Annotated in this window: 86 protein-coding genes and 7 pseudogenes (1 of these 93 running past the window's edge); 26 read left to right on the top strand and 67 right to left on the bottom strand. The window is 69.7% G+C overall.

Annotation, left to right across the window (positions count from 1 at the left end; genetic code table 11):
• Positions 1 to 345: 345 nt before the first annotated feature.
• The 6 genes and pseudogenes from ACZ303_RS29975 to ACZ303_RS29950 all read right to left on the bottom strand — a co-directional run bounded on the left by ACZ303_RS29975 (position 346) and on the right by ACZ303_RS29950 (position 6,849).
• Positions 346 to 2,847, bottom strand: a complete 2,502-nt coding sequence (locus tag ACZ303_RS29975) for a helicase associated domain-containing protein (protein ID WP_467343623.1) — start codon at positions 2,845 to 2,847, stop codon at positions 346 to 348.
• Positions 2,848 to 2,903: 56 nt separating this feature from the next.
• Positions 2,904 to 3,410: a hypothetical protein gene (locus ACZ303_RS29970; protein WP_467343617.1), complete on the bottom strand. Its 507-nt coding sequence runs from the start codon at positions 3,408 to 3,410 to the stop codon at positions 2,904 to 2,906.
• 198 nt (positions 3,411 to 3,608) lie between these two features.
• Positions 3,609 to 4,180: pseudogene (locus tag ACZ303_RS29965) on the bottom strand (transcriptional regulator).
• Positions 4,181 to 4,199: 19 nt separating this feature from the next.
• Entirely contained in the window at positions 4,200 to 5,771 is a 1,572-nt protein-coding gene (locus ACZ303_RS29960; RefSeq protein ID WP_467343616.1) for a helix-turn-helix domain-containing protein, read from the bottom strand.
• On the bottom strand, positions 5,768 to 6,058 hold the full coding sequence (locus tag ACZ303_RS29955; protein WP_467343615.1) for an XRE family transcriptional regulator: 291 nt from the start codon (positions 6,056 to 6,058) through the stop codon (positions 5,768 to 5,770). The genes ACZ303_RS29960 and ACZ303_RS29955 overlap by 4 nt, the downstream gene beginning before the upstream one ends.
• Positions 6,059 to 6,267: 209 nt before the next feature.
• Positions 6,268 to 6,849: a hypothetical protein gene (locus ACZ303_RS29950; RefSeq protein WP_467343614.1), complete on the bottom strand. Its 582-nt coding sequence runs from the start codon at positions 6,847 to 6,849 to the stop codon at positions 6,268 to 6,270.
• A gap of 40 nt (positions 6,850 to 6,889) precedes the next feature.
• On the opposite strand from ACZ303_RS29950, the gene ACZ303_RS29945 reads away from it, so the two are divergent.
• Entirely contained in the window at positions 6,890 to 8,125 is a 1,236-nt protein-coding gene (locus ACZ303_RS29945) for a hypothetical protein (protein ID WP_467343613.1), read from the top strand.
• 210 nt (positions 8,126 to 8,335) lie between these two features.
• Here the strand turns inward: ACZ303_RS29945 and ACZ303_RS29940 are convergent, their stop codons facing one another.
• From ACZ303_RS29940 to ACZ303_RS29920, 5 genes are all read right to left on the bottom strand, one after another.
• Positions 8,336 to 9,886: a UvrD-helicase domain-containing protein gene (locus ACZ303_RS29940; protein WP_467343612.1), complete on the bottom strand. Its 1,551-nt coding sequence runs from the start codon at positions 9,884 to 9,886 to the stop codon at positions 8,336 to 8,338.
• Positions 9,883 to 10,365: a hypothetical protein gene (locus ACZ303_RS29935; protein ID WP_467343611.1), complete on the bottom strand. Its 483-nt coding sequence runs from the start codon at positions 10,363 to 10,365 to the stop codon at positions 9,883 to 9,885. Before ACZ303_RS29935 ends, ACZ303_RS29940 begins: the two co-directional genes overlap by 4 nt.
• A gap of 185 nt (positions 10,366 to 10,550) precedes the next feature.
• Positions 10,551 to 10,973 carry a DUF6083 domain-containing protein gene (locus tag ACZ303_RS29930; protein ID WP_467343610.1) on the bottom strand — a complete coding sequence of 141 codons (423 nt, stop codon included), beginning with the start codon at positions 10,971 to 10,973 and terminating at the stop codon, positions 10,551 to 10,553.
• Positions 10,974 to 11,143: 170 nt separating this feature from the next.
• Positions 11,144 to 11,407, bottom strand: coding sequence for a helix-turn-helix transcriptional regulator (locus ACZ303_RS29925; protein WP_467343609.1), 264 nt, complete (start codon positions 11,405 to 11,407; stop codon positions 11,144 to 11,146).
• 365 nt (positions 11,408 to 11,772) lie between these two features.
• Positions 11,773 to 11,949, bottom strand: coding sequence for a hypothetical protein (locus ACZ303_RS29920; protein ID WP_467343608.1), 177 nt, complete (start codon positions 11,947 to 11,949; stop codon positions 11,773 to 11,775).
• Positions 11,950 to 12,040: 91 nt separating this feature from the next.
• On the opposite strand from ACZ303_RS29920, the gene ACZ303_RS29915 reads away from it, so the two are divergent.
• Together ACZ303_RS29915 and ACZ303_RS29910 are read left to right on the top strand one after the other, a co-directional pair.
• Positions 12,041 to 12,655, top strand: a complete 615-nt coding sequence (locus ACZ303_RS29915) for a hypothetical protein (RefSeq protein WP_467343607.1) — start codon at positions 12,041 to 12,043, stop codon at positions 12,653 to 12,655.
• A 348-nt stretch (positions 12,656 to 13,003) separates the two neighbouring features.
• The gene (locus ACZ303_RS29910) at positions 13,004 to 13,216 is read left to right on the top strand and encodes a hypothetical protein (protein WP_467343606.1); all 213 of its coding nucleotides are present in this window, start codon (positions 13,004 to 13,006) and stop codon (positions 13,214 to 13,216) included.
• Positions 13,217 to 13,316: 100 nt separating this feature from the next.
• Here the strand turns inward: ACZ303_RS29910 and ACZ303_RS29905 are convergent.
• Positions 13,317 to 13,499 (bottom strand): annotated as a pseudogene (locus tag ACZ303_RS29905) (transposase family protein); the annotation flags it as partial.
• Between the two features lie 297 nt (positions 13,500 to 13,796).
• Between ACZ303_RS29905 and ACZ303_RS29900 the strand changes: the two are divergent.
• Both ACZ303_RS29900 and ACZ303_RS29895 read left to right on the top strand, forming a co-directional pair.
• A complete protein-coding gene (locus ACZ303_RS29900; protein WP_467343605.1) occupies positions 13,797 to 14,228 on the top strand; it encodes a VOC family protein in 432 nt (143 codons plus the stop codon).
• A gap of 93 nt (positions 14,229 to 14,321) precedes the next feature.
• Entirely contained in the window at positions 14,322 to 15,104 is a 783-nt protein-coding gene (locus tag ACZ303_RS29895; RefSeq protein WP_467343604.1) for a PIG-L deacetylase family protein, read from the top strand.
• A 25-nt stretch (positions 15,105 to 15,129) separates the two neighbouring features.
• On the opposite strand, the gene ACZ303_RS29890 is transcribed toward ACZ303_RS29895, so the two are convergent.
• Together ACZ303_RS29890 and ACZ303_RS29885 are read right to left on the bottom strand one after the other, a co-directional pair.
• Positions 15,130 to 16,920: a non-ribosomal peptide synthetase gene (locus tag ACZ303_RS29890; protein WP_467343603.1), complete on the bottom strand. Its 1,791-nt coding sequence runs from the start codon at positions 16,918 to 16,920 to the stop codon at positions 15,130 to 15,132.
• Positions 16,921 to 17,034: 114 nt separating this feature from the next.
• A complete protein-coding gene (locus tag ACZ303_RS29885) occupies positions 17,035 to 18,249 on the bottom strand; it encodes a cytochrome P450 (protein WP_467343602.1) in 1,215 nt (404 codons plus the stop codon).
• A 146-nt stretch (positions 18,250 to 18,395) separates the two neighbouring features.
• On the opposite strand from ACZ303_RS29885, the gene ACZ303_RS29880 reads away from it, so the two are divergent.
• Positions 18,396 to 18,608 carry a tryptophan 2,3-dioxygenase family protein gene (locus tag ACZ303_RS29880; RefSeq protein WP_467343622.1) on the top strand — a complete coding sequence of 71 codons (213 nt, stop codon included), beginning with the start codon at positions 18,396 to 18,398 and terminating at the stop codon, positions 18,606 to 18,608.
• A 22-nt stretch (positions 18,609 to 18,630) separates the two neighbouring features.
• Here the strand turns inward: ACZ303_RS29880 and ACZ303_RS29875 are convergent, their stop codons facing one another.
• Positions 18,631 to 19,056 (bottom strand): helix-turn-helix domain-containing protein, encoded by a 426-nt coding sequence (locus ACZ303_RS29875; protein WP_467343601.1) that lies wholly within the window; start codon positions 19,054 to 19,056, stop codon positions 18,631 to 18,633.
• A gap of 273 nt (positions 19,057 to 19,329) precedes the next feature.
• On the opposite strand from ACZ303_RS29875, the pseudogene ACZ303_RS29870 reads away from it, so the two are divergent.
• The 5 genes and pseudogenes from ACZ303_RS29870 to ACZ303_RS29850 all read left to right on the top strand — a co-directional run.
• Positions 19,330 to 19,695 (top strand): annotated as a pseudogene (locus tag ACZ303_RS29870) (helix-turn-helix domain-containing protein); the annotation flags it as partial.
• Between the two features lie 723 nt (positions 19,696 to 20,418).
• On the top strand, positions 20,419 to 21,030 hold the full coding sequence (locus ACZ303_RS29865; protein ID WP_467343600.1) for an XRE family transcriptional regulator: 612 nt from the start codon (positions 20,419 to 20,421) through the stop codon (positions 21,028 to 21,030).
• Between the two features lie 17 nt (positions 21,031 to 21,047).
• Positions 21,048 to 21,635 carry a toxin-antitoxin system, toxin component gene (locus ACZ303_RS29860; protein WP_467343599.1) on the top strand — a complete coding sequence of 196 codons (588 nt, stop codon included), beginning with the start codon at positions 21,048 to 21,050 and terminating at the stop codon, positions 21,633 to 21,635.
• Positions 21,636 to 21,784: 149 nt separating this feature from the next.
• Positions 21,785 to 22,972: an MAB_1171c family putative transporter gene (locus ACZ303_RS29855; RefSeq protein ID WP_467343598.1), complete on the top strand. Its 1,188-nt coding sequence runs from the start codon at positions 21,785 to 21,787 to the stop codon at positions 22,970 to 22,972.
• Positions 22,965 to 24,404: an FAD-dependent oxidoreductase gene (locus ACZ303_RS29850; protein ID WP_467343597.1), complete on the top strand. Its 1,440-nt coding sequence runs from the start codon at positions 22,965 to 22,967 to the stop codon at positions 24,402 to 24,404. Before ACZ303_RS29855 ends, ACZ303_RS29850 begins: the two co-directional genes overlap by 8 nt.
• A gap of 540 nt (positions 24,405 to 24,944) precedes the next feature.
• Here ACZ303_RS29850 and ACZ303_RS29845 read toward each other — a convergent pair.
• The 4 genes from ACZ303_RS29845 to ACZ303_RS29830 all read right to left on the bottom strand — a co-directional run bounded on the left by ACZ303_RS29845 (position 24,945) and on the right by ACZ303_RS29830 (position 30,213).
• Positions 24,945 to 25,844: an NAD(P)/FAD-dependent oxidoreductase gene (locus ACZ303_RS29845; protein ID WP_467343596.1), complete on the bottom strand. Its 900-nt coding sequence runs from the start codon at positions 25,842 to 25,844 to the stop codon at positions 24,945 to 24,947.
• Positions 25,845 to 25,913: 69 nt separating this feature from the next.
• Complete coding sequence (locus ACZ303_RS29840; RefSeq protein WP_467343595.1) at positions 25,914 to 28,301, bottom strand: ATP-binding cassette domain-containing protein; 2,388 nt, start codon at positions 28,299 to 28,301, stop codon at positions 25,914 to 25,916.
• Between the two features lie 80 nt (positions 28,302 to 28,381).
• Positions 28,382 to 29,194, bottom strand: a complete 813-nt coding sequence (locus ACZ303_RS29835) for an ABC transporter permease (protein WP_467343594.1) — start codon at positions 29,192 to 29,194, stop codon at positions 28,382 to 28,384.
• Between the two features lie 5 nt (positions 29,195 to 29,199).
• A complete protein-coding gene (locus tag ACZ303_RS29830; protein ID WP_467343593.1) occupies positions 29,200 to 30,213 on the bottom strand; it encodes an ATP-binding cassette domain-containing protein in 1,014 nt (337 codons plus the stop codon).
• 142 nt (positions 30,214 to 30,355) lie between these two features.
• Here ACZ303_RS29830 and ACZ303_RS29825 point away from each other — a divergent pair, with 142 nt between their 5' ends.
• Positions 30,356 to 31,108: a TioE family transcriptional regulator gene (locus ACZ303_RS29825; protein ID WP_467343592.1), complete on the top strand. Its 753-nt coding sequence runs from the start codon at positions 30,356 to 30,358 to the stop codon at positions 31,106 to 31,108.
• Positions 31,109 to 31,141: 33 nt separating this feature from the next.
• Here ACZ303_RS29825 and ACZ303_RS29820 read toward each other — a convergent pair whose 3' ends face one another.
• Genes ACZ303_RS29820 through ACZ303_RS29805 form a run of 4 tightly spaced genes read right to left on the bottom strand, consistent with a single transcriptional unit; the run spans position 31,142 to position 50,382 of the window.
• Positions 31,142 to 31,351 carry an MbtH family protein gene (locus ACZ303_RS29820; protein WP_467343591.1) on the bottom strand — a complete coding sequence of 70 codons (210 nt, stop codon included), beginning with the start codon at positions 31,349 to 31,351 and terminating at the stop codon, positions 31,142 to 31,144.
• A complete protein-coding gene (locus ACZ303_RS29815) occupies positions 31,348 to 40,770 on the bottom strand; it encodes an amino acid adenylation domain-containing protein (protein ID WP_467343590.1) in 9,423 nt (3,140 codons plus the stop codon). Before ACZ303_RS29815 ends, ACZ303_RS29820 begins: the two co-directional genes overlap by 4 nt.
• A gap of 5 nt (positions 40,771 to 40,775) precedes the next feature.
• Positions 40,776 to 48,719, bottom strand: coding sequence for an amino acid adenylation domain-containing protein (locus ACZ303_RS29810; RefSeq protein ID WP_467343589.1), 7,944 nt, complete (start codon positions 48,717 to 48,719; stop codon positions 40,776 to 40,778).
• A complete protein-coding gene (locus ACZ303_RS29805; RefSeq protein WP_467343588.1) occupies positions 48,697 to 50,382 on the bottom strand; it encodes a flavin-containing monooxygenase in 1,686 nt (561 codons plus the stop codon). The genes ACZ303_RS29810 and ACZ303_RS29805 overlap by 23 nt, the downstream gene beginning before the upstream one ends.
• Positions 50,383 to 50,598: 216 nt before the next feature.
• Between ACZ303_RS29805 and ACZ303_RS29800 the strand changes: the two genes are divergently transcribed.
• The 4 genes from ACZ303_RS29800 (at position 50,599) to ACZ303_RS29785 (ending at position 55,666) form a co-directional block, all read left to right on the top strand.
• Entirely contained in the window at positions 50,599 to 52,581 is a 1,983-nt protein-coding gene (locus ACZ303_RS29800; RefSeq protein ID WP_467343587.1) for an AMP-binding protein, read from the top strand.
• 225 nt (positions 52,582 to 52,806) lie between these two features.
• On the top strand, positions 52,807 to 53,559 hold the full coding sequence (locus tag ACZ303_RS29795) for an SDR family NAD(P)-dependent oxidoreductase (RefSeq protein WP_467343586.1): 753 nt from the start codon (positions 52,807 to 52,809) through the stop codon (positions 53,557 to 53,559).
• A 188-nt stretch (positions 53,560 to 53,747) separates the two neighbouring features.
• Positions 53,748 to 54,971, top strand: a complete 1,224-nt coding sequence (locus ACZ303_RS29790) for a pyridoxal phosphate-dependent aminotransferase (RefSeq protein ID WP_467343585.1) — start codon at positions 53,748 to 53,750, stop codon at positions 54,969 to 54,971.
• Positions 54,971 to 55,666, top strand: coding sequence for a tryptophan 2,3-dioxygenase family protein (locus ACZ303_RS29785; RefSeq protein WP_467343584.1), 696 nt, complete (start codon positions 54,971 to 54,973; stop codon positions 55,664 to 55,666). Before ACZ303_RS29790 ends, ACZ303_RS29785 begins: the two co-directional genes overlap by 1 nt.
• A gap of 76 nt (positions 55,667 to 55,742) precedes the next feature.
• Here ACZ303_RS29785 and ACZ303_RS29780 read toward each other — a convergent pair whose 3' ends face one another.
• Positions 55,743 to 56,504: a thioesterase II family protein gene (locus ACZ303_RS29780; RefSeq protein ID WP_467343583.1), complete on the bottom strand. Its 762-nt coding sequence runs from the start codon at positions 56,502 to 56,504 to the stop codon at positions 55,743 to 55,745.
• A gap of 143 nt (positions 56,505 to 56,647) precedes the next feature.
• Between ACZ303_RS29780 and ACZ303_RS29775 the strand changes: the two genes are divergently transcribed.
• From ACZ303_RS29775 to ACZ303_RS29760, 4 genes are all read left to right on the top strand, one after another.
• Complete coding sequence (locus ACZ303_RS29775; RefSeq protein WP_467343582.1) at positions 56,648 to 56,956, top strand: acyl carrier protein; 309 nt, start codon at positions 56,648 to 56,650, stop codon at positions 56,954 to 56,956.
• The gene (locus ACZ303_RS29770; RefSeq protein WP_467343581.1) at positions 56,953 to 59,289 is read left to right on the top strand and encodes an amino acid adenylation domain-containing protein; all 2,337 of its coding nucleotides are present in this window, start codon (positions 56,953 to 56,955) and stop codon (positions 59,287 to 59,289) included. The genes ACZ303_RS29775 and ACZ303_RS29770 overlap by 4 nt, the downstream gene beginning before the upstream one ends.
• Positions 59,290 to 59,528: 239 nt before the next feature.
• Positions 59,529 to 60,668: a vanadium-dependent haloperoxidase gene (locus ACZ303_RS29765; RefSeq protein ID WP_467343580.1), complete on the top strand. Its 1,140-nt coding sequence runs from the start codon at positions 59,529 to 59,531 to the stop codon at positions 60,666 to 60,668.
• 33 nt (positions 60,669 to 60,701) lie between these two features.
• A complete protein-coding gene (locus ACZ303_RS29760) occupies positions 60,702 to 61,940 on the top strand; it encodes a hypothetical protein (RefSeq protein WP_467343579.1) in 1,239 nt (412 codons plus the stop codon).
• A 57-nt stretch (positions 61,941 to 61,997) separates the two neighbouring features.
• Here the strand turns inward: ACZ303_RS29760 and ACZ303_RS29755 are convergent, their stop codons facing one another.
• Both ACZ303_RS29755 and ACZ303_RS29750 read right to left on the bottom strand, forming a co-directional pair.
• Positions 61,998 to 63,203, bottom strand: a complete 1,206-nt coding sequence (locus tag ACZ303_RS29755; RefSeq protein ID WP_467343578.1) for an erythromycin esterase family protein — start codon at positions 63,201 to 63,203, stop codon at positions 61,998 to 62,000.
• Between the two features lie 4 nt (positions 63,204 to 63,207).
• Positions 63,208 to 63,963 (bottom strand): thioesterase II family protein, encoded by a 756-nt coding sequence (locus ACZ303_RS29750; RefSeq protein ID WP_467343621.1) that lies wholly within the window; start codon positions 63,961 to 63,963, stop codon positions 63,208 to 63,210.
• Between the two features lie 101 nt (positions 63,964 to 64,064).
• Between ACZ303_RS29750 and ACZ303_RS29745 the strand changes: the two genes are divergently transcribed.
• Complete coding sequence (locus tag ACZ303_RS29745) at positions 64,065 to 65,306, top strand: FAD-dependent monooxygenase (protein ID WP_467343577.1); 1,242 nt, start codon at positions 64,065 to 64,067, stop codon at positions 65,304 to 65,306.
• A gap of 328 nt (positions 65,307 to 65,634) precedes the next feature.
• Here ACZ303_RS29745 and ACZ303_RS29740 read toward each other — a convergent pair whose 3' ends face one another.
• The 7 genes from ACZ303_RS29740 to ACZ303_RS29710 all read right to left on the bottom strand — a co-directional run bounded on the left by ACZ303_RS29740 (position 65,635) and on the right by ACZ303_RS29710 (position 70,933).
• Entirely contained in the window at positions 65,635 to 66,204 is a 570-nt protein-coding gene (locus ACZ303_RS29740; protein WP_467343576.1) for a hypothetical protein, read from the bottom strand.
• Positions 66,205 to 66,443: 239 nt separating this feature from the next.
• Entirely contained in the window at positions 66,444 to 66,689 is a 246-nt protein-coding gene (locus ACZ303_RS29735; protein WP_467343575.1) for a hypothetical protein, read from the bottom strand.
• The gene (locus tag ACZ303_RS29730; protein ID WP_467343574.1) at positions 66,686 to 67,609 is read right to left on the bottom strand and encodes a helicase associated domain-containing protein; all 924 of its coding nucleotides are present in this window, start codon (positions 67,607 to 67,609) and stop codon (positions 66,686 to 66,688) included. The genes ACZ303_RS29735 and ACZ303_RS29730 overlap by 4 nt, the downstream gene beginning before the upstream one ends.
• A 289-nt stretch (positions 67,610 to 67,898) precedes the next feature.
• Complete coding sequence (locus ACZ303_RS29725; RefSeq protein WP_467343573.1) at positions 67,899 to 68,297, bottom strand: hypothetical protein; 399 nt, start codon at positions 68,295 to 68,297, stop codon at positions 67,899 to 67,901.
• Between the two features lie 94 nt (positions 68,298 to 68,391).
• The gene (locus ACZ303_RS29720) at positions 68,392 to 68,820 is read right to left on the bottom strand and encodes an AMP-binding protein (protein WP_467343572.1); all 429 of its coding nucleotides are present in this window, start codon (positions 68,818 to 68,820) and stop codon (positions 68,392 to 68,394) included.
• Positions 68,821 to 68,959: 139 nt separating this feature from the next.
• Positions 68,960 to 70,441 carry a UvrD-helicase domain-containing protein gene (locus ACZ303_RS29715; protein WP_467343571.1) on the bottom strand — a complete coding sequence of 494 codons (1,482 nt, stop codon included), beginning with the start codon at positions 70,439 to 70,441 and terminating at the stop codon, positions 68,960 to 68,962.
• Between the two features lie 228 nt (positions 70,442 to 70,669).
• Complete coding sequence (locus ACZ303_RS29710; protein ID WP_467343570.1) at positions 70,670 to 70,933, bottom strand: helix-turn-helix transcriptional regulator; 264 nt, start codon at positions 70,931 to 70,933, stop codon at positions 70,670 to 70,672.
• 171 nt (positions 70,934 to 71,104) lie between these two features.
• Here ACZ303_RS29710 and ACZ303_RS29705 point away from each other — a divergent pair, with 171 nt between their 5' ends.
• The gene (locus ACZ303_RS29705) at positions 71,105 to 71,536 is read left to right on the top strand and encodes a hypothetical protein (RefSeq protein WP_467343569.1); all 432 of its coding nucleotides are present in this window, start codon (positions 71,105 to 71,107) and stop codon (positions 71,534 to 71,536) included.
• Positions 71,537 to 71,854: 318 nt separating this feature from the next.
• Complete coding sequence (locus ACZ303_RS29700) at positions 71,855 to 73,681, top strand: ATP-binding protein (RefSeq protein WP_467343568.1); 1,827 nt, start codon at positions 71,855 to 71,857, stop codon at positions 73,679 to 73,681.
• 170 nt (positions 73,682 to 73,851) lie between these two features.
• Here ACZ303_RS29700 and ACZ303_RS29695 read toward each other — a convergent pair whose 3' ends face one another.
• From ACZ303_RS29695 to ACZ303_RS29545, 31 genes and pseudogenes are all read right to left on the bottom strand, one after another.
• Positions 73,852 to 74,628, bottom strand: a complete 777-nt coding sequence (locus ACZ303_RS29695; RefSeq protein ID WP_467343567.1) for a TatD family hydrolase — start codon at positions 74,626 to 74,628, stop codon at positions 73,852 to 73,854.
• The gene (locus ACZ303_RS29690; protein WP_467343566.1) at positions 74,625 to 75,917 is read right to left on the bottom strand and encodes a hypothetical protein; all 1,293 of its coding nucleotides are present in this window, start codon (positions 75,915 to 75,917) and stop codon (positions 74,625 to 74,627) included. The genes ACZ303_RS29695 and ACZ303_RS29690 overlap by 4 nt, the downstream gene beginning before the upstream one ends.
• Entirely contained in the window at positions 75,917 to 76,693 is a 777-nt protein-coding gene (locus ACZ303_RS29685) for a hypothetical protein (protein WP_467343565.1), read from the bottom strand. The genes ACZ303_RS29690 and ACZ303_RS29685 overlap by 1 nt, the downstream gene beginning before the upstream one ends.
• Entirely contained in the window at positions 76,693 to 78,597 is a 1,905-nt protein-coding gene (locus ACZ303_RS29680) for a KAP family P-loop NTPase fold protein (RefSeq protein ID WP_467343564.1), read from the bottom strand. Before ACZ303_RS29680 ends, ACZ303_RS29685 begins: the two co-directional genes overlap by 1 nt.
• Before the next feature lie 192 nt (positions 78,598 to 78,789).
• Positions 78,790 to 78,984: pseudogene (locus ACZ303_RS29675) on the bottom strand (transposase); the annotation flags it as partial.
• A gap of 136 nt (positions 78,985 to 79,120) precedes the next feature.
• Positions 79,121 to 79,345: pseudogene (locus tag ACZ303_RS29670) on the bottom strand (IMP dehydrogenase); the annotation flags it as partial.
• A 19-nt stretch (positions 79,346 to 79,364) separates the two neighbouring features.
• Positions 79,365 to 80,048 carry a hypothetical protein gene (locus ACZ303_RS29665; RefSeq protein WP_467343563.1) on the bottom strand — a complete coding sequence of 228 codons (684 nt, stop codon included), beginning with the start codon at positions 80,046 to 80,048 and terminating at the stop codon, positions 79,365 to 79,367.
• Positions 80,049 to 80,068: 20 nt separating this feature from the next.
• Positions 80,069 to 81,214, bottom strand: a complete 1,146-nt coding sequence (locus ACZ303_RS29660; RefSeq protein WP_467343562.1) for a hypothetical protein — start codon at positions 81,212 to 81,214, stop codon at positions 80,069 to 80,071.
• Positions 81,211 to 82,026: a hypothetical protein gene (locus ACZ303_RS29655; RefSeq protein ID WP_467343561.1), complete on the bottom strand. Its 816-nt coding sequence runs from the start codon at positions 82,024 to 82,026 to the stop codon at positions 81,211 to 81,213. Before ACZ303_RS29655 ends, ACZ303_RS29660 begins: the two co-directional genes overlap by 4 nt.
• A complete protein-coding gene (locus ACZ303_RS29650; RefSeq protein ID WP_467343560.1) occupies positions 82,023 to 83,420 on the bottom strand; it encodes a hypothetical protein in 1,398 nt (465 codons plus the stop codon). The genes ACZ303_RS29655 and ACZ303_RS29650 overlap by 4 nt, the downstream gene beginning before the upstream one ends.
• An 80-nt stretch (positions 83,421 to 83,500) precedes the next feature.
• Positions 83,501 to 84,334 (bottom strand): AAA family ATPase, encoded by an 834-nt coding sequence (locus ACZ303_RS29645; protein ID WP_467343559.1) that lies wholly within the window; start codon positions 84,332 to 84,334, stop codon positions 83,501 to 83,503.
• Positions 84,328 to 85,152, bottom strand: a complete 825-nt coding sequence (locus ACZ303_RS29640; protein WP_467343558.1) for an AAA family ATPase — start codon at positions 85,150 to 85,152, stop codon at positions 84,328 to 84,330. The genes ACZ303_RS29645 and ACZ303_RS29640 overlap by 7 nt, the downstream gene beginning before the upstream one ends.
• Positions 85,149 to 86,780, bottom strand: a complete 1,632-nt coding sequence (locus tag ACZ303_RS29635) for a Mu transposase C-terminal domain-containing protein (RefSeq protein WP_467343557.1) — start codon at positions 86,778 to 86,780, stop codon at positions 85,149 to 85,151. The genes ACZ303_RS29640 and ACZ303_RS29635 overlap by 4 nt, the downstream gene beginning before the upstream one ends.
• A gap of 380 nt (positions 86,781 to 87,160) precedes the next feature.
• Positions 87,161 to 87,349: pseudogene (locus tag ACZ303_RS29630) on the bottom strand (hypothetical protein); the annotation flags it as partial.
• 188 nt (positions 87,350 to 87,537) lie between these two features.
• The gene (locus ACZ303_RS29625) at positions 87,538 to 88,407 is read right to left on the bottom strand and encodes a hypothetical protein (RefSeq protein WP_467343556.1); all 870 of its coding nucleotides are present in this window, start codon (positions 88,405 to 88,407) and stop codon (positions 87,538 to 87,540) included.
• Complete coding sequence (locus ACZ303_RS29620) at positions 88,404 to 90,065, bottom strand: hypothetical protein (RefSeq protein WP_467343555.1); 1,662 nt, start codon at positions 90,063 to 90,065, stop codon at positions 88,404 to 88,406. The genes ACZ303_RS29625 and ACZ303_RS29620 overlap by 4 nt, the downstream gene beginning before the upstream one ends.
• 298 nt (positions 90,066 to 90,363) lie before the next feature.
• Complete coding sequence (locus ACZ303_RS29615) at positions 90,364 to 91,734, bottom strand: MSCRAMM family adhesin (RefSeq protein WP_467343554.1); 1,371 nt, start codon at positions 91,732 to 91,734, stop codon at positions 90,364 to 90,366.
• A complete protein-coding gene (locus tag ACZ303_RS29610) occupies positions 91,731 to 94,580 on the bottom strand; it encodes an ATP-binding protein (protein ID WP_467343553.1) in 2,850 nt (949 codons plus the stop codon). Before ACZ303_RS29610 ends, ACZ303_RS29615 begins: the two co-directional genes overlap by 4 nt.
• Before the next feature lie 5 nt (positions 94,581 to 94,585).
• Positions 94,586 to 95,569, bottom strand: a complete 984-nt coding sequence (locus tag ACZ303_RS29605; RefSeq protein WP_467343552.1) for a hypothetical protein — start codon at positions 95,567 to 95,569, stop codon at positions 94,586 to 94,588.
• Between the two features lie 149 nt (positions 95,570 to 95,718).
• Positions 95,719 to 95,991 (bottom strand): hypothetical protein, encoded by a 273-nt coding sequence (locus tag ACZ303_RS29600; RefSeq protein ID WP_467343551.1) that lies wholly within the window; start codon positions 95,989 to 95,991, stop codon positions 95,719 to 95,721.
• Positions 95,907 to 96,548 (bottom strand): DEAD/DEAH box helicase family protein, encoded by a 642-nt coding sequence (locus ACZ303_RS29595; protein WP_467343550.1) that lies wholly within the window; start codon positions 96,546 to 96,548, stop codon positions 95,907 to 95,909. The genes ACZ303_RS29600 and ACZ303_RS29595 overlap by 85 nt, the downstream gene beginning before the upstream one ends.
• Positions 96,549 to 96,644: 96 nt before the next feature.
• On the bottom strand, positions 96,645 to 97,061 hold the full coding sequence (locus ACZ303_RS29590) for a hypothetical protein (protein ID WP_467343549.1): 417 nt from the start codon (positions 97,059 to 97,061) through the stop codon (positions 96,645 to 96,647).
• A gap of 440 nt (positions 97,062 to 97,501) precedes the next feature.
• A complete protein-coding gene (locus ACZ303_RS29585) occupies positions 97,502 to 97,723 on the bottom strand; it encodes a hypothetical protein (protein WP_467343548.1) in 222 nt (73 codons plus the stop codon).
• A gap of 22 nt (positions 97,724 to 97,745) precedes the next feature.
• Positions 97,746 to 98,216 carry a hypothetical protein gene (locus ACZ303_RS29580; RefSeq protein WP_467343547.1) on the bottom strand — a complete coding sequence of 157 codons (471 nt, stop codon included), beginning with the start codon at positions 98,214 to 98,216 and terminating at the stop codon, positions 97,746 to 97,748.
• A 1,189-nt stretch (positions 98,217 to 99,405) separates the two neighbouring features.
• Positions 99,406 to 99,981 (bottom strand): transcriptional regulator, encoded by a 576-nt coding sequence (locus tag ACZ303_RS29575; protein ID WP_467343546.1) that lies wholly within the window; start codon positions 99,979 to 99,981, stop codon positions 99,406 to 99,408.
• Complete coding sequence (locus tag ACZ303_RS29570) at positions 99,981 to 101,561, bottom strand: helix-turn-helix domain-containing protein (RefSeq protein ID WP_467343545.1); 1,581 nt, start codon at positions 101,559 to 101,561, stop codon at positions 99,981 to 99,983. The genes ACZ303_RS29575 and ACZ303_RS29570 overlap by 1 nt, the downstream gene beginning before the upstream one ends.
• A 14-nt stretch (positions 101,562 to 101,575) precedes the next feature.
• Positions 101,576 to 101,824, bottom strand: coding sequence for a hypothetical protein (locus ACZ303_RS29565; protein WP_467343544.1), 249 nt, complete (start codon positions 101,822 to 101,824; stop codon positions 101,576 to 101,578).
• A 374-nt stretch (positions 101,825 to 102,198) separates the two neighbouring features.
• Positions 102,199 to 102,615: a hypothetical protein gene (locus tag ACZ303_RS29560; RefSeq protein WP_467343543.1), complete on the bottom strand. Its 417-nt coding sequence runs from the start codon at positions 102,613 to 102,615 to the stop codon at positions 102,199 to 102,201.
• Between the two features lie 215 nt (positions 102,616 to 102,830).
• Positions 102,831 to 103,652, bottom strand: coding sequence for a hypothetical protein (locus tag ACZ303_RS29555; RefSeq protein WP_467343542.1), 822 nt, complete (start codon positions 103,650 to 103,652; stop codon positions 102,831 to 102,833).
• Positions 103,649 to 104,557 (bottom strand): sigma-70 family RNA polymerase sigma factor, encoded by a 909-nt coding sequence (locus tag ACZ303_RS29550; RefSeq protein ID WP_467343541.1) that lies wholly within the window; start codon positions 104,555 to 104,557, stop codon positions 103,649 to 103,651. Before ACZ303_RS29550 ends, ACZ303_RS29555 begins: the two co-directional genes overlap by 4 nt.
• Positions 104,554 to 104,775 (bottom strand): hypothetical protein, encoded by a 222-nt coding sequence (locus ACZ303_RS29545; protein WP_467343540.1) that lies wholly within the window; start codon positions 104,773 to 104,775, stop codon positions 104,554 to 104,556. The genes ACZ303_RS29550 and ACZ303_RS29545 overlap by 4 nt, the downstream gene beginning before the upstream one ends.
• A 912-nt stretch (positions 104,776 to 105,687) precedes the next feature.
• Between ACZ303_RS29545 and ACZ303_RS29540 the strand changes: the two are divergent.
• Together ACZ303_RS29540 and ACZ303_RS29535 are read left to right on the top strand one after the other, a co-directional pair.
• Positions 105,688 to 105,845, top strand: a pseudogene (locus tag ACZ303_RS29540) (MBL fold metallo-hydrolase); the annotation flags it as partial.
• Between the two features lie 35 nt (positions 105,846 to 105,880).
• On the top strand, positions 105,881 to 106,027 hold the full coding sequence (locus tag ACZ303_RS29535) for a hypothetical protein (RefSeq protein WP_467343539.1): 147 nt from the start codon (positions 105,881 to 105,883) through the stop codon (positions 106,025 to 106,027).
• 259 nt (positions 106,028 to 106,286) lie between these two features.
• Here the strand turns inward: ACZ303_RS29535 and ACZ303_RS29530 are convergent, their stop codons facing one another.
• The 3 genes from ACZ303_RS29530 to ACZ303_RS29520 form a co-directional block, all read right to left on the bottom strand.
• A complete protein-coding gene (locus ACZ303_RS29530) occupies positions 106,287 to 107,165 on the bottom strand; it encodes a hypothetical protein (protein WP_467343538.1) in 879 nt (292 codons plus the stop codon).
• A gap of 10 nt (positions 107,166 to 107,175) precedes the next feature.
• Complete coding sequence (locus ACZ303_RS29525) at positions 107,176 to 107,625, bottom strand: papain-like cysteine protease family protein (protein WP_467343537.1); 450 nt, start codon at positions 107,623 to 107,625, stop codon at positions 107,176 to 107,178.
• A gap of 361 nt (positions 107,626 to 107,986) precedes the next feature.
• A complete protein-coding gene (locus ACZ303_RS29520) occupies positions 107,987 to 108,967 on the bottom strand; it encodes an Lrp/AsnC family transcriptional regulator (RefSeq protein ID WP_467343536.1) in 981 nt (326 codons plus the stop codon).
• A 234-nt stretch (positions 108,968 to 109,201) separates the two neighbouring features.
• Between ACZ303_RS29520 and ACZ303_RS29515 the strand changes: the two genes are divergently transcribed.
• On the top strand, positions 109,202 to 109,228 hold the beginning of the coding sequence (locus tag ACZ303_RS29515; protein WP_467343535.1) for an isopenicillin N synthase family dioxygenase. Its footprint extends 939 nt past the window's final position; only the first 27 of its 966 coding nucleotides appear in the window; the start codon lies at positions 109,202 to 109,204; the stop codon falls past the right edge of the window.

Genomic DNA, 109,228 nt, shown 5'->3' with positions numbered 1-109,228 from the left:
GCGCGCGCTTCGCTCCGCGAAGACGACGCGCCGTCGCTACGCGACGGATACATCGCGATGCTCCGCATCGCTGACACTACGTCACTCCGTGACGTAGGCCGGCCACTTCGTGGCCGGTTGAGATCCCGCTCCGCGGTCTCTCAGCGGAGTTCGCTCCGCGAACTCCCATGGCTGGCTGTACCAGTGATAATGCGTCAGGGCTGCTTGGGTTTGCGGGAATCACGCGGATACGGGTCGTGCTCTGCGTCCGAGGGACGCTCCCTCCGAACCTGAGTGTCTCCCCTGCTGGAGTCTCCACAGTAGCACTTCCTGGGTGCTTCCTTAGTGGAGTTGCGAGCAGAAAAGTTACGGGATCTCTGAGAATCCGGGGCGCTCCTCTTCCGGAGGAACGACGTCGGCTTCGCGGAGGATGCTCTGGATCAACTGGCTTCTGTTCTCGGAGAGTTGGCCGTTCCTCTGGGCGGTGCGGGTCTTGCAGAGCCAAGGGCCGATCATCACGCGCTCTCCGTCAACGTCGATCCCCTCCCGGACGCCAGGAGGACGGCCGTGTCGTTCCACGAAGGCGCGCAGCAGGGTGGCTGTCTGTTCGAAGGAGCGGCGTTTCCTGGTTCTGGGGGTGCTGGGTGTGGCGGGGGTGGTGGTCTTCGTCGTGGTCAGGGTGATGTGGTTGGGGGTGAGGCTGAGGCGGGCCAGGAGGTGGCGTTGGCCGTCGTCGAGAGTGCTCCAGGTGGCGAGTTGGCGGTGCAGCCAGGTGCCGGCTTTCACGCCGTCAATCACGGTGTCGTGGCGCAGAGTTGCGGGGTCGTGTCCGGTCTGGAGGTGGCGGGCCAGGAGGTGGTATTTGCGGTGCCAGTCGGGTCCGTGCGGGAGGAGCCAGTCGGGGTCCAGGGCGGTCAGACGCGTGTGGCGGGGCTTTGGTAGTTGGCCTTTTCGGGCGAGGCCGCGTTGGTCGACGAGGAACTGGCCGCCGGGATCCTGGGCAGGGATGGCGAGGTGGCCGTGTTCGGCGTGGAAGGCCTCGATGAGGGTCATGTTGCCCTCGAAGGCGGCTTCGTGCTCGTCCCAGATCACGCCGAGTGCGTCGAGTTCAGCAATCCAGTCGGCAGTCAGGGTGCCGCGGCGGTGGGCGGTGCGCTGGCCTGCGATGAAGGCTCCCAGGCGGTAGCCGTAGGCGTCGGTGTAGTCGACCGGAACCTTCAGGTGGCCGTGTTCGGCGTGGTAACGGGTGGCGGCAGCCAGGCCCGCGCGGCGGGGCGCGGACAGCACCGCGCCGGCCGAGGGCCAGGCGAGCAGGTCCATCGCGCGGGCGATCGCCTGGGGGTCGAGGGTGAAGTCGAAGCGGAACCGGCGGGTGATCAGGTGGTGGGTGGTGTCGTCCAGGCGGTGCGCGGTGGTCTTGCGTGGGGCGCGGGCGGCGATGGTCTGGTCGTGGTGGCGCAGTGCTGCGGTGATCAGCCAGAGGGCTTCGTAGGGGGTGTCGAGGAGGTCGGTGGGGGCGGCGTCGGGTGGGATGTAGGCGGGGATGACCAGGCTCGCGGTCTTCACATCGACGGTGGGGGTTTTACGCAGGGCGCGGCCCAGAGCCTGGACGATCCGGCGCACGCTCTCGGTGCGGGAGGCGAAGACGATCGCGTCGACGGCTGGCAGGTCGATGCCCTCGGACAGGACCTGGGCGTTGGTGATCACAGCGCGGTCGGCCTTCGCAAAGTCGTTGAGGAGTTTCGCGCGCTGGTCAGGGGTGTGGTTGCCGTTGATCGACGAGACGGACAGGGTGCCGGCCCAGGAGGGACGCTGCTCAGGCGGGAGGGTGCGCAGGGTGTGGGGGAACTGGCGGGCGAAGTCCGCGGCGTCCGCAACCTGCTGGAAGTAGACGATCACATGCTTGAGGTCGTGCTCGGTCATCGCTTTGAGGACCGCCAGGTGCAGAGCAGTCGTCCGGCGCGCGGTCGGGGCGAAACCGGTGTGCGCGCCCTCGGGGTCGGTCAGGACCGTGCGCAGGTCGGTGTCGGTGATGGTGGGGACCAGGAGCTGGTAGTCGGCCAGGACGCCGTCCTCAATCGCAGCCGCGTGAGTGTAGGTGTGCAGACGGGGGCCGAACACCTTCGGATCGTCCATCGAGGCGATCAGGGACGGGGACTCCCAGGCCGGTACGGTCGACGCGGTCCGCTTCGGGCCCGGGCGGGCATCCGGGGCCTCGGCCAGGCGCGGCGGCTCCCACTCATACGGCGTCGCGGTCAGGTACAGGCGGCGATCGGTGCGAATCCGGGAGGAGTCGTGGATCACCGTCCATTCCTTGTCCCAGGAGCCCGCGGTGCGGTGTGCCTCATCCACGATCGCGAGATCGAAGACCGGAGCGGGGAAGACGGAGTGCTGGATTTCCTCGATCCGCCGAAGCGAGTCGAGGGTCACGAACACGGTCGCTGGCTCGTTCTTCCTGGCACGCTGGGCCAGCCAGTACGCCAGGTACTCCCCCGAACCCGTGGACACCGCCCCTGCCTCGGTCAACACGGGATGCTTGTGTGCCTCGAGTGAGGACACGGCCATCAACGGCTCGCGGCGGCCATCCGCACGGGCGGCCTGGGCCCACTGGCCGATCAAATCCCGGGACGGCACCACCACCAGCAGAAACCGGGTATCGAGGGCCTCGGCCGTCCGCAGGGCGATCAGCGTCTTGCCGGTGCCGCATGCGGACACCATGTGGCCACGCGAACCCGGCTTCCTGAGACCGCGTACCCCACTGTCCACCGCCGCCTGCTGATCCGGGCGCAGCGTACGGCGGACGGGCGCGATGGCGTCGGCCAAAGGCGGGTGGCTGTCCGGAACAGCAAAACGGGGGTTGGTGGCCATCAGGTGGTTCCCTTGGAAAAACGGCTGAAGGTTCGCAGGGGTGGGGCGGGCGGGGGTCACTGATAGAGGAAGTCCGCTCCCCACACCTGGAGTCCGTCGACCAGGGCGACGGCGGTGTCCGCTGCTTCCCGGAGCTGTGCGGCTGTGCACGCGTCGTAAATGGCGTTGGTTGCCCTTGAGTTGTGGTACTCCGCGGCAAGCCGGCGGAAGGTGACCGAGGGACGGAAAACGGTATCCGCCGACGCTTGTTCGTCCACGAGCTCCGCGGGAAGCCCGCAGTACGTCTCCGACGTGATGAAGCATGCCCAGTCGACCAGTTTCCGCGTCGACCACACATCGTGTGCGACGCGGTCAAGGAGCAGCGGACGGCAGTGGGGGTCAGGACATTCATCCACCGTCGCGTAGAACAGCTGGTCCACCAGGACAGCGTCGGCCCTGGGTGCAACCGGGTACAACTCGGACGGCGGCACGAACTCCCGCTGCCGACGGCGGACCGTGGCCGCACTGTGTACATGGTCAGCGCCGATCGCCATTCTTTCCACGGTCTCCTTCAGCAGGCTCATTTCCGGGCATCACAGTTCATCGTCGCGCGCCCTGGGTGCACAGCGGCCGCAAAACGACAAACACGCGGCACAGCGGTAGATCTTCTAGTAGGGCAGGGGGATGGTCACCGGTAGAGGAAGTCCGTCCACCACACCGAGAACCCGGAGGCAGGTTCGGCTGTGTAGGTCGGTTTTCGGGTGCGGTGCAGTGCGTGGGGTTCAGGCGGCGAAGCCGATGTTGGTGACGTACTCGTACTGGCCCCACTGCGAGCCCAGGTCGACGATCTGCTCGGTCCAGGCGTCGTCCAGGGCCTGGTCATCGCCGGTGGACCAGGCCTCGATGACGGCCTCCCAGCGGCGGACGTTGAGAGTGCGGAACTCTACGACCCGCTGGTGGGAAGGCCGCACGCCGGACTGATTGAGCGGATGGATCTCGACGCGGGTACCGCAGCCCGTGCGGTTGAGGCGGGCCAGGAGGTAGCGGGCGACGTTGTGACGGCGGACCGCGCGGTAGGCAGCGTCGATCCGGGCGACGTTGTATCGGGTGGGATTGCGGGTGCCGGCCAGCCATGCCTTCAGAGTGCGGTCGGTGACGGTCAGGCCCGCGTCGTGGGCGGCGGCGCGAGCGCGGGGGGTGCGGGTGAGGTAGTGCAGGCGGGCGAGCAGGCCGCGCCGGGTGGTGATGGGAGAAGCGATGAAGTCGGCGAGGGCGTCGAGTTGGCGGGCGACGGCCTCGTGGCCTTGATGCCTTGGGCGCCGTACTGGCCGAAATCGGTGGTGCGCTCGGGCACTTGAGGTCCCCTCCCCCCGTCAGTTCTCGTCGGTGGGTGCGGCGGCGGCCGGGTCGGTGGGTGCGGTGCCGACGGAGTAGACGTCCTTGACCTTCACTTCAAAAACTCCGCGGCCTTCCGGGAAGACACGCCGCCAGTCGCCGACGACGTGGAGTTCGTCGGTGCCCATCACACGGACGACCGTCAGGCCGGCGTTGTGCGCCTTGAGGGCTTTGACCCAGAGGTTGGCGAAGGCCTGCGAGCGGATCAGGTGCATCCAGTCCGGACGGTACAGCTCCCGGTTGTAGTTCGACTCCCCCATCGTGGAGACGAACTTCGAGTACATCGCCTTCACATACTCCAGCGTCACCTCGTCCCCCTCGGCGATGGACCGGTCCCGGGCATCCTTGAGGGCGATGCGGAACTTCTCCAGCAGGTTCTCCGTCGCGCCCGAGGTGAACGACTCGTGGATCTCGGGGGGTTCGCACAGGGCGTACTTCGGGCCGGACAGGCGCAGCAGCAGGCGCAGCGTGGGTTCGGTGACCCAGAGCGGGCCGGGTTCGTCACGGTTGCCGATCGGGTTGGGCAGGTGGGCGCCGTGCTCCCATGCGGGCGGGGTGATCAGGTGGACGCCGGCGCGGCGGCGGTCGTGCACGTTGCCGACGGTGTGCTCCAGCTGCCCGAGCGGCAGGTGCGTCTTGAGCGCGCTGAGGTAGGCACCGTTGATGTCCAGGGCCGTCACCTCGTGTCGGCCTGCGGGCAGTTCGGGGCAGGTCCACCGGGGGCGGGCCTCCCAGATCTGGTCGGCACCACGGGCAGACTGCTTGCGCAGGATGTCCGGGATCCACGGGTGGGCGACGATGGCATAGCGGCCGCCCCTGCGGCAGTCGTCCAACAGGGCCATCGCATCCGGGATCGCCCGCTTGACCAGGGCCGCGGTCGCCGCCTCCACATCGCCCTCATGAGCCTCAAGCGCCTCGGCCACCGCCGCCGCAATCGGGCCAGACGGGTCGGCGTCGGACGCGGCCCGCACACGGCGGCCGGCGGGCACGGCCTTTACCGGCTTCGCCGCGCGGTCCTCTGGCCGTTTGGCCGGGGTGTCGGGTGCGGGGGCTGTGGTGGCGCACTGAGCGAGGTCAAGGTGCTGGGGAAATCCGGCGACCTGGTGGAGGGCAGGCTGCCCGCACAGGACACACGGCTCGGGTGCGGCCAGGGCTTCGCCGTCGTCGGCTTCCGGCGCCGGGTACGGCTGATCAGCCGTACCCGGCCGCTCCGCAGCCGTCGCAGCATCGCCGCCCGACGTGGCGGGCCCGAATTGAGGGAGATCGGCGTGAGCGGGGGTTTCGGCCTGCCAGGCGGCATCAAGGTCGGCGAGCTTGGCGTGAGCACCTTTGAGGAAGTAGGCGTAACGCTCACGGACGCCACCGGCCGGGTCGCGGCCCGCTTCCCAGCCGCCGACCGTGGAGGGGCTCACCCCCAGCGCCCGGGCCACCTGCGCGCGGGAGAGGTCCAGTGCTTCACGCAGGGCGCGGCGCTGCTCGGCCGGGGGCAGTTCGGCCTCTTTGCGGGCCGCGGCCAGCAGGGCGTCGATTGCCTCGAACTGCGGCTTCACCGCACCTCCCCCTTTACGGGCGGCCGCTGCCGTCCGGCACGGCGCACGTCGGGTAGCGCCTCGCACGCCCGGGTCGGACCCGTCAGGAAGTCCAGGACATCCATGCCGTAGTGCACGGCCAGCGCCTCGCAGTCGGCCAAACTCCAAGCAGCGACTCCGGACTGACGGCGGCTCACCTGCGCCTGCGTCACCCCCAGCGCCTCAGCCAGCCTCGCCTGCGACTCGCCCGAGGCATGCATCAGTGCCGCCACCGCCAGCCGCACCCGTTCCGGCAAGGACATTCCCATGACCTCACCCTACCAGTTTCATGCGATTTATGCATTATTTATGATAGATTTGCATAGCTTTCTTGTGGCGGCCCGCGGCCCCGGAGCGCGGGGAACGGCCGGACGACAGGAGGCGGGCTCATGGTCCATCGGGTCTCCGCACCGGGGCACACCGCCGCGCCCACGTGTCCGAGAGCGAAGTCCATCCCCACCGTGTCGCGGGGCGCGGGTCAGAGCACCAGCGGATTGTCCCGAGTGAGTCCGATGGTGTGCATCTGGCGGCGCAGCTGCGCGGGCAGGTCGTTGTCGACGATGATGACTTGGTGCGGGCGTGCGTGCGGCGTGTCGCTGCGGGCGCCGGCGATGTGGTCGAGGAAGTGCGCGTACAGCCGTGCGATCAGCTGCTGGTCCTCGTTGCCGTATCCGACGTTTTTGCGCGGCGGATCGATGATCAGCAGGGACAGCAGATCGGTGGCTCCGGTGACCAGCGCGTGGCTGAGGAATGTCATCCGGTAGGCCACGTTGATCGCGGTGCGGACGCCGTGGCCGACCTTGGTGAGTTTGCCTGCCCTGACCTTCGGCAGCAGCGAGTTGTGATCGATGCGCGCACCAGGCTCTCCGGGCAGCGACAAACCGCCGATGATGGCTGCGAACTGCTCCTCGATCTCGGCCAGGGTGGTCTGGCGTCCGGACAGGAGGTTCTTGCGCGTCTTGATGTCCTCGCGCACACCGCGCAGTTCTTCCTCGGCCGCGCGCAGCGCCCGCTGCAGTTCGAGCAGCCGCCGGTGCGGGTCGAGTTGCCGCTCGAGCATGCCGGATCCGGGTGCGGGCACCGGCATGGGCAGCTGAGAGTTGCTCGATCTGCCCGGCCAGAGGCCCGATCTCCAGACGGGTGCGCTCCTCCAGCTCCGCCCGCGCCTGAGCGAGAGCATCCTGGGCCTCACCTGTTGCCTTGGCCACCTCGACCGCTCGCTGGTGCGCCGTGGCCAGCGCGGCTTCGGCTGCCAGCACGACCTCGTCCCGCGCACCCGGGTCCAGTTCGCACAGGCACAGACCACAGACCCCCTCAGGCACGATCCGGCCAGTCAGCGACTGCGTGCAGGAGGGACAGCGCGGCACTGGGTCGGTGCCCGGCTGCTGCTGGGCACGCTTGACGGCCTGCTGGGCCAAGGAGACGGCGGCCTGGGCCGCTTTCTCCTCTTCCCGGGCCCTGGAGTGCGTTCCCTCCAGCGCGGCGACGCGCTGGCGCAGCGGATCGGCGAAGGTGGTCGCGGCCCGCATGCGCCCCTTGAGTTCCTCCAGGGCCGTCAGCTTCTCCCGTTCTTCGCTCCGGGAGCGGGTCAGCTCTTCGTCCAGTTCTGCGGCGCTCCCGGTCAGGAATTCGCTGATCGTCTCGGTGCGGCGTTTGAACTGGCTCACGGTCTGAATCAGGTCGTCGCGGCGGGCAGTCAGCACCCGCATCTCCGCGTCGATGAGTCCGAGCACGAGCTCGACGACCGTCTTGTAGGACTGCGCGGTGTTGGCCTGCCCACGGACGGACTCCGTGCCGTCGACCATGTCCTGGGAGAGGTAGTTCAAGGCGTAGAGCTGGGCGAAGGTGAGACGGGCACCGCTGCCGAGGAGGGCTACAGCGGTGGGCGGGGCAAACAGCTCAGACAGGCCCAGCAGGTCCAGCAGCACCTCACCCACGACACGCCGGCCACTGTCGGACTGCGGAGTGACGTCGAGATGCTCTTCGACTTTTCCGTCGTAGGGGCTGATCAGTTCGACGGTACCGGTGTCGGTGACCGTGGAGCGCCGCAAGGTGATGCGCATGCCTTCGACCCGCAGATACACCGTGCCGGAGGTCAGCCGCTCCGAGGGCACCTGCCGCCACTCCACCGGCAGGCCCAGCGGGTACTTGATGCAGTCGACCAGCGTCGTCTTGCCCGTGTCGATGGGGCCGTAGACGCACACCACCGGATAGGCGAAGTCGAGGATGCGTACCCCGCCGGTGGAGTTGATGACCACTTGCTCAACGAACAGATCCCGCGACATGGACTTCCTCCCACAGTTCACCGACACCGGGACAACGGGGAGGCCTGCTGAAGGAATCGAGCACGACGGCCAGATCGCCAGAAGGGGTGAGCCAAGCCCGGCAGGAACTGGCCGGGGTTTCGCTCAGTGTCTCCTCTGCCCTCTGATGCTCAACCTGGGGCACCGCAGGCAGAGGGCAGTCTCCGGTGCGGCGGGCGGTGCGTGGGAACAGTCCGCAGATGCGGACACGCCCGCAGGCCTGTTCCGTGCTCGTCATCCGGCTCACAGGCGGCTGTGCCCGGGGACGGCAGAAGTGGCTGGTGCTCGCTCCGCCGCCGGGGCGGGCTGGTCACGCAGCTCGATATGCACGGGCGCGCCGGGGGATCCTTCGGGATGGTCGTGGATCCAGGACAGGCCGCCGATGTCGAGCCGGTGGCGGGTCCGGGTGACGGCGACGTAGGCGAGGCGGGCCTCGCTGTCGTCGATCGGGCCGGGCACAGCGCGGCCGGTGCCGTCGTGCTGATCGCTGTCCTTGGGTGGGGTGAAGTCGTCGGCGATTCTCACGTGAGCCCATTCGCGGCCCTTGGCCTTGTGGGCGGTCGAGACGGTCACCTCGGCCTGGCGTTCGGGGGCGAGTTGGGCGACGGCGGCCAGGATGGCGTCCGTGCCGTGGGTGTCGACCAGGTCGACGAAGGGCCGCAGGTCGCGGCCGGCCGGGTCGTGAGCGGCATAGTCCTGCAGTTCGCCCCAGGAGGGGGACAGGACCAATTCGGGGTGGGTGGTGCGGCGCCCTTCCTTCAGCTCCCGGGCAGCCAGGGCCAGAGCTCGCAGGCTATCTCCTCCCCCGACCAGGCCGACGCGGTGTCCGGCGGCCATCAGGTCCATGGCCTGGGCCATGGCGCCGACGTTGGTGCGGCACACCGCATCGGGCTGGATGACGGGGCCGAGTTCGGTGGGTACCGCGGGGGTGCCGGTCAGCCGGATTGGGGCATCGGCGATGGCCAGCCAGCGGTTGGCCTCGTCGGCGAGCTGCGGGCCGAAGCGGAAGGACTGCGACAGGGCCAGCCGGGTGCCGTCGAAGCCCATCATGACGTCCCTGGCTCCGCGCCAGTGGTAGATGGCCTGGGCAGAGTCGCCCACCATCACCAACTGCGCGTGGCCGCGCTGGGCGAGGAAGACCTGTTCGACGACGGGGTTGGTGTCCTGGGCCTCGTCCAGCAGGAGGAAGTCGGTATCGATCGTCGGCCTCGTGAGGGCCCAGATCTTCAGGTAGTGGTCGTGGTCGAAACGGACCGCTCCGTCGTCCGGGTGCTGCAGGTCGGCCCAGGCCTTCTGGGCGAACGGCACGATGTGGGCGGCGAGTTGGTTGTGCAGGTCGCGGTCTTCCAGGCCGCGCAGGTGCGGCACGTGGTGGCTGGCAATCGCCTCGTCGGCGGTGTGGCAGAAGCGGGCCACGGCGCGCAGGGTCGCGTAGGAGAGGGTTTTCGGGGAGAGGTCGCGTTCGCCGATGCGGACTGTTTGGGTGATGCCGAGGGCCTGTCCGGTCTGCCAGGCCGGACGGCGTGGCGCGTTCAGGCGGCGGGTGTAGCGGTGGCCGACGGCGGCGTAGGCCAGGGCGTGGGCGGTCTTGCACCAGACGTTTTTCGGGAAGCGGGTAGCCGCATCCTGGGCGATGACCCGGTTGTAGGCGAGGTAGCGGCCCCGGCGGGTGGTGCTGTGGGCGAGCAGGGTCAGGGTGGTGGTCTTGCCGGTGCCCGCGCCGGCCTGCAGGGCCAGGTGGTTGCCGGCGTGGAAGGCGTCGGCTGCGGCTGTCTGTTCGTCGGTGGGGTTCATGGTGTGGGTTCCTTCAGGGGGCGGGTGAGAGCGTGCCCGACGGCGGACAGCAGGTGCGCGGGGGTGGTAGCGGCGAGGAGTTGGCGTACGGCGTGGTCGAGCCGGTCGCTCTCACTGTCGGCGTGCTCGGCCAGCCCTCGGTGGAGGGCCTCGCGTACGAAGCGTTCGAGGGTGAGGCCCGCCTGGCGGGCATCGCGTTCGAGGGCGGTATGGATGCCGGGCGGGAAGGCGACGTTGAGCAGGACGTGTCCGTGCACGTCGGGGTAGTGGGTGGTGATCACGTCGATGGGCAGCCGGGTGGTGAGGCGCCAGCGCAGGCGGTGGGCAGCTCGTTCGGGGGTTTCCGCGCTCACGAGGGCCATGAGGCGAGTGGCATCGTGGTTGGCTGCGAGTGGCCGGGCCTGGGCGGCGTGGCGGAGTTCGGCCGCCGTCAGGGGCCGGGTCAGCGCGATTTCCAGGGCGTGGTGCGGCATCGTCACCGGTTTCTGGACTGGCGAGCCGGAGGGTAGGGCAGGCGGGCGTGGATGTGTGCCGCGTGCAGGAGGGGATCGAAGGTCCGCCATCCCGCCAGGGCGAGATCGGCGGCACAGGCGTGTGCGGTGCAGCTGGGCGCGCCAGCGCAGTTGTTCGCTGTAAGGGAGGTGGCCCAGGTCGTAGACGGCCATCACGGTATCGGGCGGGGCCAGTTGGCCACGGCTGGGTCCGGTGGGCAGCAGTCTCCAGGTGCCAGCCGGTCCGGTGGGGTCAAGGACGGGGTGGGTGTGCGGGCCGGGCAGAGGACGGCATGCGGGATGCGGCACCAGGCGCTGCCGTCGTCGTGTGGGTGGGCGATGCCGCTGCTGAGGTGCCAGCGGCAGGATTCGGGGACGTCGGCGGCAGCCAGTTCGGCGGGGTGCAGCGCAATGGGCCGCTGGTCTGCGCGCTGGTAGAGGTCGATGCGGTTGCCGCACTGACGGCAGCGGCCGGTTTGACCGGCGCGCAGCAGGCGACTTGGGCTGGTGGCGGCCACCCGCAGCGGGCGGGGGTGGCGGATGATGCGGGCGCTGCCGTCCCAGTGTCGGCCGACGTAGGCGGGTGTGGAGCACATGGCCCTGACCGTCCCAGGCGACACACAACGACGGTCAATGCGATGGCGCGTGTGTCCCCTGAGTGGTCCAGCGGATCCGAACAGGCGATCCGGTTATCGGTTGGATGTTCGAAGCCTGCTCGTCGGTTCGGGTGATTTGCGGCCTGGCCCGAGAAGGGAGCGCCGGGAAGTCAGGCGCCCTGCGTGCCGGGCGGGGTGTGGTCGTCACAGAGGGCGCCGAGAAGGTGCTCGATGGGCACGTCGAAGGTGTGGGCGAGGGCGTGCCAGGTGGTGACGTTGCCGGTGGTGCGGCCGTGTTCGAGGTCGATGAGGGTGCGCCGGGCCAGACCGCTGCGGCCAGCGAGTTCGTCGAACGTCCAGCCGCGCTCACCCCGCAGGCGCGCGAGGATGACACGCAGCGCGGTGAGGTCGGGATCGGGCGGCAAGATCGTCACCCCACCATCCGGCGGTGCAGACCCCTGCCCTGTCAGTGCAGACTTCTGCACTATCTGCCGGGGCGGGAGCGCTGCTTACGGTGCAGGGATCTGCACTACCGTGCTTCATCCCGGCCTCCTACGGCCGGGGCACGGACCACTCCGGCGCAGACAGACGGGAGGACGACCAGCCGATGAGGCTTGCTGGCGCGCATGCCGCAGTGCGGCGCATCTGGACAGTGGAACTGCATCCGCGAGCGGGCGGTCCCACTCTCGTCTGCCCCTCCTGCACCGCCCACACCTCTGCTCTCAAGGCATCCTCCGCACGATCGGCCGCACTGGCCCACCTGGCCTGCCACGCCCGCGCCGACCCGCTGCCGGCGCATCTACGCAGTTGCCAGTGCCGGGCGCGGGGCTGCCGGTGGCATCCGCGTCACCGCGGGTGCGCCGGGCCGGTGCTGCTCGCCCTCACCCGCGACCGCGGCGGCCGCACCTGGCGGCTCGCCGACGGCATGCGCGGCCTGCGCCGCGGCGACCAGCAACACCGCTGTCGTGCCCGACACCCTGCTCGGCTCTCTTCGGTCTCGCCCCTCCCCCTGCCCGTCGGCGTCTGCGCATGGCAGGCCCCGCCCCGGGGCCGAGGAGCGCGTGCGCGTGCGCGTGCGGGAGATGCTCCCCTACCTCGGTACCACGCTGCCCCGGTTCACCTCCCCTGCCGCCCGGCAGCTGGCCCTGCAGTGCGCCCTGCGTGCCGACACCCGCGGGCACGTCCAACTGCCGGCGGGCCTGCTGCGCGGCATGCGTCTGCACGGGAGCCGCGAATTGTGGCTGGAGCTGGCCCATGCCGACTGGCTGGAGTTGCCGGACTTCCGGGCGCTGCCCGTACAGCTGCGGCTGCTCGACGCCGCGGTCCTGGACCAGGCACCCGGCCGCAGCGCCCGCTGCCGCGCCGCCCACTGGGCACTGCGCCCCACGCCGCTGATCCTGCCGGCCGCGCCGCCCGCCCTGCGGCTGACCGCCCTCGTGCTGGCCGCACACACCTCCGACCATGCCGAACACGGGACCGACATGGACGTCCTCACCTGCCTGTGCGGGCACACCCCACAGCAGACCGGAGAACTCCTCGACCGGCTGGTGACCACGCGCACGCTGAGTGCCTGGCATCACAACCGGGAAACCGACGAGGTGTTCTGGAAGCTGCCCCAGCCGCAGGCAAGAATTCGCCCCGGCGTACATCCTCACCAGCACCAGACACCGCAGCCCTGCTGAGGCCGACGCCGAGCAACGGAGGCGCCGGCCGTGCCTGCGGCCAAGCCCGAGAGCGCCGCCGCCTCGTCGGCGGCCCTCTCGGCATCACCGACGCCACTGGGGACTCGACTGGGGCCGAAGCCATCCCCGAACTCCGCGCTCTGATCGGCAAAGACAACAAAGCTCAAGAAGGCGAAGGAGTAACCGGAGGAGATCCCGCTTGCGGAGCGGGAGATGACCCAGGCTCGACCACCGCTACGCCCACCGTCTGGACAGCCCCCGCCAGCCCGCCTGGAAGCCTGGCCAGGCCCTCGGTATCACGTCCCGTCCGCATCGGCGAGCTGGAGATCAGCCCGCGCAGGCTCCACTGTGCTGCGCACCGTCACCCGCTTCTGCCACTCCGCCGACCGCACCCTCCTGCACGATCTGGAAGACAGCGTGGTCCGCTTCGACCACGCTGCAGTACGATGCCGCCCACAGCCCGGCCGCCGCGACCTGCAGCCCTTCATCGACCAGCTCACCGACGAAACCCCACGCCGACATCACCTCTCCACCGCCCACAAGGCCAAAGGCCGCGAATAACCCATCGTCAAGATCGCTGGCGGCTTCCCCCTCCCCAAGACACCGACCAGCACGACGCCCACGGCCACCCGATCCCGCAACCGGTCAACCGCACCGACGCCCGCCTAAACCTCGGCAGGCCCGGCGCCTCGTCCGCGAGGTGCTCGACGACGGTGGTGACGTAGGCGCGGGCGGTGCCGACGGACATCTGGAAACCGGCGGACAGCTGGGCGAGGGGTCGTGTCGGCGGAGATACGCCAAAGCGGTCAACGCACGCTTGGACGGGCGGAGCTGAACACCTCCGTCAACAGCACAGGCCCCTGCCGTTACTGCCCCGGTCCCGTCACCCGAAACGATGGCCACCCTGAAAAGCCTCATTGTCGGAGATGACGAGCCGGCCCCGAGGAGGCCCGTGCCGACCACAACGGCATCAGCGCCGCCATGCATTCCACATGATGGGTGAACATGCAGGTGGGCGCCGCACGCCGCGGTGTTCCACCGCCGGCTGCGGCTCTTTCGCAGATACTTCGCCAGCGTGCCTCAGTCTCGCGCGACGTGGTTAACCTCTCCCAGCAGGGACCTCGGGAGCGAAGGAGGCGTCGTGTACGACCCGGCTCGCGGCTTCCCTCATGTGGTCGTCGAACTCGCCTACGCCGACCCCGATCGCGCTGTCGACTGGCTCGTGCAGGTCTTCGGATTCCGCCTGCTCCTCAGGCAGCCGGAGTGGGGGGCCATCCGACACGCCGACCTTGACACAGGCGGTGGAATCGTCATGGTCCGGCGAACCGGCGAACGGCACACCAGCGCCTGCGTCAACGGGCACACCTGCAAGCAGATCATCGTCTGGGTTCCCGACGTGGATGAGCACTTTGCGCGCTCCGCAGCAGCAGGCGCCCGCATTGTGCAGCCCTTGATGGACAAGCCGTGGGGGTTGCGCCAATACCTGGTCCAAGACCTCGAAGGCCATCTCTGGGAATTCACCCGGCACCTACGTGACGTACCGCCGCGCGAATGGGGTGCGGTGGCCTTGTGACCTGACCGCTCCACGCTCGCCCGGCATGTCCCAGCGTCCTGCCAGACGCCGCCATGACCGTGCTGAGCCGCGACCACTTCGGGGATCCACATCATGTTTTCCTCGCACACTGTCATCGTCCTGCACGCTCATCCGGACGACGAAGCCATCTTCACCGGACTGACCATGCGCCGCCTGGCCGACATCGGCGCTCGCGTGGTCCTCGTCATGGCTACCGATGGCGCCGCCGGCATCCCTCAAGTCCCGTTGTCACGCGGAGAATCCCTGCGCAGCCGCCGCCTCGCCGAGCTCGAGCGGGCTTGCGACTTGCTCGGTGTGGCCAGACTGGAGGTCCTGGGCTACTCCGATTCCGGTGCTCACGACGGCCCGTACCAGGCAGGAACGCTCGGCGCAGCATCCGTCACGGAGATCGCAGGTCAAGTGGCACGGGTCGCCAGCCGCGAAGGTGCCTCCACGCTGGTGCACTACGACCACCGCGGCATCTACGGACATATCGACCATGTCCAAGTACACCGCGTGGGTGCCACGGTCACCCGCAACCTGCACCTGGCCGGGTATCAGGCCACGGTAGATGCCGCAGCCTTACGGGCAGGGCCGCGCCACGTGCTGCAACGCGCTACCGGCGGCCCGTTGGACGTGGGCGTTCCCGCGTCCCGGATCTCGGTCACTGTCAAGGCGGAAGGCCCCGACCTGCTCGCAAAGGTGGCCGCGATGGCCACGCACGCCAGCCAGATCGGGGCAGCAGACCTTGACCCTGCACGCTTCGCCGCAGCCTATGGCCGGGAGTGGTTCGTCCGCGAGGGCGAGCCGGGAGCACTGGATGCGCTCCTTGCCGCTTCGGCAGAACCGACCGCGGAAGCGGTGCTTGGTTCCTGACCCTCGGGGCGGGGCTCGTTCGGCGTCAGTGGCGCCGGGTGCCGGCGGACTCGTATGACGCCCGCACGACGGAGGCGAGCTCGGACAGGGTGTCTGCCTCGAACACCGCTCTCATCGGCACGGTGACCCCCAGCTCGTCGCGGAGCCGTCCGGCGAGCCGGGTCGCCAGCATCGACTGACCGCCGAGTTTGAAGAAGTTGTCGCTCGGCCGGGCGTCCGGCACCGCCAGAATCTCCCTTACCATCAGGTACAGCCTGCCCTCCACCGAGGCCGGGCCGTTGTCGGCATCGCCGTCCGTCAGTTCCCCATCGTGGTGCGCCACCGACTCGGCGAGATCCCGCAACGCCGCACGGTCGATCTTGCCGTTGGCGGTGACCGGGAGCCGCGGCAGCGCACGGACCGATGCGGGCACCATGTGCTCAGGCAGGGTCTCCGCCATATGTACGCGCAGTTCGGCAGCGGATACCTCGAAGCCGTCGACGGTGCTGACGTAGGCGGCAAGGCGAGCGCCCGCGAGGTCGCCGACCACCACGGCGGCGGCGACATCCACCGCGGGGTGGGCGGCCAGCCGAGCCTCGACCTCGCCCAGCTCGACGCGGAAACCGCGAATCTTCACTTGATCGTCGCCTCGGCCGGCGAACACCAGTTGCCCGTCCTCGCGGCGGTGACCGCGGTCGCCGGAGCGGTACATGCGGCTGCCCGGCGGGCCGAAGGGGTTGGGCATGAACCGGGTGGCCGTCAGCCCCGGCCGGTTCAGGTAGCCGCGGGCCAGGCCGTTGCCGGCCAAGTACAGCTCGCCGTCGCGGCCGTCCGGGGCCGGGCGCAGGCAGTCGTCGAGGACGTACACGCTGTTGCCCGACCACGGCGCGCCGATAGTGATCTCATCGGAGGTGGTGATGGGGCCAGCGATGGTGGACCCGACCGTGGTCTCGGTCGGCCCGTAGCCGTTGAACATGCGCCGCCCCGGCGCCCACTTGGCCACCAGTGCGTGGGAGCAGGCGTCGCCGGTGGACATCACGGTGCCGCCGACCAAGACGTCCTCGGGGTCGGTGACGCTCAGCGCGACCGGGGGCAGCACGGCATGGGTCACCGCGTGACGATGCAGCGTGTCGTGAAGCGGCTGGCCGGGCAGCAGTTCCTCGGCTGGGGCCACGACCAGCGCGGCACCGGACAGCAACGCCGCCGACCAGTCCCAGAACGCCGCATCGAAGCTGATGGACGCCCACTGGAGCACGCGGTCGCCCGGCCGGGGGGCGATGGATACGGCTTGGGCGGCCACGATGTCGGCGACGCCGGCGTGTGTCACGGCGACGCCCTTGGGTGTCCCGGTCGAACCCGACGTGTAGATGACGTACATCAGGTGCTGGGGGTGAAGGGGAGCATTTCGGCACGTGTTGGTCAGGTCGTGGCCGGGCCGCGACGCGGTCTCACGCACTGCGCCGGAGTCGTCCACCACCAGCTCGGGAACCGGCACGCCGAGGTCGAGCGCCACCCGCGCCGACCGGACCAGGAGTACCGGCCGGGCGTCTTCGACCATGTGCGCCAATCGCTTGGCGGGGTACTGCGGGTCCATCGGGAGGTATGCGCCGCCGGCTTTGAGCACCGCAAGCAGAACCACCATCAGCTCGTCGCACTTCGGCAGCGCCACCGCCACCGTGGTGTCAGGGCCGACCTCGTGCTCGACCAGCACTCGCGCCAACTGATTGGCGCGAGTATTGAGCGCGGCGTACGTTACGACGCGGTCGCCGAACACCACCGCCGGGGCCTTACCCGCACGGGCCGCAATAGATTCGAACAACTCCGGAACGGTGGGCACCTGCTCACTCCGTCCTCTTAGAACCGGGATACGAGGCGCTGCGCCCGCTCCGAACGTAACCACTCGCGGCGCGTCGGGGCGGTGCGGCGAAAGGACCGCGACAGGGCTGCCCGGTCAGCGGCCCACGAAGGTGACGGGCAGGGTGCTGTAGCCGTTGAGGAAGTTCGAGTAGACACGCTCAGGCGGCCCGGCCAGCTCGATCCGGGAAACGGCGCCGACCAGCGCCGTGAGCAGTGCCTGCAGCTCGGCTCGTCCCAGGTAGGCCCCGAGACAGAAGTGGGGCCCGTGGCCGAACGACACGTGCTTGTTCGGGTTGCGCGCTACCCGGAATTCACGCGGCCGGTCGAACTCCCGCTCGTCGAAGTTGGCGGAGATGCCCCACAGGGTCACGATGTCCCCCGCGCGCACCTGCCGACCACAAAGCTCCAGGTCCTCGGTGGCGGTACGGGCGAAGTGCATGGCAGGCGTGGCCCACCGCAGCACCTCTTCGACCGCGATGTCGACCGCTACGTCACCGTCGCGCACGGCACGCCACTGGTCGGGGAAGTCCGCGAACGCCTTGACCGCGCAGATCGCCGACACCCGCGAGGACTCGTCACCGCCGAGGATCAGGCTGTAGCAGTTGAGCGCGACGTCCTCGATGGACAGCGGCTCGCCGCCGACGATAGCGGCGGCGATCATGCTGACCACATCGTCACCGGGGCGGGCGCGGCGCTGCTCGGCCAGGTCGGTGAGGTACAGCAGGATCTCGTTACGGGCCTCCAGCGCGGCGAACGGGTCGGCGTCGGCCTCGTCGGAGGACAGGGCATTCTTGTTCCACCGCAGCAAGTCCGGTCGGTCTGCTGGCGGGATCGACAGCAGGTCGCAGATCGTGCCCATCGGAATGTGCTCGGCGACCTCGGTGGCAAAGTCGAAGGTTCCAACCTGGGTCACCTGCCGGATCAGCTCGTCCGCGCGGCGGTTGACCCGCTCCGCGACGTCGCCGAGGACGCGGGGGGAGAACGCGCACAGCATGAGGTTGCGCAGTTCACGATGGCGCGGCCGGTCGGCGACCGCGAGCATCCGGCCGCCGGCGGAGTCGTCGCCGCGAAGCAGCACGTCCAGCACGGTGCCGCGCGCCGAGCTCAGCCTCGCCGCATCGGTGTAGGCCGCGACGACGTCGGCATGCCGCGAGACCACCCAGAAGCCGGGGCGGTTCCCACTGCCTGAGTGCCAGTAGACGGGGTCGCGGTCGCGTACTTCGGCCCAGAATGCGTGCGGGTCGTTGCGTACGAACGTCGTAGGGTCGGTGAGGTCGAGCGTGGTGGTGCCGGCCGTGGGCGGGCTCATCAAAAACCTTCCGTCCGGGATCCGTAGATACGGCAGAGCGGCGATTCGTACCGGTGCTCGCACGGTCACAAACTGCAGCGGCAGCCGGGGGCGCATCTGGCGCAGTTCTGTCGGAATGAGGTGCCGATCCGTTCGGCAGACGGGAGATTGGAGCCGAGACGAGCAGGCGCATCGCTGACAGCCTGCTCGACGTGGCCAACGGCTACTGGCGGTGGAAGATGACCCACCTGGCGCTGTTCTCGAAGATGGCGGGAACTCGCAACGGCACCGGCGGCAGCACTGGCGTTGAGCACCTGGCACGCCGAGTCGCGGTGCCGTTCCCCCGGCTATGGGCGCAGGTCCACGAGAGGCTGCCGTAGGAGAGCCCAGCCGCCTCTCGCCTCAGTGGGGCGCCGCGTGATCCAGCATGTAGCCTCGCCCCCACACAGTCCGTATCGACAGGTCGATCGGCAGGAGCCGACGGCGGAGACGCATGATGTGCAGGTCGAGAGCGTTCCTGTTGAGCGCTGGCGTCCGCGTGGCGAAGCGCTGCGTGAACTCGATGCGGTATACAACCTTGCCGAAGCGGTCGATGAGCAACCGCATCAGCTCCGTCTGCGTGGTGGAGATCGTGATGGAGTGACGGCCGAAGCTCAAGGTTCCGGTGGAGTCGATCGTCGGCACCCGGCGGCTGTTGAAGCGGTTCTGTAAGGCTCTGACACGCGCCTGCAGGTCATCCCGGGACACCGGAGGGCGAACCCAGTCCTCGACCGAGTCGTTGCTGATCGGTGGCTGCGCACCTCCCTCGACGACGAGTAATCTCGGCACTCCGTCTTGCCGACATCGGGTCCTCAAGTCCGCCTGCACAGGCCATCGGACGAATATGACGTCGGAGCTCCTGATACTCACTAGCAAATCATCCCCTAATTTCTCGCGAAATCTTGTGGCGTCGCTGGCACTAGCAACGCCCCCCGGGCATCGGGTCTCTCGAGGAGTTAAGCAAGCGCTGTTCTTCGCGGGATCCACTCTGTTCTGCATCAATGGCAACGCTCAGGAAGGGTTGTCCCGTAACTGCTTGTGGTGGGACACGTTGCTTCTGGTGTGGGTGGTGTGATCACGGCATCGAAGTGGTCCTGGGCACCGTTCACTGAGCTGAGCCCGCGGCAGTTCGGCAAGCTGGTGACTGCGCTGCGGCGAGAGGGGGTGGTCCCGGTACGCAAGGGCCGGCCTTGGAGTCTGCCGCTGAGGGATCACGTGCTGCTGGTCGCCGCATACTGGCGGACCAACTTGACGCTGCGGCAGCTGGCCCCGCTGTCCGGGGTCTCAAAGCCGGCCGCCGACCGTCTCATCGATCACCTCGGACCCTCGCTCGCACTGCAGCCCCGCAAGCGGTTCCGCAAGCAGAGCGTGCGGGTCCTGGACGGCACCTTGATGTTGCCCACGCGCGACCACGCAGTCACCAAGCAGCTGACGTGGCGGCACGATCGACGGGGCTGAGCGGTGGCCCATATCGATTTATCTCAACCGCCAGGGCGAGGCATCGCCCTCACTACTCTCGAAAATTTAGACATCGATGCGCTCCGAGCCTTTCAGCAAGGCGATGCGTATTATCCACAACACGCATCGTCGGTCGGTGAAAGATGGCTGGTGGCAGGGCATCGGCTAACCCTGCTAGCGTTCGAGCGCTGCTCCGCGCTCTCCCCCCGCCCAGGGTGAATCAGGGCGGCATCGGCATCGGACGGAGACCCTCAACGGGTACCGCATCAACGGCATCTCGTCCGACCTGGGGTGTGCCGGTGAACACGTGCAGTCAGCGTCCACTGACAGTTGGCAGTGGCCTTGTGAGTACGCTCTCCTGTTGAAAGGATCGGAAGAGATGACATTTGACCAGATATCTTCCGCTGTAATGCTCGGGCGTCAGTGGTGACAGACGGTTCATGGAGGGTCTCCCGAACGCGTTGGCATACGAACAGGAGGAAGAGCCACTCCATGCAGCGCACAAGGCAGGGGGTGGCCGGATTCTCCACCAGCCTTCCTCACGCCAGGCAACGATCCTGCAACTCACGTCATCGGTATGTCAACCACTCTTGCCGTCATTCTCAACTGGGCTTGAACTGACCTGGTCACATGGTGCTTGAGCTGACTACCGTCCTGACACTGCATCCCGCGCGACATGGAGGGAGAACGTTGGTGAAGGATCCGGACGCTGCCCTGGCCGAGACCCTGCGCCGGATCGACGTCCTTCTTCGAAAGTCCGGTAAGGCACGTGATGACGTGCTCCGTGTCGACGACCTCGCCCGTGAGACGGGGATGTCGCCACCAACTGTGTTGGCTCTGTTGGAGTGCCAGCACGTGCCGGAGGAGGGGTTCGGTGAGAGGATCCGCCGCCGGATCTTGCATCTGCGGGAGACACACCGCAGACCGGACGGTTCACGGTACTCCTACAGTGAGATCGGTGAGTCGTTCGGCTCGTCTGGGGCGGCGATCTCCGCAATCGTCAACGGTAAGAGCAAGAGTGGGCCGCTTGCCGCCACTCAGGCTGGGATCGAGAAGTTCTTTTTCGGCCAGGCCAACGGTTTTTTGTCAGCGGAGGATGTGCCTGCTCTCAACGCAGCACTCCAGCCGGTGCTGCGGCAGCTGGAGCGCGAGACTGACCCACTGGCCGAGGCATTGTCAGGGTACGGCGACATCCGGGGTATCGCGCTCCGGCAGGCACGTGACCTGCCGGAGGAGCGTTGGAACGTACTCAACGCAACTCTTAAGGCGCTGTTAGAGCTTGATGAGAGCAAAGGAGAGCAGTGAGGCCGGGGCCAAGGGCCATGAGACGACTCAATGGCCGGCTGGTTGCCGCGCTGGAACCCCCTGGCTGTGATGACGGCGTCCTCCGAGCTGTCGGCAAGGCCGTCGAACAGGTGCGGGGGCGTACCGTGCGGCTGCACGCGGTGGCGTTCCCGCCCGAGGCTGCCAGCGGGTTGTGGGTCAACCGCGCTACTCACGACATCATCGCCTACGAGATGCACACGGACCTGGAGCACCAGCTGGTGATCATTGGCCACGAAGCGTGGCATATGTTCGAGGGCCACTGCGGCTCTCTCACCGCTCATGAGCCAGCCGCCTCACGAGCCCTGGACGAGAGAGCGGCAGGTGCAGTTCGAGAGCTCGTGGCGTCGATCCCCGATGCCGACTCCACTGAGATATCGCAACTGGATCAGATGGATGTAAACCTCCACGTAGCCCTGCGAGCTGATGGCGTCGCCATGCGCCAGGAAGAGGAGGCCGAATCCTTTGGGGTCCGGTTCGCCACCCATATGCAAGCTGCCCTGGCCGAGGCCCGCCTTCCTGCCGACCTTGGGGACCTCGCCGGGCGAATCCAGGCTTCCATGACTCACCGTATCCGCCGTTCCTGAACGAGCCTACGAGAGCTGCCTCGCGCCGTTGACTCGCAGAATCTCGCCGGGCATATCTAGGGCCCTATGGCACATCGCTTTCGCCAGAGCTGGCCCTGGTCGGCGAATCCCGCCCGGCGTACCCACTACTGAGGGAGCAAAGCAGCAAGGTGACATCCGGACCCAGCAATATCGGCTCCTACACCTGCGGGACCATCCTTCTGCTGGTCTGCCTCCTAAAGCTCCACGCGCTGCTCAAGAGGCGGCACGACACGCTGTTACGCACGGCCTGCTCGCTCCTCCTCATCGGAGGGTGCCAGATGATTCTCGTCGCCCCGGCTTCCATCACCGCGCTCAACCGGCTCACTGGGATAACCAACGTCGCCGCTCCTGTTGCCTACTCGGTAGTGATCGCGTTCGCCGGGAACACTTTTGTGCTGATCTTCAACTGGCGGCCGGCGCCCCCGCAGCAGACCCGTAGGATTACGCGCTTGTGCGTGTTGGCTTCCAGCCTGGCCATCATTGCCGTCATCATTTTGTTCTGGGTCGGGCATGCTCCTGTGGAGCAAGTAGCCCTATTCGACGTCTATTACGCTAACACTCCGTATATCCGTGAGTTGATCGTCACCTACCTAGCAGCGCAAGGCGCGGCCATGATGGCCGCGAGCACACTGTGCTGGCGGTGGTCCAAGGACGTCCGCGGGTCGCTCCAGGCGGGCCTGCGAATCCTCGCTTTTGCTTTCCTGGTCATCGTGTGTCATGACGTCATGAGGCTGGTGGCGGTGACTGCACGCTGGTACGGTCACAATCTCGACTTCCTTGTCGACAAGGTCACTGTCCGGTCGGGCCCTCCCGTTGCCCTTCTCGGTGCCATTGGGTTCACTCTTCCTCTCGCTGGTCCCCGCGTGGCACAGACCACTCGGGCCGTACGGCAGTTGCGGCAGCTCACGCCACTGTGGCGAGCCCTCCAGCAGGTCCCCACCCCGGGTGCGCTCCGCGCGTCGCTGCCCTGGTGGCGGACTCCTCCAGCAGTGCTTCTCACCGCACGCAAGACGGCCCTGTACGACGCCATCCTCGCGCTGACTCCGTACTACGATCCCGCCGTCCGTGAGGCCGCCTACCGAGCCGCACTTCGAACCGACGACAAGTTCTGCGCCGCGGCCACCGCTGACGCAGCTATGGTCCTCGTTGCACGCGAGCGGCAGCGAACCGAATCCGAACAACTGCAAGATGTCACGCACGCTCCAGCACGGTGCACACGAGACCTGGTCCTGCTGTCCCAGGCGCTCACCTCGCCCGTACTGCCAGGCTTGCTGAGTCAGTTGGTGCCCTTGGAGGAAGCAGCCCGTCATGAGTAAAGCCTCGCTTCGCAGCCCTGCCCGTGTAGTCGTCGTCGGGGGCAGCATCGCCGGGATGCTCGCCGCGGCCGCCGTCAAAGACCATGTCAATTCCGTCGAGATCATCGAAGCCCACGAGCTGCCCGATGGACCCTGGCCGCGCGCAGGTGTCCCCCAAGCCGCTCACATCCACTTCCTGCAAACCGGTGGAGCTAAGGCAATCGAGAGCCTCCTTCCCGGCACCATCGACCTGCTGCTGGCCGCAGGCGCCCATCGCATACCTGTCACCACGAACATGGTCATCTGCTCTCCCGAGGGCTGGTACCGCCGCTGGCAGCGCGCCACCCACTACGTGATCACCGCAAGCCGGGACCTGACCGACTTCATCGTCCGCACACAGGTCCTCAAGGATCCCCGGGTCAGTGTCCGGACACACACCAAGGCCGTCGGACTGCTGGGCGACCGCCGCACTGTCACAGGCGTGCGGGTCCGCGCCGCCGACGGCCCGGAAACCGACCTGCGCGCCGACCTGCTCATCGACGCCTCCGGCCGGGCCACACGCCTGCCTCAGTGGCTCGCCCGACTGGGCATCACCGGCCTTGCGGAGGAACGCATCGACTCCGGCCTGGTCTACGCCAGCCGGATCTACCGCGCCCCGGTCCCCACCCGCGGGTGGCCTGTAGTCGGTGTGCAGGCCGACCCACGTCTGCCGGGGCCAGGCAACGCAGGCGGCATCCTGCCGATCGAGGGCAACCATTGGCACGTCAGCCTGATGGGCGCCCCCGGCGGGCACCCCACTCGAGACCTGGACGCCTTCGAACCCTTCGCCCGCACCCTGCGCCACCCCCTCCTGGCCGACCTCCTGGCGCACGCAGAGCCGCTCAGCGACGTCAGCGTCACCCACAGCACCGCCAACCGGCGCTATCACTACGAACGGCTCGCCCACTGGCCAGCGGGCCTTGTGGCGCTCGGAGACTCGGCTGCTGCCTTCAATCCTGTTTATGGACAGGGCATATCAGTGGCAGCGCAAGGCGCTGTCGTCCTGCGTGACCGGCTCTCCAACGGACTCGCTCACCATGCCCAGCGCGCCATCGCCCGCCCCATCAACAGCGCCTGGGCCCTTGCCGCCGGGCAGGACATCCATTTCTCCACTACCAAGGGAAAGAGCCCGAACCTCGCCCACCGGCTCCTGCACCGCTACGTCAGTCGCCTGTCCCGCACCGCAACAGGTTCCTTCCACACTGCCACGGCCCTGACTGACGTGTTGGCTCTTCAGGCCCCGCCCACCACACTCGTCCACCCCAGAATGCTGCTGGCAGCCTTACTCGGCCCCCTTCGCCCGCCGCTTGGCCGACCCCAGTTCACACCAGCCGAGCGCGAGCTGCTGAACAGTCTGGACAAGCATGCAGGATCTCCCAGTCACCGAGCTGACCCGATTTCGTGGAATCTCTGAAGTAAGTCCTCCGTTCCTGGCCCGAAGGAGATCACACAAGCAGTGTCAGCAGCGCCGAGAACCCGGACAGGGTTGGTGCACCGATGTCCCCGAGGTCCGCTCCATCAGCCGTCCATGCATGTCGCAAAGTATCACCCGTAAAGGGGCTAGCGCGGCTGAGTCCGCAAAGCCGAAGCGGACTGGCGTTAACGCCTTCAGTCGGGCTCTGGATCGGCTTGTGTGGGCCGACTACGGTGATTTTTCGTTTCCTTGGTGGGCGACTGCACAACCCACCTACTGGCTTTGTCTGGGTGTTGTCGTGGGGGCTGACGTGCGGTGATCGTTACGATATGCCGCGTGTATCCGCAAGGTGGTGGGCTGACTGCCGAGCGACGGGCTTTCCGGGAACGGACCCGTATCGAGGCGGCCGAGTTATTCGCTGCGGAAGAGCCCAGCGCGATGATCGCCAAAAATTGCTTCAGGTGAGTGTGCGTTCGGCCCAGCGATGGCACAAGGCATATGAGTCGGGCGGTGAGGATGCCTGCGGTCTGGCGGGCCGGGCTACGCGGAGTCGGCCATGACGAGGTCCATGGTGATCGCCTCGCCGGCGGTCACTCCGGCCGCCGCTGAGGAGGCGATCTGCGCCCTCGCATCGCTCGCGTTGCCTGCCACCCACACGCCGGGTACGGACGTGCGTCCGGTGGGATCCTCAACGGGCAGATAAGTGCCGAGCCCCATGGGCAGGTCGACGGGCTTGAGACCGAGCGGCCCTAGGAAGTCGGCGCGTGCCTCGACCCGGGTGTGCAGGGCCAGGCAGTCACGCGGGACGACCGTGCCGTCAGCGAGCCGGACGCCTTCGTCGGTGAACGACTGGACCCGGCCAGGAACCACCCGTACGTCTCGGGTGTCGAGCTGTTGCTGCTGCCTCGGGTCCAGGTCGACTGCGTCGTTCAGGAACAGCACCACGTCTTCGGTCCACTGACGCCAGAGCAAGGTGGTCATCACCACGGCGAGCGGGTCACCGAGGATGCCAATAGCGGACCCACGCGCCTCGTACCCGTGGCAGTGGGCACAGTGGTGCACGGTCTTCCCCCAGCGCTCTGCTAGGCCGGGAATGTCGGGCAGCACGTCGGTCAGGCCGGTGGCGACCAGTACCCGACGGGCGTCGACCACGTCGCCGTCGGACAATTCCACCCGGAATCCGGGGGCGGCCCCGGTGATGCTGGAGACCGTGCCGGTGCGGAACTCGACGCCGTATCGCTCGGCATCGGCGCGCCCGGCGGCCAGGAAATCACTCGGGGTGGCCCCTTCCCGCGTCAGGAAGTTGTGAACTCCCGCTGCGCCGGCATTGCGGGGTTCGTTCCTGTCGATGACGATTACTGACCGCAGGGCACGGCCCAGCACCACAGCGCCAGCCAATCCGGCGGGCCCCCCGCCGACGATAACCACGTCATGAGTCATGCAATGACGGTTTCATTGCGGAGAACTCAGAGCGCAGGTTATTGCGGAGTTCTGTCGTGCCGTATGCCGTCAACCGCTGGCGTACGCCGCGAGGTGCTCGCCGGTGAGGGTGGAGCGGGCGGCTACGAGGTCGGCGGGGGTGCCCTCGAAGACGACGCGGCCTCCGTCGTGGCCTGCGCCGGGGCCGAGGTCGATGATCCAGTCGGCGTGGGCCATGACCGCCTGGTGGTGTTCGATGACAACCACCGACCTGCCGGAGTCGACGAGCCGGTCGAGCATGCCGAGCAGGTGCTCGACGTCGGCGAGGTGCAGGCCGGTGGTCGGCTCGTCGAGCACGTAGATGCTACCTTTCTCGGCCATGTGCGTGACCAGTTTCATGCGCTGCCGTTCCCCGCCAGAGAGCGTGGGCAGCGGCTGGCCCAGCGTGAGGTAGCCGAGCCCGACGTCGACGAGCCGCTTGAGGATGACGACGGCGGCAGGCGTGCGTGCCTCGCCGGAGGCGAAGAACTCCTGTGCCTCGGTCACGGGCATGGCCAGCACTTCGCTGATGTCGCGGCTGCCGAGGAGGTACTTGAGTACGGAGCTCTGGAACCGCTTGCCCTCGCAGTCCTCGCAGGTGGCCGCGACGCCCGCCATGATGGCCAGGTCTGTGTAGATGACGCCCGCTCCTTTGCACGTGGGGCAAGCGCCTTCGGAGTTCGGGCTGAACAGTCCTGGCCTCACTCCGTTGGCTTTGGCGAACGCCTTGCGGATCGGCTCGAGCATGCCGGTGTAGGTGGCGGGGTTGCTTCGCCGCGAGCCCTTGATCGGTCCCTGGTCGATCGAGATCACGCCGTCGCGTCCCGCCACGTCGTCGATCAGCGAGCTCTTGCCTGAGCCGGCTACGCCGGTCACGACGGTGAGAACTCCGAGCGGGATGTCGACGTCGACGTCTTTCAGGTTGTGTTTGCTCGCTCCCCGTACCTCGAGCGTGCCCGACGGTGTGCGCACCTTGTCCTTGAGCGATGCCTTGTCATCGAGGTGGCGGCCAGTCAGCGTGCCGCTGGCCCGCAGGCCCTCGACGGTGCCTTCGAAGCAGACAGTGCCGCCCGCGGTGCCGGCGCCGGGGCCGAGGTCGACGACGTGGTCGGCGATCGCGATGGCCTCGGGCTTGTGCTCAACGACAAGCACGGTGTTGCCCTTGTCGCGCAGTTGCAGCAGAAGGGTGTTCATCCGCTGGATATCGTGGGGGTGCAGGCCGATCGTCGGCTCGTCGAAGACGTAGGTGACGTCGGTGAGCGCTGACCCCAGGTGACGGACCATCTTGACGCGCTGTGCTTCGCCGCCCGAGAGCGTGCCCGAGGCCCGGTCGAGGGAGAGGTAGCCCAGCCCGATGCTCACGAACGAGTCGAGAGTGTGCCCGAGCGATGCCAGAAGCGGCGCGACGGATGGCTCGTTCAGGCCGCGGACCCATTCGGCAAGGTCGCTTATCTGCATCGCGGAGGCGTCGGCGATGTTGACGCCGTTGATCTTGGACCCCCGGGCTTTCCCGTTGAGCCGGGTGCCGCCGCATTCGGGGCACGCCATGAAGATGACTGCTCGTTCCACGAAAGCGCGCATGTGTGGCTGGAGCGCCTCGATGTCCTTGGTGAGCAGCGACTTCTTGACCCTTGCGACGAGCCCTTCGTAGTTCGTGTTGTAGCCGCCGATCTTCAGCCGGGCCGGTTCGTGGTAGAGGAAGTCGTCGAGCTCCTTCTTGGTGTACTCCTTGATCAGCTTTGTGGGGTCGAGGAGCCCGGAGGCGGCGTAGAGCCGGTAGTTGTAGCTGCCGACGTGGTAGCCGGGGACGGTGATGGCGCCGTCCTCGAGCGACTTCGCGGCGTCGTAGAGCTGGTCGAGGTCGACATCGGTGACCGACCCCATGCCTTCGCAGCGCGGGCACATGCCGCCGGAGACGTCGAAGTTGCGCTGCTCCTCGACTTTCCTGCCGCCCTGCTCTACGGTGACCGCGCTCGCGACGCTGATCGAGGGGATGTTGAACGAATACGCCCGGGGGGAGCTCAGGCGCGGCTCGCCGAGCCGGCTGAACAGGATGCGCAGCATCGCGTTGGCGTCGGTGACGGTGCCGACGGTGGAGCGCGGGTTGTTGCCGATGCGCTCCTGGCCAACGAGGAGCGCCGTGGTGAGGCCTTCCAGCACGTCGACGTCGGGGCGCGACAGAGTCGGCATGAACCCCTGCACGAACGCGCTGTACGTCTCGTTGATCAGCCGCTGCGACTCCGCGGCGATCGTGTCGAACACCAGCGAACTCTTCCCCGAGCCGGACACGCCGGTGAACACGGTCAGCCGGCGCTTCGGGATCTCCACGTGGACGTCTTCGAGGTTGTTCTCCCGTGCCCCGAACACCCGGATGAGGTCGTGGGCGTCCGCGACGCGCGGCAGGTCGTCTTGGCTCTGTTCTATGGGCGCAGCAGTCATGGCGTCTCCAGGGATGTTGCGTAAGCGCCTCGAGTAGGCGTCGGCGGTGCGGCGTTTTTGGGGTGAGGTGCCACGGGCTTTCAGCGTGACTGCGAACCGTACTTGCGGACCGCGAACGGCGCGGAGACGAGGATGATGCCAGCTGACCAGGCGAGGGTCAGGAGGATGTCACTGCTGGCCGGGGTGCCGTTGAACAGCCCACGCAGCGAGTTGACCGCAGTGGTCATCGGGGTCTTGTCGGCGTAGACCTGGAGCCATCCCGGCATCGACCCGGTAGGCACGAACGCCGAAGAGAGGAAACTGAAGGGGAACATCCAGATGAGGCCGACCTGTTGGGCGGCCGCCGGGCTGCCCGCCGACACGCCGATGAAGGCACCGAGCCAAGACAGAGCGAGGCCGAAGAACAGCAACAGTGCCACGCCTCCGAGCGCCGGCAGGAACCCGCCAAGGAACCTGAACCCAATGATCAGGCCGACGACGACCATCACGACCAGCGACACGACAGTGCGGAGGATCTCCGACACGGTCCGGCCGACGAGCACGGAGGATCGGCTGATCGGCATCGAGCGGAAGCGGTCCATGATCCCGTCTTGCATGTCCATGGCCACTCCCATGGTGGTGCTGGCGACTGAGCCGAACAGCACCATCTGCACGAAGATGCCCGGCAGTAAGAACTGTGTGTAGTCGCCGCCGGGGACGTCCACAGCGCCCCCGAAAACGACGGTGAACAGCAGGATGAACATCACGGGCTGGACGAGCCCGAACATGATCAGCTGGGGGCTGCGCAGGATCTGGCGGATGTTCCGCTGTGCCATCTCGGAGGCGCCGGTGAGCCACCACCCGAGCCCTCGCCGGGGCGCCAGGGCGGCGCCGCCCTGGAACCCAGCAGTCATGACCATTACTGCCTACCTTTCTCCGGGCCCTGCCCCCGCTGTGCCGAGCCGTTGTGATTGTTCGAGATCGGCTCGGTGGAGTGACCGGTGACCGCGAGGAAGACGTCGTCGAGGGTCGGGCGCCGCAGGGCCACGTCGCCGACCGCGATCCCGGCGTCTTTCAACGGGTACAGGAGGTCGGCGATCGTGCCGCCGTCCGAGACGGGTGCGTGGAGCCGCATCGTTTCGAGGTCGACGACGGGCTCGACGCCGAGCTTGTCGCGCAGCACCTTCTTGGCTGTGTCGAAGGCTGCGTTGTCGATGAGCGTCACGTCGACCCAGTCCGGTCCTACGTCTGCTTTCAGTTGGTCGGGCGTGCCGTTCTTGATGACCTTGCCGTGGTCGATCACTGAGAGCGAGTCGGCGAGTTGGTCGGCTTCCTCCAGGTACTGCGTTGTGAGCAGCACGCTGGTGCCTTCCTCACAGAGCTCTCGTACCAGGCTCCAGACTTGGATGCGGCTGCGTGGGTCGAGTCCGGTCGTGGGTTCGTCGAGGAAGAGCAGCCTGGGCCGTGCCATGAGGCTCACGGTGAGGTCGAGCCTGCGACGCATGCCGCCCGAGTAGGTCTTCACCTGACGGTCGGCCGCTTCGACGAGGTCGAAGCGTTCCAGCAGTTCGTCCGCCCGTGCCACGGCATCGCGTTTTGACAGCCCGAACAGCCTGCCGAACATGCGCAGGTTCTCGCGTCCGGTCATCATCTTGTCGATCGCGGCTTCCTGGCCGGTGAGGCCGATGGTCGCACGGACGCGCCAAGCGTCCTTCTCGACGTCGAGGCCGAATACTTCCGCCTTGCCTTCATCGGGTGTGAGCAGCGTGCTGAGGATGCGCACGACGGTCGTCTTGCCGGCGCCGTTCGGGCCGAGCAGGCCGTGGATGGTGCCTTCGGGCACGGTGAGCTCGAGGTTGTCGAGCGCGGTCACGGGACCGCCCTTGGACTCGAAGCGCTTGGACACGCCGGCGACTAGAACTGCTGCAGGCATGGGCGAACCCCCCTCTTGTCATGTTCCGCGGAGCCGAGCGGCTGTGATCTCCTGGTGAACATGACCTCAAATATACAGCTGAACATCGTAGTTAAACTTGGAGGCGGGATTTCCGCAGTGGATGGCGGTAAAGTTTAAAACCGTGAAGAAGCTACGCCCGGTCGACCTCGCCCGTGAGCACAACATCACGCCCCAGGCGGTTCGCAACTATGAACGTGACGGACTCATCCCGCCCGCGCAGCGCACCCCGGCCGGCTACCGCATCTACACCGAGGTGCACGCCGCGGCCCTGCGCGCCCATCTGGCACTCGTCCCCGCACACGGCTACGCGACCGCCCGAGAGATCATGCGCGCGCTCAACACGGGCCACCTCGACGCCGCGCTGACGGCGATCGACCGCAGCCATACCCAACTCCTGCGCGACCGCGAGACTTTGGACGCGGTCGGCGAAGCCGTCGCACATCTGACTCCGGCGCCGGACACCGAGTCCCCTGCTCATGGGCGCCGCCTGGCCCTCAGCATCGGGAAGCTGGCAGACCGCCTCGGCGTGACCGCCGCGACCCTGCGCAACTGGGAAGACGCCGGCATTCTGGTCCCCCAGCGCACGGCCGGTCACCGTACCTATGGCGCGGACGACGTCCGAGACGCTGAGCTCGCACACCTTCTGCGACGCGGCGGCTACCCGCTCGAGCAGATCTCGACTGTGGTCGAACAGGTCCGCACCGCCGGCGGCACGCGGGCGCTCTCGGCGGCGCTGGAGGACTGGCAGCAACGGCTGACCGCGCGCGGCGTCACGATGCTCGACGCCGCCAGCCAACTCGCCGATTACGTAGCGGTCCTCGATGTCGCCCAGCCAGCACAGATCCGGCGGCCCGCGACCACGGCAGAGGTGTGAGCCCGCGGGCTCACGCGCCTGCGGGCTCACACCTCACTGCATCGCCTCGCGCAGGCTCCTGGGCCGCATGTCGGTCCAGTTCTCGTCCACGTACGCGAGGCTCTCCGCTCGCCCTGCCGGCCCGAACACCACGCGCCAGCCATCGGGTACGTCGGCGAACGTGGGCCACAGCGAGTGCTGGTCCTCGTCGTTGACCACCACGTAGGACTCGCCGTTTTCGTCATCGAACGGGTTCACGGTCATTTCCCCTCTTTCATGATCTCGTTGAGGATGCGGCCGATTTCAGCCGCTTTTTCGGGCCACATCATCTCGTTGTGCGCACATTCGATCTCGAAGCGCTTCACAGTGCCGTCGGTGAACTCCCGCCATTGGACGTCCAGTTCCACCTCGAGCTGCCGTCGTTCGCGGGTTGCCTGGTCGATGAGGGCGCAGAAGAAGACCATGTCTCCGCGGAACGTCGGCGAAGTGAAGCGGGTCATCAGCTCCGTGTGCTCGATGAAAAGGGCAGTGGCCGTCTGAACGAGCGATTCGAACTCCGCCATTCCCGCCAGATGACCCATGTAATGCGCGAGGTACCTGCGCACCAGTGATGCGTCGGGAGTCTGGAAGTCAGCGAAGTAGCTCGAAGGGCCCGAATCGAGTACGCCCAGGAGATCCACCTCGCGTCCCCGGCGCTGCAGCTCGCCGGCCACCGCCTGGGCGATCGGCCCTCCCAGGGACCAGCCCAGGAGGTTGTAGGGACCTTCCGGCTGGACGCGCAGCATCTGGTCGGCCCAGTCGTCCACCATGCTCTCGATCGAGGTCGCCCGCGGGTCCCCGACGAACCCGCGAGCCTGCAGCCCGTAGACCGGCCGCGAGCGGTCCAGGTGCTGGGCGAAGCTGAGGTAGGCCCAGGACAGCCCGCCGCCCGGCGGCACCAGCCACACCGGCGCCTTGTCACCGTCGGTCCGGATCGGCAGCACCACCGAGAACGGGTCGTCGAACTCGACGTCCTCGCGATCGGCCGACAGCTGTTCCGCGATCTCGCCCACGGTCGGGTGCTGGAACACGGTTCTGACGGGGATCTCGAAGCCCAGCTCCGCGCGGATCCGCCAGATGAGCCGGATGACCTGCAGGGAGCTGCCACCGCAGTCGAAGAAGTCGTCGTCGATCCCAATCCGGTCCATGCCCAGTACTTCGGCGAACAGGGCGGCCAGTTCCGCCTCCAGGGGGGTGCGCGGCGCGCCGTAATCCCCGTCGGCAGGGTCCGTCTCGGGCAGTTGGGCGCGGTCGATCTTCCCGCTGGTGGTCAACGGCATTCGTTCGAGGGCCATGATGTCGTTCGGCACCATGTAGTCCGGCAGCTCGGCTGCCAGTTCCTCCCGCAGCCACGAAGGCAGCTGCGACACTCGGCGGGCTACCGCGGGCGCGTTCACCATCTGCCGTGACCCGGTTTCCGTCGGCCGGTACACACCGTCGCAGCAGTGCGCACTGCCTTCAGGAATGATCACTGCCTCGAACCAGCCGGGCGCCTCGGCGGACCAGGTGCAGTAGACCGCATAGCCCCGCTCCTTGCCCCAGGTCACCAGTTCGTGCGGGTCGAGGGGCGCCTCCTGCGTTTCAGTGGGGGCACCGCACTCGTCTGCCTCGCTCGCCAGCCTGGCGTTCGGGATCCGGACCAGCCGGAGGCGGCCGCCGTGCTCGGCCAGTGCGGTCTCCAGGTTGGACAGGTCGTGTACGTCCGAGTCCCAGGTCACCGTACGCACGTCCGCGAGGTGCAGCGGCTGGCTCGGCTGCTTGTGCAGGACGACTTCGTAGCGGTGCCGGGTGAGTTCGTTGTGGTACGGGCCCGGCTTCAGCTGAACGTCCACGGCCACGACGTCGCGGCGGGCCTGTGCCCACTGAGTAAAGAAGCCCGGATCGATGACCAGTTCTTTCTCGTTCAGCACGGCACGTTCGACGGCCGTCCGTACGACCGACGGGCCGTCGCCCGGGCGCTGCGCGCAGTGGACGGCCGTCAGGAACTCCCGCAGGGTGCCGTAGTTCCGGACGTCGCCGATGAGGATCCGGCCGCCCGGCGCAAGCCGGTCCAGGGCGACGTCCAGCACGCGGGAGAGATAGCCGGCGTCCGGGAAGTACTGCACGACGGAGTTGAGGATGACGGTGTCGAAGAACTCCGTCGGCAGTCCGTCGGCGACGTCGGCGGCCTGGCACCGCAGCGACACCTTGTCCTTCAGGTCCGGATCCGTGCCGACCTGGGTACCGAGGCGCTCGATGACCGGCTCCGAGAAGTCGGTGCCCCAGTACACCTCGGCCTCCGGTGCCAGCGGCCCGAGCAGGAGGCCCGAGCCGACCCCGATCTCCAACACCCGGCGCGCCTGCAGGCCGCGCACCCGTTCCACCGTCGATTCACGCCACTGGCGCATCTCGGACAGCGGAATGGCCTCGCGTGTGTAAGAGCTGTTCCATCCGGTGAAGTCGTTGCCGATCCCGGTGGCATCTGTCACGGTCTCGCCGTACATCGAGTCGTAGATCGCGCGCCACTTCTCGACATGCTCGGTCACGTCCGCTTCCGAGCCCTCCGGTGCCTGCGGGACAACGTAGGCCACCAGGCGCCGCTCCCCATGCCGGTCCTCCCGGGCGACCACGACCGCTTGCGCCACGCCCTCCCGCTTCTGCAGCGCCGCCTCGATCTCGCCCGGCTCGACGCGGAGACCCCGGACGGTCAACTGGTCGTCGACGCGGCCCAGGAACTCGAGTTGCCCACGGTGGTTCCAGCGAACCAGGTCACCGGTGCGGTACATCCGGTCACCCGGCCGCCCGAACGGATCGGCGACGAATCGCTCGCTCGTCAGACGCGGACGGTTCGCGTACCCGCGTGCCACCCCGTCGCCGCCTATGTAGAGCTCGCCCACCACGCCCTGCGGCACCTGCCGCAGCCGGCCGTCGAGGACGAACAGGCGGCCGCCCTCCATGGGTTCGCCGATCGGCAGCGGTCCCTTACATTCGGCCGGCGAGGACATCCGGTACCGGGCCGCGAAGACGGTGGCCTCCGTGGGACCGTACCCGTGCACGACGGTGGTCGTGCCGTCGCCGTCCAGCAGCCGCCGCACGGCGGTCGGCGACAGTACGTCGCCGCTGGCCCACACCTCGCGCACCTGGGCGAAGCACTTGAGGTGATGCTGCGTGATCACGTCGAACAGGCCGGAGCTGAGCCACAGGCCAGTCACGCCCCGCTCGGCTATGACCGTGGCCAGCCGCGCCGCGTCCAGCTTCCCGGGCGGCGCGACCACGGCCGCTCCGCCGTGCAGCAGCGGCACCCACAGCTCGTACGCCGATGGGTCGAAGGTCTGCGGGGTGTGCACTAGCACCCGTTGGTGGGCGCCGCCTGCCCAGCAGGGATCGAGCGCGACATCGAGCACATTCCGATGGCTCACCTCCACACCGTTCGGCGTCCCGGTCGAGCCGGAGGTGTACATCACGTAAGCGATGTGCTCCTCATCGAGGCCGTCGGCGTCCGGCGGCAGCGTCGGGTAGCCCTCCAGGTCTTCCTCGGCCAGCCGATCGTCGACCACGACGGCCGGATCGACGTCGGCGAGCATGAAATCGATCCGTGCTCGCGGATAGGCGGGGTCGACCGGCATGTAGCAGGCGCCCGCCTTCAGCGTTCCCAGGACCGCCGCGACCATCATCGGGGACCGCTCCATGCGCAGCGCCACCCGGCGGCCGGGGCCGGCGCCGCGCTCACGGAGGTAATGGGCGATGCGGTTGGCCCACCGGTCGAGTTCGCCGTACGTCCAACTCTCGGCGCCGTCGGCCGCCATGAGGGCGACGGCATCCGGCTGCTTCGCAGCTACGGCGGCGAAGCGCCCGGGGATCGTCCCGGTGGCGCGATCGGTGCCGCGGTTGCGGCCCGTCCATTGCTCAAGGGTTGCCAGGTCGTCCTGGGTGAGGATCTCCACCGCGCCGATCGGGGTATCCGGTGCATCGACCCACTGCCGCAGCATGTACCGCCAGCGGTCCACGAGTCCGGTGACCGTATCTTGGTCGAAGAGCTCCGTCGCGTACTCCGCGACGCCGGCGATCCGGCTCGTCCCCTCGGTGCTGGTTCGCTCGGTGAGGTTCAGGAACAGGTCGAAACGGGAGACGCCCATGTCGACCGGCTCGTGGGACACGGTCAATCCCGGCAGTTCAAAGACCGGTTGCAGGTTGTTCTGCAGGGCCAGGCACACCTGGAACAGCGGGTGGTGCGCGGTTGAGCGCACGGGGTTCAGCTTCTCGACCAGGTGCTCGAACGGGATGTCCTGGTGGTCGTACGCGGCGAGGCTGACCTCTCGCACCCGGTCCACCAGTTCGGTCAGGCTGGGGTTCCCGGTGATGTCGACGCGAGCCACCCAGGTGTTGACGAAGAAGCCCACCAGCCGGTTGAGCGCTTCGTCGGTGCGCCCGGCGATCGGCGACCCGATCGGGATGTCGTCCCCGGCGCCGAGCCTGCTGAGCAGCCCCGCGAGACCCGCTTGGAGCACCATCGAAACAGTGGTCCCGGTGCTGAGGGCCAGCTGCCGGATGTTCTCAGTCAGCGCCTCGTCGAATTCCACGGGCAACACTTCACCGGCGAACGACGCGACATCCGGCCGGGCCCGGTCCTTCGGTAACTCCAGCGACTCCGGCAGCTTGGCGAGCTGCTGCGTCCAGTAGTTCAACTGGCGCCCGTACAGGCTGTGGGGTTCGTCGCCGCCGAGCAGGTCGCGCTGCCACAGCGTGTAGTCGGCGTACTGGACCGGCAGCGGGGCCCATTGCGGGCGCTGCCCGTCGCACCTGGCGGTGTACGCCGCGGTGAGGTCCTCGGCCAGCGGGCCCAGCGACCAGCCGTCCGCCGCGATGTGGTGCAGCGGGAGGAGCAGCACCGCGTCGTGTTCGCTGACGTGGAACAGCGCGGCGCGCACCGGTATCTCATGCGCCAGGTCGAACGGCCGGCGCGCCTCCGTGCGCAGCGCGTCCTGCAGGCCCGCTTCGGCGACCTCGTGCTCCTGCCAGGGGATCTCCAGCCCGTCCGGGTCGAGGACCCGCTGGTAGGGCGTCCCGTTCACCTCGTCGAAGACGGTGCGCAGCGACTCGTGCCGAACCACGACGTCGCGCACCGCCTGGCGCAGCGCGTTCGCATCCAGCTTTCCGCGCAGCCGCATGGACAGCGGGATGATGTAGGTCGCCGACGGTCCTTCGAACCGGTGGATGAACCACAGCCGTTGCTGTGCGAAGGAGACGGGGAGCCGTTCGGGCCTCGGCTGCGGCCGCAACGGCGGCCTGACCGTCCGCTGGTCCGTCAGATGGGCCACCAGTTCGCCGACGGTCGGCGCCTCGAAGATCGTCCGGATGGGTATCTCGACACCGTGCGCGGCACGGATGCGGCTCACCACGCGGGTGGCCAGCAACGAGTGGCCGCCGATGGTGAAGAAGTTGTCGTCCACGCCGACACAGTCGAGCCCGAGGACACCGGCGAAGATCTCGCACAGCGACTCCTCCTCAGGCGTGGACGGGGCCCGGCCGCGCCTGGCGGCGGCGTACTCCGGCACCGGCAGAGCCGCCCGGTCGAGCTTGCCGTTCGCGGTCAGCGGCACGCTGCCGATCGGCATGATCACCGACGGCACCATGTACTCGGGCAGGGACTTCGTGAGGTGCTCGCGCAGGATCGCCGGGAGTGCGGTGATTCCCGCGGCGGCGGCCGGGTCGTTGATCCACGTGCCGGCGCCCGCCACTGGGACGTAGGTGCCCGACAGGGCCTGGTGCTCGGTCGTGGCGTCGGTGAACAGGACAGCCTCGAACCGGTCGACGGCGCTGCCCGACCAGGTCAGCGCGGCCTGCCAGCCCTGCCGCGCAGCCCAGGCCGTCATCTCGTGCGGGTCCAGCGGCGCCGGCATCGGAGGCTCGGACTCCTCCAGCCCCAGCTCACGCGCCGCCGCCACCTCCTGGGCGACGCGCGCGTTGGGGATGCCGGTGATCCGTATCGCCGTCGCGTCCAGGTCGCGGACGCGGCCGGCCAGACCGTCGAGGTCGCCGTCCCACTCCAGGCGCGGGACCGCGTCCACCGCGCGGGGCCGGTCTGCGGCCGTTCCGCCCGGCTTGTGGATGACGACCTCGTACCGGTGGCGGGTCAGCTCGTTCTGGAAGGCGCCGCCCTTCAGGCGTACGTCGATGCCGGCCGCGCCCGCGCGCTCGGCCCAGCGGTGGAACCACTCGGGGTCGACGACCAGCTCCTTCTCCAGCAGCAGGGCCTGTTCCACGGCACTGCGCAGCTGGGCCGGCGGGACGTTGCCGTGCTTAGCCCGCTGGACGGCCACCTGGAAGGGGCGCAGCGAGCGGGCCCGGCGGATGTCGCCCAGCACGAGCCGACCGCCTGGCTCGAGCGTCTCCCAGGCGCCGTCGAGCACCTGCTCCAGGTAGCGCTCGTTCGGGAAGTACTGCACAACGGAGTTGAGTACGACGGTGTCGAAGATCTCCGATATCCCGCTCAGGTCGTCCGCGCGTCGGCACAGCAGCCGCACCCGCTCGGTCCAGCCCGCCTCGGCCACCTGCCGGCCGAGCCGTTCAATGACCGGCTCCGAGAAGTCGGTCGCCCAGTATGCCTCCACGCTGCCCGCGATCCGCGCGAGCAGAAGGCCGGTCCCGGCACCCAGTTCCAGCACGCGCCGTGGCGTAAAACCGAGGATTCGGTCCACCGCGGCGTCCTGCCAGGCCCGCATCTGTCCGACCGGGATGGGCTCGCCGGTGTAGCTCGACACCCACAGGTTGAAGTCGTCGCCGAAGTCCCGGTCGGTGACCTCCAGGTAGCCCTGGTCGTAGATCTCCTGCCACTCCCGGACCTGTTCGTCGGCGGCGACCACGCTCTCCACCGTGTCGAGGTCGGGCAGGACGTACGAGACTAGCCGCAGGTCGCCGGAGGAGTCCCTGCGGGTGATCGCGACGGCCTGGCGCACCGCGGGGTGGCGGCTCAGGGCGTACTCGACCTCGCCGAGCTCGATGCGGAACCCGCGCACCTTCACCTGGCCGTCGGCGCGGCCGAGGAAGCAGATGTTGCCGTCCGGGAAGAAGCTCGCGCGGTCGCCCGTGCGGTAGATGCGCCGGCCAGGGGCGCCGCCGAACGGGTCGGCGATGAATCGCTCGGCCGTGAGGCCGGGGCGGTTGACGTACCCGAGTGCGGTGACCGGCCCGCCGATGTAGAGGTCGCCCTCGACGCCGACCGGGCACGGCTGAAGCCTCTCGTCGAGCACGTAGTAGCGCGCGTTGTCGATGGGCCGCCCGTAGGGGATGCTGCGCCACTGCGGGTCGATCGCGCCGACCCGGAAGAAGTTCGACCAGACCGTCGCCTCGGTCGCGCCGCCGAGGCTGACGACCTCGGCGCGCGGGAAGGCCGCGCGGACCTGGTCCGGCAGGGACAGCGGGATGTAGTCGCCGGACAGGTAGATCAGGCGCAGGTCCTTCACGCCCGGATGGCCTGCGGCCTGCGGCAGCAGCGGGACCAACTGGTTCAGCGTGCCCGGTACCGAGTCCCAGAACGTGATCGGCTCCGACAGCAGGACGTCGAGCAGCATCTCGGGGTCGCGCTGCTGCATGGCGTCGGCGATGTAGAGGCCGCCGCCTGCCCCGAGCAGGCCGAAGATGTCGAACACGGACAGGTCGAAGTCCAGCTGTGTGACGCATAGGCTCACGTCGTCGGGACCGAACTCGAACATCCGGCAGCACCAGTTCAGCAGGTTGTGCACCGGCCGGTGCGACACGGTGACGCCCTTGGGCTTTCCGGTGCTGCCCGAGGTGAAGATGATGTACGCCGTGTTGTCGGCGCTCGCCACGGGCTCGGGGTTGATCTCACCGTCCAGGGACAGGGCCATGCCGGCACTGCCGACGTCGAGGAGCTCAACGCCGGCCGGGGGCGTCCACTTGTTGGTGTCCTGGGTGGTCAGCACCAGCGTCGACGACGCGTCGGCCAGCATCCCGGCGACCCGGTCGGACGGCAGCGACGCGCCGATGGGCAGGTACGCTCCCCCGGCCTTGAGCACGCCGAGGACGGCCGCCACCATGAGCGGGCCGCGCCGGACGGCCACACCCACCACGGTCTCCGGCCCCACGCCGCGGCGCTTGAGGGTCCAGGCGATCCGGTTCGCCTGCCGGTTCAGCTCCCGGTAGGTCATCGTGCCGCCCGCCCAGCGCACGGCGATGGCGTCGGGCCGCGCGGCGGACTGCCGCTCGAACGGTAGGTGGATCGGTCCCGGGCAGGGGAACTCGCGGTCGGTGTCGTTCCATTCGTAATGGATCTTCTCGCGCTCGCCGGAGCCGACCGGCTGCTCGTCCCGCGCGGCTGGCATCAGGGGCACGTCGAGGGCGGCGACGCCGACGCCGGGGTTCTCGACCACCTGCTCCAGCACGCGCAGGTATCGTGCCGCGATCGCTTCCACGGCGGCCGGGCTGAACAGGTCGGTGGCGTATTCGAGGTCGACGGTCACCGACTTGCGCGAGGGATGCGGCATCAGGTTGAAGAACAGGTCGAACTTCGCCGTGCCGGTGAAGACCGGCTCCATCGAGGCCGCGATGCCGGGCAGGTCGAGCTCCTGGCGGACGCTGTTCTGCCAGGCGAGGGTGACCTGGAACAGGGGGTGGTGCGCGATGGACCGCTCGGGTCGCAGCAGCTCCACCAGCCGCTCGAAGGGCAGGTCCTGGTGGTCGTACGCGGCGAGAGCCTTCTTGCGAACCTCCTCCAGGACCTGCGAGAACGAGCCGCCGGCGGCCAGCCGGACCCGCAGCACCCAGGTGTTGGCGAAGAAGCCCACGAGGTCCTCAAGCGCCTCGTCGGTACGGCCCGCGATCGGCGAGCCGAGCGTGATGTCGTGGTCGCCGCCGAGCCGGTGCAGCAGGGCGGCCAGCGCGGCCTGGAACACCATCGGCACGGTCACGTTGCGCGCCTGCGCGAGCCGCTCCGCCTTCTCGAGCAGCGCTTCGGAGATCTCGAACCCGTGGTTGTCGCCGCGATAGCTCGCACGGGCGGGACGCGGCCGGTCGGCCGGCAGCGCGGTCGGCCGGGAGACCCCGTCCAGCTCTTGCTGCCAGTAGCGCAGCTGGGTCGAGAAGATGCTGTCGGGATCGGGTTCGTCGCCGAGCAGCTCACGCTGCCAGAGCGCGTAATCGGAGTACTGCACCGGCAGTTCGTCCCAGTCCGGCGCCGCCCCGGCCGCGCGGGCCCGGTAGGCGGCCGAAAGGTCCCGGGTGAACGGGCCGAGCGAGCCGCCGTCGCCCGCAATGTGGTGGATCACCACCACGAGCAGGGCCGAGTCCGGCTCGGGGCGCAGCAGGTACGCCCGGATCGGCAGGTCGGCTGACAGGTCGAAGCCCTCGCAGGCCGAGGCGGCGACGATGCTGTCGACCTGGTCCGGGGGCACCCAGCCCCAGTCGGTCCAGGGCAGGCTCAGCTCGGCCGGCTCGACGATTCGCTGCCGCGGCTGCCCGTCCAGCTCGTCGTAGACGGTGCGCAGGATCTCGTGGCGGGTCAGGACGTCCAGGAACGCGGCACGCAGCCCGTCCGGGTCGATCTGCCCACGCATCCGGATCAGAATCGGGATGTTGTAGGTCGCGGTCCGGCCCTCGAACCGGTTGATGAACCACATGCGCTGTTGCGCGTACGAGAGGGGCGCCACTCTTGCTACCTTTCGGTCATCCTGCGCAGAGGCTTCCGGACTGAGGTCGACAGGTCGCTCCAGCGCCGGGCGAGCTCGGCGACGGTCGGTGCGGCAAAGATGGTGCGGATCGGTATCTCGACGCCCATGTCGGACCGCACCCGCGCCGCCAGCCGAGTGGCCAGCAGCGAGTGCCCGCCGAGGGCGAAGAAGTCGTCGTCGACGCCGACCCGCTCCGCGCCGAGGATCTCAGCGAAGAGCCCGCACAGCGCGACCTCCCGGGGCGACTGGGGCGCGCGGTACTTCGCGCTGCTCGTCTCGGGCCGGGGCAGTCGGGAGCGGTCCAGTTTCCCGTTGGCCGTCAACGGGATGGCGGGGAGGGCGACCACCGCCGACGGGACCATGTAGTCGGGCAGCTGCTCCCGCACGAATTGCTGCAACTCCCTGGTCGGCGGTATTTCGGCTGCGTCGGCGGCGACGGCATATCCGACGAGGCGCTTGTCGCCGGGCTGGTCCTCCCGCACCGTTACGACGGCCTCGCGGACGGCCGGATGCCGGGTCAGGGCGTGCTCGACGTCGCCGGGCTCGATCCGAAAGCCCCGGAGTTTGATCTGGAAGTCCGCCCGGCCGAGGAACTCGATCTCCCCTGTTCGCGACCAGCGGGCCAGGTCTCCGGTGCGGTACATCCGCGCGCCCGGCGGGCCGAACGGGTTGGCCGCGAACCGTGTGGCGGTCGTGCCCGGTTGCCGGTGGTATCCGCGGGCCAGGCCGTCTCCTGCGATCCACAGGTCGCCGCCGACGCCCGGCGGGACGGGTCGGAGGGCCGGGTCCAGGATCAGGACCTGGGTGTTGGCGATGGGCGTCCCGATCGACGACGGCTTGCCGGCCGTCACGTCCGCGAGGGTCGACCAGATGGTCGTCTCGGTGGGCCCGTACTGGTTGATCACCTGCGCGGCGTGGGCGCAGAGCCTCTCGGCGAGCGGCGGGGGCAGCGCTTCGCCGCCGGTCAGGACGCGTATGTCGGCCAGGCGGCGCACGTCGTGCGTCGCGAGCATCTGCCACAGCGCCGGGGTCGCCTGCATGACGGTGACGCCGGCCTGAGAAATGAGGTCGAGCATGGCCTGCGGGTCGGCGACCTGGTCGCGGTCGGCGAGCACCACGCGCGCCCCGGTCGTGAGCGGCAGGAACACCTCCAGCGCCGCTATATCGAAGGCGATCGTGGTGACGGCGGCGAAGCGATCGGATGCCGAAAGGCGGAGGGTTCGCTGCATGCTCGCCAGGAAGTTGGCCAGGGCGCCGTGGCCGACGACCACGCCCTTGGGCCTGCCGGTCGAGCCCGAGGTGTAGATGGTGTAGGCGGCCTGGTCGGGGGCGGCGGCGAGCGCGGGGTCGTGCGCCGGGTGGCGCGACAGGTCTGTCCGGTCCAGCAGGGCCTCGTCCAGCACCAGAGAGGCCGCGCAGTCGTCGATCACGGACCGCACCCGCGCGGCGGGATAGTCGGGGTCCACGGGCACGTAGCAGCCGCCGGCCTTCCCCACCGCCAGCAGCGCGGCCACCAGGTCCGCCGAGCGGGGCAGCAGGACAACGACCCGGCTCTCGGCGCCGATCCCCTCCGCGATCAGCCAGTGCGCCATCCGGTTGGCACGCTCGTTCAGCTCCGCGTACGTCAGGCGCCGCTCCCCCGCCTCCACGGCCACCGCGTCCGGTGTCGCCGCCGCCTGCTGGGCGAACTGCTCGTGCACGCACCCGGGCAGCACCTCGAGCGCGGTGTCGTTCCAGTCGTGGACCACCAGCCGCCGCTCGGCCTCGGACAGGACGGCGATCGCCGCGGTACGGATGCGCGGGTCGGCCGCGAACTGCCGCAGTACCCGGGCGAAACGGTCCGCGATCTCCTCCGCCGTGCTCGGATCCAGTGCGTCGGGGTGGTATTGAAGGGTCAGGCTCAGCAGCGGATCGGCCGCGGCGAGCACGGTCAGCGGGTAGTGCGTGGGCGCGTAGGGCCGGATCCCGGTGACCGTCAGCTCCGCTGACGCGCCGGCCTTGGACAGCGCCGCCCGGTCCACGGGGAACGACTCGAAGAGCACCAACGTGTCGAAGAGCGTGCTGAGTCCGGTCGCCCGCTGGATGTCGCCGAGCCCGACGTGGTAGTGGTCCAGCGTCCTGGCCTGGGCGTCCTGGACCGCATGCAGCATGCTTTCGAGGCTGTCGGCGGGCTCGCATCGCACCCGCACCGGAACGGTGTTGGTGAACATGCCGACGACGGTGTGCACGCCGGTCAGTTCAGGCGGGCGTACGGTGACCGAGCTGCCGAAGACGACGTCGGAATTCCCGGTGAGCTGAGCGAGCACGACCGCCCACGCACCCTGCACCAGGACATTGGGCGTGATGCCGCACGCCGCGGCCTGCCGGACCACGAGGGATGCTTCCTCGCGCGTGAGCCTGACGTCGACCTGACCGACCTCGGTGGCCGTCTGCCCCCCATCGGCGCGGGTCAACCCCGCGGCCAGGAGGGTGGGCTGCGGCAGGTCGGACAGCTCTTTGGCCCAGGCCTCGATCGCCTGGCTCTCATTCTGCCGCGAGTGCCAGCGAAGGAATTCGCGATAGCCGTGCTCAACCGGTTCCAGGTCGTCGGCCCCACCGGCGTACAGGTGCATCAGCTCCTGCTCGATGAGCGGCAGCGACCAGCCGTCGAACAGCACGTGATGCGCAGTCAGCGCGAGTTCGGCCCGCGTCGGGGTGAGAGTGACGAGGGTGAACCGGAGCAGCGGCGCGGTGTCCGGGCGGAACCGGTCCTCCCGTTCCCTTGCCAGGATCCGGTCCAGTCGTTCCTCGGCCCTCGGTCGGCAGGTGAGGTCGACGTGCCGGAAGGGCACCTCGACACCCTCCACGACCACTTGTACCGGTTCGCCGGTGGACTTCGTCGCGAAGGCCACCCGCAGGTTGGGGTGCCGGTCCAGCAGAGTCTGGGCCGCGGCGCGCAGACGCTCCGCAGCCACTGGCCCGCTGATCCGGAACACGAACTGGGTCTGGTAGGACGCGGAGGCGCTGCCGCCGAGCATGCTGTGGTACAGCAGCCCGTGCTGGAGAGGTGTCAGGGGCCACACGTCGCCGACGCGGCCGAAGCGGCTCTGCCAATCGTCCAGGTCCTGCTGACGCACGTCCACCAACGGCACGTCGGAGGGAGTCAGCCCGCTCGCGCCCGTGGTCGCCTGTGCGTGGAGGCCGCGCAGTGCCGTCTGCCAGGCGTCGGCGAGCTGACGAACCTCTTCGGTTGACAGTACCCCGGTGGCGAATGTGAACAGCGCCTGCAACTGTTCGCCGTTCCCGGTGCCGGCGACGAGGGAGTTGAGTTCGAGTGCGGAGATCAGCGGCATGTCCGGGTCCGGTACCGCGACGAGTTCGGCGAATTCCGGCGCGGGTTTCCACGGCACCTCGCGGTCCGTCAAGGAACGGTCGAAGGAGAACCGGCCGAGGTAGTTGAAGCCCACCTCGTCGGCCGGGTAGTTCCGGAGGACCGCGGCGGTCTCCTCGTTGAAGTACCGCAGCAGTGTGTAGCCGATGCCCTGATCGGGCAGGACACGCCGGGATTCCTTGATCCGCTTGAGCGCGTCCGCAGCGGCCGATCCGCCGCCCAGCGCGTCGGCGACGTCGATGCCGGAAAGATCGAAGCGGACCGGGTGGAGCGTGGTGAACCAGCCGACTGTACGCGTCAGGTCGATGCCCGGAACGAGTTCCTCCTGGCGTCCGTGCCCTTCCAGCCGCACGACTGTCCCGTCGGCGTGCGTGCCGCCCCGACGGCCGGCCAGGGCGAGGACAAAGGCGGTGAGGAGCACATCGTCGACGCCGCAGCGGAAGGCGACCGGCACCGACGTGAGCAGATCCCTGCTGAGATCCACGGGAATCGCGACTCGCAGCGTCTGCGCCGTCCTGGTCAGGTCGGCCTTCGGATCGAAGGGCCGGGCTCCCAGCGGGTCCGCGGGCGGTGCGAGTATCCCGCGCCAGAGATCCAGCTCGGCCACGCGCTCGGGCCGTACCGATTCGTCGGCGAGCTGGTCCAGCCATGCCCGTAGCGGCGTTCCCACCGGCGACAGCGCCGGCGTGCGGCCGGATCGGATCTGCTCCGCGGCCTCGGCGAGGTCCGGGACGATCACTCGCCACGACATGCCGTCCACGACGAGGTGGTGGGCGGCGATGAGCAATCTGCCGGGGCCGCCGCCTGATGGTTCGAACCAGACCAGGCGGATCATCTGCCCCGCCGAGGCGCTGATCTGACCGACCGCCTTGGCGGCTTCGTCCTCCAGTAGCGCCCGCCACGAGGGCCCGCTTCGGTCCTCGGGGCACGGCACCCGTCGGATGAGGCGGTCCACCTCCACGGATCCGGGTGGCTGGATCAGCAGCTCGCCGTCGGCCAGCCGGGAGCGCAGCACGTCGTGCCGGTCCAGGACCGCCCGCACCGTCTCGGTGAGCAGGTCGAGGCTCATGTCCGCCGGCAGGGCCAGTACCAGCCACTGGGTCGGCGGGTCCAGGCCCGGTCCACGCTCAGCGAACAGCCGCGCCATGGGCGGCAGCGGAATCGGACCGGCGCCGCCGTCGGCTGGAGTGGCTGCGGTCGGGGCGTCGGTTGGCGTGGCTGCGGCCGCCAGCGCGGCGACGGTGCGGCATTCGAAGACGGTTCGCGCGGTGAGCCCAAGGCCCTCGGCACGGGCGAGCGCCACCACCCGCATCGCCGAGATGCTGTCGCCGCCCAGGGCGAAGAAGTCGTCGTCCAGACCGATACGGCCGGCGCCCAGCACCTCGGCGAAGGAGTCCGCCAGAATCCGTTCCTCAGGGGTCCGCGCCACCCGGTGGGGCCGCCGCGTGACCTGCGGCTCGGGCAGTGCGGCGCGATCCCGCTTGCCGTCCGCCGTCAGCGGCAGGCTGTCCAGCACGACGAAGGTGGCCGGCACGAGGTGTTCGGGCAGCCTTGCTGCGGCAAAGCGCCGCAGCTCGACCACGTCCAGCCCGGCGCTGAAGTCCACGTCCTCGCCGGCGGCGCCCAATCGCCCGGCACTCGCGGGTACCACGTAGGCGATCAGCTGGGCGGAGTGGTCGGGGCCGTTGAGCCGGGCGGCTACGGCGGCTTGGGCCACTCCCTCGTGGGCGGTGAGGCCGGCTTCGATCTCGAAGGGATCAGCCCAGAGGCCGCGTATCTGCACTCGCTGGTCGGCGCGGCCTGCGTACTCGAGTTCCCCGTCGCAGTTCCAGCGGGCCAGGTCACCCGTGCGGTACATGCGCGTCCCGGCGGGGCCGAACGGGCACGCAACGAAGTAGTCCGCGGTCGCGGCCGGTCGGTGCAGGTAACCGCGGGCAGCGCCCGCGCCGGCGATGTAGACCTCGCCGACCACTCCCGCCGGCGTCATGTTCAGCTGGCTGTCCAGCACGTAAACGCCGGTGTTTCGGATCGGTCGTCCGATCGGCACGGAGGACGCCCCGGGCCGGTATGCCCACGAAGTGACATCCAGCGCCGCCTCGGTCGGCCCGTACAGGTTGTGGAGCGGAACGTCGCAGATCTCGTGGAACCGTGCCGCCAGGTCGACTGGAAGCACTTCCCCGCTGCACATGACGCGGCGCAGGCCCTTGCAGGCGGTGGCGGCGGTTTCATCCCGTACGAGCTCGGCGAGCACGGAAGGAACGATGTGGAGGGTGGTGGCACCGGTCCGCCGGACCGCCGCAGCGAGCGCGGCCGCGTCTCGGTGGACGTCGTGCGTCGACATGACGATCGTGGCACCGGCGATCAGGGGCCAGAAGATCTCCCAGACGGAGGCGCCGAGGGATGCCGGGGCTTTGTGCAGCACCCGGTCGGTTTCGTCCAACCGGTATCGCTCCTGCATCGACAGCAGCCCGTTCGCGAGCGCGGCGTGGGTTACGACGATGCCGGCCGCCTCCCGGGCCGGCCCCGACCCGTAGCGCAGGTACGCGGCGTGCTCGCCGGAACAGCCGCCGGCCGGCACGGCGACCGGCGCCGCCTCGGCGTCCTTTGGCGCGGTCGTACGCTCGATGACGCTCGCTTCCCACTGCGGCTGCGCCCCATCGAGCGGCGTGATGGCCAGTCCGTCGGCCCCGGCGACCGTGAGGAGCAGCGCCGGCCGTGCCTCGGTCAGCATTGACTCCGCGCGGTCCGACGGGCAGTCCGGGGCGATGGGAAGGATGGCGGCACCAGCCTTGAGTACCGCGCACACCGCGACCACCAGTTCGATCGAACGGGGGATGGACACAGCCGCGAAACGTTCCGGCCCCGCACCGCATTCGACGAGCCTGCGGGCGAGGCGGTCGGCTCTCGCGGCCAGCTCCCCGTAGGTCAGAACAGCATCCTCGTGGACGACGGCGACCGCCCCCGGATGGGCGGCTGCCTGCTTCTCGAGCAGAACGGGCACCGTCACGCCGTCCAGTTCGACGACGGGACCGGCGCTGCGGTCGAGGAGCGTGGCACGTTCCTCCTCCCCTACGGCGCTGATGTCCCGGACCCGCGCACGGGGGTCGGCGAGGGCCGCACGGACGAAGGCCACGAACCTTTCGGCGAGCCCGGCGACATCCTCATGGGTGTACAGCCCACTGGGCGCGTCGAAACGGACGTACAGGTCGCTGTCCGCGCCGCCGTCCGTGTAGGTGGCGATCCTGACCTCGTCGGGCAGGCCGAACGTCCCGCCGGCGAACCTTCCGACGGCGCCCGCGAGGTCGAGTTCCCTGAAGAAGGGGACGACGCTGATGACGGGACCGAACGGGCTACGGGCATCACCCGCGTGACCGGCCGCGCGCTTGATCAAGGAGACATTGTATTCGGCGTGCTCCAAAACCCGCAGCCGCTCCCTGCGCACCGACCCCGCCAGCTCGACGAAGTCGGCCGACGGCGGCACCTCTACCGTCAGGGGCAAGGCGTTGGAATACAGGCCCAGCGCCTGTCTGATCTTGTCGCTGCGGTAGTTGACGGTGAAGGACAGCATCGGCTTGGGCATGTTGCACAGGCGTTGCAGGAAGGCGGTCGCGGCAGCTGTGATCAGGTCCGCGACGCTCGTGCCAGCCGCGTCGGCGGTCGCCTGCCACCTGGCGATCTCGCTCGCCGCCACGCCGGCGGTGTAACTGGCCACGCCCAACGGTGCGGTCAGGCCGTCCCAGAATCCGACGTCGTCCGCACGCTTCGCGGCCTCCGTGCCCATATCTGTCGGCAGTCGGGCAGCCGTCCCGCCGGCCGTGACGTAGCTCCGCCAGAACTGTTCCGCATCCGCGAACCATTCGGACGACCTGTATGCCGCCTCCCTCTCACCGGCGATCCCGGGTGGGGTGCCCGGCCGCTCCGGCACCGGGGAGCCGGCACGCATGGCGCGGTAGATCTCCGCGATGCGCTGGGAGAGCAGGGTGACCACGCCGAACGCGTCGGTCAGGATGTGATGGAAGATCAGGCATACGAGGTGATGTCCGTCGGCAAGCCGGACTGATCCGATCCGGAACAATGCGTCCGCACCGAGGTCGAACGGGCGGCGGACCTGCTCGGTGAGGAATTCCCGAGCCGCGTGCGCGGGGTCGGCCGCATCGCTGACGTCAACGCGGAAGGGCTCCCACGCGTCCGGCTCCCGGGTGACGAGCCGCAGTTCGTCGCCGTCCCGCCGGAAGTTCACCAGGAGCGCGCTCGCCTCCCCCATGGCCATTTTCAACGCGTCCTCGAGAACCCGCAGGTCCAGCTCGCCCCGAACAGCCCAAATGGTCGTGGTGCTGTTCGGCACCTCAGGCACAAGATTCTGTTCCAGCCACATTGCCTCCTGTGCTGAAGACACACCGCCAGAACCCATGCAGACTCCCCGAAGAAGCAACTCTCGATCGTCACTGACTCGCGGCGGAACACAGTTCGGTCGTTCCGTTCGCAACTCCCCAGTCATGGCCGGCGGAAGCCGCACGTCGTTCGTAATCCCCACTCTAGGAAGGTGTTCTGGTGTCATCGAACCGCCTGAAAGATGTCGGCAAGAACCGGCCAGGCGAGTCATCTCCGCAGCCATCGGCACCCTCGAAGGAATATCCCTCGTGGCCTGCGGCCGCTAGTTCGCGCAGCTTCTCGCGGAACGGTCCGAGGCCCTCGAAATAGAACATCGCCGTCCGCTTCCGTCCTGGGCTTTTCGCGCCGGAGACCCAGGACTTGACCTTCGGGAACAGCGTGGAATCAGCCGACTCCTGGCAGGCGAAGACCCACGCGTCCTCCGCCTCCCGAGTGGCCTCGATGGAGGTCAGACCAACCTCCTCCACCGTCCCGATCAGCTCTGTGATCCACTCCACCTGGGTCTCGATACTCGGAAGAAGGTTGCTGAAGGGGCTGTTCGGGCCGAAAACCATGAACAGGTTGGGGAACCCCGAGACGGAGACCCCCAGATAGCTGCGGGCCCCTTCCTTCCAGTACTCCCCAAGGCTCAGGCCGCCACGGCCGCGGATGTCCACCTGCTTGTAGCTGCCGACGACCGCGTCGAATCCAGTGGCGAAGACCAGGATGTCGAGCGCATGCTCCACGCCGTCTCCGGTCATCACCCCCTTGGGCGTGGCCTCCACGATCGGGGTCTCCCGCAGGCTGACCAGGCTGACATTGTCGCGGTTGAAGGACTCGTAGTAGCCCTCATTGCAGATGGGACGTTTCGCAAACAGGTCTGTCGGCGTCAGCTTCCGTGCTGTCTCCGGATCCTTGACGATCGCCCGGATCTGCGACCTGATGAAGTCGGCCGCGGCCTCGTTGGCCTCCGGGTCAGTGGCTATGTCGCCGAAGGTGCCGAACATGAAGTGGAAGCCGTTGCCGAGTTCCCATGCCTTCTGGAACACTCGTCGGCGCTCTTCGGCCGAGACGCTCATCGCCGGGATGTCGCTCTCCTCGAAGCCGCAGCCGACCCGGGAGCTGCGGATCTGCTCCCAGATCCCGTCGTAGTCGGCGCGTACCGCGGCCTTCTCCTCCTCACCGAAAGGACGGTCGCCCGACGGGACCACATACTGTGGTGTGCGCTGGAACACCGTCAGGTGCGCGGCCGTCCGTGCGGCGGCGCAGGCGAACTGGGTGCCGGTGGATCCCGTGCCGATCACAGCGACCCGCTTACCCTCGATCGACAGATCCTCGGGCCAGGAACCGGTGTGCACAAGGGTGCCCTCGAAGCGGTCAAGCCCTTTGATGTCCGGGAAGTTCCGACTCGAATGCGGACCCAGAGCGCTCACCAAATAGCGTGCGGTGAACTGCTCGCCGCGACTGGTGGTAACCATCCAGACAGCGCGGGGCTCGTCATACACCGCTCCTTCGGCAACCGTGTCGAACTGGATATCCCGGAGCAGGTCATGGCGCTCGACCACAGTCTCCATGTATGCCAGGTTCTCGGACTGCGAGGCGTAGCGTGTGCTCCAGTCCCATTCCTGGAGCAGTTCCTTGTCGAAGGAGTACTTGTATATGTGCCCGGCGACATCCGACATTGCGCCCGGATAGCGGTTCCAGTACCAGGTGCCGCCGACGCCGCTGCCCTTCTCGAAGGTGCGGACGGTCAGGCCCAGTTCGTTGCGGAGTTTGTGCAGCGCACAGATGCCGCCGAATCCGGCGCCGATGACGATGGCGTCGAAGTCGGTCTTTCCCTCGTCGGTCACGGATGAGCTCCTTGCTGGTGGGAGCCGCGAGCAGTTCCTCGGTACAGGCCTGTCCCCGATGGTCCGCGCGACGCCGACCACGCCGCCACGAATCTTTCGCGGTTGTTTCCGTCTCTGTCCCGCATACTTCGCGCCCGGTCGGCGGCCGGGCACGGCGCCCGTACCGTGCAGCCACGACGCCTGCGCAAGCACCCCTAGCGGATACGGAGGGCAGCGATGACCGAGAGTGAGGACACCCCCGAGTACCTGGTGGTGCTGAACGACGAGGAGCAGTACGCGATCTGGGTCAGCGACAAGCCCCTGCCCGGCGGCTGGCGGGCGGAGGGAGCCCGGGGCAGCAAGGACGCCTGCCTCGACCACATCGAGCGGGTCTGGACCGACGTGCGGCCGCTCAGCGTGCGCAAGCGTCTGACCATGGACGCAGAGTTCGCGCCCGTGCACCGAACGATCGCCGACCGGGCAGTCGAGACCCCGGATGCGCCGGCCGTGACCGACGAGTGGACGAGCCTCACCTACCACCAGCTGGTCGACCGCGCCGACGAGCTGGCCGGCGTCCTGGTACGGCAGGGCATGCGCAGCGGGGACACGGTGGCAGTACACATGCAGCGCAGCGCCGCGCTCGTGGTGGCGCTGCTGGCGGTTGCGCGAGCCGGCGGCGCCTCGCTGATGCTGGACGTCGGAGGCCCGAAACAGTGGCTGACGGGCTTCGTCGACAGGGCACGGCCGGTGGCCTGGATCACGCACGAGGAGGGCGCGGAGCCGCCGTTCACGGGGACCGTGTACCGCCTCGACGCTGGCGGGAGGCCGACGGCGGGCGCCGCGGCGACCGGTGCACCCGTGGCAAACCTCCCTGATGTGGGACCGGAGGACCTGGCCTGCCTGGTGCAGACGTCCGGATCGACCGGAGAGCCCAAGCTCGTGCTGGTACCGCACCGCACCTGGTCCTACGCGAGCGCCACGCAGCAGCGCCTGCACAGGATCGGCCGCGATGTGCGCGGCGCCTGGCTGTTCCGCTCACACACCAACGTCTCCGTCAGCGTGGAGATCTGGCCATGCCTCGCCGCCGGAGCCCACCTGTCGGTGCCGCCTCAGGAGGCCGTCACCGCGCCGGAGGAGCTCGCGGCTTGGATCCGCGAGCAGCGAATCACCCAGTTCTTCGCCGTCGCCCCGCTCGCCGAGTCGCTGGCGCGGCTCGACTGGCCGCCCTGCGAGCTGCGGCTGATGCTCACCGGCAGCGACCGGGTGCGCGAGTGGGGCAGGCCGGACCTGCCGTTCGAGATCGGCAACTGGTACGGAGCGAATGAGGTCAACATCGTCACCTCGCCGATGATTCCCTGGGAGGAACGCGTCACGTCGGCGACGGCCAGTGCCGCCGACCGGGCCGGACTGCCGCCCATCGGACGCGTGTGGCCAGGCGCGACCTGGCGGGTGGTCGACGCGCACGACCGACCGGTCGCCCCCGGTGAGGTGGGCGAACTGCTCGTCGGCGGGCGGCAGCTGGCCCTCGGGTACTTGTCGGCGCGGGCGACGGCGGAGAAGTTCCTGCCCGACCCGCAGGCGGCAGAGCCGGGCGCGCGTATCTACCGCACCGGCGACCTGGTGCGCGTCCGCGCGGACGGGCTCCTCGAGCACTGCGGACGCGCCGACGAGCAGGTGAAGATCAACGGCATGCGGGTCGAGATGGCAGAGGTGGAGCGGGCCATGTTGGCCTGCCCCGGCATCCGGGAGGCTGCTGCCACCGCCATCCGATCCCCCTCGGGGCGGGCCCAGTTGGTCGGCTACCTGGTGACGGATGCGCCCGTCGTCGACGCCGAGCTACGACGCACGCTGGCTGACGCCCTGCCGCCGCACATGGTGCCGGTGGCGTTCGTGCGGATGGAGCGGCTGCCCCGCAACCGCGGCGACAAGATCGACCGCCGGGCGCTGCCGCACCCCGACTCGGTGGCCGCAGGCGGCGGGGACGACCTCGACGCGCTGGTCGCCTCGGTCCTGTCCGACGTGCTGGCCCGGGACTCGTGCGCGCCGGACGACAACTTCTTCCTGCTCGGCGGCGATTCGCTACTGGCGGCCACGGCGGCACGCCGGCTGAGCCGGAAGGCAGGGCGGCCGGTGTCGGCGCAGGATGTGTTTCTGTACCCGACACCGCGGGAGCTCGGCGGCTTCCTGCGGACATCGGCGGTGGAGCCGCGCCCGAGCTGATATGGCGGATCGACACGGCGCAGATACGGTTCCGGCCGGGAGCGGCGCACGTTCCCGGCCGGAACCGTATCTGCTGTGGTACCTCTCCCAGTCCCTCCCTTCTGCTGGCCGAAGGGCACTCACGCCGACCGGAGCAGGGCGGGCGAGCGGAAGCATTCCCGACAGATCACATGCGGGGCGGCTCGCGCCAGGGGAGGGTTGGTCGCGACTGATCAGGAGGTGGAAATGGCCGACCAAGGCAGAGTGATTGCGGTCACGGGCGCGGGCTCGGGGATCGGGCGAGCCGTCGCTGGGCGACTCGCAGAAGCGGGCGAAACCGTGATCGCCATCGGCCGCCGACCGGAGCCTCTGGCGTCGCTGGTCGCCGACCAGGCGGACGGAGGAACGGTGCTGCCGGTGCCGATGGATGTCGCAGAACCCGCGGCACCAGAGCGGCTGCACGCCCTCGTCCGAGAGCGCTTCGGCCGACTCGACGGCCTCGTCAACTGTGCGGGCCTGGCCCGCTTCGCCCGCCTGGAGGCGGCCGACCTCGGCGACCTGGACCGGATGCTGGCGGTCAATCTGCGGGCGCCTGTGGCGCTGATCCAGGTGCTGCTGCCAGCTCTCACCGAGGCGCGCGGCAGCGTCGTCAACGTCACGTCCATCGGCGGCGTGCTGGCGATGCCCGGCCGTTCGCTGTACGGGGCGAGCAAGGCGGCGCTCAACAGCCTCACGCGCTCGCTGGCCCGCGAACTCGCCCCGGACGTCCGTGTGAACGCCGTCCTGCCTGGCCCCGTGGACACTCCCATGTACGACGATCTGGGCCTCGGCCCCGAGGAGACCGAAAGCCTGCGGAAGACCCTGCTCGACAGCACGCCGATGGCCCGCTTCGGACAGCCGGCCGACGTGGCTACGTGGGTCTGCGCGCTGCTGGACCCGAAGCGGTCGGGCTGGACCACGGGCGCCCTCTTCACCGTCGATGGCGGGCGGAGTGCGTGACCTGAACAGCCGGAGTCGGGTCGGTAGCAGGCGAGGTCGAAACACGAAGCCCTGCCGCAGCTCGACGGCCAGTTCTTGGCGGCGGGACCAGCCAATACATCGGTACTACGGCCACCTCTGACACCCACCCGGCTGCCGCCCACTGCACGATCAACCACCCATCCTTCTGGATACACAGGAGCAGGCCCATGACCGAGCTGGTCGAGCACGATCTCCGCTACTCGGTGGAGCGGGTACCGCAGTCCAGTCTGCACGCGGTGTTCCGCGCCTCGCGGCGCTGGACCGACACCCATGGCCGCGAGGCCAATGCCTTGCACGTCGGAGAGCCCGCGTTCGGTATGCCGCCGACCGCCATCGAAGCGATGTGCCGGGCACTGCGCGACGGCCGCTGCACATACACCAGCGCCGAGGGCATGCCCGAGCTGCGCGAGGCCCTGGTCGCCAAGCTGGCGGCGCAAGGCGTCCCCACCACCGCGGATCGCGTCTTTGTCACCCCCGGCTCGTGCCAGGGCCTCACGGCTGTGGGCGCGGCCGTCCACGCCCCCGGAGCGGCCTGGATGATCCCCCAGGTGCACTGGCCGATCTACCGCCAGCAGGGGGTACTCAACGGATACGAGGTCGTGGGCTATCCGCTCGGCCCCGGCTACGCCCTCGACGTGGCGGCCGTCGCCCGGGCCGCGACGCCGGCTACCCGGGCGATCGTGGTGAACTCGCCCGCGAACCCGACCGGCGCGGTCGCCGACCCGGCCGCTCTGCGCGAGCTCCTGGCGCTGGCCGCCGAGCGGGACTGGATCGTCGTCAGCGACGAGGCATACGAGGACTTCGTCTACGACGGCACGCACCTGCCGCTGGCGGCGCTGGAGGCAGACGTCGAGCCGCACCGGCGGCGCGCGTTCTCCGTCTTCACCTTCTCCAAGAATTACGCCATGACCGGCTGCCGGGTCGGCTATGTCGTCGCGCCTAACGACGAGTTCGCCGGTCTGCTGCGCCGGGTGCAGGAAGGCTCGATCATCGCCCCGCCGACGCCCGCGCAGATCGGCGCCCTCGCCGCGCTCGGCGATGGCGGCGCCGTCCGCGCCAACGTCGCTGCGGTGCGCGCCTCCCGGGACGCCGCCATGGGGGAGCTCATCGCAGCTGGCCTCATCGGCGCCCCTCCAGCGGGCGGCTGGTACGCCCTGCTGGACATCGCGTCCTCGGGCCACACCGCCACAGAGTTCGCCGACCGGCTGCTGGCTGAGCACGGCGTGGCCGTCGCGCCGGCGGCGGCGTTCACCGTACCCGGCGACCCGAGCACCCGCAGCGTGGTGCGCATCTCCTTCGCCGGCGACAGGGCCCGGCTGCTGGAGGGCACGGCGGCGCTGGTAGGGGCGTGCCGCGAGTGGGGTGGCGAGCGAGCGGCGGAGCGGGTGTGATGAGCGAGTTGACGTACGCGAGCTACATCCGCGTGGACGAGCTGCTCAGGCTGCAGCAACTCCGCTCGCCCCGGGAGACGCCGACGACGCGCGCCTGGGAGCACTTCTTCATCGTCACCCACCAGACCAGCGAGTTGTGGCTGGCGCAGGTGCTGCTCGACCTCGACGAAGCGGTTCCGGCGCTGAAGGCGGGACAGTACGCGGACGCTGAGGAGTGCCTGCGGCGGTCGGTGGCTGTGCTGGACGTCATGGCGGCGAGCCTGGACACCCTGGCCGTCATGCCGCCGGGACAGTTCGCCCGCTTCCGCGGCGAGCTGGGGCGGGCGAGTGGTGGCCAGTCCGCCCAGTTCGCGGCGCTCGACCAGCGCCTCGGCCTGGCTGCGGACGGCGATTGTCCACTGTATGAGGCGCTGGTGGCCGCCTGCGCGGCCGAGGACGTCTCGCTGCTGGACCTGCTGCGGCCGGGCGAGCCCGGCCATTGCGAGCTCGCCCGGGTGGTGCCGGCCATGCTCGACCTGGCCAGGAAGACCTGGAAGTGGAAGGTGATGCACCTGGAACTCGTGGCCAAGATACTCGGCCACGGCCAGCGGGGCACGGGTGGCACATCGGGTACGGCGTACCTTGCCGACCGGCTGGCGATGCCGTTCCAGGAACTGTGGGCGGCCGTGTCGGCGGTCCACAGGCAGGCCGGTTGAGCAGGCAAGTCGACGACCTGCCCGAGGGCTGACCCCCGGGCAGGTCGTTCGGCGTGCAGGGCCGGTGATCGTGGGGTCAGGCGCCGGTCGCCAGGGCCCGGCGTATGGCCGCCGCCAGCTCCGCCGGCCGACTACCCGGCAGGTCGTGGCCCCCCGCCAGCGACACGGCCCGGAACGGCCCGGTGGTCAAGGCCGACCAGGCGTCGATGTGGGCGGGGTCGATGGCGTCGTCGTCGCGACCGAACACGGCCACTGTCGGAGCCGAGATGCGCTCGGCGGGCCCGCCCTCGAACAGCTCCAGCTCGTAGGTCTCGATGAGCTCGTAATCAGCGCGCACGACGGGCTCGTAGATCTCGAGCAACTCCTCGTTGGCGAGGATCTCCGGCGGGAGGTACCCGTCGGTCTCGACCTGCTTGAGGAAGTCCTGCTGCGGAAGTGCCCACGTGGGATCGCGCCGGACGCTACCGGGCGCCGCGTGCGAGGACGCGACCAGCCCCCGCACCTGGGCGGGGTCCAGGCGCCGTGCCACCTCATAGGCGATCGCCGAGCCGGCGCAATGGCCGTACAGCACCACCGGCCGTCCCTGGGCATGGCGGACCAGTTCGCCGGCGAGCTTGTCGGCAAGCACCGGCATGACGGTCTCCGCTGGATCCCCGAGCCGGGACTCCCGTCCCGGGAGGCGCACGCCAAAGGTGTCGAACGCGTCCGCAAGCTCGACGCATAGCCGACGCACTGCGGCCGCCCCGGCGCCGGCGTGCGGAAAGGCGTACAACGCGCACTCTTTGGTCGCACCGCGAGAGACACCGACGAACCAACGACTCTTCGTGTTTGTTCCCATGTACGTGAGCATGACCAGGGCCCGCGGCCCACGGGCGGCAACCCTGACTGACCTCTGAAAGATCCTCGGACAGCGGCGAACCGCCACGGCGAGACTGACACCTCGATACGCCGGAGAACACCGTGAGAGGACGCGAGCAAGTGGTGAACGACATCGGATCGGCCGGGACAGCGAGCCCTGATCACGATGGCCACGACGGCTCGGAGCGTGGGCTGCTGCGTGCCCAGGTGCGGGCCCGGTGGGCCGACGCGCTGAGGCACGACGGCTTTGGCGACGACGACGACTTCTTCGAAGTCGGCGGGCACTCCCTGCTGATCGCCGACATCATGGCCAAGCTCGGGGCGCTGGCCGGCACGCGGCTGTCGCTCCGGCTCTTCTTCGACCACCCGACGGTGAACGAGCTGACCGACGCACTGACGGCCCACGAGACCTTCAGGTCGCTGGCCCGATGAGCGCCCCGCCGGCCTCCGCCACAGGCGCCCCCCGGGGCGAGTGGAACGAAACCGAACGGCCCTTCCGCGACGACGCCACGATCCCCGACCTTCTCGCCGAAGCCGCCCGGCGGCACCCGGACCGCCCGGCGATCGTGACGTCCGACAAGCGGGTCCTGACCCACGGCGAGCTGGACCGCCGCGCCAACCGGATGGCCCGGCTGCTGCGCGACCTCGGACTGGGCCGGGACGCCACCGTGGCCCTCTACGGCGAGCGGGACGCGTCGGCCCTCGTCGGACTGCTGGCCGTGCTCAAGTGCGGCGCCGCCTACGTACCGCTCGACGCGTCGTGGCCCGCCGACCGGGTGATCGGGCTGCTCAAGCAGCTCGACGTGGCCGCAGTGCTGACCGACCGCGCGCACCTGCGCTCTGTGCAGGAGCTCCGGTGGGAGGTGCCGTCGCTGCGCCACGTGCTGTGTCCCGACATCCCCGAGGAGTTCTCATGGTCGGCCACCCTGCAGCGTAAGCGGGTCGCGGAGTTCTTCGACTTCGTGGCCGACTCCCCCGACCAGCTCGAGGCCGCCGGCTTCAACCTGCGCCGCTCAGAGCGTCCCTTTGACGAACAGGACGTCCTGGGCTACCGCGACCACGTAGCCTCGTTCGTCCTGGCCGCGACGGCAGCGGAGCGGCCCGCCATCCTCGAGATCGGGTGCGGGTCCGGCCTGATCGTCGAGGCCCTGGCACCGCAAGCGTCCCGCTACGTCGCCCTCGATCCCTCACCGGTGTCCGTGACCCGGAGCCAGGAGGGCGGCGTCCGCGCCGGGGGCGAGGTCGACGGCGTGGTGTGCTTCGCCCACGAGGTCGCCGAGCAGGTGCAGGGCCCGTTCGACGTCATCATGCTGGCCAGCACGGTGCAGTTCCTGCCGGACCTGGACTACGTGATCAGCGTCCTCGAGTCGCTCCTCGGGCTGCTCGCCGACGACGGCGTCATCGTACTCGCCGACCTCATCGACCCCGAGTTCGGCACCAATTCCGGCGTCCAAGTGTCGCCCCACTTCATTGAGCGCCTTCCCGAGCTCCTGCCCAGGGTGGCCCAGGCCGCCGTCCACCGCCGCCAGGCCGAGGCGTTCGCCGGAGAGCTGGCCCAGCGGTACGACGCCGTGATCCGCGTGGCGCCGTCCAGCGACCGCACGGCGCCGGGGCGCGAGCCGCTGTGGACCGGACATCACGTCGCCCTCCGCTCGACCGATCCCCTCCCTGCCGGTCCGACGGCCCAGGACATCGGCTACACCATCTTCACGTCCGGCTCGACCGGTGCGCCCAAGGGAGTCGTCGTCACCCACCGCTCGGTGGTGAACCTCATCGAGTGGCTGAACCGCACCTACGAGGTCGAGCCCACCGACAAAATCCTCTTCGTCACGTCCTTCTGCTTCGATCTCTCGGTCTACGACATCTTCGGCGTGCTGGCCGCCGGCGCATGCGTGCGACTGGCGTCGGCAGCAGAACTGGCCGAGCCGGACAGCCTGGTGGACCTGCTCGAGCAGGAGGACATCACCATCTGGGACTCGGCGCCCGCCGCCCTGGCCATGGTGATGCCCTTCGTACAAGCCCGTGAGCCGACCGGACGCGACACGCTCCGCCTGGTCCTCCTGAGCGGAGACTGGATCCCGGTGCCGCTCCCCGACCAGATCCGGGCCGCTTTCCCGGCCGCCGAAGTGGTGGCGCTGGGCGGCGCCACGGAGTGCACCGTCTGGTCGAACCACTACCGCGTGGGCAACGTCGACCCAGCATGGCCGAGCATCCCCTACGGGAAGCCGATGCAGAACGCCCGCTACTACGTGCTCGACGGCGGCCTCCGGCCCTGTCCCATCGGCAAGGAGGGCGATCTGTACATCGCCGGCGAGTGCGTGGCCCTGGGCTACGCCAGGTCGCCCCGCCTCACGGCCGCCCAGTTCCTGCCCGACCCTTGGGCCCACCGACCCGGGGAGCGCATGTATCACACCGGTGACCGCGCCCGCTGGCTGTCGAACGGCGACCTGGAGTTCCGGGGCCGCCTCGACGACCAGGTCAAGGTGCGCGGCTACCGGATCGAGCTGGGCGAGGTGCAGAGCGCCCTCTTGCAGTGCTTGGGCATCCGGGCCGCATCGGTGGTGGCGCCCTCGGGCCCGGGCGGACGGACGCTGGCCGCCTTCTACGTCCCGACGGCCGAGCCGCTTCCCAAGGCCGAAGTCGTCGGCGCCCTGCGGGCGATCCTGCCGTCGTACATGGTTCCCACGCGCATCGTCGCCCTCGACGAGCTGCCCCTGACCAGCACGGGCAAGGTCGACCGGGCGGCCCTCCTGCGCCGGCTGTGAACCGCCCCGGGTGCATCCAACCCGACCCCCGAACCCGATGGAAAGGCATGGCGATGACGACAGGATCCGCTGGGTCGTCCGAATCCCCCCTCATCGCGAGGTTCTCGCGGCGCCGACTGTTGGTCGCCGCAGCTGGTGCCGCAGGCATCGCGGCCCTCCCCACAGAGGCTCAGGCCGCAGCCCGGACGTCGACCGGGGTCGGTTCCCGCCCGGATCTCGTGGGTCCGTGGTTCGACATGATGCTGGAGACGGCAAAGGCGTCGCCGTCGGCCGGGCTTCCCGAGCGGATGTGGGCGATGAGCTGGATGGCGGCGTGGGCAGCGCTGGACTCGGGGCAGGCGGCGACGGCACGGTCACCGAAGCAGCGGGCGGTGTTCGAGGACGCCGCCGTGGCGACCGCGGTGCACGATGTGCTGGCAGTGCTGGTCCCCGACCAGGCGGCCAGGCTCGACGGCGTGCTGGCCGACTCGCTGGCCGGGCTGGCCGGGGGCATGGCCAAGGCGGCGGGGATCGCCTCCGGTCAGGAGGCCGCGAAGGCGATGGTCGCGGCGCGTGCCGGTGACGGCCTCGACCTGGCGTCGGTAAACGCCCCGTTCACGCTGCCGCCCGAAACGCCCGGGGTCTATCGGCTCACGCCCGGAGCGAAGCAGCTGGTAGGGGCCGGGTATGGCCGGGCCCGCCCGTTCCTGCTCCGCCGGGCCGACCGGTTCCGGCCGCCGCGACCACCGGCTCTGGGCACAGGCGCGTACCGGCGGGACCTCGAGGAACTGCGCCGCCTCGGCGGGCAGGTCTCCGAACGGACCGAGGAACAGAGCGACCTGGCGTGGCTGGACCCCCTGTCGCAGTACGTGCCGGTGCTCAGCCTGCTGGCGAGCGACCCTTCCAGGCCCCGCAGGGACAGAGTGCAGCTGCTGGCGACGCTCGGCGTCACCGTGGTCGATTCCAGCATCGCCGTGTTCGACGCCAAGTACGCCCACCTGCACTGGCGTCCGGTCACGGCCATCCGTGAAGCAGACACCGACGGCGATCCCCGCGCCGCCCCCGACCCCACGTGGGCCTCGCACCTGCCGACGCCACCGCACCCGGAGTACCCCAGCGGCCATGCCGTCACAGCCGGCGCCGCCGAGCAGGTGCTCTCGCAGCTCGTCGGGCCTCGCTGCCCGATGGCGTTCTCGATCAGCTTTCCCCGGGGCGACGGCAGGGTCGTGACCCGCCACTACCGGCGCGGGACGCCGTGGTCGGCGCTCACACAGGAGAACGTCGACGCCCGTGTCCTGGCGGGCGCCCACTTCCGGTTCTCCGACGAGGTCGGCGCCGCGCTCGGCCGCCAGGTCGCCCACTACAACCTGCGCCAGCTGCGAACCCGGCCCCTGGGCTGATCCCGACCCCGAACCCGATGGAAAGGCATGGCGATGACGACAGGATCCGCTGGATCGTCCGGATCCCCCCTCACGGCGGGGTTCTCGCGGCGCCGGCTGCTGGCAGCCGCAGCCGGCGCCGCAGGCTTCGCGGCCCTCCCCACCAGTGCTCGGGCCGCCACCGAGACGGTCAACCGGCTCCACGACATCGGGTCGATAGCCGGGCCCGGCACTCCGAGCGAGGCCACCGACATCAACGACCGCGGCGACATCGTGGGCGCGACGTCGCTCCCGGGCACCGAGACGGCCCACGCCTTCATCATGAACCCCCGCGCCCGGGGCGGACGGCTGACCGACATCACGCCGTTGGAGGGGCGCAGCTCGCGAGCCGTGGCGGTCAACGGGTCGGGCGTCGTGGTCGGCACGCTCGGGATGGGCCTCACGCCTTCGGCCACGATGTCGGCGCAGTCGCGGGTGCAACGCGGCGCAGCTGGCGCGCCCGGGCCCTCGACGCTCAGCAGCCAGCCGCAGCAGACCTTCGTCTGGGGGCCGCGCACCGGGCTCGACATCCTGCCACTGCCGCCCGGCACCGCCAGCGCCCAGGCCTCCGACATCAACGACGAGGGCATGGTGCTCGTCGTCGGCACCAGCGACGTTCCGGACCCGAACGTGCCGGGGTCGAACATTCCCGTGGGCTCGTACCTGTGGGACCCGGCCAGCCGCACGTACACCCGGCTCCCGCCGACCGATCCGTCGATCCCCGGCGTCGTGTGCCTCGCGGCCAAGCTCGACGAGCGCGGTGGGGTCGCCGGTGGGGTGGTCGTCCCGGTCGACGAGAAGAACTGGCGCCACTCGGCTGTGGTGTGGGAGCCCGGCAGCCTCACCCCGCACCAGCTCTCCACCGGCGGCGTCTCCGATGCGTTCGCCACCGACCTCAACAAGAACGGGTTGATCGTCGGCTGGCGGATGAACGCGCCTGGCGGGTTGTCCGCCGCCGTCTACTGGCCGGCCCAGGACGCTCCGCCAGTCGAGCTTCCCGGTCGCGTGGCGTTCGAGGTCAACGACGGCGGACAGGTCGTCGGCATCCGCGACTTCCCCGACTCGTCCGTGTTCCCGTTCACGGCGGTCATGTGGGAGCTGGCTCGGGGGCGCACGACCGCTCTCGGCGACAAGAGCCTGGGTTCGTACGTCGTCGCGGTCAACGCCTCGGGCAGGTCCGCTGGCTACGCCGTCGCGGCGGGCGAGGAGAACCACTACAACACCGCCGTTTGGTGGGATCCGCCCCGGCGCTGAGATTGTCCCGGCGGCGCCTGGACCGTTGCCGGCCAGGCGGCGCGGAGCACTGCGGAACTAGCATCGTGAGGCGTCCTTGACGTACACGATCGCGTCATTGCTCGCTAGGTTGGCCGGGTCCAGCGGGGAGTAGCCGTACCAGGGGGACTCGCGGTGAACGAGTGGCACGTCGCCGACGGCAGCGGCCAGTCGGCGGGCGTCGACGATGTACCGGTCCTCCGGAACCGCATAGAGGACCCCTTCGATGGTGTCGGGGGGCGGGGCGCCGACATCGTGGTGGCGGAGCGTGCCGAGGGCCGTGGTCAGGAGGGCGTACCCCACGCCCAGCTGGTCGCTCACGGTCATCCCGGCGCTCGACCATTCCACCAACTCGGTGCCCCTCCGCATGGAGCTCTTGTCCCGCTGGAGATGGCCGTTGTGGCCGTGCGCCAGCGCCGGGCCCCGCTCGGCGATGGCGAGCAGGTTGGCGGCCATCATCGATTCCCGCAGGCCCAGCAGCCGTGCCACGCGGCTCGGTGACGTGTCGGCCATCCAGAAGTGGTACTGCAGCAGCCCGGTGGCGGTACGGCTGTACATGCGCGCCCGGTCCCACTCGTCCCGCGAGGACGCCGCGATCAGGTGCGGCGTCTGCGCGTCGAGCAGGGCCACGAGGTCGTCAGCGAGTTGCCGCAGCTGTTCGGCCTCGGGCGTCTGCCCCACGGACTGCGACGGGTTCCTCATCGCGGCGGGTTCGTTCCACCGGTCGTCGGCGCCGAGCAGGCGGTCGAGCGTCTCAACGGTGCAGGGAAGCAGGTCGGCATCAACCCAGGCGGCGAGGTAGGCGTGGAGCGCAGTGAGGGCCTGCCGGGGGCTCGCGGCGCCGGAGGTCTCCACCGGCGCGTCGAAACCGGCGAAGCGCAGCTGCTCCGACGCTGGCCGACCGTCGTTGTACTCGCGCATCCAGTGCACCAGCTCGCGGTTGCCTGCGGACGCGTTGAACCACCCGTGGCTGAAGCCACACTCCATGACCTTGTCGAGGGTGCCCGTACCCGTGGTGACGTAGTCGTCCACGACCAGGCCCCGCATGCAGTCGCTCTCAAGCACGATCGTCCGGTAGTGCTCCTGTTCGATGAGTTGCCGGAGGAGACCGTTTCGCAGCTCGAGCAGAACGTCTTCGCCGTGGGCTGGCTCGCCTAAGGCAAGCAGCCTCGGCCGGGCCGGGAGCAGCCCCATGACGCAAACAGCGTCAACGACTTGGGCGGCGTCTTTGATAGCAGCAATCATGCCCTCAACGTATCCGCGATGTGCTCACGCCGCCCCGGCCCAGGATGTCCGAGACCAGCCCAGCAACGTCGGTGGCCACGTGGAAGTGCCCGCCGGGTCGCACTCTCAGCGTGAAATCATCTGAGGTGACGCCTGCCCACTCCGTCAGCCGCGTCTCGTCCACCAGCGGGTCATCGACGCCGTGGTAGCAGCTCACCGGGCACGACAGCGGCTTGGTCCCGGTGCCGGGCTGGTAGGTTGCGTGCGCTCGAAGGTCCGAGCGCAGCGCCGGTATCAGCATCTCGCGCAGCTCCGCGTTCTCGGCGATCCCGGGGTCGGTGCCACCCAGCGCGCACAGGATCTCCCAGAACTCGTCGTCGGGTGCCAGGTGAACGTCCCGGTTCTCCATGTGGCCCGGGGGAAGGCAGGCGGAGGCGCACAGCCTCGCCGGCTCCCGGCCGATGTCCCGCAGCAGCACCGCGGTCTCGTAGGCCACCAGTGCGCCCAGGCTGTGCCCGAACAGCACGTGCTCGCTGCAGGGCAGCTGGAGCAGCTCCCCCACGGCGTGACCGACCAACTCGGCGACATCGTCCACGAGTTCCTCGCCGAATCGGTCACCGCGTCCGGGGTACTGAACGGCCACGAGTTCCACACCGGGTGGCAGCGCGGTTGCCCAGTCCCTAAAGGCATACGCCGAGCCCCCGGAGTGCGGGAAGCACACCAAGCGGACAGCGGGGGCCTCGGCCGCAGCCAGTGTCCGTATCCAGCCTTGTTCCCGCATCCGGCTCATCGATCTGCCCGTCCCGGTAGCCCGCCACTGTCAACTGCATCGTTTGTCCTTCGGGCGCACGCCGCTTGATTCGCGAAAGAGGTCGGCAAGACATGGGCGGGCGGTGCGATCAGGTCACCACAATTCATGACGGCGACGCGTTCCGCGGCGGCGAAGTTCTGGCTCTGGGAGTGCGGATGAAACGAGCGTTGATCGTCGGCTCCGGCATAGCCGGCCTTGCCACAGCGCTTCGGCTGGGAAAGGACGGGTGGCGCACGCTTGTGCTGGAGCGCGCCTCGGCCCGGCGAAGCGGTGGCTACATGCTGAATCTGCTGGGGACGGGCTACGACGCCGCCGAGCGGCTCGGGCTGATTCCCACCCTCTCCGACCGGGCGCTGGGTTTATTCACGACCGTACTGGTCCGGGCGGACGGGCAGCCGAAGCTCACGATGCCGGCAGCCTTCGCCGAGGCCGCTCTGGGCGCCCGCACCATGACGGTGTTCCGGGCAGACTTGGAAACCGCGTTGTACGAAGCCGCACGCGACTACGCCGAGTTCCGCTTCGGCACCACCGTCTCCGCCATCGACCAGGACGCCGACCGAGTGAGGGTCGGGCTCAGCGACGGCACCACCGAGGACGCCGACTTGCTCATCGGCGCCGATGGCGTTCACTCGGCGAGCCGCACGGCGGTGTTCGGGCCTGGTCACCAGGTCGATATGCCGTACGTTGTGGCGGCGTTCCCGCTCGGCCACCCGGTAGCGGACGTGCCTGAGTCGTCCGCCACAACCTTCATCGGCCCCGGCCGCACGGCGGGGGTTATCAACCTGGGCCCGCAACGGTCTTCGGCGTTCTTCACGTACCGGTGCGAGAACCCGGCTCTTGAGCTGGAACAGGGTCCGGTGGATGCGCTGCGCGCAGCCTACGGGGACCTGGCCGCGGGTGTGCCCGACGCGATCCGCTATCTCGAAAAGGATCCGGCCAGCGCCTACTTCGACCGTGTCAGCCAGGTGGTTACGCCACGGTGGAGCAACGGCCGGGTCGTGCTCGTCGGAGACGCGGCCTGGTGTGTCACGCTCTTCGCCGGGCACGGTGCGTCCCTGGCACTCGCCGGCGCCGACCAACTCGGCACCGCCCTGGAGCAGCACAGCCACGACATCCCGGCAGCTCTGGACGCGTGGGAAGCCGGCCTGCGACCTGAGGTCGCCAAGCGGCAAGCCCTCGCTCGCCGCGGCACGTACTATTACGCGCCACCGAGCCGCTTCCATGTGTGGATGAACGACCTCATGACCCGAACGATGATGCTCCCCGGCATCCGCGGTCTCGCTCAGCGCGGCATCAAACGGCAGACCGCCTGAGGAACGATACGAAACTTTTCGGATCAGGACCGCTCTCCAGGGTGACCTCAACGCTGTCACCGCCGGGCTCACGCTCTGCTGGAGCTCGGGCGGGACGGAGGGCGCCGTGAACAGAATCAAGAAGATCAACAGGCATCTGGACGACCGGGCCGAATTCGGGAAGACGATCCTGCTCGCGTGGCCCACAGTGTCGGCTCCTCGTGATCGCCACTGCCAGAGCCCAGCAGTAGTCTTCGCGGCCAGGTTTCAGGCTCGTTCACTCGGCCGGTGGCTGCCTGCTCGCGGGCGCTGGCGCGGGCATCTCTGCGGTGCGGGGGCGTGGCAGTCTTCACCGAAGGCCGCAGGAGTCGTGTGCCCATAGCGCCGCTGCGATGCGGCGCAGGACGGCGGGTGGTGCGGCGTCGTCGGGGTCAAAAGACTCAGGGACGATGATCGCTGTCTGCGCGGCACGTTCGGGGTGCTGGTCCAGCAGGGGCGAGAGGGCGTCGACCAGTTCCAGGGTGGCGTAGGCGCTGGAGGGGAGCACGAGGGCGTCGAGGTCGGGGGGCGTGGGGTCGGTCGCGCGCTGGCAGCGGATCACCGGCTGGTTGTGCGGGTAGTACACGGCCCTCTGCCGGGGGATGACGATCTCTGCGTCGAGCATGTGGACGGCGAGTTGGCAGGCGAAGGCTTCGGCCTGCTTCCGGTCTGGGAGTACGGCCACCACGCGGCGCAGGCGGTGCTGTTCGATGAGGTGGGCTGCTCCGAGGGCCTGGGCCCGCCAGATGGGGAATCTGGGCAGTTCGGGCACTTGGATTCGCATCAGCCGGTAGGGGCTGAGCAGTCCTTTGTCCACGAGTTGTGCGCGGTCCACGCTGGTGTGATGGGTGCCGAAGATCGGCTGGGCGGGCATGTCCACGGCCCAGGCGATCTCGGTTCGTTCGGCTGTCGTCGGGGCCGGGCAGTTCGCTGGGGATGCGGGGTGTGGCCGTCAGGTAGACGCGCTTGTAGGCGAGGATGCCGTCGTCGTAGTGGATCACGGCGTGCGGATGGTCCGAGCTGGTGATGCCTTTGACGGTGCGGTGGGCTTCCTCGACGATGAGGTGTTCCCAGGGCGGCAGGTGGTGGTCGCGGTGGCTTTCGGCGATGAGCCCGGCATCACTGTAGCGGGCCACGACGAGGGCTCCCGGGGGGCTGTTGTGCGATCCAGTCGGCCAGTTGGCCTGCGGTGGTCAGTCTGTCGCCCGCCTTGCCGCTGCGGGTGGGGCGGATGTTGATGCCGGCGGGCGGTCCCCGGCTGACCATGCGCCAGGTCTTGACCACGTGGTGGAGGTAGGTCCGGCCCGGCCCGAGTACCAGGCACGCGCGGCTCGCGGCTTCATGGACCGCTATCGCTACCGTCATGGTCTTGCCTCCCCGGCCGGCATGCTGAGCAGCATGCGCCGGCCGCCGTTGAAGATGACGTCGGGCAGCATGGGAGGTGACGGTTCGCGGCCCGCGACCCAGAAATCCTGACCGTGTTCCTGCGGGTCGGCGAAGCCGGGTGTCGGCTGCGGCCGCTGGGCAGGCGGGTGCTTGTCGGTGGTGTCCGTGGATGTCCCGGGGAGCGTGGCCGGGGTGGTCTCGTGCTGGGGCCTTGGGGCCCATTCCATGGCCAGGGCTTCGACGGAATCGGTCTCTTCGCGGCTGAGGAGGCCCGCGCCGACGAGGACGCGCAGGTCGGCGATCCACTTGCCCAGCGGGAAGCGCGGGTTGGTGTGGTCGTCGAGGTAGGGGGCGGGAACGCGCAGGTGTTGGTGGGTGCGGTAGAAGCGCCGGGCGGCGCGCAGACCGCGGGCATGGGTGGCCGCCTGGATGCCGAGGGGGCGGCGCAGTGCGAGGGCGAGGGGGTCGTGCTGCAGGGGCAGCACGGCCAGTTGTGCCTGCTGGCCCCTGGCGAGGGCGGGGAAAGTATCGAACTGTTCGTCCAGCCAGCGGGTGAGGGCGTCGGCGTCGGCCGGCAGCGGGCCCGCCGGGATAGCCAGGGTCGTGCCGTGGGTGCGGGCGCGGGCGCACATGCGCTGCCACTCTTCGGGCCAGGCGGGGTTCCACCAGGGGTCGATGTCCTTCAGGGCGCGCTGGTAGGGGGCGGGCAGGGTGTCGTCGGCTGCCTGGTGGCGCTGTTCGGCGAGCCACTGGCCCAGGGGGCGGCCCTGGTAGGTCTGTGTCGGTTCCGGGAGCAGGTGGCCGTGTTCGCGGGCGTAGGCCTGGGCGATGTCCAGGAAAGTTTCCGTGTTGTTCTTGAAGGTGCGCCCAGGGCATGTTGCAGGTGGCCAGCGCGGCAACGCGGGCCGCGGAGAGGTTGCCGGGCATGCGCGGCTGCCCCCGCCCTTCCCGGGTGGGGCCGAGGCTGCGGACGCTGGGTGTGCCCGCGCTCGCGCAGCAGCGAGGCGGGGGCGGTCTCCAGGGCGCGGGCCAGGGCGAACAGTGCTGCGGCCGTCAGGGTGTGGGGGCAAACGCCTGTCCCAGTCAGCGGTGGGGATGCCGGTCAGTTGGGCCAGGTCCTCGTCGGTGAGAGCGCGTGCACGAGCGCGCTCGCGGCAGAACGTCAGGTCGAAGGCGGTCATGTCCCGCTCATCGGGCGGCAGTTGACCTCTCATGGGCGCACCCGGTCCAGGCACGGCAGGACGTCTGGGGCGGGCAGGGTGGGGGTGTGCAGGTGCCAGCCGCGGGCGGCGGTGTGCCAGTCGTGTCGGTGTGCGGGTGGTCAAGGGCGGGGACGGACAGGCCCGCGTCGGCGATCAGAGCCTCGAAGCAGGGCATGGTGCCGAAGCAGTTCGCGAACAGGCCGTGAGCGGCGGCGGTGCGCGGAGTGCGGCGGCGGAATTCGAGCGCGGCAGCAAGTAGCGGGCGGGCGCGGTGCGGGACGGCGTACCGGTGCCGCGGGGGTAGGGGCGCGCCGACGTTGATCCGTGCGTCGCGGTCGATGGCCACTTGCGTGGCCTCCTCGTCGACGCCTGCAATCTGCGTCATCGCCAGCAGCGGCGCAGCGGTGCCGGTGAACAGCAGGGCTGCGATGGCAGCGGGTTGGGCAGCCGCATGGTGATTGTGTGCACGGTGCGCGGGGTCAGAGGCACGGTGGTGATCCCGGGCCCCGCAGGGGCGGAAGGAGTGGATCGAGCGGCACATATGTCCCTCCGGCCTTGAGCATGGCCAGCAGGGCCACGACCAGCGCGGCCGAGGGGGCCACCCGCACTGCCACCGGAGTTTCGACGCGGACGCCCCGGGCGCGCAGGACGCCGCTCCACCGGTCTGCCCGCGTGTCGAGTTCCCGGAAGGTCAGCCGGGTTCCAGTCACGAGGCGGGACCGCAGCTGGGCAGCGCCGGCCGCGGGAGGCAGGCTCACCTCGCGCACGGGGGTGGCGGGCGCGGCCAGCAGTTCGGCGAGCAGTATGAGGTACTGGTCGGCGAGCACCCGGACATAGGCGTCGTCGAACTGTCGGCTGTCGTAGTGCCAGGTCGTGCGGCCTTCCGTCGTGCCCAGGGCGCAGGTCAACCGTAGGGCGTGGGACTCGGTCTCGACGTCGCACGCATGCTCTTGCTCGTCCCTTTTCCCCACACCGTTCAACATCCAACTAAGTGACGGGAAGAGCGACTCTGACGAGATTCAAGGAGCCCTATCACCGCGAGGCGGATCAGCCCACTGCCGCGGGGGCATCGGGGTGCTCGTCGAGCCAGGCCAGGCCGGCGGGGTCGAGGTGGTGGCGGGCGCGGGTGACGGCGACGTAGGCCAGGCGGGCCTCATCAGGATCGATGGGGCCGGGCACGGGGCGGCCTTCGGCGTCGAGTGCGTCGGTGTCGGGGGGTGGGGTGAAGTCGGGGGCGATGCGTACCTGGGACCATTCGCGGCCCTTGGCCTTGTGGGCGGTGGAGACGGTGATCTGGCCGTGGGTTTCGGGGACGAGTCGGTCGACGGCCTGGAGGATGGCGTCGGGTCCGTGGTCGTCGACGAGGCCGACGAAGGGCTGGAGGTCGGCGCCGGCGGGGTCGAGTTCGGCGTAGTCGCGCAGTTCGTTCCAGGTGGTGAACAGCACCAGTTCGGGGTGGTGGGTGCGCCGCCCCTGGATGAGGTCGCGGGCGGCTTGGGCCAGGGCGCGCAGGGCGTCTCCCCCGCCGGCCAGTGCGGTGGGGGTGCCGGCCTGCTGGAGCGTGAGGATTTCGGTGACGGCGCCGATGTTGGTGCGGCACAGAACCGCGCCGGTCCGGTCGGTGGACGGTCCGATGGTGGTGGGGAGGTCGGTGCTTCCGGTCAGGCGGATGGGGGCGTCGGCGAGGGTGAGCCAGCGGTTGGCTTCGGCGGCGAGCTGAGGGCCGAAGCGGAAGGAGCGGGTGAGGGTGAGGTGGTGACCGGTGAAGCCGGTCATGACGTCGCGGGCGCCGCGCCAGCCGTAGATGGCCTGGGCGGAGTCGCCGACCATGACGATCTGGGTGCGCTCGCGTTGGGCAAGGACGATGTGTTCGAGGACGGGGTTGGTGTCCTGTGCTTCGTCCAGGAGTAGATAGTCGCCGTGGAGGACGGGGTCGGTCAGGGCCCACATTTTGAGGTAGTGGTCGTGTTCGAAGCGGACGGTTCCTGCTGCGGGGTCCTGCAGGTCGTCCCAGGCTTTGGCAGCGTACGGCAGGAGCAGGTCGGCGAGTTCGGCGTGGGCGGCGTCGGTCTCGATGCCGCGCAGGTGCGGAACGTGGTGGTGGGCGAGTTCGGTGTCGGCGGACTGGCAGTAGCGGGTCACGGTGCGCAGCACCGTATTGGACAAGGTGGCGGGCAGCAGGTCACGGCCGCCGATGCGCTGCGGGGTGTTCAGGCCAAGGTCCTGACCGATCTTCCAGCCGGGCCGACGGGGGCTGTTCAGGCGGTCGCGGTAGCGGTGGCCGAGGGCGGCATAGGCCAGGGAGTGGGCGGTCTTGCACTGCACGCTTGGAGGGAAGCGCCTGGCGGCGTCCTGGGCGATGGCGCGGTTGAAGGCGAGGTAGCGGCCCCGGCGCTTGGGGGTCTGTTCGGCGAGGAAGGCGAGCGTGGAGGTCTTGCCGGTGCCGGCTCCAGCCTGGATGGTGAGGTGACCTCCGCCGGTGAACGCCTCGAGGGCGGCGGCTTGTTCTGTGGTGGGAGTGAAGGTCATGGCAGAGGGTCTCCGGGAAGCCGTGGCAGACCGCGGGGCGCGGGCATGCGGAAGGAGCCTCGCACCGAGCGGTGCGGGTACCGGAGTTGAAGGTGCCAGCCGGGGCGTGAGTTGCCGGAGCGTGTCTCACCGGATCCCCTCCGAGGGGTGACGGGAGGGGAACGTGTCAGCGATGTTCGAGCAGACAGGCGATCTCGATGTCCCGTTCGAGTGACGGCGGCGGGAGGCTCAGCCCTCGGACTGCGGGGGCTCGTGGCCGGTACACAGAGGCCCCAGAAGCTCTCCCAGGGGGATACCGAAGGCATGGGCGAGGGCGTGCCAGGTGGCGAGGGTGCCGATGGTGCGGCCCTGTTCGATCTCGATAAGGGTGCGCCTCGAGAGGTCGCTGCGGGCGGCGAGTTGGTCGTAGCTCCAGCCGTGCTGCGCGCGCAGCCGGGCGAGGGACTGGCGTAGTGCCGTCGGGTCCGGCTCCGGCGGCGGAAAGATCGTCACCCGTCCATCCGACGGTGCAGACCCCTACCCTGACAGTGCAGACCTCTGCCCTATTTCTGAGCGCCCGAGCCCCCCCCCTTGCAGGGCAGGGGTCTGCACTACGGTGTCCGCTCACCGCACACACCCTCGGCGGGCCCCCGCCCCGCCCTACGACACAGCCGAAAGGACCTCATGGCCGCTCTGCCTGTACGCGCCTGGAGCGTGACGATCACTACGCACGCAGGGCGACCGACCCTCACCTGCAGCGCGTGCCGCTCCGTCGCCGCGCAGCCCGGCATCCCGGTGCTGCGCCAAGCGCGCCGTCACCTCGCCGGCCACCTCACCGACACTCCCCTGCCCGGTCACCTGCGGATCTGCCAGTGCCGTGACCACGGGTGTATCTGGCACCGGCAGCCCGTTCCCTGCTCCGGTCCGCTGCGGCTGCTGCTGATCTGCGGCGACAACGGCCGCACCTGGCACCTGGCCGACGTCTGCCGTGGCTGCACGGGCGCCACCCCGCACGCCGCCACCGTCCCTGAGCCACCTCATGCTGCCCGCCTGCCGCCCTCCCCCGTGCCTGCTGAACCGGCTGCCGAAGACGGCGAGTGGGTGGAGGCTCTGTGAGATGCCTGGCACCGCACCGGGCCAGAACCGATACGAGCGTGGCGTACGCAAGGCGGTCGCGGTCGTTCGGTGGCGAGGTGCGGGCCACCCACCGCGGGAGCAATTCCCATCCCGAGCGCGTACGGATTCCCGGTCGGGCTCCGGGAGGCCGTCATGGGCAGTTGATGCAGTGCCGCGCCCGCGCTGCGGCTGCGCCGGATCGGGTGGACAGCCCGCGCGCGTTGCCCACCCGATCCGGTGGCCGCGCGCCCAGCCCCACTTCCCGTACTGGGACAAGCGTTGAAGAACCGACAGGCAGTCGGGCAACCCGAAGGAACCATGGTGGCAAGGGACTTCTTCTGTGAGCAGCTGGTGCTCACGTCGGACGGCGGGGTACGGGAGATTGATCTGGCGCACCCGGTGGTGTGTGTCTTCGGGCCGATCGACACCGGCGAGACCACGCTGGTCGACTGCATCAAGTACGCGCTCGGCCTGCCCGCCGCGTGGCGTGAGGTGCCCGGTCAGCGCCTGCAGACGGTGACGCTGTTCGTGCGGATCGAGGGGATGCGCATCGGGCTGCGCCGCTCGGTGGTCAAGGACGTGTCCCGCGTCGAGCTCCTGGACAGCGGCGGAGGCGGCGTCGATGAGGTCCTCGACGTGACGCCGGAGCCGGACAGTGATCGGCGGGTGGTGGGCGAGGTTTTGCTGGACCTGCTCGGCCTGGGTGAGATGTTCGCGCCGCCCTCGGCCGTGGCTCTGCTGGGTGCCGGGGCACGGCTGACCTTCGAGCAGCTGTACGCGATGTGCTACCTCACCCAGGATGTGGTGGACGGCACCGAGTCGGTGCGGGGCAAAGCCAACACCGCCCGGTCCTACCGGACCGTGGTCGAGCTGCTGCTGGGCCTGACCGACGGCCCGATGCGGGTCCTGATGGCCCGCGGGGACGAGCTGTCGCGCACTCTGAACGATCTGAAGCGGCGGGCGGAGACCATCAGCGCGTTTTTGACCGGCAGCGCCGCCGACCTCGAGGCGGAACTGGCGCGCTCGCACGACGAGGAGCACGCGGCGCTGCAGCGTCTGGAGGAGTTCAAGGGCCGGATGCGGGCCGCCACCGCACACGCCGACCCGCTGCGCCGCCGCGTCCAGGAGGCGGAGCAGGTCCTCGAGCGGTGCCGGCGTGCGGCCGTCGACGGCGAGCACGCGCTGGCGCGCCTGCAGCAGAAGGTGGAGGAGCTGATCCACCAGCGCGACAACGGTCCCGAAAGGCACTCGCCCTGCCCGGTGTGCTGCGCCGATCTCACTGTGCGGCCGGTCCCCGAGGAGGACTGCCCGTTGTGCCTGAGCGAGCTCGACCCGTCCGTCCTGGCGCAGGCTCTGCATACGGCGCAGGACACGCTGGCGGCGGCGGAGCGGCAGCTGACCGAGCAGGTCAAGGCCCACGGCGAGGCGCAGACCGCGTGGGAGCAGGCCCGCATCGAGCTGGATGCCCGCACCCGGGAGGAGATCAACCCGCTGGCCGCGCAGATCGAGCTGCTGGCCGCGGCGCACGCGACGGCCCGTACCCGGACCACGATGCTGGAGCGGGAGCTGGAGCCGCATCGCCGGCTGGCCGAGTTGCACCGGTCCGTCCAGGTGGCGGAGGACGAGCTGAAAGGGGTGCGGGAGGAGATCCGCACCCGTAAGAACCTGCTGGCCGGGCGGCAGACCACGCTCGGCGAGTTCGAGGAGCACTTCACCGGCCTGGCCGGCTCCGTCGGTCTGCCCGGCGATCCGGGTGCCCGGCTCAATCACGGATCGCTGCTGCCGCAGGTGCGTGCCGGGAACCTCACCAAGGTCGGGCACGGGGTCCGCTGCGCGATCAACGTTGTGTACCGGATGGCGTTCCTCAGCTACGCCCTGGTGACCGGGGCAACGGACCTGCCGTCGTTCCTCGTCATCGACTCGCCCCGCAAGAACGTCGGGTACGGGCAGGACGACCAGGAGCTCGTCGGCCGGCTCTACACCCACTTCCTCGATCACATCGCCGGGGTGCGCAGCGGCGGTGCGCTGCGCACCCGGCCCCACCAGATCATCATCGTGGACAACGACCTGCCCCAGCTGCCCAAGCGTCTGCTCGACCAGATGCACACCATCGAGCTGACCCGGGACCACCCGCTCGTGCCCTGAAGGCCGAGCAGGCCGGCGAAGTGGGGAGCATGAGGAGCGGTTCTGATCATGGATCCCGTCTTCAGAGGTCGGCGCTTACGCCTCCCGCCGCCGGCCGGGCGGCAGGACCGGGTTTCGGTTTCAAGCGCCGAAGACCGCACCTCCAGTGAGGGTGTGCTCCTGCGGCGGTGTCACCGTGGCGGGAGTGAGGCAAGGTGGGACCGTACCCGTCGGCTGAGCAGTGGTGCGCAGCGGGTGTCGCGCACGAGTGCGGCCAGGTTGTGCCACACGGTCTGGCGGATGTCCCTGGGCGTTGTTCGGTGGTGGCGTGCGAGGGTCTGTTCCACGGCGGTGACGTTGCCGGGCAGTGGCTGCGCGGAGCTGCGGTCGCCGAAGGGGTGGTCGGTCTCGGTCAGTACACGGTCGAGAGGAATGGTCTGCAGCAGAGCGGTCTTGCGTGCGGCGGAGGCGTTGACGGAGAAGTAGCAGCCCAGGCGGACGGCGCGGGCGGTCTGCTCCGGGTCTCCGAGCCACCAGTGGAGAACCATGCCGGGGGCCGGGGACCGTTCCAGCTCGTCCAGCACCTGCTCGCAGGCGGCGTAGCTGTGGATGCTGGCGATGCGCGGGGTTCGCGCCAGGACGTCGAGGACGTTGCGGAGGGTGGTCTGTTGGTTTTCGAGCGGGACGCGGCTCTTGCCGTCGAGTCCGATCTCGCTGACCAGCGGGGTGTGGTCGATCAGTTGAGTGAAGGTGTTGGGGTCGAAGCCGGTGTGGCTGCGGGCGAGTCCGGGGTGGGCGCCGACTCCCCAGATGATCCGGTCATCGTGTCGCTGGACGGCTCGGGCGGCCTCGGTCAGGGAGCGGGTGGCGGCGAAGACGACGGCGCCCAGGTAGGCGAGGTCGTCGGCCGGGACGCTGGTGTCGATGTGTGCGTGCAGGTCCAGCGGTGGCAGTGCGCTCGTCCTCATGATGGGTACAGCAGCTCCAGTTCCGCGACGCCCCGCCAGCACAGCTCGTAGGCCTGGCGGGTGGGGTAGTCGGAGGGCAGGTTCAGGGTGGTGATGTCAGCTGGGCGCAGGCCGCGGGCGAGGAAGGTGCGCAGTGAGGGTTCGACCGACTTGTCGGCCAGGTAGGCGCTGAGGTGTGCGTCATGGCGAGTGTGGAGGTAATCGGTCGTGTCCTCGAGCTGGGCAGCGTGGAAGGAGGCGCGGCGCAGCAGGCAGCCGAAGCACACGCCGCAGTGCGTGCGCACGGGGATGCGGTGGGTGCGGTGTCCAGTGTGGGCGCAGGAATGGGTGCTGCTGAGCAGCCGGGCGGCCGGGCCGGTGCCGACGAGTCCGGCGGCCAGGGTGAACATCTCGCCCTTGGTGCGGGCGGCGAAGGGGTTGTGGATGACGGCGTGGGCTCCGGCGTCGTGGGCGATGGCGGCCAGGTTCTGCAGGAAGAGGGGGTGGGTGGTGCGCGTGGACACGGCGCCGCGCTGGTCGGGGGTGAGCGGCACGTTGAGGGAGGCGAAGCCGTTCTCCGGGATCCACAGCGGCACCTTCTCCACCGATGCGGCGGCCAGGCCCAGGGCGAGGAAGAGCAGGGAGCGGGTGCGGGTGGAGTACTCGTTGGGCGGCTTCACCCCGGTGGGCTGATGGTTTTTGCGGGAGAACCGCAGCGGCTGGTGGAACTGCGGGGGGCCGTCGATGAGGTGGGCTATGTCGTCGGCGACGGCGCGTTGGATGGGGGCGAGGGTGGTGGCGCCGATGTGGGAGAGCAGCAGGTGCTGCTCTGACCCGAGGTCGTGGCGGGAGTAGAGGGCGCCGACCGCCGAGTCGGCGCCGCCGCTGAGGAGGACGACGCGCCGTATTCCAAGGTGCGGGGTGTTGTGGATGGTTTCTTGTGGGGTGGCGGTGTGGTGGAAGCGGATCGACCAGCGGTCTCCGGAGAGGAAGCCCAGGAGGGTTTCGAGGCGTTCACGCACTGCGTCCCAGCGGGCCGGGGCGTAGACGGGTACGTCCAGTTCGAAGATGCGTTGGGTCCAGTTGGAGCGGTTAGCGCGGCGGCGGGTGGTGCGGTCGGCGGCATAGACCAGCACGGCGAGGCGGACCAGTTCAATGTTGGGTTCGGGGACAGGGCCCAGTGCTCCCAGGCATGGTCCGAGGGTGGAGACGAAGGAGCCGCCCGGGCCGGGTGGCCACCAGAAGGTGGTAGTGCCGTCGGTCTCGGGCCGGGATGTGTCGGCGTCCAGGCGCAGGGTGTAGGCAGGCATCAGGGCTCCATCCAGATGGACCGCATCGCCTCGATGCCTTCTTCGACGGCTCGGGTGATCTCGGTGGTGCTGGGGCCGGTGATCGTGAGGGGGGCTCGGTCGACCAGGGCGCGTGCGGTTTCGCGGATTTGGCGTTCACCGTCGGCGGTGGCCCAGGCGGGGCGGGAGCCGTCGTTCATCTTCGAGGCGGCTTCGCTGAGGATCGCCTCGGAGATGGTCAGGGCCAGGGTTTCCCGGACGACTTCCTCGGGGGTGGGGGGTGTGCTGTCGGTGCCGGCCTCCAGGACCCATTGGGCCACTTCGCTGGCGACGAAGCGGCGTTCCTCGTCCTCGATGGTGCCGTCGGCGAGTGGCCCGCAGGCGGCCTCCACGATGCGACGGGTCCAGTCGATCGGGTCGTCAGCTACGGCCTGCAGTTCCGCGTAGTCGAGGCCGAGTTCCTGCAGGGCCTGCTCGTTGCCTGTGCGGTAGGCGTAGGCCGCGGCTGCGGCGCGGCCGGCCGTTCGGGAGGACTGGGCGACGGTGCGCTGTGCCCCTCCCCCGGCACGGCCTCCTGCAGTGCCGGCCGCTCCGCCCGCTCCGCCGCCGGGGCCGTCGGCGTGGCCTCCGGAGCGCCGGAACAGGCCAAGGGCGGGGCCCAGTTGGTCCGCATTGAGCTGGGGCGCGGGTGCGCCGGGGCCGGAGCTGGCCAGGGCGTCGAGCCACTGGGTGATGTTGTGCTGCAGTTGTTTGCTGGCAGGTGTGCCGTTTCCGGTGTAGGAGCCCTTGGTGCCCATCAGAGGCGGCTTCCTGTGCCCAGGGCGTGCTCCAGGGTGCGCACGATCCGGGCCGGGTCGGCTGGGGCATGGGTCTTCCAGTGCTCCAGCACACTGCGGAAGGCCGGGTCGATGGCCGGGAGGGCCAGGATGGTGGCCGGCTCCAGTTCGCCGGCCGGGACGGACTGCAGGAGCCGGGTGGCCCGTCCGGTGGTGGCCGGGTAGGCGGTGACGATACGGACCAGACCGCGCACGGCCGCGCTCTGTTCAGTCGGGCGGTCCCGGCCGGCCCGGCCGAGGTACTCAATCAGGCTCAGGGCGTCGTCGTCTCCGAGCGCTCTGATGTCGGCGTCGGTCACCCGGTGTTGGTCGAAGCGTGAGGTGGACAGCAGGTTGGCCGCGATGTCCCGCAGCCGGCCCGGCAGTCCGGCGTCAAGGAGCTGCTCGCCGGAGAACGCGGCTGCCAGGTAGAGGTAGGGGGCCAGGTCTACGGGGCCGAGACTCGGGGAGAGTTTGGCCCATCGGATCAGTTCGTCCTCGAAGGTGACCGGCTCGGTCTCGTCCTCGTCCGGCGCCGGGTTCTGCTCTCCTGTCGAGGCGGCGTCGTCGTCGGGCGAGGGGCCGGTGCCCTGGGCTGGCTGGGGTTCGGGGGCGGGACGGCCAGCGGCCGCTTCCAGTTTGGCCATCCGGGAGCGCAGTTCGCCGCGGGCCAGCCATCCCAGGACGGTGGTGAAGGCGTCGGGCAGGAGCTTCTCTAGCACCATGAGCTTGGCCACGATGTCCGCCTCAAGGAGGATGCTGCGGTGGCCGGCGACGGACTGACGTACCCGCAGGTCGTTGAGGAAGCGCTTGATGCGGCGGGGGCTGCCTTGGAGCTTCTCGTAGAGGATGGGCGTCATCCGTGAGGCAAAGGCCAGTTCGGCGGAGATGTCGTTGCCGTTCACGGTCGTGGCCAGGTCGTCCAGCAGCCCCTTCTCCCGGCGCAGGCGTACGCAGGCCGCGATGTAGGGGGCGAGTTCCTCGTCGGGCAGGCGCTGGCAGAGTTGCAGCAGGACAAGGAAGGCTTCTGTGTCGAAGCGGCTCAGGGTGGGCAGCGGCACTGTAGTCTGCACGATCTTGTGCAGGTAGAGGCTGGCGGGTTCCTCGAAGTACCGCTCACCTGCTGCCTGTTGTGTGCTGGCGGGGTCGGGAAAGCGGGCACGCAGGGCGTCGGCCACCCGGTGCTCGTCGGCGGCGACGACGAACGCCATCTTCGGCACCGCCAGGAACAGCCGGATGGTCTCAAGTGTGTCCACGACCGTTTCGGGCAGGCAGCGGTCGAGGTCGTCGACGAGGACGACGACGCGCTTGAGGTGGCTGAGCTCGGCGGACTCCATCAGCGTGCAGAACTCGCTGCGGAATTCCTCCAGTCCGCGGGATGGAGGGTCTGTGGCGTCGGCGTCCTGGCTGCTGGGTTCGGTGTTGATCAAGCTGGTGAGGTCGTCGACGGAGGGCAGTTGCAGGGTCAGCGACGTCTTGGCCGCCACCTGCAGTGCCTTGGCCCAGTCGACCCGCCGGCGCAGCGTGGTCAGGACCGCCCGGGCGCGGCTGCGGACTTGTCCCGGCTGTTCATTCCGGGCGAGTTCGGCGGCGACGGCGCTGAGTACCTCGCCGATCAGGGTTTCCTTGGCGCCGACACCGGGGTCGTAGCGCCACGGATCCGTGCTGATCACGAGAACGGTGGCGTCGGTCCTGGGCTGCGGGGCGAGCTCGTCCTCGATCAGTCGGAGCACCGTGGTCTTGCCGCTCCCCCAGGCACCCGAGACCCCGACGGTCACCGGGTCGAGGGCGTCGTCGAGTACGGCCTGGACCACGGTCTTGGCCACCGCGTCGAACGACAGAAGATCCAGGTTTGTCGGCTCGTCCGACCACAGCTGTTCAGACATGTTGCTCTTGCCCATCCCCCGGGCCTGCGACCTTTTCGTCTCAGGCGGTCCCCGCACCAGCACTGCGCACCAGGGTTTTTCCGAATGTGCAGCGAACGCACACAATAACTCTCGTTTCATCCTCAACAACAGCAAGAAAAACATTCGTTGCGGACACCACTGGGCACCACGCTCTTCGGCCCGAGTGCGCGGTCATGGCCGACCGCCCTGCCGCTGCCCCGGTGCGAGCCCGGCACGGTCGGCGGAGCAGCAGGCACCCAGGCCTTCCTTGAGCAGGTGGGCGTGGTGAAGGGCAGGATAAGCCTCGGCGATGAACTCCAGCTGCCCGTATTGGCGTTCGGTGAGGTCTTCGGGGTTCTTCCACAGCACAAGCCGGGCGTTCTTCCACGCCTCGGTCCCGGCAGTGGTCCAGCCCTTGCCGCCCGGCTCGGCTTTCCATCCCGGCCGGTGCGGTGCGTTTCAAAAGGAGTCCGCCGGGGCCGGGCACCCGAGTGCCCGGCCCCGGCGTGGGGGCGGTTCGGGCTCAGGGCGTGAGCATGGTCTTGATGGTGCGCCGCTCGTCCATCACCTTGTAGCCCTCAGCGACCTGCTGCAGCGGCAGGGTGAGGTCGAAGACCTTGCCCGGGGTTGATGCGGCCGGACAGGACGCGGTCAGGCAGGGCAACGTGGGAGAGAACAGCTCCTGGCCGTCGATCGCGACCTCATGCGGGATGCCGACGAAGCCGAGCCGCCCAGGCGAGTTGGCTGCCGACGCCCCGGGAGGCGGTTCAGGTCGTCATGAGGCGGTGGTAGTCCTCGATGCGCTGGACCAGGTCGTCTTCGGGGATGCGGGTGAAGGCGCTCATCCGGGCGGGGGTGAGGCTGCTGATCAGGCCGGTCAGCGCGAGTTCGTACAGGGCCTGGTCGATGCGGGCCCGGGCAGCGCCGAGACTGACCAGGCCCAGCTCGGCGCCGTCCGCGGCCGGCATCGCCCCCTCGATGGCCAGGCCGGCCAGGTCACGCACCGCATCGGTGATCAGCCCGGTGACGAATTGCGCCTTGTCCAAGCCGGCGGCACCCGCCCAGGTGCGCTCGTAAGACACCGGTCCGGCCGGGTCGGCGCCGGCGTGCTGCGCGCGGTACGCGGTGATGTACTGCCATACCCACCGGTAGGTCACCGGGCACCGGCTGGTGCGCAAGGTCAGCTCCCGGTACAGCTCGAACACCTCACGGCGCTGCTCGGGCGCCTTGGCCCGGTCTTCTTCCAGCAGTATCTCCAAGCACTGGCGGACCTCGGCGAGCTCTTCCTCGTTGGCCGGGATGTCGAGCGTGATGGGCGGCACGGTCGTGAGCGCCTCCATGACCATCCGGCGGCCCACGCCGTGGCGCTTGGCCAGGGCCTCGGGCAGCCTCTGGCCCGCCTGGTGGTCGCGGCGGATCGCGGCGAGGAGTTCGGGATCCGGCTCGGTCATCGTCTGCTCCCTGATCTTTGTCAGCGGGTTGTCGGGGTGGAACGGCTCTTGCGTGTGCTGCCCGGCCGTGTGCGGGCTCCTCCGCGCCGCGGGCCGGGCGCCTCCATCTCGTGCAGTGCGCAGGCGCGGGCGGCTTCGCTCACGGCCTGCTGGTCCCAGCTACTCAGCCGCAGCGGCCCTTCGCCGCGGATCCGGTCCAGGTTCCCGAAGCAGCGCGCGGTCTCGAGGATGCCTGCGGCCCACACCGGTATCTGCGCCGGGCGGCCGGAGGGTGTCCGGGAGTTGGACGGTGGCGCGGTGGGGCCGGGCAGCTGGGTCTGCGGGCGGCCGGTGAGGATGCGCAGGGCCAGTGCCGCGGCGTGGACGGGATGGGCGATGCGCGCGTGCAGCCGGTGTGCGAGGAGCAGGGTGTGCTCGTCCGGCTCGGGCGTGAAGCGGCCGGGTGCGGGCAGCGGGAGCACGGTGCGGTCCAGGCGCTTCGAGGCCGCCTCGATATCGGCGCGGGACGTCTTGCGCCGCAGGGGCAGCAGGAAGCACGGCTCACCCGGGTGGGGCGGGAACTGCGCGGTGGCCTGCCACCACGCGAAGTGGCCGGCCGCCTGCGTGTCGTACGGCCCGGCCACCGCCAGGGCACGGCGGGCTGCGGCCAGGGTGTGCACCTGCTCGTGTGCCAGCGCCGGCAGGGCGGCGGCCAGGGCGGCCGGAACGGGGCCGTGGCACAGCAGGGTCAGGCGCATGCCGGTCAACTCCCGCAGTGCAAGGAGGGGCTCGAAGTGCCGGGAGCTGATGCGGTGGGCCCGGGTGACCACGACGTGGCCGATGCGCAGCGTGGATATCCAGGCGGCTACCGTGCGCCAGGCGATCTCGGCCTGTGCCGCCCAGCCGACGGCCTCTGGGCTCCCGTCCACCGGGAGGTGTTTGCCCACAGAGCACAGCAGGTCGTGGGCGAGCGAGGCGGGAGCACCGGCCACCGGGGTGGGGTGGACTGTGATCCGGCCGTGGGCGGGGGCGTGGGCGGCCAGGGCCGCGGCCATGAAGGCGTAGTCGTCGCCGCGATCGTGCACCACGGTGAGCGGGGGCAGGCCGGGGCGGGTGCGGCCCGGTGCCCATACCGGCCGCCACGGGCCGCTGTCCCGCTCCCCCACTGCCGCCTCGCGCGGCGTCATCGTGATACCCCGCCCCCGGACAGTGACGTACCGGCTGCCGGAGCGGCCGGAGCACCGGCGTCGACGTCCGGGCCGGTGGCGGACAGCGGGCGTGCAGCCAGGCCGAGGGCGAACAGCACGTCCGGGTGCGGGGCCGGCCCGCCGCCGTCGGGGACGAGCAGCCCGCGTGCGGCCATGCACGGGATATGCCCGGCAGGCACAGCGTGAGGAAGACCGTGGACGGCTGTGTGCAGCAGGCATGTCAAGGCGGCGGCCTCGCCCGGGCTGAGGCTGGCGGCGGTGTGACCGCCCTCGTGCAGGTTCTGCTCCTGTGCGGCGGTGAGTAGGCCGGGCTGCAGGGCGAGGTGGAGAGTGGTGTCGGTGTGGATGAGCCGTTGCGGGCCGGCCTGTTGCTCGAGTTGGGCGGCCAGGGTCTGTGCAGCCCGCTGCAGTTGGTACACCGACCACGTAAGGGCCGAGGCCAGATCGTCGGGGTGCACCGGGCCGGTCTGAAGCAGCGCCGCGTGCAGCACGGTCGCGTGCGGGGCCGTCCCCGCCGCCGGGCGGGAGCACGGACGAGCGGGCGGGCGCCGGGTGTGCCCCGCATCGCGCAGCAGCGACCCGGGGGACGTGTCAAGGGCGCGGGCCAGGGCGAACAGGGCCGCAGCGGACAGGGTGTGCGGACTCAGCCGCCTGCCCCATTCGGCGACGGGGATGCCGCACAGTGCGGCCAGGTCCTCGTCGGTGAGATGGCGCTCCCGGGCGCGCTCGCGGACGAGGGTCAGGTCGAAGCCGGTCATGTCCCGCTCGCCGGAGGCCAGTTGGCTGCTCATGGGCGCACCGGCCCAATGCGCGGCAGGACGTGAGGGGCGAGTGGGACGGGGGTGTGCAGGTGCCAGCCACGGGCGGCGGTGTGCCAGTCGTCGTCGGTGTGCGGGTGGTCAAGGGCGGGAACGGGCAGGCCCGCGTCGGCGATCAGGGCCTGAAGGCGGGGCGTGGTGCCGAAGCAGTTCGCGAACAGGCCGTGCGCGGGCGCGGTGCGCGGGGTGCGGCGGCGGAATTCGAGCGCGGCGGCGAGCAGCGGGCGGGCGCGGGGCGGGATCGCGTACAGGTGCCGTGGGGCGGGCGGGGCGCCGATGTTGATCCGTCCGTCACGGTCAATGGCGATGTGCGTGGCCTGATCGCCGACGCTGGTGATCTGCGTCATCGCCAGCAGCGGCGTGGCGGTGCCGGTGCACAGCAGAGCCGCGATCGCGGCGGCGCGCAGCGGGCTGGGCAGGCGCGTGGTGATCGTGTGCACGGTGCGCGGGGTCAGGGGCACGGTGGTGATCCCGGGCCCCGCGCGGCGATTGAGGTCGTCGGGCACGTTCAGCAGCACCGCGCAGGTCAGCAGGCCGGCCTGGGCACCGCGGACCCGGGCCACGGTGTGCTGCGGGCTGGGACTTAAGACCGTCAGCCGGGACAGGAACAGCCGCAGCGCCTCCGTCTCGCGCAGACCGAAGGAGGTCGGCTCGGTGAACTCGGCCGGGCGGTCAGCCGCTTCGGCGCCGCCGCTGCCGGTGGGCGGCTTCAACGGCAGGGTGCGGGCCCACCATGTGCGGGCGGCGGCGTAGCCGGCACAGTACTGGGCATCCGTGCGCGCGAAGTCGGCCTCGTTCTGACGGCGCCAGCACTGGGCTCGGAAGGCGGCAACTCCAGCGCGCGGTACGGCAGGCAGCGGCTGTGCATGATCGAGTGGAGGCGGGCCGGTACGACGGTCGGCGACGGCTGGCCCGATCGCGTCAAGGACTGCCGCCGTACCCGTCACACACGCCACGTCCGTCAGGTGGGCGGCGGCCAGTTGCTCCGTCAGGCGCCGGACGTCGGCTGGCCGAGGGGTATGGGCGAGCAGGGTGAGGAGGATGCCGGTCTCGGCGCGCCAGGCGGCCAGGCGGCGCAACCGCTCGACGCTGAGACGGTGGGCGCGCAGCACGATCACCTCCCGTACACCGGTGGCCAGGCTCCAGCAGGTCACCGCCCGCCAGGCCGGGTCGGTGGACATCCGCTCCGCTCCCTCGCGGGAGAACCCGAGGCGGCCCATCGCGCGCAGCACGTCCAGCGCGAGGTAGGCGGGGCTGGTGGTGTGCGGGGTGGGATCGGCAGTGATCCGGCCGCGGGACGCATCCGCCCACCGGCAGGTGGCCTGGTGCACCGTGCGGTCGTCGTCGGTGTCCAGGAGCAGTCGCACCGGCGCCGCCGATGATGCTGTGGCGGCGGCCGGCGCAGGAGCGGGAGCGGGAGCGGGAGCGGGCGGGGACATCGTCATGGTCACCGTCCACCGTCGATCCGGTCGGCCACCGCCTGCAGCAGCCGCCCATCGGGCACGGCGGCCCGGGCGCGTATCAGAGCCTGCCGGGTGTGATGGGTGATCACGACCCAGCGGCGCAGCGCGCCGCCGGCCAGCCGGGCGTCCAGCTCCATCAGGTCGCCGGCATCGACGCCCTGCCACACCGGGTGCAGCGCGGGCACCGCTACCGGGATCTGATCACGGGTCAGCGGCTGAAGATGCAGCCAGCTGGCGGTGCGGGTGGCGAGCATCCGCTGGGCGCGCAGGCGCCGCTCGCCGCGGCGGGCGGCGATGAGGACCACGCACAGCCCGCCCGCGACACCGTCGTGCAGGAAACGCAGGTATTCCATGCAAGACGCCGACAGCCGGTGGGCGTCCTCGACCACGACGATCCGCGGCCGGACGGCCAGCGCGTGGCGGATCAGCGCGTCCGCGGCCCCCGGATCAGCCGGCGCCCCACCGGGCAGCCGAAGTGCCCGGTGCAGAGCCGTGCGCAGGTCCGCCGGTGCCGGCTGCGCCCGCAGCTCGAGTGGAAGCAGGTCGCCAAGACGGCGGCCGGCCACATGGACGGCGAAGGTCTTACCGATGCCGACGTCGCCCAGCACGCACGCAAACCGGCGCTCGGAGGCGGCGTCGGCGAGCGCGGCGCCCACGGCGAGCATGCCGGGGGTGAGCAGCGTGCACATCTGCTCAGCGCGCAGGAAATGCAGGCCGGATGAGTCAGCGTCGTCGTCCAGGACGGCGAACGGCCCGGCCGCGGCCGCCTCGCCCCACACGGCCCGCGCAGAAGGCCCGGTGGACTCGGTGGTCAGCATCGGCCCAGCGCCCAGTCCACGACCGTCTCGTCGGCAGCCTCGGCCCCCAGGTACTCCATGCCCTTCAGAACATGCTTGGTGACCTTGACCCACTCGCGGAACGAGCCGAGTGCGTACTGGGTGTCGATCCGCTTGAGCAGCGCCTCGTCCACGCCGCGCCACACGGGATGGGAGTCGGGAACGGTCTTGAGGATCTCGTCCTCGGTCATCGCGAGGATCTCCAAGCGGATGTAGATCCGGGAAGCGAGCGCCGGGTCGCTCTGCAGCGTCTCGTAGGCCTCACGGCCACCGACGAACACGATGGCGGGCTGGGGATCGCAGTTGTCCCACAATTTGCGCAGGAACTCGAAATTCTCACGCCGGTACTGCTGCGCCTCATCGCACACGATCACATACGGGCGCCGCGGCAGGGACTCGCGCAGCAGCTTGTCGAACGCGGTCGGCGTCCCGGGCATCTTGCAGTTGAGCCGCATCTGGTGGAACAGCTCCTCGCGCAGGTCCTTCGGTCCCGGGCGGGAGCGGGCGAAGTCGAGCGGGAGGATCAGATCGGGATTCATCTCCTGGATCGTGGCCCGGGTGGAGAAGCTCTTGCCGAGCCCTGGGTCGCCGTAGATCACGGACATGGCCCTGGACTCGATGGTGTCGATGACGGTGTCCTTGATCTGCAGCAGGGTGTCCGTGGCGACCAGTGTGGAGTCCTTCAGGCCAAGGAAATGCTGCGGGCGCAGGTCGGGGCGGCGCCTGGATGCCTCGCTCGCCGGGGCGGCGGCCGGCTGGCGGCGCTGGCCAAGGTGCTTGCGTTTAGGAGCAGTTGTCACGAGACCTCGTCCTTGGAGTCCGGGGATGCAGTTTCGGTGGATGCGATGTCGGTGGAGTCCTGGCCGGGGCGTTTCCACCCGGCCGGGACGGGAGTCAGGGGCCGGTACGGCTGGGTACGGCGGCGGGGTGCGACGGGCGGAGCGGGGCCTTCGAGTTCGGCGCGGGCCTCAGCCTCGGTCATCCGCATCGCGCGGACGGGCAGTTCCGGCTCGGTGGACGGCAGGTGCCGCTCCCGCCGGCGCTCGGCGGCGCCGTTCAGGGCCCGGCGCAAGGCCCTGCTGTGCTCGTCGCGTTCGAGGAGCACCTTGGCGCGCAGTTCCTCGCTGGCCTCGCCTGCGAGGAAGGCCCGGCCGAGGTAGCGGTTGCCGCGGAAGGTGTACAGGTCGATCTCGTGGGTGTGGTGCGGCATCCACCGCACGCGGACTTCCACTCCGAGGCGGCCCACTCCGTTCTCGGGCATGTAGGCGCGGCCCGCGAACTCGACCCCGTGGCTGGTGGTCTTGTGGACCTTGTGGTCGCTCTCCAGCATGAAGGCGCGCAGCTCGGACGCGCTCGGCTCGGGCCTGATCTCGGCGGGATCCGCCTGCCATGCCTGAAGCGGCGTCATCCCCGTGCGCTTGATGACGTGCTCGGTGTTGTGCCGATGGACCCACTCGCCCAGCAGACGCACGAACGCCTCGAACGTCAGCGGCGGATCCGACTCGCCCACGCGGCGGCGGTGATCGAGCCTGGGCGCCTTCGTGTAACGGGGCAGATCAGCGAAGAACCGCGTCATGCTCGTCAGGTTCAGGCGTTCCACGCCGCCCTTGTGCCGGGCACTGCGCACCCGGTGCACGGGCACGCCGAGCAGCCCGAAGGCGCGCAGGACGGTCTTGGAGAGGAAGTCGGCGCCGCCGTCGACACGGACCAAGTGCGGCAGCCCGCCAGCCGGGCCGTAGGGGGCCTCGCGCAGCACGGAGGCACGCACGGCCGCGAGGACCGAACCGCGGTGCGCGGAGCCGGCGGTGACCGCCCAGCCCATCACATAACCGGTACCGCGATCCTCGAACCACGTCACCCACACCCGCGACGGCTTCTTGTCCGGCATCATCACCACCGTCTCGGCCTGCTTGTGATCCCCCTCCCACACCTCGTTCCGCGCCACCTGCGGCCGCTGAAAACATGGATCGAACCCGCGGGCCGCCGGAATCCCCTCGCGCAGGCCCGCCATGAAACCCGGATCGAGATCACGGGCGATCGCATTGTGCAGCGTCGTCAGACCGACCGGCTTCTGGCCCGCCTTCTTCGCGACGCGCACCAAGTGCTCGTGAGCGCGTTTCACGTTGCCCTGGTAATCGGCGAGGACCTCGATCACCTCATCGGTGATCGTGAACCGGCATCGCTCCGGCTTCTCCACACTGCCCGTCCGCTCCGCTTGCGCGAGCCAGTCCCACACCGTCCGCTTGTGCACCCCCACCGCATCAGCGACCAGCCGTACATGCGCCGTCGTCAACTTCCCCGCCCCACGCAGCCGCAGCAACTCGCGTACCGCGGCGGGACGCAGCTCGTCCCGATGCCGCCCCAGACCGTCATCCCCGGCCCTAGGAACATCGCCGTCCGCCGTCACCGCAACCGGCACCGAGGCCACGAGCGAACCGGTAGCCAAGCAGTGATCACAACGCTAGCCTCTCCGACGTCAACTACCGCCCCACACAGGGCAGTTACGCACCCGCCCGTGACAGGCGCGACGAATGAGACGCTAAAGCCGACACCCCGACACGCGCCCCTTCGATCACTTGGACGAGTGACAGCGGCCCCGTTTCACCTCCGCCCCACGCCCTCATGCGCTACAGAGCACACCCCGAAGGAGGTTCGACGAACACGACACCGACCGATCCGGACTCACACCACCACCGAATCCGGAACACCACCATCAAGATCAACCGGCTGAAACACCCACCGACCAGCACGAACACCAGCCCGCATCAATGACGCGGAAACCCGAACACCCCAGTGGCGCCTTCCCCGAACCTCACACGCGCCGTGCTCACCCTCCCGGTAGGTGAACCGGCCCCGGGTCTTCACGACGTCGCCGACCAGGTGGGTGCGGGAGGGCTGGAAGCGGCTGAAGAGGAGGAGGGGGTCGTTCTTCTCGCCCGGGGCACGGAAAGCGGTTTCCAGAAGGTCTTGGATGTCCTTCTGGTGCGGGTTGACCAGCGGCCCTGGCCCAGTGATCAGCTCTCCTCAGCGCTCTCAGCAGCCGCACAGCTGCTCCCAGCCTCCCGCCGACACCGCGTCCTTCAGCGCCGAAACCGTGCCGGCTGTCTGCGAGCACGCTGTGCGGAGGCCCTTCCCTCCCTCCCTCGCTGCGGGGTGAATCTGCGACCCACCGGCCCTCCGGGGCCCTACTGCTTGGGCAGTAGGTCGGTGCGGTGCTGTTCGAGGTCGGTGACGCCGTCGAGGTCCACCGTGACCGTGTACCGGGTGTCCCCGCCGGGAACCGTCTCGTCGGTCAGCTGCCAGCTGTCCGCGAAGCCCCAGCTGCCCCCCGTGTAGACGCCCTTGAGGCTGCCGTCCACCGTCCCGACGGCATCGAAGGGGCCGCCCTCCCAGCGGAAGGTCCAGTAGGTCCGGTACCAGGCGTCCAACTGCTCCGGGGCGGCCAGGAAGCGCTCGCCGCTCGGGTCCCGAGGATCGGCGACGAGCTCCTCAGGCCGGTCATCCCCGGCAGTCAGAGCGATGAGGCCCGACGCGTCGGCCTCGGCAGCAGCCGGATACGTCCGGCCGCGGTGGACCGCGTAGGCCTTGGGACGGAAGTGGTCAAACTCGTCCAGACGCCGCACCAGGGCGTACAGCGGCTGGAGCAGATCCTCACGATGCTGCTCCAGCTCGGTGGCCTCGTCGCGCGGGAAGACGCCGTAGTAGTCGGTGGCCAGACGCTTGAGGTACTCCTTGGCGAAGTGTTCGTCGGAGCCGAGGTAGTCGCCCTCGAGCTTGGTGGGCGTGGCGCGGGTGCACTCGAAGAGCTCGCCGCGCCAGCGGAACGTCCACGTCACGGCGTCCCAGGCTTCCAGGCGCTCCGGCGCAACCGGGTATCCCACCGACCCGTCGGCCCCCTCGCGCGGCGCGAGCCCTTCGGGTGCGGGACGGCCGGGCTCGGGCAGCAGCTCGACGCACGGCCACAGCCCCACGGCGGCACGGGCCGGGTAAAGCTCCCCGTGGAAGGCAGCGACCTCGCCCTTGACCGGGAAGGGGAAAACCTCAGCGTCAGTCATATCTTTTTCCACAGTCCTTCGTTCTTGTCGAAGAAACCGATGGCCTCTTCGGTGCCGTCGGCGTGCATACGCCAAATCTCAGCATGGTGGGGGAAGCCGGTGGGCTTGGCAATCCACTCCGGGACACCCCCGCCGGTGTAGCCGGTGCCGAGGAACGGGGCATCCCAGGCCCGTCCCGGGCTCTGGCCGGCCATGCCGGCGACGCGGTCGGCCAGCCCCTTGTCACCGACGGCGCCGAGGGACGGCTCGGCACGCATGTCGTGCGGTGCCGGGAAGCGCAGCTGGTACGTCTCGGAAGCGCCCGGAGGGACGGCAGACCATCCTGCCCCGCCATCGTCAAGAGCGAGGCCGTCGCGCAGTTGGTCCATGCTGCGCAGGTCGGCGGTGTCGCAGCCCCGCGCGATGGAGCCCTCGAACTCGCCGCGATTGAAGTTTTCATTCGTGCCGAACTTTGTGGCGTTATGCAGGTAGGCCTGCATCTTCTTGGGCGTGATCACCTTGGTCACCATTTGGCCCTCGCGGAGCTTGATCGCGTCACGGACCCCGACGACCTCGCGGGCCTGCTCCTCGATCAGCTCGTTGGTCCGGCTGAGCCGGAGCTTGTCATGCTCGGAGGGGTCCAGGCCGCGTGCCGCCAACTGGTCGTCGAGCTCCTCCTGGTAGTGGGGGCCGTCGCGCAGCGCGTCGTTGCCGTACCATTCCGCAGCCTCATCAACCGGGTCCACGGCATCCGCAGCCGAATCCTCCGAGTCATCAGCCTGGTCCCGACCGCCCACGGCCGTATCCGGAGCATCATCGGCCGTATCCGAAACATCGGTCGGCGGCTTTGGGGCCTCATCGGCCGGAGGCTGAGCTTCGGGTGCTGGTGGGGGCTCCTCGGGCGGTTGCTCGGCGGTGGCGGCAGTGTCGCTGTCGTGCGACTCGGGGGGGTCCGGGGCCTCGTCCGGATCGTTCACGCTCTCGGCGTTCGGAGATTCGTTCGCTGCTTCCTCTGCCGGTTCAGGTAGCTCGTCGGCCGGGTCGGCCGTTTCCATGGCGTCGGCAGGCTCGGACAGGCCGACCGGTTCCGGGGCATCATCGGGGGACTCGGGTGTGCCCGGAGAACTTTCCGACGGTTCGGCGGCGCCCTCTGTATCGCCCGTATCGTCTGCCTCCTCCTGCTCCTCCGGGGCCGACTCCGCCGGCTCCGGCGCAGCATCGACCACCCCGTCTCCGTCGGCTGGCTCGCCCTCCTTCGAAGCCTCGTCCCCGTCCTTGGGCTCGGTGGTGGTTTCTGCGGGTTCGGGTGCTTCCTCTGCCTTCTCCGCGTTCTCTACCTCCGCGGGTTCCGGTGCATGGCCGGAAGACTCGTCCCCCCCTTCGGTTTGAGCGGGGGCTTCCGTGGGCTCGGGTGCCTCCTCACCTCCTTCGGCGTCCTCCGCGCCCGCAGGCTCGGGGGCGTCGTCGGACGCCTCGCTTCCGTCAGAGGTGTCGCCGCCGGAGTCGGGTGCCTGCTCGGACTGTCCGGGCATGGGTGCTTCGGCCGAGGACTGCGTTTCCTGCGCGTCCGGTGTGTCTTGTCCGTCCTGTGCGGCCGTCGGCTCGGGGGCCTCGTCAGCCGACTCCGGTGCAGTCCGCTGCTCAGGCGGGCGTTCGGTTTCGGTAGAGCGATCGGTCATGACTCGGTTCTCGTTCGGCTCCGGTCGGCATGGGCATGGGCATCACAGCAGGGGTATTGCGGCGACCCACTGCCCGGTCCGAGACGACCATTCGGCTGGGCGGCCGTTGTCTTGGGGTATTCGGCGACGCGCTTCAGCTCGGTCCCATGCTCCGGCCACACCGCCGTCGCCGCCCGCGAGCGGAACGCGCAGCGGTAGCCGGCAGCCTTGGCAGTCGGCGAGGAGTGAGCGCAGCGTTCGCCGTAAGCCGAGCCGATCTCCCGGGAAGCCTTGGGTATCTCGTAAACGGTAGATGCCATTACCCATCGCCCTCGCTCTCGCCCGGGGTGACGAGACCCTGCCGGCTGATTCCGGGGCGCAGTCTGATCCATGTGTCGTCGACCTCGGGGTCGGGATTGAAGTCGCCGGGGGCGTCCGGCCCCCAGTTCATTTGCTCTTGTTCGTCCGGCAGGTCACGCGGGCCGGGGCCGCCGGAGGGGCGTTCCTCCTGCTCCGGTTCCGTGGGGGTGTCCGTATTGGGGGCGTCTGCTGCGGGACCGTCGTCCTTCGGGGCCTCTGACTCAGTGGCCGGATCGGGGGCTTCCTCCGGAGCGTCCGGGGATTCGGTCGCTGAGGGCGCCTCGGTGTCCGGCTCCTGTTGGTTTTCCGGCGCACGCCTCGCGTGGGAATCCTGAGGCTCGGCAGGTTCAGGGGCTTCGTCCGGGTCGTGCGGGGTCTCGGCGCGCGAGGCTGTTTCCGCTGCTTCCTCGGCCGGGCCGTCCTCCGTGACGTCGGCTGGTTCCGGGGCGTCTTCCGGGGACTCGGGTGTGTTCCGTGAGCCGTCCGATGAGGCAGCTGATTCGGCCGGTTGAGCCGGTTCAACTGCGTCAGCTGGTTCAGCCGGCTCGGGCGCCTCGTCCGTATCGAGCGCATCCGCAGGGTCCGGTGCGGCTTCCGTGGACTCGTCACCGTCCTCTGCGTCTCCCGTGTTCTCCGGTTCCTCCGGTCGTTCTGCTGCCTCGGGCTCCTCGGACTCTTCGGGGTCCTCCAAGTCCTCGGGGTCCTCGGGGCCCTCGGCCTCTTCCGGGTCCTCGGGCTCCTCCGGGTCATCCGAGTTCTCCGGGTCCCCGGCCTCTTCAGGGTCCTCCGAGTCCTCAGAACCCTCCGAGCCCTCCGACTCTTCCGACTCCTCGGGCCCCTCAGGCTCTTCCGAAGCCTCCGGTTCCGCTGCCTTCTCCGGCTCCTCGGCCTGCTCGGGCTCCTCGGCCTGCTCGGGCTCCTCCGGTCCCTCCGTCTCCTCCGGTTCCTCTGCCGCCGTCGGCTCCGGCGCAGAGTCGGAAGCCTCACCCCCGTCGGAACTCTCGTCCTCGCCGGACGACTCGTCCCCGTCCTCGGGTTCAGTGGATGCGTCCGAGAGGTTGGACGTACCCTCCGCTTCCGCCGACTCGGGTGCTTCCTCTCCCTCCTCTCCCTCCTCGGCGTCCTCTGCCTCCTCCGGCTCCGGTGCGTCGTCGGAAGCCTCGCTCCCGTCGGAGGCGTCGCCTGATTCGGGTGACTGTTCGGGCTGGTCAGGCGTGGACGGTTCGGGCGCGTCCTGCGCCTCCGCGGGATCCGGGGCCTCGTCCGCCCCGGATTCCGGAGACTGCGGTTGCTCGGGCGGCCGTTCCTCCTCGGCGGGGCGGTCGCTCATGACTCAGCTCTCGCGCCGGCATCGGCTGCAACGGCCTTCGCATTGCTGCGATACAGACGCACCCACGGCAGCGTCTTCCGCTTCCACGCCGACTGGGCCAGGTGGATGAAGACGCAGGCGCGGTAGTCGTCGACGGCCTCCGCGCCCGCGCCCTGCGGGGCGACGGCGTCGGCGATGTCCGCGACCCATTCCGCGGTGCGGGACCACCACTCGGCCTGGGCGACCGTGGTCTTGGGGTATTCGGCGACGCGCTTCTTCAGCTCGGTCCCGTGCTCCGGCCACACCGCCGTCGCCGCCCGCGAGCGGAACGCGCAGCGGTGCCGGCAGCCCTCGCAGTCGGCGAAGGGCGCGAGCGCCGCGTCGACGTCCGGTGTCGCCGCCGCGAAGGCGCGGAAGCGGTCGGCGAGTTCCGCGTTGCCGGCGAGCGGTGCCCGCGCGACCCCGCTCTCCGCGGCGGCCTCGGCCCGTACGTTCGGCACCCGGATCAGGGCCGGCCGGTCGATGCCGTCGTGGTGGGCGAAGGCCTGGAACGGTTCCAGGGACGAGGCGTACCGCTCCTGGTCGGCGGAGAACCGCATGGTGCCGCCGATCAGCTCCCGGTCCGTGGCCGAGGGCAGGCGGTGCATGACCTTGAGGTTGGTGTTCTTGTACGCGTCCTCGACGAGCTTCTCGGGAACCTGCTCGACGATCACCAGGCCTTCCCCGTACTTGCGGTTCTCGGCGAGCGTGTTGGCGAAGGCCTGGGCCGCGCGCGCCTGGGCGTTGCCCTCCTTGCCGTCCCCGCCGGAGGCGGCGGGCCGCCCGAGCAGCCGGTGGGCCTCCTCGATGACGGTGACGTGGGAGAGGCCGTCTCCCCGCCGGGTCGCCTTGTAGTGCTCGGTCATGGTCTGCAGGATCAGCGCGGTGACGAGGGACTGTTCCTTCTCGTTGTCGCCGACGCCGGCCAGCTCGATGACGACCGGGCGGCTGAGCAGTTCCTCGACGGGGTACGAGCGTGCGCAGTCCAGCGTGCTGCCGCAGGCGCCTTCGGCGAGGGATTCGGCCCGCAGCCGGGACGCGGCGATGATGTTGTCCTTGACCTCGCCGGAGTACCCGAGCTGGTCGCACTCCTTGCGCATCTCGGCGATGAAGTCGCGCAGGGTGGGCCACGAACCGGTGTGGGCGGGCGTGGAGACGTCGGTGGGGACGATGCCCTTCCGCGCGTACGTGTTGCGCAGGGCGCGCTGATAGATGGCCGGCAGGGGGTCCCATAGGCCGAACGCCGCGTCGAAGCACGCGAGCAGTCCGGCGGTATGGGTGCTGATCCGGACGCCGAGCGGTACCTCGAAGGGGTTCAGCCGGAACGGGGCCGTGTTCTCGTCGCCGACGGTGAGGACGAGGAGGTCCTCGAAGCCGGGGCGGGTGGCGAGCCAGCGGTAGTCGTCGAGGTCGGAGTTGACCGGCTCCAGGACGAGGAACGGCACCTTGTGGTCCCGCCAGAGCTGCTGAAGGAAGGCCAGGGTCGTGTTGGTCTTGCCCGAGCCGGTCGTCCCGACGAAGAGCGCGTGCCGGCTGAGCGACCCGAGCTCCACGCCGAGCGGCCCCGCCGGAGCACCGTGCACCAGCTGCCGGCCCAGTTCGATGGCCGGACCCTTCGGCCGGTAGTCGGTCTCCAGGGCCATGTCGGGCCTGCGCACCGGGAAGCCCGGCATGTGCCCGTGCACGGCGAGGGGGAGCCGCAGTGCGGAGCCCGCCTCCCGCGCGTCGACCAGTTCGGACAGCAGGCGCAGCGGCGGGGACAGCGGTTCGGGCAGTTGCCAGCGCTGGTCGCCGCCCCAGCGGGCGTGCTCCAGCGTCGTGATCCCGGTCCACGCCGCCGCCAGCTCCGGCGGCGCCGGCCGTACGGTGACGTGGGAGGGCCCGGTGAAGGTCTCGGTCAGCGCGCTGCCCTGGCCGGGACGTTCCTGCGGCGAGACGGTGGTGCCGACGAGCTCGGCGAGGGACTCGGGGAGCGGGCTGGGGGAGGCGAGCGCGATGCGCATGCGGAAGGCGCGGTCGGTGTAGCGGCGCGCGGCGTCCGCGTACACCTTCGCGGCATCCACGGCGAAGGCGTCCGGGGCGAGCTGGGACGCCGGACCCCACAGGCCCTCCGGCATCTGGCTCGGCGCCGCCAGCCGTCCGTAGTGGGTCGCGATCTGGTGCAGCATCGGCCCGAGGTCCCCGGGCACCTCGTACGGTTCGAGGCCCACCGTCAGCATGAGCGGGTACGGGTGCGCTGCGAATGCCTGCCACAGCGCGTCCCATGGCGGCGCCGCGGCGGTGAACGGCTGTGGGGAGAGGTAGTACTGCACGCCTGCGTCGGGCCGGTTGGGCAGCCCGGTCCGGTAGCGCTTGCGGATCTCGGCCAGGCCGGCCGGGTCGGGGGTGAACGGCGTGAGCCACCGCGCCACTTCGGCCGCGTCCTCGATCGGGGCGCTGTGCACGTGGTGCGGCAGCTGCCCCAGCCGGTCGCGGAGCGCGAGCACCGCGGCCACGGCGGAGTCCTCCGCCGAGACGCCCGGGCCGGCCGTGCCGTCGCTGCGCACCCGGGCCAGCAGGGCGCACGAGATGCGCCGCTCGGCCGGGTCCGTCAGGTACCGCAGTTCGATGCGGGCGTCGTGGCGGGTGTCCCACTGGCCGGCCAGCCAGGCCGCCTCCGCAGTGACCGCCTTGATCCGGCGCTCGTCCTCGGGCAGGTCGGCGTACTCGCGGGTCTCGGTGAGGTCGGCGGCCGCTTCGATGCGGACGGCCGCCCAGGCCCACACCGACGTTCCGTCGCCGACGGTCAGGACGCCCGGCGGGGGCGTCCTGTTGGTCTGCTGGTTCATGCCGCTCAGTGGGTCCACGGGGAGGCGGGGTTCTGGCCGCCGGGGGCCGCGGGGCCACCGGGCACGGGCGGGGCCGGCGGTGCGGGATGAGTGAGCGGTGCGGGCTGGGCCGGTGACGCGGGCTGCATCGGCGGCGCGGCGGGCATGCCGGGCGGCGCGGGCGGAGCCGGCGGGCCGGCCGGGCCCTGGCCGGGCGCGGTCATGATCGGCAGGTCCTGGCCGAAGGTCGAGGCGATGGGCACCTCGATGCCCTGGACCGCGATCTCCACGCCTTCCCGGACCGCCGAGTGCACGGCCTCCCGCATGGCGCGCGGCCGCTCGGTGCGGAGCATCTGGTTCACGTCGCCGGTGCGGCCCCGGAACCCGCCGATGAGGTCCTTGAAGTACGTCCCGACGATGTGCCAGCCGGGCCGGATGCGCCACATCGTCCAGCCCAGGTAGAGGCTGGTGCCGTACGCGAAGACGGACACGTAGGTCACGTAGCGGCCGCTGCTGACGACCAGCCGGTTGCTGACCACCTCCGGCTGGAAGACGTCGCTGCGGATCCGGGACGGCACGGCCGCCACCGGGATCCGGCGCTGGGACAGCGCGCCGTAGATCGCCGCGTAGGCGGAGGAGGACGCCTCCGCCTTGTCCTCCAGCAGCGTCCGCCACTCCGAGATGGCCTCGGTGCTGCCGGTGAAGAGGAAGATGTACCAGAAGATGATGAACGACAGGATGCCGCCCACACTGAAGGCGCCGCCGGCCTCTTCGAAGTCGAAGTCGTTCGTCAGCAGGCCGAACAGCCCGATGAGCAGCCACACGAAGATGGCGGTGAAGGCCGCGTTCGCCCAGTGGCCGAGGACCGTCCGCAGCGTGACCGACTCGTCGAAGCCCAGCTCGACGGGCTGGTACTTCAGCGTCTGGTTCCGATAGGAGCCGTTGGGGCCGGTCGCCCCCGAGGCCGCCCAGCCGGCCGGTGCGGCGTTGCCGCCCGGATAAGTGCTCATGTTGTACTCCGCATCGGGGCCCGGCACGGACGCGGAAGGTGCCCGCGCGGGCCGGTGACGTAGATCGTTTGACACGGCAACTTATCGGAATTTCACGCCGGGCAGACCAGTCGGCCGATCACAGGTGCACGAAAGCCACCAAAACCCCATCAACAGCGCACCGGGCGGCCGCTGTCGCGGATGATGGTGTCGGCGGACAGCCAGCCGGCGCTCTTGTTGCCGTCGATCCGGACGTAGAGCCACTGGTGGCCGTAGGCGTTCTCGACGGAGCAGTGGAACCAGACCTTCGTGCCAGACTTAGCCGGCGCTACGGAGCCGCAGACCTGGTACGGGCCGTTCAGGACGTGGCGGTCGCCGCAGACGTAGCCGTACGTGCCCGGCTTCGGATCCTGGTGGCTCCAGCCGCTGCAGGTCGTCGGCATGTTGGGCTTGGTCGACGGGGAGGGCGGACAGGCTCGGCGTGGCACTGAGCCGGGCCGAGGCGGAGGCCGAGGGCGAGGTCGCGTCGGACGGCTTGGCAGAGCCTGTGGGGGACGTGGGGCTCGGCGGGTGCGCTCCGGCGGTCGCTTCGCCGCCGTCCGGCTGGTCGTTGCCCGCCGGGGAGCTGACCGCGGGCTGTGCCGCCGGCGCCTCGTCGCCCTTCGTGCTGCTGCTGTGGTTGCCCGTCACTAGCTGTGCTAATCCCCTGATCAGTGACGCTCGGTGAGATGCTTGGCCGCTGCAGCGATGGCACTGTCTTCAACGGTTCTTGCCGACCGTCCGAGCGCGCGGCCCCGGCCCACTGCCTGATCAGGTCCAGAGACGGCACGGCGATGAGGAGATGCGCGGCGCCCAATGCCTCGGCGGTGCGCAGCGCGATCAGCGTCTTGCCGGTCCCGCGCGCGGAGGCCAAGTGGCCGCGTGAGCTTGGGTTTTTCAGGTGCCGGACCGCACTGTCCTTCCGCACGCTGCTGGTCCCGAAGTGGTAGACGACGGTCATCGGGGCGGACCGGGGGCGAGCCGTCGGGGCTGGGGTCGGTGGTCATCGGGTGGTTCCTCGAGGGGCACGGCGGAAGAGGTTGAGCTGGAGTAGGGGTCAGCAGTACGGCCAGTGGGTGCCCTGTCCGCGGCCTCTGATCGCCCGCCACTGGACCACGGGGACTCGACCGGCGGCAGCGTGGATCCAGCCTCCGTGGTAAGCGCTGTTGAGGATCGAGTCGAAAACGTGCCAGTTGGCGTGATGGTCGCAGGCGCCGCACCGGTTCGGGTTGAAGCTGCGGCCCCGCTGCCATGTTGGACGGTCGTGCAGTTGTGCCGCGATGTCTGCCGTGTCGCCGTCCGGCGCAGCCAGGATGTGGCGTGCCATGGCGACGGCCTCGGGGAAGTCCGTGGTGGCGAATTCCTCCCCGCGTGGCCGGTACGACGGCAGCAGCCCGAACACCCACCACAGGGAGAAGGAGCACCGCTCGCACGGTGCCTCGTACGCCAGAACGTCCACCTGCAGCGAACTCACCGGACCTCCTCGTTTGCATGGTGATCCTGACACATCGTGTCCTGGCGCCGGGCGAGGTCTGGCAGGGGCAGGTCGCTGGTAGAGGGAGTCCGTCCACCACGCCTCGAGTCCGGCGACCAGGGCGACGGCGGTGTTCGCTGCCTCCCGGCGCTGCGCAGCTTCGCACGCGTCGTACACGGCGGCGTGTGCCCCGCCGGTTCGCCCCCCTTTCACCAGAGCGCCGGCCGGTTCGAGCCGCTGCTCCATCAATACGCCGCATCCGCTGATGGGCCCGCACTTGGCTTCTTGCTCCACGCGATGGCCGTATTGATCCGCAGCGTTGTTCAGTGCGCTGTGGCGGATTCCCCGGGGGGCCATACCCGGCTCCCGGTCGTTTCCGCGCGGGGGCGGAGTGAACGGCCGGGCCGGGCCTTCATGTGGGCTTGAGACCGTGTGGGTGCTCAGATCTCGCAGTTGGATTCGGTGCCGAGGAAGGGGATGTCCTCCTGGCAGGTGTCGGTGCCGGAGCCGCCGTCGACGGTACCGGTGGCTTCGGCGCCTTCGTGGATGTTGTCATTGCCGGCGCCGCCCAGGACGTTGCAGCCGTTGGCGTCGGTGACGTCGATGGTGTCGTTGCCGCCCTCGCCCGCGATGGTGCTGAGGTTGCAGGTGGTGGCCGTCAAGGTGTCGGCGCCGTCGTTCCCTTCAAGACTGCCGCTGTTGCCGTCGCTGAGGGCGAGGATGTTGATGTTGGCGAAGTCGTTTCCGGTGCCGAGGTGCGCCGCGTCGGCGGCCACGGTGCCATGAACGATGAATCGGTCGGCGTTGGCACCGGTGTCGACGAGTCCGGAGTTTGCCGGTGATCTCGACGAGGTCGTCGCCGCCGCCGGTGAGGATGGAATTGCCGGCGTGGTTGCCGAGGATTCTGACGGTGTCGTTGCCGATCCCGGTGTCGAAGTCGGCCGCGCCGTTGAGGTTGCCGGCGGTGATGATGTCGTTGCCGGAACCGGAGTTCACATCGCCATCGGCGTTCGCCAGGATGGTGATGGTGTCGGCGCCGCCGAGGCTGTTGATGACCTGGCCGGGCAGCAGGAACGGGCAGGTGATGTTGTCGGGGCCATTGGTCTCCGCGCCTGTGCACTGCGCGGGCAGAGCGGCGGCGGTCGTGGCCGACATTCCGACCAGTCCGAAGGCTATGAGTGCCACGGAGGCCAGCCAGGCCAGACCACGGCGCAGGGGATCACATGCATCAGGGTGCTCCTCTCCGTCCGGCGCCTCGGGAGTGCGAGATCGCCGGGCGAACTAGAGGGAGGGTGCGGGGGCGCCGCACGGACACCGCAGCCCCAGGAGGGGGGGATGCCACCAGCGTGGGTCAGCCCGAGCGGGAAGGTCCCCATGAGCTGGGGGCGTGCGGGGCGCGTGGAGGTGCGTCATTGGCGCTTGTGCGCGTGCCGTCGCGTGAGCTGGGCTCCTACGGCGGTTCTCGCTCCGGCGGCGCCCCCACCGGAGCTTGAAGTGTGCGCACCAGATGGCTGAAAAGAGGAGGCGCGTGAGAGGGCGCGCGGTGGTGAGAATCCGCGCCCAGCCCCACACCGTACGCCGTCTGATGTGCCGCCGCGCGATAGCTGTCAGTCGGTTCCCCGTCCTTCAGGATGGCGACCATGCAGCGTATTGAGTTTTTGAACTACCCCATTGGCGAACGACCGTCGACCCTTCAGTGGGGCTTCCGTATCGACGGCACGGATCTGCGCGTGTACGCCGCCGACGCCACCCGCGATCTCTGGCGTCTGGAGCGCGAGGATGAAGGCTTGGCCGAAGAGGAGCGCTTCTTGCTCTCCAGCACGGCGGCCTCGCTCTCGCCGAGGTCGGCGACTCCGTACGGCATTTCCTCGGCGATCCGGCCCCGGAGTTCGTTGCCCGTTCCGCCGACACCATTCCGGTCCTGGGCTGCTCCTGCGGCCTCTGGGGCTGCTGGCCTCTACAGACGATCGTCAGCATCACGTCGGAAACCGTCACCTGGTCCTCCTTCCGCCAGCCCTTCCGCAAGGAGTGGGGGGAGCTTGCCATAGGCCCGTACACCTTCTCTCGCCCCGCCTACGAGACCGCACTCGCTCAGCCGACCCGCCTCGCTGCTGATCCGCTGCAACTCTTGGAGGGATGATGCCGTGACCTGCGGTCGCTCAAGCGTGCGGTGCGCACATCCCGGCGGCCGACTCACCCTTCCGTCAGCTGTCGTGCGGAGCGGCTCCAAGCGATCAGGTATCTCGTGCCTGCTGCCCCTTGGTGGCAACAAGCCTGCTCCAGTGACGACTACCGTGCTTCGGCTCACCTGGGCGCCGCCGTGCGGGTTCCGCCCGAGGGGCTTTTACGCGGCGAAGCCGACGTTGGTGACGTACTCGTACTGGCCCCACTGGCTGCCGAGGTCCGGGAGCACGTCGGCGGTCCACGCGGCGTCCAGGCCCTGGTGGTCACCGGCCGCCCAGGAGTCGACGATCTTGTCCCAGCGGCGCACGTTCATCGTCCGGTACTCCACCACCCGCTGGAGCGGGCGGGGCACCTGGGACTGGTTGAGGGGATGGATCTCCACCCTCGTCCCGCGGCCGTCGCGGTTGAGGCGGGCCAGGAGATGCCGGGCAACGTTGTGGCGGCGCACCGCCCGGTATGCCTGGTCGATGCGTTCCAGGTTGGCCTTCGTCGGCCGGCGTTTGCCCTCGAGCCAGGCTTTGAGCGTGCGGTCGGTGACCGTCAGCCCGGCCTGTTTGGCGGCCTGGCGGCTCTTGCCGGTCCTGGTCAGGTAGTGCAGGCGCGCTATCAGGCCGCGCTTGGCGGTCACGGGGGTGGCGATGCCGCCGGCGAGTTCGTCGAGCTTGCGGGCGACGGCGTCGCTGCCCCTGATGCCGCGGGCGCCGTACTTCCCGAAGTCGATGTTTTTCTCCGGCATTACTCCTGCTCCTCCCCCGTGGTGTCGTCGGTGTCGGTTCCTGCGGTGTACGTGTCCTTGACCTTGACTTCGGTAACGCCGCGGCCTTCGGGGAAGACACGGCGCCAGTCGCCGATGACGTGGAGTTCGTCGGTGCCCATCGCGCGGACGACGGTCAGGCCCTCGTCGTGGGCCTTGAGGGCCTTGAGCCACAGGTTGGAGAACGCCTGGGAGCGGATGATGTGCATCCAGTCCGGGCGGTACAGCTCCCGGTTGTAGTTCGACTCCCCCATCGTGGAGACGAACTTGGAGTACATCGCCTTCACGTACTCCAGCGTCACCTCGTCGCCCTGTTCGATCGCGGTGTCGCGGGCGTCCTTGAGGGCGACGCGGAACTTCTCCAGCAGGTTCTCCGTCGCCCCGGAGGTGTAGGACTGGTGGATCTCCGGCGGCGCGCACAGCCCGTACTTCGGGCCGGACAGGCGCAGCAGGAGGCGCAGGGTGGGTTCGGTGACCCAGAGGGGTCCTGGTTCGTCGCGGTTGCCGATCGGGTTGGGCAGGACCGCCTCGTGTTCCCAGGCGGGTGGAGTGATGAGGTGGACGCCGGCGCGGCGGCGGTCGTGGGCGAAGCCGGTGGAGTGCTCCAGTTGCCCGAGCGGGAGGTGGGTTTTGAGGGCGGAGAGGTAGGCGCCGTTGATGTCGAGCGCGGTCACCTCATGCCGGCCGGGCGGGAGTTCGTGGCGGGTCCATTTGGGGCGGGCCTCCCAGATCTGGTCCGGGCCGCGGGAGGTCTGCTTCTTGAGGATGTCGGGGATCCAGGGGTGGGCGACGATGTCGTAGCGGGCGCCCTTGCGGGTTTCGTCCAGCAACCGCATCGCGTCCGGGATCGCCCGCTTCAGCAGCGCCGCGGTGGCTGCGTCGACGTCGCCCTGGTGCTCGGCGAGCGCTTTCTGCACGGCCTGGCCGATCAGGTCGACCGGTCCGGACGGCTCCTGGAACGCGCGCCGGGCCGGGCCCTTGGAACGCTCGGAGGGACGCGTCGTACGCGGTGTGCGCGCCGTCGCTGTCGGCTTCCCGGTGTGAGCGGTCTCGGGCCGTACGGGCGTCGCGTCGGGCTGGGCGGGCGGCACGGCAGCGGCGGGCCGGCAGTCGGCCGGGTGAAGGTGCTGGGCGAATCCCGCCACCCGGGTTCCGGCCGGATGCCCGCACAGCACACACGGCTCCGGCGCCGTCAGGGCCTCCACCTCGTCATCATCACCGCCTTCTTCGGGCATCGGGGAAGCTGTGGAAGCGTCGGCCGTGGCAGGGGGCTGCGCCATGGCCGGCTCGGCGGCAGACGGCGTCACCGGGGTGGTGTCGGTGGTGAACTTGGCAGCCAGCCCGTCCAGCAGATACGCGTACTTGGTCCGGACCTCGCCGACCGGATCCCGGCCGCCTTCCCAAGCGGCGACCGTGCTCGGGCTCACTCCCAGGGTCCGGGCCACCTGCGCCTTGGACAACCGGGCCCGCTCCCGCAGCTCCTGGCGGGCCCGGGGGGCGGGGAGCTCGGCTTCCGGGCCGACGGCGGCCAGCAGCGAGTCGATCGCATCGAAATCACTCACCGGGCCACTCCCTTTCAGATGTAGGTGACGGGGTTGCGGGACCGGTGCGGGCTCGGGGTGGGGCGGCCCACCCGCGCATCGCCCAGCAGCAGGTCGCCCTCAAGGGCGTAGCGGTCGCCGTGCTTGGAGATCCCGGTGATCCTCGCGACCGCGAGCACCGTGCCGTCGGTGTTGATGATCTGCACCTCGTCCTGGGACAGGGCCCGGTCGGCATTGAACTTCCAGATGCCGCGCCCTGCCTGCCAGGCTTCGTCCTCCGACATCCCGGGACGCCATCCGATCGTGGCGCGTCCCAGCCCGTCATCCGCGTTGGCAGGCCGCTGGGCTCCCAGCTGGATCTGCAGCACCCTGTCCATCCTCACCACAGGAGAACCCTTTAACTTGTTACGAAGTTATCAGCGGTCGGGTAACTTCTCAACAAGTCAAAGAGTAGGAGACGCGTGGCCAATGCCTCCGGCGAAGTACTGCGCAGCGTCCGCGAGGGCACCTTCCCCTCGTGCGGCACACCCGAGCCGAGCTGATCCACGTGCGGTTCACCCCCGACGTCGGCATCCGCCGCTGCAGTGAATGCGGCAGGGAGATCCCTTCGGCCACCAGGCGCCCGGCGCCCGGGCGTTGCCGTGAAGGTCACGAAAGGTCAGCAGTGCGGCCAATGGATCCCCTGTCCGCGACCCCTGATCGCACGCCATTCAAGGACGGGGACTCGGCCCTCAGCGGCATGGATCCAGCCCCCGTGGTAGGCAGTGGTGAGAATCCCGTCGAAAACGTGCCAGTCGGCATGGTGTCCGCAGGAACCGCACCGGTTCGGGTTGAAGCTGCGCCCCCGCTGCCATGCGGGACGGTCGTGCAGCTGTGCCGCGATGTCTGCCGTGTCACCGTCCGGCGCGGCCAGGATGCGGCGCGCCATGTCGACCGCCTCGGGAAAGTCGGTAGTGGTGAACTCCTCTCCGCGCGGCCGGTACGACGGCAGCAGCCCGAACACCCACCACAGAGAAAAGGAGCACCGTTCGCACGGCGCCTCGTACGCCAGCACGTCCACCCGCAACGAGCTCACCAGGCCGCACCCCCTTACGCAGTGATCCTGGCACATTGAGTCCTGGCGCCGGGCGGGGTCTCGTCCTCCCGCTGTGTGTTGCAGTCGGTCCGCGCTTCCCACCCCACGCATCCCCGCCCGCACACCCGAGGCCGGACGCACTGCCGCCAGGCGGCCCGGGACGCACGGGCTGCGCCCCCGGTCGGGTTCGGCGGGGGCGCAGGGCAGCAGTTCCTTCAGTGGGTCGCGGCCTCGTCGACCTGGCGGTGAACTTGCGTTGCGGGGCGGGATGCGTCCCGGCGCAGGCCCAGGCGAGCGTGCCTGCGGGCCGGGAGGTCGCTGGGGCCGTCGGGCCGGGCGGCGGCCTTGTCCAGCAGGGCGCGGATCGTGCGGGCGAAGTCGGGACCGGGCAGGGGCAGCTCGCTTTCGGGTTCGCGGAGGTAGCCGACCGCGACGGCGGTGGGCATGTAGGCCATCAGCTCGCTGACCACGGCGGAGCGGGGGCGGGTGGTGTGACCGGCGAGGCGGCGCAGGATGCGCAGGATCGCGGTGGTCGGGGCCCTGTGGTCGTGGTGGAGGACGACGGGTTTGTCGTCCCGGCGGAAGGTGGCGCGCACAGGAGCGGCTAAGGCGTGTGCGTCGTCGGTCTGGTGGTGCCACCAGCGGGCGGTGTGGGTCTCGCCGAGGGAGAGGTGGTGGAGGTAGAGGCAGTAGGCGGCGGCGGGCTGGCCGGCGCCGGCGGCGTACTGCCACCAGAACCGGGCGCCGTCGTCGGTGTCGGTCAGCTGCAGGACGCAGGCCAGGACCAGCGCGCTGCGAGGCGCGGGCACCTGGTCGGTGACGAAGCTGGCGACCGCGGTGGCGGGGGTGTGGGTGACCAGGGTCTCGCACAGTGCGCGCAGGTCCTGTGCCGCGGCCGCCGACGCGTTCGGCGCGGGGCCCGGTGTGACGGCCGGCCGGGTGCCCGGGGCGGCCTCGCGGGGCGGGATGGTGTCGCGGGGCACGGTGCGGTCGCGGATGAGCAGTGCCCTGGAGAGGATGTCTTCGAGCGTGGTCATGGTGTTGGTCCTCCGGTGTGGGGCGACAGCTCGATGGTGTCGTCCAGGAAGCGTTCGGCGTGGCGTTCGTCGGACCGTACGGCGGCCAGCGGAATGCCGAGGAGGTCGGAGGCCTTCTCGGGGGTGAGTCCGCACAAGCGCCGCAGCACCATGACGTCGAGCTGGGCGTCGGGCAGCTTGCTGAGCGCGGTGAACAGCTCCAGGCTCTCCGCCAGTTGTGCCGCCTGATCCTCCTGGGAGGTCCGTGTGCGCAGGGCGACCGTGTCGAAGGCCGCGTCTCCCAGTACGGGCCGCTGGTCGCGGTAGTCGGCCTTGGCCTTGACGGTGGCGCGCAGGATGTTCCAGGCGTAGCGGCGGATGTCGGGGCTGGCGAGGGCGTCGTCGAAGGACAGCCACAGGATGGCGAAGACGTCTTCCACCGCCGTGTCGCGGGGCTCGTCCTGGAGGAACGCCCCCGCGTAGCGGCGGTAGTCGGCTTCGACCATCGAGCGCAGGGCGCCGTGTTCCAGGGGTGGTCCGGACCGGGCGGTGGCCACGGCGATGGTTCCCTCGGTGGAGCGGTCGACCCAGTCCCGGCTCTTGCCGGCGTCCAGGGCCGCCTGCCTCCACAGCCGGTACAGGGGCCAGCCGGGCATGTTCAGTTCTGTCGCCAGGCGGTGGATGACCTCCCAGCGCGGGTAATGGCCTACGCCGCGCAGCAGCTCGGAGAGCTTGGACTTGGCCAGCGGAATGCGGAGGCCGAGGTCGCTGAGGGTGCGGCCGCTGGCGAGGTAGCGCTCCCGGGTCGGATCGAGCCAGGCCCGGTGGGAGCCGCTGACCGTGACCGCGATGGGGCCGAGCTTGCGGCCGGGGCGGACCGGGGCCGGCTCGGAGGCCGGCCCCGGCACGTTGAACGACGTCGTCACGGGGTGCCGTCCTCCTTGTCGGGCACCGCCGCCCCGCGGTGCCCGGAGGCCTGCGCGGGCCGCGAGCGGAACCCGCGCAGGACCTGGGTCACGGTCAGCCCCAGGACGGGAGCCAGGGAGGCGATCAGCATTACGTGGCCCATCGCCGCCATCGCCGTACTCCAGGCGAACACCATCCCGGCCAGCGCCAACAGCGGCGCTATCTTCCTGGTGTCCATCACACTCCTTTGTGTCATGCCGCAGCCATCCGGAGACCGCGTCAACAGGAACCCCGTCCAACCGGCGGGTGCCGAACCGCGGTTGAGGGGGCCCTCAGCATGACCCTGACATCACTCGCTACGCCACGTGATCACGGAATCACGGAACATTAGGTGGCGCGGGCGGTCAGCCGTGCAGCCGGAGATGACCGTTCCGGTGCACGTAGAACACACCGAGGGCGCTTCGCGGGCGAAGTTCCCGGTTTTCCTTGCAATCCCATCGGCCAGCCCGTCATATAGGGAGACAGGACACCTTGGTGTCGCCCTTCCATCCGGAAGAGGCTCGCCCCCGTGCCGAGATCGAAGGGGCGCGTGCCGGACCGTTCCCGCCCGGCCTGAGGTAGAGGCCGGGCGGGAGCGGTGCACCCCTGACAGGGGAGACGACCGTAGCGCAGGGCACTGACAACGCCTCCCCAGCGACCCGGAGTGCGGGCCGGCGCCCGCCTCGTCGTGCGGCTCCGCGGCGACTTCAGTCACCGGCTCCGGGTACCAGGTGAAGTGGCCTCTTGCCCTTGGGCCGCCGGGCTCTTCGTCCACGAGTCTGCCCGGGTGCGGGTCATGCGGCGCCGTGCCCACAGGCCGCGCGAGCGCCTGGTGCAGCGGGGCCCGCCCGCGCATCGGCTCCCGCCGGCCGCGGCCGGGGACCCCTTGTCCGCCCGCGGTCGTGACGGAGACCGCACCAATGCCGCCGGTCTCCCGGGCGGACCAGGGCGGCGGTCCAGGGCCCTGCTTCGTCAAACGCCAGGCTGACGGCCTGACTCCGCGATTGATCGCGGGCGGGCTGGAGGGCTGCTGCCCGGGTTCCGTGCCCCCGGCCTGATCGGTGAGGCCGGCGGCCGCGCGGTCGTCCTGCGCCAGCCGCGCGGCCGAGCCGAGGTCCGGCTGCTCCACGCCGCCGCGCACGGCCGCCGCTACGCCGACCGCTTCGGCGCCCGGCTGTGGATCCACCAGGTGACCTCGATGCCGCCCTGGACTCCGGCCGTGTGCTTCGCGGCACCGACCCGGCGGAGATCGCCGAAGGGGTGACCGCCTCGCGTGTCTGCCGGATGGCGGTCCCGGGCAGCGTTTGAGGTTCCGCTACCTCGGACTGCGTCTGCTCGCTCAGTCCAGCAGCCGGATATTCCTCATTCCCGAGGGCTGGAACACCAAGGAGGGCAGTGTGGTGATCCTTCCTGTGGACGGCAGCGTCCGCGTCGCGTTCCGCCCGGGCTGAAGAACAGGTCTTCGAGCCGCTGCCCTACCCCACCACCCGCCCCCCGCAGCGCATGCCATAACGGTCCGCACGACATTGACACCGGCTTTCGTCACTCGCGTCACAAGTAATTGGCAGAGGACGTCAGCAGCTTGCCCCTGCGCCGCTGCGAGGCGGCGAGGCAGGCGAGGGGTCTGTAGCGGCGGTCCGGCCGGGCATGGCTACGCCCCGTACCCGGCCGGCTGCCGGGGACGGGGCGAGGGGGCGTACGGGGTCGGGGTCAGCCGGTGCTTGCGCGTCGGCGCCGGCGGAGCGTGACGGCTGCGCCCGCGAGGGCGAGTGCCGCGCCGGAGCCGGCGAGCAGCGGGGTGGCGGACGACGCCTCGTCCGCCTTGCGCGGGGTGCTGTAGCCGCTGGAGTAGCCCTTGGTGTCGTACTCCGTGCCGGGCAGCTTGTCGGCGTAGCGGGCCTTGACCAGTTTCTGGTAGTCGCTGAGCGACACCGACGTCTGGCCGCCCAGTCCCTGCCGGGCCTGGTCGTTGAGCGGCTCGACGGTGGTGAGCTTGAGCTGGTACCAGCCGCGGATCTGCGGTTCGGTGAAGACCAGGGTTCCCACGGTGGCCTTGCTGGCGTATGCGGCATCGCTGTCACCGTCGCGCACGGCCGCCAGGTGCCAGCCGCCGCCCTGGGTGGGGGCGAGCATGATGGTGGCGTTGCGGCCGTTGACGGTGGTGCTGAGCGAGGAGACGAGGTTCGTCAGCTTGACCGCCTCGGTGGGCAGTGGCTGGGAGGTGCCCGCGACGAACCCGGCGGTGATCTCGTTCAGTGCCAACGGGTCCTTGATCGTGAAGGCCGGGAGGCCCTGGCACGGCTCGGCCGTGTCGGGGATCGCCTGCACCGGGCCGCCGGTGCCGCCGCTGGGCACCGGAGTGCTCAGGAAGCGGCAGACGGCGTTGCGGACGGCCGTGGACTTCACCGCGTCGAGGGCGGCCTGGTAGTCCGGGATGTCGGCCGGGAGCGGGTCCTTGGCCGGGGCCGCGTGGGTTGGGCCGACGACGGACAGCAGTGCGGATGCGCTCAGTGCGAGGACGATGGACAGGCGGGAGGAGCGGGAGGCCGCCCGCTTGCTGGACGTTCTGGTGCCGCTGGTGTCGCGCATGTCGCCTGCCTTAGCGGGAGATGCCGATGCGGGAATGGGTCCACTTGGACGAGCTGTTGCTCACGTAGTCGTTGTAGTTCCACCACGTGTACGTGGCGGTGTCCGGCCACGGGTCGGCCACGGCGATGGTGTTGTTCGAGGTGTCGAAGCCGTAGATGACGTTCATGTGGCCGCCACCGGAGGTCCACCCGATGCGGGCACCGATCGGGCGGGCCGCCTTGACGTCGGTGTACACCTGGTTGAACGTGGCCGCGCTGTTCAGGCCCGAGCCGGTGTGCGCCATGCCGAGGCTGCCCCAGCCCCTGGCCATGTCGTCGAGCGTGGCGGGCTGGTTGTTGCAGCCGTAGGCGGGCTGGGCCCGGGTGCAGAAGTCCGTCTGGGTGGAGCCGTAGCCCTGGAACTTGGCGATGGTCAGCCCGGAGGCGACCCAGCACCACTGGGTCTTCTCCTGCTTGTACATGCCGATGTTGTCCTGACCCGCTTCCGCGTGAGCTGTACCTCCTGCGGCCGCAAGCAATCCCGAGGCGGCCAGCGCGATGGCCGACGCCGTGGTTCCGTACCTGAATCTGCCCATGTTCCTGCCTTCCCCTGATGGGTGCGACGAGACGAGCGGGGCGATCTGGCACGGATATGACAGCGCAGCATGACGAGGTCATACAGGGGACTTGCGTGTATTTAACCCCTATTGATTATTTGTCGGTTAATCATTCGGATGATCTGTCCTGGTGGGGAGGGTGTTCGACCAGCCTGTCGGGCCAAGGCTTTCCCACCGCACTGACGGCGCAGGTGCGCGGGCCGGGGCCGGAGCGGGTTGATGCCGGTCAGGTGCCGGTGGTGAGCCGTTTGACCTCGCGGAGGATGGGGGCGGTCTCGACGGCCTGGATGCCGGGGAGCGAGCCGATGCGGTGACCGAGGTAGTGGTGGAGGTCGTGGCCGCCGCGGAAGACCCCGGCGGCCACGAGGTTGTGCGGACCGGTGGTGGCGGCCGCGAAGGCTATTTCGGGGTGGGTGGCCAGGGCGTGGCCGGCGGCGGAGACGTCGCCGGGGGCCACCCGCAGCCAGAGGTGGGCCATCAGGTGGTAGCCCAGGTGACGGGGCGCGAAGTCCACGGAGAAGCCCAGTGCGCCCTGGGTCCTGAGGCGTTCGAGGTGGCGCTGGACGCTGGAGGGCGAGCGACCGGTGGCGGCCGCGAGCTCGGGCAGGCCGGCCCTGCCGTCCTTGGCCAGCGCGGTCAGGAGAGCGCGGTCGGTGGCATCCAGGGCCAAGGGCTCGGGGTGTCCGGGGCGCTGCGAGGCCGGCACCGGGATGCCGTTCTCCTCCCCGGGGGCCGGGCCGAACGGAAGCCCGTGGGCGTACCAGGTGCTGGTGATGCCGGTGAAGAGGTGGAGCAGGCAGTGCGCGCCGATGCCTGTCAGGCGCGGGGTGCGGGGCAGTGTCTCCAGGAGCAGGGTGTCCCGCTCGTGCGGTGTGGAGGTGGTGAGGGCGCAGTGGAGTTCGGTGCCGCCGGAGGTCAGTGAGATCCAGCTGGTGTCCGGCCGGCGGGCCAGGGCCTGGGCGACGGGGCCCGCGGAGTCGGGGGCGCAGTGGATGCGCAGCAGCCAGCGGGTCATTCCCAGGGTTGCCGGGACGGGCTGGCCGACGACGCGCAGGCCCAGGGTGCGCAGGCGGCTGTAGCGGCGGGCCACGGTGCGTTCCGAGGTGCCCAGGTGACGCGCGATGCGGCTCAGTGCCGCCCGTCCGTCGAGCTGGAGGGCTTGTAACAGCCCCAGTTCCAGAGTGTCGAAGGTGCCCGAGCCCTCCACCGTGACCTCCCGTGTGTCCGGCGCCGTCTCGCAGCTGTCCGCGCCAGGGTCCGACGATAGGCGCCCGGTACCGGCCGCGCCCGCGGCCTGCCGTGTTCTTCCGTCTCGCCGGCCGGCGCCGCCTGTTCCTCCCGTTTCCCGGTGGGCGGCTGGGTGGCGCCCGCTCCTTGCGGCGACCATGGCCGAACCGCTTCACCACCTTGGAGGCGGAAGGGCAGTAAGGAGAAGGGCAGTATGGGTGTTTCCAGCATTCCCACGGTC

It is taken from the genome of Streptomyces sp. NPDC023527 (assembly GCF_055560115.1).
This window is presented reverse-complemented; position numbering and strand designations above follow the sequence as displayed.

What these genes read in the sequence shown, in the direction of transcription:
- ACZ303_RS29705 (WP_467343569.1), top strand. Translation starts at nt 71,105, where the DNA reads ATGGCCGCTCTGCCTGTACGCGCCTGGAGCGTGACGATCACTACGCAC.
- ACZ303_RS29680 (WP_467343564.1), bottom strand. Translation starts at nt 78,597, where the DNA reads ATGTCTGAACAGCTGTGGTCGGACGAGCCGACAAACCTGGATCTTCTG.
- ACZ303_RS29580 (WP_467343547.1), bottom strand. Translation starts at nt 98,216, where the DNA reads ATGTCGGCCACGACCGCCGCCGCTCTGCCCGCGCAGTGCACAGGCGCG.
- ACZ303_RS29595 (WP_467343550.1), bottom strand. Translation starts at nt 96,548, where the DNA reads ATGACCGTCGTCTACCACTTCGGGACCAGCAGCGTGCGGAAGGACAGT.
- ACZ303_RS29665 (WP_467343563.1), bottom strand. Translation starts at nt 80,048, where the DNA reads ATGACCGAGCCGGATCCCGAACTCCTCGCCGCGATCCGCCGCGACCAC.
- ACZ303_RS29620 (WP_467343555.1), bottom strand. Translation starts at nt 90,065, where the DNA reads ATGACCGATCGCTCTACCGAAACCGAACGCCCGCCTGAGCAGCGGACT.
- ACZ303_RS29530 (WP_467343538.1), bottom strand. Translation starts at nt 107,165, where the DNA reads ATGCGCGACACCAGCGGCACCAGAACGTCCAGCAAGCGGGCGGCCTCC.
- ACZ303_RS29565 (WP_467343544.1), bottom strand. Translation starts at nt 101,824, where the DNA reads ATGTCGGAGGACGAAGCCTGGCAGGCAGGGCGCGGCATCTGGAAGTTC.
- ACZ303_RS29695 (WP_467343567.1), bottom strand. Translation starts at nt 74,628, where the DNA reads ATGAGGACGAGCGCACTGCCACCGCTGGACCTGCACGCACACATCGAC.
- ACZ303_RS29545 (WP_467343540.1), bottom strand. Translation starts at nt 104,775, where the DNA reads ATGGACACCAGGAAGATAGCGCCGCTGTTGGCGCTGGCCGGGATGGTG.
- ACZ303_RS29950 (WP_467343614.1), bottom strand. Translation starts at nt 6,849, where the DNA reads ATGCTCGAGCGGCAACTCGACCCGCACCGGCGGCTGCTCGAACTGCAG.
- ACZ303_RS29810 (WP_467343589.1), bottom strand. Translation starts at nt 48,719, where the DNA reads ATGACACCAGAACACCTTCCTAGAGTGGGGATTACGAACGACGTGCGG.
- ACZ303_RS29930 (WP_467343610.1), bottom strand. Translation starts at nt 10,973, where the DNA reads ATGTGCTCCACACCCGCCTACGTCGGCCGACACTGGGACGGCAGCGCC.
- ACZ303_RS29700 (WP_467343568.1), top strand. Translation starts at nt 71,855, where the DNA reads ATGGTGGCAAGGGACTTCTTCTGTGAGCAGCTGGTGCTCACGTCGGAC.
- ACZ303_RS29795 (WP_467343586.1), top strand. Translation starts at nt 52,807, where the DNA reads ATGGCCGACCAAGGCAGAGTGATTGCGGTCACGGGCGCGGGCTCGGGG.
- ACZ303_RS29770 (WP_467343581.1), top strand. Translation starts at nt 56,953, where the DNA reads ATGAGCGCCCCGCCGGCCTCCGCCACAGGCGCCCCCCGGGGCGAGTGG.
- ACZ303_RS29525 (WP_467343537.1), bottom strand. Translation starts at nt 107,625, where the DNA reads ATGTACAAGCAGGAGAAGACCCAGTGGTGCTGGGTCGCCTCCGGGCTG.
- ACZ303_RS29780 (WP_467343583.1), bottom strand. Translation starts at nt 56,504, where the DNA reads ATGGGAACAAACACGAAGAGTCGTTGGTTCGTCGGTGTCTCTCGCGGT.
- ACZ303_RS29745 (WP_467343577.1), top strand. Translation starts at nt 64,065, where the DNA reads ATGGGCGGGCGGTGCGATCAGGTCACCACAATTCATGACGGCGACGCG.
- ACZ303_RS29830 (WP_467343593.1), bottom strand. Translation starts at nt 30,213, where the DNA reads ATGCCTGCAGCAGTTCTAGTCGCCGGCGTGTCCAAGCGCTTCGAGTCC.
- ACZ303_RS29610 (WP_467343553.1), bottom strand. Translation starts at nt 94,580, where the DNA reads ATGAACCAGCAGACCAACAGGACGCCCCCGCCGGGCGTCCTGACCGTC.
- ACZ303_RS29555 (WP_467343542.1), bottom strand. Translation starts at nt 103,652, where the DNA reads ATGACCACGCTCGAAGACATCCTCTCCAGGGCACTGCTCATCCGCGAC.
- ACZ303_RS29600 (WP_467343551.1), bottom strand. Translation starts at nt 95,991, where the DNA reads ATGCCGACGACCTGCAGCGGCTGGAGCCACCAGGATCCGAAGCCGGGC.
- ACZ303_RS29940 (WP_467343612.1), bottom strand. Translation starts at nt 9,886, where the DNA reads ATGAACCCCACCGACGAACAGACAGCCGCAGCCGACGCCTTCCACGCC.
- ACZ303_RS29725 (WP_467343573.1), bottom strand. Translation starts at nt 68,297, where the DNA reads ATGACGCAGATTGCAGGCGTCGACGAGGAGGCCACGCAAGTGGCCATC.
- ACZ303_RS29975 (WP_467343623.1), bottom strand. Translation starts at nt 2,847, where the DNA reads ATGGCCACCAACCCCCGTTTTGCTGTTCCGGACAGCCACCCGCCTTTG.
- ACZ303_RS29790 (WP_467343585.1), top strand. Translation starts at nt 53,748, where the DNA reads ATGACCGAGCTGGTCGAGCACGATCTCCGCTACTCGGTGGAGCGGGTA.
- ACZ303_RS29785 (WP_467343584.1), top strand. Translation starts at nt 54,971, where the DNA reads ATGAGCGAGTTGACGTACGCGAGCTACATCCGCGTGGACGAGCTGCTC.
- ACZ303_RS29625 (WP_467343556.1), bottom strand. Translation starts at nt 88,407, where the DNA reads ATGACTGACGCTGAGGTTTTCCCCTTCCCGGTCAAGGGCGAGGTCGCT.
- ACZ303_RS29655 (WP_467343561.1), bottom strand. Translation starts at nt 82,026, where the DNA reads ATGAGCAGCCAACTGGCCTCCGGCGAGCGGGACATGACCGGCTTCGAC.
- ACZ303_RS29750 (WP_467343621.1), bottom strand. Translation starts at nt 63,963, where the DNA reads ATGCGGGAACAAGGCTGGATACGGACACTGGCTGCGGCCGAGGCCCCC.
- ACZ303_RS29860 (WP_467343599.1), top strand. Translation starts at nt 21,048, where the DNA reads ATGAGACGACTCAATGGCCGGCTGGTTGCCGCGCTGGAACCCCCTGGC.
- ACZ303_RS29735 (WP_467343575.1), bottom strand. Translation starts at nt 66,689, where the DNA reads ATGACGGTAGCGATAGCGGTCCATGAAGCCGCGAGCCGCGCGTGCCTG.
- ACZ303_RS29615 (WP_467343554.1), bottom strand. Translation starts at nt 91,734, where the DNA reads ATGAGCGACCGCCCCGCCGAGGAGGAACGGCCGCCCGAGCAACCGCAG.
- ACZ303_RS29885 (WP_467343602.1), bottom strand. Translation starts at nt 18,249, where the DNA reads ATGAGCCCGCCCACGGCCGGCACCACCACGCTCGACCTCACCGACCCT.
- ACZ303_RS29660 (WP_467343562.1), bottom strand. Translation starts at nt 81,214, where the DNA reads ATGACGCCGCGCGAGGCGGCAGTGGGGGAGCGGGACAGCGGCCCGTGG.
- ACZ303_RS29755 (WP_467343578.1), bottom strand. Translation starts at nt 63,203, where the DNA reads ATGATTGCTGCTATCAAAGACGCCGCCCAAGTCGTTGACGCTGTTTGC.
- ACZ303_RS29970 (WP_467343617.1), bottom strand. Translation starts at nt 3,410, where the DNA reads ATGAGCCTGCTGAAGGAGACCGTGGAAAGAATGGCGATCGGCGCTGAC.
- ACZ303_RS29685 (WP_467343565.1), bottom strand. Translation starts at nt 76,693, where the DNA reads ATGGGCACCAAGGGCTCCTACACCGGAAACGGCACACCTGCCAGCAAA.
- ACZ303_RS29840 (WP_467343595.1), bottom strand. Translation starts at nt 28,301, where the DNA reads ATGACTGCTGCGCCCATAGAACAGAGCCAAGACGACCTGCCGCGCGTC.
- ACZ303_RS29800 (WP_467343587.1), top strand. Translation starts at nt 50,599, where the DNA reads ATGACCGAGAGTGAGGACACCCCCGAGTACCTGGTGGTGCTGAACGAC.
- ACZ303_RS29605 (WP_467343552.1), bottom strand. Translation starts at nt 95,569, where the DNA reads ATGAGCACTTATCCGGGCGGCAACGCCGCACCGGCCGGCTGGGCGGCC.
- ACZ303_RS29715 (WP_467343571.1), bottom strand. Translation starts at nt 70,441, where the DNA reads ATGACCTTCACTCCCACCACAGAACAAGCCGCCGCCCTCGAGGCGTTC.
- ACZ303_RS29820 (WP_467343591.1), bottom strand. Translation starts at nt 31,351, where the DNA reads ATGACCGTGAACCCGTTCGATGACGAAAACGGCGAGTCCTACGTGGTG.
- ACZ303_RS29845 (WP_467343596.1), bottom strand. Translation starts at nt 25,844, where the DNA reads ATGACTCATGACGTGGTTATCGTCGGCGGGGGGCCCGCCGGATTGGCT.
- ACZ303_RS29760 (WP_467343579.1), top strand. Translation starts at nt 60,702, where the DNA reads ATGACGACAGGATCCGCTGGATCGTCCGGATCCCCCCTCACGGCGGGG.
- ACZ303_RS29575 (WP_467343546.1), bottom strand. Translation starts at nt 99,981, where the DNA reads ATGCCGGAGAAAAACATCGACTTCGGGAAGTACGGCGCCCGCGGCATC.
- ACZ303_RS29645 (WP_467343559.1), bottom strand. Translation starts at nt 84,334, where the DNA reads ATGCTGACCACCGAGTCCACCGGGCCTTCTGCGCGGGCCGTGTGGGGC.
- ACZ303_RS29690 (WP_467343566.1), bottom strand. Translation starts at nt 75,917, where the DNA reads ATGCCTGCCTACACCCTGCGCCTGGACGCCGACACATCCCGGCCCGAG.
- ACZ303_RS29850 (WP_467343597.1), top strand. Translation starts at nt 22,965, where the DNA reads ATGAGTAAAGCCTCGCTTCGCAGCCCTGCCCGTGTAGTCGTCGTCGGG.
- ACZ303_RS29835 (WP_467343594.1), bottom strand. Translation starts at nt 29,194, where the DNA reads ATGACTGCTGGGTTCCAGGGCGGCGCCGCCCTGGCGCCCCGGCGAGGG.
- ACZ303_RS29895 (WP_467343604.1), top strand. Translation starts at nt 14,322, where the DNA reads ATGTTTTCCTCGCACACTGTCATCGTCCTGCACGCTCATCCGGACGAC.
- ACZ303_RS29955 (WP_467343615.1), bottom strand. Translation starts at nt 6,058, where the DNA reads ATGGGAATGTCCTTGCCGGAACGGGTGCGGCTGGCGGTGGCGGCACTG.
- ACZ303_RS29765 (WP_467343580.1), top strand. Translation starts at nt 59,529, where the DNA reads ATGCTGGAGACGGCAAAGGCGTCGCCGTCGGCCGGGCTTCCCGAGCGG.